The 115,343-nt window shown below is 58.3% G+C and carries 95 protein-coding genes, 1 tRNA gene and 3 pseudogenes (1 of these 99 running past the window's edge); 40 read left to right on the top strand and 59 right to left on the bottom strand.

Annotated elements, in window-relative coordinates:
- On the bottom strand, positions 1–713 hold the 5' portion of the coding sequence (locus AB4Z35_RS04845; RefSeq protein ID WP_442096206.1) for an acyltransferase. It extends 175 nt beyond the left edge of the window; only the first 713 of its 888 coding nucleotides appear in the window; the start codon lies at positions 711–713; its stop codon lies beyond the left edge, outside the window.
- Between the two features lie 164 nt (positions 714–877).
- On the opposite strand from AB4Z35_RS04845, the gene rloA2 reads away from it, so the two are divergent.
- Positions 878–1,384: a retropepsin-like aspartic peptidase RloA2 gene (gene rloA2, locus AB4Z35_RS04840; RefSeq protein ID WP_442096205.1), complete on the top strand. Its 507-nt coding sequence runs from the start codon at positions 878–880 to the stop codon at positions 1,382–1,384.
- 48 nt (positions 1,385–1,432) lie between these two features.
- On the opposite strand, the gene AB4Z35_RS04835 is transcribed toward rloA2, so the two are convergent.
- The 8 genes from AB4Z35_RS04835 to AB4Z35_RS04800 form a co-directional block, all read right to left on the bottom strand.
- Positions 1,433–2,062 carry a glutathione S-transferase family protein gene (locus tag AB4Z35_RS04835; RefSeq protein WP_007994408.1) on the bottom strand — a complete coding sequence of 210 codons (630 nt, stop codon included), beginning with the start codon at positions 2,060–2,062 and terminating at the stop codon, positions 1,433–1,435.
- Positions 2,063–2,238: 176 nt separating this feature from the next.
- Positions 2,239–2,418 (bottom strand): hypothetical protein, encoded by a 180-nt coding sequence (locus AB4Z35_RS04830; RefSeq protein WP_007994407.1) that lies wholly within the window; start codon positions 2,416–2,418, stop codon positions 2,239–2,241.
- Entirely contained in the window at positions 2,415–3,545 is a 1,131-nt protein-coding gene (locus AB4Z35_RS04825; RefSeq protein WP_442096204.1) for a PepSY-associated TM helix domain-containing protein, read from the bottom strand. Before AB4Z35_RS04825 ends, AB4Z35_RS04830 begins: the two co-directional genes overlap by 4 nt.
- 72 nt (positions 3,546–3,617) lie before the next feature.
- Positions 3,618–6,062: a TonB-dependent siderophore receptor gene (locus AB4Z35_RS04820; protein WP_442096203.1), complete on the bottom strand. Its 2,445-nt coding sequence runs from the start codon at positions 6,060–6,062 to the stop codon at positions 3,618–3,620.
- A gap of 242 nt (positions 6,063–6,304) precedes the next feature.
- On the bottom strand, positions 6,305–7,279 hold the full coding sequence (locus tag AB4Z35_RS04815) for a FecR domain-containing protein (RefSeq protein ID WP_442096202.1): 975 nt from the start codon (positions 7,277–7,279) through the stop codon (positions 6,305–6,307).
- Positions 7,276–7,794, bottom strand: a complete 519-nt coding sequence (locus AB4Z35_RS04810) for an RNA polymerase sigma factor (RefSeq protein WP_007994402.1) — start codon at positions 7,792–7,794, stop codon at positions 7,276–7,278. The genes AB4Z35_RS04815 and AB4Z35_RS04810 overlap by 4 nt, the downstream gene beginning before the upstream one ends.
- Before the next feature lie 226 nt (positions 7,795–8,020).
- Positions 8,021–8,728, bottom strand: a complete 708-nt coding sequence (locus AB4Z35_RS04805) for a 3'-5' exonuclease (RefSeq protein ID WP_442096201.1) — start codon at positions 8,726–8,728, stop codon at positions 8,021–8,023.
- Entirely contained in the window at positions 8,725–10,665 is a 1,941-nt protein-coding gene (locus tag AB4Z35_RS04800; RefSeq protein ID WP_442096200.1) for a putative nucleotidyltransferase substrate binding domain-containing protein, read from the bottom strand. Before AB4Z35_RS04800 ends, AB4Z35_RS04805 begins: the two co-directional genes overlap by 4 nt.
- 254 nt (positions 10,666–10,919) lie before the next feature.
- Here AB4Z35_RS04800 and AB4Z35_RS04795 point away from each other — a divergent pair, with 254 nt between their 5' ends.
- Positions 10,920–11,378 carry a response regulator gene (locus tag AB4Z35_RS04795; protein WP_442096199.1) on the top strand — a complete coding sequence of 153 codons (459 nt, stop codon included), beginning with the start codon at positions 10,920–10,922 and terminating at the stop codon, positions 11,376–11,378.
- A gap of 361 nt (positions 11,379–11,739) precedes the next feature.
- A complete protein-coding gene (locus AB4Z35_RS04790) occupies positions 11,740–12,651 on the top strand; it encodes an EamA family transporter (protein ID WP_442096198.1) in 912 nt (303 codons plus the stop codon).
- Between the two features lie 73 nt (positions 12,652–12,724).
- Here the strand turns inward: AB4Z35_RS04790 and AB4Z35_RS04785 are convergent, their stop codons facing one another.
- The gene (locus AB4Z35_RS04785) at positions 12,725–14,914 is read right to left on the bottom strand and encodes a malate synthase G (protein ID WP_442096197.1); all 2,190 of its coding nucleotides are present in this window, start codon (positions 14,912–14,914) and stop codon (positions 12,725–12,727) included.
- 546 nt (positions 14,915–15,460) lie between these two features.
- Here AB4Z35_RS04785 and AB4Z35_RS04780 point away from each other — a divergent pair.
- On the top strand, positions 15,461–15,979 hold the full coding sequence (locus AB4Z35_RS04780) for a glycine cleavage system protein R (RefSeq protein WP_007994389.1): 519 nt from the start codon (positions 15,461–15,463) through the stop codon (positions 15,977–15,979).
- A gap of 215 nt (positions 15,980–16,194) precedes the next feature.
- Here AB4Z35_RS04780 and rarD read toward each other — a convergent pair whose 3' ends face one another.
- The 5 genes from rarD to AB4Z35_RS04755 form a co-directional block, all read right to left on the bottom strand.
- Positions 16,195–17,082, bottom strand: coding sequence for an EamA family transporter RarD (rarD, locus tag AB4Z35_RS04775; protein WP_442096196.1), 888 nt, complete (start codon positions 17,080–17,082; stop codon positions 16,195–16,197).
- 206 nt (positions 17,083–17,288) lie between these two features.
- Complete coding sequence (locus tag AB4Z35_RS04770) at positions 17,289–18,263, bottom strand: serine/threonine protein kinase (RefSeq protein WP_007981417.1); 975 nt, start codon at positions 18,261–18,263, stop codon at positions 17,289–17,291.
- 208 nt (positions 18,264–18,471) lie between these two features.
- The gene (locus AB4Z35_RS04765) at positions 18,472–20,373 is read right to left on the bottom strand and encodes a PhoX family protein (RefSeq protein ID WP_442096195.1); all 1,902 of its coding nucleotides are present in this window, start codon (positions 20,371–20,373) and stop codon (positions 18,472–18,474) included.
- Between the two features lie 66 nt (positions 20,374–20,439).
- Positions 20,440–21,204 carry a TOBE domain-containing protein gene (locus tag AB4Z35_RS04760; protein ID WP_007994377.1) on the bottom strand — a complete coding sequence of 255 codons (765 nt, stop codon included), beginning with the start codon at positions 21,202–21,204 and terminating at the stop codon, positions 20,440–20,442.
- A gap of 63 nt (positions 21,205–21,267) precedes the next feature.
- The gene (locus tag AB4Z35_RS04755; protein WP_116261406.1) at positions 21,268–22,008 is read right to left on the bottom strand and encodes a ComF family protein; all 741 of its coding nucleotides are present in this window, start codon (positions 22,006–22,008) and stop codon (positions 21,268–21,270) included.
- A 93-nt stretch (positions 22,009–22,101) separates the two neighbouring features.
- Between AB4Z35_RS04755 and bioB the strand changes: the two genes are divergently transcribed.
- From bioB to AB4Z35_RS04720, 7 genes are all read left to right on the top strand, one after another.
- Positions 22,102–23,157, top strand: coding sequence for a biotin synthase BioB (gene bioB / locus AB4Z35_RS04750; protein ID WP_442096194.1), 1,056 nt, complete (start codon positions 22,102–22,104; stop codon positions 23,155–23,157).
- 171 nt (positions 23,158–23,328) lie between these two features.
- Entirely contained in the window at positions 23,329–24,507 is a 1,179-nt protein-coding gene (bioF, locus tag AB4Z35_RS04745; protein ID WP_442096193.1) for an 8-amino-7-oxononanoate synthase, read from the top strand.
- Entirely contained in the window at positions 24,500–25,231 is a 732-nt protein-coding gene (locus AB4Z35_RS04740) for an alpha/beta fold hydrolase (RefSeq protein ID WP_442096192.1), read from the top strand. The genes bioF and AB4Z35_RS04740 overlap by 8 nt, the downstream gene beginning before the upstream one ends.
- Positions 25,224–26,036: a malonyl-ACP O-methyltransferase BioC gene (bioC, locus tag AB4Z35_RS04735; protein WP_008000736.1), complete on the top strand. Its 813-nt coding sequence runs from the start codon at positions 25,224–25,226 to the stop codon at positions 26,034–26,036. Before AB4Z35_RS04740 ends, bioC begins: the two co-directional genes overlap by 8 nt.
- Positions 26,033–26,713 carry a dethiobiotin synthase gene (gene bioD / locus AB4Z35_RS04730; protein WP_008000737.1) on the top strand — a complete coding sequence of 227 codons (681 nt, stop codon included), beginning with the start codon at positions 26,033–26,035 and terminating at the stop codon, positions 26,711–26,713. The genes bioC and bioD overlap by 4 nt, the downstream gene beginning before the upstream one ends.
- 123 nt (positions 26,714–26,836) lie before the next feature.
- Positions 26,837–27,133, top strand: a complete 297-nt coding sequence (locus AB4Z35_RS04725) for a pyrroloquinoline quinone biosynthesis protein PqqE (protein ID WP_442096191.1) — start codon at positions 26,837–26,839, stop codon at positions 27,131–27,133.
- A gap of 277 nt (positions 27,134–27,410) precedes the next feature.
- A complete protein-coding gene (locus AB4Z35_RS04720) occupies positions 27,411–29,216 on the top strand; it encodes a phenylacyl-CoA dehydrogenase (protein ID WP_008051571.1) in 1,806 nt (601 codons plus the stop codon).
- Positions 29,217–29,289: 73 nt separating this feature from the next.
- On the opposite strand, the gene AB4Z35_RS04715 is transcribed toward AB4Z35_RS04720, so the two are convergent.
- The gene (locus AB4Z35_RS04715; protein WP_442096190.1) at positions 29,290–31,071 is read right to left on the bottom strand and encodes a hypothetical protein; all 1,782 of its coding nucleotides are present in this window, start codon (positions 31,069–31,071) and stop codon (positions 29,290–29,292) included.
- 1,110 nt (positions 31,072–32,181) lie between these two features.
- Between AB4Z35_RS04715 and AB4Z35_RS04710 the strand changes: the two genes are divergently transcribed.
- The 4 genes from AB4Z35_RS04710 (at position 32,182) to AB4Z35_RS04695 (ending at position 39,603) form a co-directional block, all read left to right on the top strand.
- The gene (locus AB4Z35_RS04710; RefSeq protein WP_442096189.1) at positions 32,182–34,323 is read left to right on the top strand and encodes a cytochrome-c peroxidase; all 2,142 of its coding nucleotides are present in this window, start codon (positions 32,182–32,184) and stop codon (positions 34,321–34,323) included.
- Between the two features lie 151 nt (positions 34,324–34,474).
- Positions 34,475–35,767 carry a GGDEF domain-containing protein gene (locus AB4Z35_RS04705; RefSeq protein ID WP_442096188.1) on the top strand — a complete coding sequence of 431 codons (1,293 nt, stop codon included), beginning with the start codon at positions 34,475–34,477 and terminating at the stop codon, positions 35,765–35,767.
- A gap of 85 nt (positions 35,768–35,852) precedes the next feature.
- Positions 35,853–37,649, top strand: coding sequence for an acyl-CoA dehydrogenase C-terminal domain-containing protein (locus tag AB4Z35_RS04700; protein WP_442096187.1), 1,797 nt, complete (start codon positions 35,853–35,855; stop codon positions 37,647–37,649).
- A gap of 175 nt (positions 37,650–37,824) precedes the next feature.
- A complete protein-coding gene (locus tag AB4Z35_RS04695) occupies positions 37,825–39,603 on the top strand; it encodes an acyl-CoA dehydrogenase C-terminal domain-containing protein (protein WP_442096186.1) in 1,779 nt (592 codons plus the stop codon).
- 227 nt (positions 39,604–39,830) lie between these two features.
- Here AB4Z35_RS04695 and AB4Z35_RS04690 read toward each other — a convergent pair whose 3' ends face one another.
- Positions 39,831–40,760 (bottom strand): LysR family transcriptional regulator, encoded by a 930-nt coding sequence (locus tag AB4Z35_RS04690; RefSeq protein WP_442096185.1) that lies wholly within the window; start codon positions 40,758–40,760, stop codon positions 39,831–39,833.
- A 169-nt stretch (positions 40,761–40,929) separates the two neighbouring features.
- Between AB4Z35_RS04690 and AB4Z35_RS04685 the strand changes: the two genes are divergently transcribed.
- The 4 genes from AB4Z35_RS04685 (at position 40,930) to AB4Z35_RS04670 (ending at position 43,377) form a co-directional block, all read left to right on the top strand.
- Positions 40,930–42,213, top strand: coding sequence for an aspartate aminotransferase family protein (locus AB4Z35_RS04685; protein ID WP_442096184.1), 1,284 nt, complete (start codon positions 40,930–40,932; stop codon positions 42,211–42,213).
- A 252-nt stretch (positions 42,214–42,465) separates the two neighbouring features.
- Positions 42,466–42,822 carry a type II toxin-antitoxin system RelE/ParE family toxin gene (locus AB4Z35_RS04680; RefSeq protein ID WP_442096461.1) on the top strand — a complete coding sequence of 119 codons (357 nt, stop codon included), beginning with the start codon at positions 42,466–42,468 and terminating at the stop codon, positions 42,820–42,822.
- Positions 42,815–43,135, top strand: coding sequence for a helix-turn-helix domain-containing protein (locus AB4Z35_RS04675; protein WP_442096183.1), 321 nt, complete (start codon positions 42,815–42,817; stop codon positions 43,133–43,135). The genes AB4Z35_RS04680 and AB4Z35_RS04675 overlap by 8 nt, the downstream gene beginning before the upstream one ends.
- A gap of 83 nt (positions 43,136–43,218) precedes the next feature.
- Positions 43,219–43,377, top strand: coding sequence for a YqaE/Pmp3 family membrane protein (locus AB4Z35_RS04670; protein ID WP_003228885.1), 159 nt, complete (start codon positions 43,219–43,221; stop codon positions 43,375–43,377).
- 145 nt (positions 43,378–43,522) lie between these two features.
- Here the strand turns inward: AB4Z35_RS04670 and AB4Z35_RS04665 are convergent, their stop codons facing one another.
- The 10 genes from AB4Z35_RS04665 to AB4Z35_RS04620 all read right to left on the bottom strand — a co-directional run bounded on the left by AB4Z35_RS04665 (position 43,523) and on the right by AB4Z35_RS04620 (position 54,496).
- Positions 43,523–45,349, bottom strand: coding sequence for a S9 family peptidase (locus tag AB4Z35_RS04665; protein ID WP_442096182.1), 1,827 nt, complete (start codon positions 45,347–45,349; stop codon positions 43,523–43,525).
- Positions 45,315–46,487 (bottom strand): pyrroloquinoline quinone biosynthesis protein PqqE, encoded by a 1,173-nt coding sequence (pqqE, locus tag AB4Z35_RS04660; protein WP_442096181.1) that lies wholly within the window; start codon positions 46,485–46,487, stop codon positions 45,315–45,317. The genes AB4Z35_RS04665 and pqqE overlap by 35 nt, the downstream gene beginning before the upstream one ends.
- On the bottom strand, positions 46,459–46,734 hold the full coding sequence (gene pqqD / locus AB4Z35_RS04655; RefSeq protein WP_015097086.1) for a pyrroloquinoline quinone biosynthesis peptide chaperone PqqD: 276 nt from the start codon (positions 46,732–46,734) through the stop codon (positions 46,459–46,461). Before pqqD ends, pqqE begins: the two co-directional genes overlap by 29 nt.
- Positions 46,731–47,483 carry a pyrroloquinoline-quinone synthase PqqC gene (pqqC, locus tag AB4Z35_RS04650; protein ID WP_442096180.1) on the bottom strand — a complete coding sequence of 251 codons (753 nt, stop codon included), beginning with the start codon at positions 47,481–47,483 and terminating at the stop codon, positions 46,731–46,733. The genes pqqD and pqqC overlap by 4 nt, the downstream gene beginning before the upstream one ends.
- Positions 47,484–47,620: 137 nt before the next feature.
- On the bottom strand, positions 47,621–48,532 hold the full coding sequence (pqqB, locus tag AB4Z35_RS04645) for a pyrroloquinoline quinone biosynthesis protein PqqB (protein ID WP_442096179.1): 912 nt from the start codon (positions 48,530–48,532) through the stop codon (positions 47,621–47,623).
- Between the two features lie 81 nt (positions 48,533–48,613).
- On the bottom strand, positions 48,614–48,688 hold the full coding sequence (gene pqqA, locus AB4Z35_RS04640; RefSeq protein ID WP_003444522.1) for a pyrroloquinoline quinone precursor peptide PqqA: 75 nt from the start codon (positions 48,686–48,688) through the stop codon (positions 48,614–48,616).
- Between the two features lie 157 nt (positions 48,689–48,845).
- Positions 48,846–51,275: a pyrroloquinoline quinone biosynthesis protein PqqF gene (gene pqqF, locus AB4Z35_RS04635; protein WP_442096178.1), complete on the bottom strand. Its 2,430-nt coding sequence runs from the start codon at positions 51,273–51,275 to the stop codon at positions 48,846–48,848.
- 38 nt (positions 51,276–51,313) lie between these two features.
- Positions 51,314–52,108 carry a carbon-nitrogen hydrolase family protein gene (locus tag AB4Z35_RS04630; protein ID WP_442096177.1) on the bottom strand — a complete coding sequence of 265 codons (795 nt, stop codon included), beginning with the start codon at positions 52,106–52,108 and terminating at the stop codon, positions 51,314–51,316.
- Between the two features lie 12 nt (positions 52,109–52,120).
- Positions 52,121–53,803 (bottom strand): flavin monoamine oxidase family protein, encoded by a 1,683-nt coding sequence (locus AB4Z35_RS04625; RefSeq protein ID WP_007993186.1) that lies wholly within the window; start codon positions 53,801–53,803, stop codon positions 52,121–52,123.
- Between the two features lie 231 nt (positions 53,804–54,034).
- Positions 54,035–54,496 (bottom strand): Lrp/AsnC family transcriptional regulator, encoded by a 462-nt coding sequence (locus AB4Z35_RS04620; protein ID WP_007980298.1) that lies wholly within the window; start codon positions 54,494–54,496, stop codon positions 54,035–54,037.
- Positions 54,497–54,669: 173 nt separating this feature from the next.
- On the opposite strand from AB4Z35_RS04620, the gene AB4Z35_RS04615 reads away from it, so the two are divergent.
- Positions 54,670–55,350 carry a peptidase M41 gene (locus AB4Z35_RS04615; protein ID WP_442096176.1) on the top strand — a complete coding sequence of 227 codons (681 nt, stop codon included), beginning with the start codon at positions 54,670–54,672 and terminating at the stop codon, positions 55,348–55,350.
- Between the two features lie 15 nt (positions 55,351–55,365).
- Here the strand turns inward: AB4Z35_RS04615 and AB4Z35_RS04610 are convergent, their stop codons facing one another.
- From AB4Z35_RS04610 to AB4Z35_RS04600, 3 genes are all read right to left on the bottom strand, one after another.
- Positions 55,366–55,563 carry a hypothetical protein gene (locus tag AB4Z35_RS04610; RefSeq protein ID WP_442096470.1) on the bottom strand — a complete coding sequence of 66 codons (198 nt, stop codon included), beginning with the start codon at positions 55,561–55,563 and terminating at the stop codon, positions 55,366–55,368.
- On the bottom strand, positions 55,553–56,155 hold the full coding sequence (locus AB4Z35_RS04605) for a nucleotidyltransferase domain-containing protein (RefSeq protein ID WP_442096175.1): 603 nt from the start codon (positions 56,153–56,155) through the stop codon (positions 55,553–55,555). Before AB4Z35_RS04605 ends, AB4Z35_RS04610 begins: the two co-directional genes overlap by 11 nt.
- Positions 56,156–56,223: 68 nt before the next feature.
- A complete protein-coding gene (locus tag AB4Z35_RS04600; RefSeq protein WP_442096174.1) occupies positions 56,224–56,544 on the bottom strand; it encodes a DUF3077 domain-containing protein in 321 nt (106 codons plus the stop codon).
- Positions 56,545–57,995: 1,451 nt separating this feature from the next.
- Between AB4Z35_RS04600 and AB4Z35_RS04595 the strand changes: the two are divergent.
- From AB4Z35_RS04595 to AB4Z35_RS04575, 5 genes and pseudogenes are all read left to right on the top strand, one after another.
- A pseudogene (locus AB4Z35_RS04595) lies at positions 57,996–58,325 on the top strand (IS5/IS1182 family transposase); the annotation flags it as partial.
- Positions 58,326–58,697: 372 nt separating this feature from the next.
- Positions 58,698–59,519: a TIGR04255 family protein gene (locus AB4Z35_RS04590; RefSeq protein ID WP_442096173.1), complete on the top strand. Its 822-nt coding sequence runs from the start codon at positions 58,698–58,700 to the stop codon at positions 59,517–59,519.
- Entirely contained in the window at positions 59,516–60,172 is a 657-nt protein-coding gene (locus AB4Z35_RS04585) for a hypothetical protein (RefSeq protein WP_442096172.1), read from the top strand. Before AB4Z35_RS04590 ends, AB4Z35_RS04585 begins: the two co-directional genes overlap by 4 nt.
- Positions 60,153–61,064: a hypothetical protein gene (locus AB4Z35_RS04580; RefSeq protein WP_442096171.1), complete on the top strand. Its 912-nt coding sequence runs from the start codon at positions 60,153–60,155 to the stop codon at positions 61,062–61,064. Before AB4Z35_RS04585 ends, AB4Z35_RS04580 begins: the two co-directional genes overlap by 20 nt.
- Positions 61,065–61,229: 165 nt before the next feature.
- Positions 61,230–61,610, top strand: a pseudogene (locus AB4Z35_RS04575) (tail assembly protein); the annotation flags it as partial.
- An 80-nt stretch (positions 61,611–61,690) separates the two neighbouring features.
- On the opposite strand, the gene AB4Z35_RS04570 reads toward AB4Z35_RS04575, so the two are convergent.
- Entirely contained in the window at positions 61,691–62,890 is a 1,200-nt protein-coding gene (locus AB4Z35_RS04570; protein WP_442096170.1) for a hypothetical protein, read from the bottom strand.
- Between the two features lie 229 nt (positions 62,891–63,119).
- Here AB4Z35_RS04570 and AB4Z35_RS04565 point away from each other — a divergent pair, with 229 nt between their 5' ends.
- A complete protein-coding gene (locus AB4Z35_RS04565) occupies positions 63,120–63,734 on the top strand; it encodes a recombinase family protein (protein ID WP_442096169.1) in 615 nt (204 codons plus the stop codon).
- A gap of 3 nt (positions 63,735–63,737) precedes the next feature.
- Here AB4Z35_RS04565 and AB4Z35_RS04560 read toward each other — a convergent pair whose 3' ends face one another.
- The 8 genes from AB4Z35_RS04560 to AB4Z35_RS04525 form a co-directional block, all read right to left on the bottom strand.
- Positions 63,738–64,715 (bottom strand): hypothetical protein, encoded by a 978-nt coding sequence (locus AB4Z35_RS04560; protein ID WP_442096168.1) that lies wholly within the window; start codon positions 64,713–64,715, stop codon positions 63,738–63,740.
- Positions 64,716–65,119: 404 nt separating this feature from the next.
- The gene (locus AB4Z35_RS04555) at positions 65,120–65,830 is read right to left on the bottom strand and encodes a hypothetical protein (protein WP_442096167.1); all 711 of its coding nucleotides are present in this window, start codon (positions 65,828–65,830) and stop codon (positions 65,120–65,122) included.
- A gap of 48 nt (positions 65,831–65,878) precedes the next feature.
- Entirely contained in the window at positions 65,879–66,238 is a 360-nt protein-coding gene (locus tag AB4Z35_RS04550) for a hypothetical protein (RefSeq protein ID WP_442096166.1), read from the bottom strand.
- A gap of 720 nt (positions 66,239–66,958) precedes the next feature.
- Positions 66,959–67,213 (bottom strand): hypothetical protein, encoded by a 255-nt coding sequence (locus AB4Z35_RS04545; RefSeq protein ID WP_442096165.1) that lies wholly within the window; start codon positions 67,211–67,213, stop codon positions 66,959–66,961.
- Between the two features lies 1 nt (position 67,214).
- A complete protein-coding gene (locus tag AB4Z35_RS04540) occupies positions 67,215–67,586 on the bottom strand; it encodes a hypothetical protein (RefSeq protein ID WP_442096164.1) in 372 nt (123 codons plus the stop codon).
- A 122-nt stretch (positions 67,587–67,708) separates the two neighbouring features.
- The gene (locus tag AB4Z35_RS04535) at positions 67,709–69,691 is read right to left on the bottom strand and encodes a hypothetical protein (protein ID WP_442096163.1); all 1,983 of its coding nucleotides are present in this window, start codon (positions 69,689–69,691) and stop codon (positions 67,709–67,711) included.
- 2 nt (positions 69,692–69,693) lie between these two features.
- Positions 69,694–70,026: a hypothetical protein gene (locus AB4Z35_RS04530; protein ID WP_442096162.1), complete on the bottom strand. Its 333-nt coding sequence runs from the start codon at positions 70,024–70,026 to the stop codon at positions 69,694–69,696.
- A gap of 101 nt (positions 70,027–70,127) precedes the next feature.
- A complete protein-coding gene (locus AB4Z35_RS04525; RefSeq protein WP_442096161.1) occupies positions 70,128–71,072 on the bottom strand; it encodes a phage integrase N-terminal domain-containing protein in 945 nt (314 codons plus the stop codon).
- Positions 71,073–72,700: 1,628 nt separating this feature from the next.
- Here AB4Z35_RS04525 and AB4Z35_RS04520 point away from each other — a divergent pair.
- Positions 72,701–73,693 (top strand): DUF4917 family protein, encoded by a 993-nt coding sequence (locus tag AB4Z35_RS04520; RefSeq protein ID WP_442096160.1) that lies wholly within the window; start codon positions 72,701–72,703, stop codon positions 73,691–73,693.
- A 49-nt stretch (positions 73,694–73,742) separates the two neighbouring features.
- Positions 73,743–74,897, top strand: coding sequence for a hypothetical protein (locus AB4Z35_RS04515; protein WP_442096159.1), 1,155 nt, complete (start codon positions 73,743–73,745; stop codon positions 74,895–74,897).
- 643 nt (positions 74,898–75,540) lie between these two features.
- On the opposite strand, the gene trfA is transcribed toward AB4Z35_RS04515, so the two are convergent.
- From trfA to rpsU, 7 genes are all read right to left on the bottom strand, one after another.
- Entirely contained in the window at positions 75,541–76,425 is an 885-nt protein-coding gene (gene trfA / locus AB4Z35_RS04510) for a plasmid replication initiator TrfA (protein ID WP_442096158.1), read from the bottom strand.
- A gap of 430 nt (positions 76,426–76,855) precedes the next feature.
- The gene (locus AB4Z35_RS04505) at positions 76,856–77,929 is read right to left on the bottom strand and encodes a site-specific integrase (RefSeq protein ID WP_442096157.1); all 1,074 of its coding nucleotides are present in this window, start codon (positions 77,927–77,929) and stop codon (positions 76,856–76,858) included.
- A 105-nt stretch (positions 77,930–78,034) separates the two neighbouring features.
- Positions 78,035–78,111, bottom strand: a tRNA-Ile gene (locus tag AB4Z35_RS04500).
- Positions 78,112–78,126: 15 nt separating this feature from the next.
- Entirely contained in the window at positions 78,127–81,873 is a 3,747-nt protein-coding gene (locus AB4Z35_RS04495; RefSeq protein ID WP_442096156.1) for a bifunctional diguanylate cyclase/phosphodiesterase, read from the bottom strand.
- 124 nt (positions 81,874–81,997) lie between these two features.
- Complete coding sequence (gene rpoD / locus AB4Z35_RS04490; protein ID WP_007993193.1) at positions 81,998–83,845, bottom strand: RNA polymerase sigma factor RpoD; 1,848 nt, start codon at positions 83,843–83,845, stop codon at positions 81,998–82,000.
- 67 nt (positions 83,846–83,912) lie between these two features.
- On the bottom strand, positions 83,913–85,880 hold the full coding sequence (dnaG, locus tag AB4Z35_RS04485) for a DNA primase (RefSeq protein ID WP_442096155.1): 1,968 nt from the start codon (positions 85,878–85,880) through the stop codon (positions 83,913–83,915).
- Positions 85,881–86,360: 480 nt separating this feature from the next.
- On the bottom strand, positions 86,361–86,576 hold the full coding sequence (gene rpsU, locus AB4Z35_RS04480) for a 30S ribosomal protein S21 (RefSeq protein ID WP_002551877.1): 216 nt from the start codon (positions 86,574–86,576) through the stop codon (positions 86,361–86,363).
- 199 nt (positions 86,577–86,775) lie between these two features.
- Between rpsU and tsaD the strand changes: the two genes are divergently transcribed.
- Positions 86,776–87,801: a tRNA (adenosine(37)-N6)-threonylcarbamoyltransferase complex transferase subunit TsaD gene (gene tsaD, locus AB4Z35_RS04475; protein WP_442096154.1), complete on the top strand. Its 1,026-nt coding sequence runs from the start codon at positions 86,776–86,778 to the stop codon at positions 87,799–87,801.
- Positions 87,802–87,824: 23 nt separating this feature from the next.
- Here the strand turns inward: tsaD and plsY are convergent, their stop codons facing one another.
- Complete coding sequence (gene plsY, locus AB4Z35_RS04470) at positions 87,825–88,394, bottom strand: glycerol-3-phosphate 1-O-acyltransferase PlsY (protein WP_007993197.1); 570 nt, start codon at positions 88,392–88,394, stop codon at positions 87,825–87,827.
- A gap of 74 nt (positions 88,395–88,468) precedes the next feature.
- On the opposite strand from plsY, the gene folB reads away from it, so the two are divergent.
- On the top strand, positions 88,469–88,825 hold the full coding sequence (gene folB / locus AB4Z35_RS04465; protein ID WP_007993198.1) for a dihydroneopterin aldolase: 357 nt from the start codon (positions 88,469–88,471) through the stop codon (positions 88,823–88,825).
- Positions 88,816–89,334, top strand: coding sequence for a 2-amino-4-hydroxy-6-hydroxymethyldihydropteridine diphosphokinase (folK, locus tag AB4Z35_RS04460; protein WP_442096153.1), 519 nt, complete (start codon positions 88,816–88,818; stop codon positions 89,332–89,334). Before folB ends, folK begins: the two co-directional genes overlap by 10 nt.
- A 67-nt stretch (positions 89,335–89,401) precedes the next feature.
- Here the strand turns inward: folK and AB4Z35_RS04455 are convergent, their stop codons facing one another.
- The 11 genes from AB4Z35_RS04455 to AB4Z35_RS04405 form a co-directional block, all read right to left on the bottom strand.
- A complete protein-coding gene (locus AB4Z35_RS04455) occupies positions 89,402–90,631 on the bottom strand; it encodes a multifunctional CCA addition/repair protein (protein WP_442096152.1) in 1,230 nt (409 codons plus the stop codon).
- A gap of 63 nt (positions 90,632–90,694) precedes the next feature.
- Positions 90,695–92,257, bottom strand: a complete 1,563-nt coding sequence (locus tag AB4Z35_RS04450) for a SpoVR family protein (protein ID WP_442096151.1) — start codon at positions 92,255–92,257, stop codon at positions 90,695–90,697.
- Positions 92,254–93,525, bottom strand: coding sequence for a YeaH/YhbH family protein (locus tag AB4Z35_RS04445; protein ID WP_007993202.1), 1,272 nt, complete (start codon positions 93,523–93,525; stop codon positions 92,254–92,256). Before AB4Z35_RS04445 ends, AB4Z35_RS04450 begins: the two co-directional genes overlap by 4 nt.
- A 203-nt stretch (positions 93,526–93,728) precedes the next feature.
- The gene (locus AB4Z35_RS04440; RefSeq protein WP_007993203.1) at positions 93,729–95,651 is read right to left on the bottom strand and encodes a PrkA family serine protein kinase; all 1,923 of its coding nucleotides are present in this window, start codon (positions 95,649–95,651) and stop codon (positions 93,729–93,731) included.
- Between the two features lie 297 nt (positions 95,652–95,948).
- Complete coding sequence (gene glpE, locus AB4Z35_RS04435) at positions 95,949–96,278, bottom strand: thiosulfate sulfurtransferase GlpE (RefSeq protein ID WP_007993204.1); 330 nt, start codon at positions 96,276–96,278, stop codon at positions 95,949–95,951.
- A gap of 33 nt (positions 96,279–96,311) precedes the next feature.
- Positions 96,312–97,196 (bottom strand): symmetrical bis(5'-nucleosyl)-tetraphosphatase, encoded by an 885-nt coding sequence (locus AB4Z35_RS04430; RefSeq protein WP_007993205.1) that lies wholly within the window; start codon positions 97,194–97,196, stop codon positions 96,312–96,314.
- Positions 97,196–97,576, bottom strand: a complete 381-nt coding sequence (gene apaG, locus AB4Z35_RS04425) for a Co2+/Mg2+ efflux protein ApaG (protein WP_007993206.1) — start codon at positions 97,574–97,576, stop codon at positions 97,196–97,198. The genes AB4Z35_RS04430 and apaG overlap by 1 nt, the downstream gene beginning before the upstream one ends.
- 115 nt (positions 97,577–97,691) lie before the next feature.
- Positions 97,692–98,510, bottom strand: coding sequence for a 16S rRNA (adenine(1518)-N(6)/adenine(1519)-N(6))-dimethyltransferase RsmA (gene rsmA / locus AB4Z35_RS04420; RefSeq protein WP_103396625.1), 819 nt, complete (start codon positions 98,508–98,510; stop codon positions 97,692–97,694).
- Positions 98,507–99,496, bottom strand: coding sequence for a 4-hydroxythreonine-4-phosphate dehydrogenase PdxA (gene pdxA / locus AB4Z35_RS04415; protein WP_442096150.1), 990 nt, complete (start codon positions 99,494–99,496; stop codon positions 98,507–98,509). Before pdxA ends, rsmA begins: the two co-directional genes overlap by 4 nt.
- On the bottom strand, positions 99,493–100,809 hold the full coding sequence (gene surA / locus AB4Z35_RS04410; protein ID WP_442096149.1) for a peptidylprolyl isomerase SurA: 1,317 nt from the start codon (positions 100,807–100,809) through the stop codon (positions 99,493–99,495). Before surA ends, pdxA begins: the two co-directional genes overlap by 4 nt.
- Entirely contained in the window at positions 100,790–103,600 is a 2,811-nt protein-coding gene (locus tag AB4Z35_RS04405; RefSeq protein WP_442096148.1) for an LPS-assembly protein LptD, read from the bottom strand. The genes surA and AB4Z35_RS04405 overlap by 20 nt, the downstream gene beginning before the upstream one ends.
- Before the next feature lie 130 nt (positions 103,601–103,730).
- Between AB4Z35_RS04405 and AB4Z35_RS04400 the strand changes: the two genes are divergently transcribed.
- From AB4Z35_RS04400 to AB4Z35_RS04390, 3 genes are read left to right on the top strand one after another with little or no spacing between them, the layout of a single operon-like run.
- A complete protein-coding gene (locus AB4Z35_RS04400; RefSeq protein ID WP_442096147.1) occupies positions 103,731–104,750 on the top strand; it encodes an aminoglycoside phosphotransferase family protein in 1,020 nt (339 codons plus the stop codon).
- Positions 104,747–105,418 (top strand): N-acetylmuramate alpha-1-phosphate uridylyltransferase MurU, encoded by a 672-nt coding sequence (gene murU, locus AB4Z35_RS04395; protein ID WP_442096146.1) that lies wholly within the window; start codon positions 104,747–104,749, stop codon positions 105,416–105,418. Before AB4Z35_RS04400 ends, murU begins: the two co-directional genes overlap by 4 nt.
- A gap of 1 nt (position 105,419) precedes the next feature.
- Positions 105,420–106,187 (top strand): TerB family tellurite resistance protein, encoded by a 768-nt coding sequence (locus AB4Z35_RS04390; protein WP_442096145.1) that lies wholly within the window; start codon positions 105,420–105,422, stop codon positions 106,185–106,187.
- A 142-nt stretch (positions 106,188–106,329) separates the two neighbouring features.
- Here AB4Z35_RS04390 and AB4Z35_RS04385 read toward each other — a convergent pair whose 3' ends face one another.
- Positions 106,330–107,319 (bottom strand): alpha/beta hydrolase family protein, encoded by a 990-nt coding sequence (locus tag AB4Z35_RS04385; protein ID WP_442096144.1) that lies wholly within the window; start codon positions 107,317–107,319, stop codon positions 106,330–106,332.
- Positions 107,320–107,392: 73 nt separating this feature from the next.
- Here AB4Z35_RS04385 and AB4Z35_RS04380 point away from each other — a divergent pair, with 73 nt between their 5' ends.
- From AB4Z35_RS04380 to AB4Z35_RS04355, 6 genes and pseudogenes are all read left to right on the top strand, one after another.
- Positions 107,393–109,789, top strand: coding sequence for a PAS domain-containing sensor histidine kinase (locus tag AB4Z35_RS04380; protein WP_442096143.1), 2,397 nt, complete (start codon positions 107,393–107,395; stop codon positions 109,787–109,789).
- Positions 109,790–109,921: 132 nt separating this feature from the next.
- Positions 109,922–110,506: pseudogene (locus AB4Z35_RS04375) on the top strand (response regulator); the annotation flags it as partial.
- Between the two features lie 296 nt (positions 110,507–110,802).
- The gene (locus AB4Z35_RS04370; RefSeq protein WP_442096142.1) at positions 110,803–111,927 is read left to right on the top strand and encodes an ABC transporter ATP-binding protein; all 1,125 of its coding nucleotides are present in this window, start codon (positions 110,803–110,805) and stop codon (positions 111,925–111,927) included.
- Between the two features lie 48 nt (positions 111,928–111,975).
- Positions 111,976–113,019: a polyamine ABC transporter substrate-binding protein gene (locus tag AB4Z35_RS04365; protein WP_007993220.1), complete on the top strand. Its 1,044-nt coding sequence runs from the start codon at positions 111,976–111,978 to the stop codon at positions 113,017–113,019.
- A 182-nt stretch (positions 113,020–113,201) separates the two neighbouring features.
- Positions 113,202–114,449, top strand: coding sequence for an ABC transporter permease (locus tag AB4Z35_RS04360; protein WP_007986036.1), 1,248 nt, complete (start codon positions 113,202–113,204; stop codon positions 114,447–114,449).
- 12 nt (positions 114,450–114,461) lie between these two features.
- A complete protein-coding gene (locus AB4Z35_RS04355) occupies positions 114,462–115,286 on the top strand; it encodes an ABC transporter permease (protein ID WP_442096141.1) in 825 nt (274 codons plus the stop codon).
- Positions 115,287–115,343 lie beyond the last annotated feature (57 nt).

The following is a 115,343-nucleotide window of genomic DNA, read 5'->3' as shown; positions in this document are numbered from 1 at the left end:
CTGATCAGGTCCCAGAACCCCGGAATCTTCTGTTGCGGATAAACCACCGTCACATCGAGAATCGCGTCCAGCTGTTCACCCATTGCCGCCAGCACAAACGCCACTCCGCCTGCCTTGGGCTTGAGCAGGTGATTGAACGGTGACTGCTGCTGGGCACGTTTAGCCGCCGTAAATCGGGTGCCTTCGAGGTAATTGACCACCGTCACCGGCTGGCGCTTGAACAGTTCGCAAGCTTGCCTGGTGATTTCAAGATCCTTGCCCGCGAGCTCCGGGTGCCTGGCCAGGAATGCCTTGCTGTAGCGCTTCATGAACGGGTAATCCAGCGCCCACCACGCCAGGCCCAGGAAGGGCACCCAGATCAGCTCTTTCTTGAGGAAGAATTTGAAGAATGGCGTCCGTCGGTTCAGCGTCTGGATCAGCGCCGGGATGTCGACCCAGGATTGATGGTTGCTGATCACCAGATACGAGGTGTCGCGGCGCAGATCGTCACCGCCACGAATGTCCCATTGGGTGGGGATGCACAGGCGGAAGATCAGCTTGTCGATCTCGGACCAGGTCTCGGCAATCCACATCACCGACCATGAGGCGTAATCGCGAAAACGGCCAGGCAGGACCAGTTTGAGCAGGGCAAACACCATCAACGGCCCGATCAGGACCAGGGTGTTGAGCAGAAGCAGCAGGGTCACGAAACAGCCGGTGAGCAGGCGGCGCATAAGTCACTCGTGGAAGCGGTTGGGCGCGCCATGATAAGCAGCTTGGGGCGACAGGCCAAATCGGGGGTGACGAATGTTTCACCTTTGGGCCGGTAACCTTGTGGGAACGATCAAGCGAACGACGGTCTAAAATCCCGCTGTTCACTCTCATGGAAGCCCATTACGTGAAATCCCTCCTTGCAGTGCTCTCCCTCATCGCCCTGCCGGCCCTGGCCGCCGAGCCGACCCTCTATGGGCGTTACGAATACATCGCCCTGCCGGAAATCGGCGGGCAAGTCCTCAAGGCGAAAATGGACACCGGTGCACTGACCGCGTCGCTGTCGGCCAAGGACATCGAAACCTTCAAGCGTGACGGCGAAGACTGGGTGCGTTTCCGCCTCGGGACCAAGGATGCGAGCAACCAGGTCTACGAACACAAAGTTGCACGGATCAGCAAGATCAAGACTCGCTCCGAAGAGGAAGAAGATGACAGCGAAGTCATCGCTCCCTCGAAGCGTCCGGTGGTCGATCTGGAGCTGTGCCTGGGCAGCGTCAAGCGCACCGTGGAGGTCAACCTCACCGACCGCAGCAGCTTCAACTACCCGTTGCTGATCGGCGCCAAGGCGTTGCGCGAGTTCGGGGCGGCGGTGAACCCGGCCCGACGCTTTACGGCGGCCAAGCCGGATTGCTGATTTTTTAAACGCAATCAGCTTTGCGCGGCGATCTCAGTGTGTGAGTGCCTAGAGCTTGGGCATCGTCGCAATCATCGAAGGCCGCTGACTCACCTCGAAATACCACGCCGCGAGTTGTGGATTGGCTTCGCGCCAATCCAGATCCGGATGGCGCAGGTCCAGGTAACCCAGCGCACAGGCCACGCTGATCGCAGCGATGTCGAAGTGGCAGGTCAGCTCGGCAATGGCGTCTTTCTCCAGCAGCGCCAAGCTGCGACGGATTTTGTCGCGCTGGCCGTCGAGCCATTCGTCCCAGTGTTTCTCCGGGGCGCGCAGGGCGACTTCGTAGCGCACCAACACGGCCGCGTCCATGATCCCGTCGGCCAGCGAAGCGAGGGTCAGGCGCCGCCAGCGCGCCGAGCCTTCGCGGGGGATCAGCGGGTTGCCGACGTGCTGGTGATCGAGGTAGTCGAGGATCACCCGGCTGTCGTGGATGATGTTGCCGTCGGCCAGGCGCAGGGCCGGGATTTTGCTCAGGGGGTTGTCGTCGATCAGGGTCAGGTCCGGGTTGACCGGGGTGAGTACGCTGGTTTGCAACGCCACGCGGTTCTGTTGACCGGTTTCGTGCAACAGCACCATGACTTTGCGAACGAATGGGGAAAGCGGGTTGTGGTACAGGGTCATGCTCGGGGCGGACATGGCAACGTCTCGGTCGGTGGCGGTGTCGAGCAGCATAGCGCGTTGACTTGATAGCTCAAGACCACAAAAAACACAGATCCTCTGTGGGAGCGGGCTTGCTCGCGAAAGCGGTGTATCAGTCGCATCAGATGTTGCCTGACACTCCGCCTTCGCGAGCAAGCTCGCTCCCACAGGGTTTAGCGGCGTTGCAGCAGACCGCGCAAGGCAAGGACAGCCGGGATTCCCAGGCCAACCCAGCTCAGGGCGTCCCAAACGCCATCCCCCAGCAGCGCGGAAAACAGCCCGGCTGCGCTGAACAGGGCGATTACCGTGGGCGTCGAGAAGACCCTCCAGAAGTTCGACTGCCGGGGTTTCATGCCACGCTCTCCACTTTTTCCGGCACAGGCCTGGCGGCCTTGCGCCGCACCACCCACAAATAGACACCGCTGCCGAGCACGATGATGGTCAGCACATCCAGGGTCGCCCAGAGGATCTTCATCGGCATGCCGCCGTAGTCACCGAAGTGCAGCGGCTGCGACATGCCCATGGCGTCCATGTACCACGGTCGTTCGGCTACGGCAGTGACTTGCAGGGTGCTGGCGTCGATCAGTACCGGCGTCAGCAGGTGCGAGGTCAGGTGCGTGCTGCCTTTCATGAACACCGCATAATGGTGCTCACTGGAAAACCGCGTGCCGGGGAAGGCGATGAAGTCTGGCTGCATGCCCGGCGCGACATACTTGGCAATGTCGAGCAACCGAGTGGCCGGCGCCAGTTGCGTCAGCGGCGGCGCATCGCGGTACGGCGCGACCATGGCGCTCAGGCTATCGTTGCGCCAGGCGGCAATGATCAGGTCGGCGCAGGCACTGATCACGCCTGTCACGCCGACCACCAGGGCCCAGGTCAACGTCACCACTCCGATCAGGTTATGCAGGTCGAGCCAGCGCAGGCGCATGGATTTGTCCTGGCGCACGGTGGCGAACTTCAAGCGGCGCATGAACGGCAGGTACAGCACCGTGCCGGAAACGATCGCCACCACGAACAGAATCCCCATGAACGCCAGCAGCAATTTGCCCGGCAAGCCGGCGAACATGTCCACGTGCAGGCGCAGCATGGTCATCATGAAGCCGCCGTTGGCGGATGGCGTTTCCAGCGCTTCGCCGGTACGGGCGTCAAGCATGAAGGTGTGGGACGAGTTCGGCTCGGTGCCTGCGGTCGCGGCCATGATGGTCAGCACGGCGTTGGGCTCATCGTCCTCGAAGCCGAAATACTGCATGACTTCACCGGGACGGTGTTTCCCGGCCGCTTCTACCAACTGCTGCAAATTCAGGTGCGGGGTGTCCGCCGGCATTTCCTTCACATCAGGTGCATCGCCCAGCAAATGGTCGATCTCGTGGTGGAAGATCAACGGCAGGCCGGTCAGTGCCAGCAGCAACAGGAACACCGTGCAAATCAGGCTGGTCCAGGTATGAACTGCGGACCAGCGGCGAATTGTTTTACTTTTCATTTCATAGCCTTCAGAAAAACCAAAGCCGTCCACAAAGGACGGCCTGGTCATTGGGCGTGTCAGCTCAGAGCGTTACCACTTGTAGGTTGCACTTGCGACGACACTGCGCTGGTCGCCGTAGTAGCAGTAGAAGCTGTCGCAAGTCGAGATGTAGTCCTTGTCGAACAGGTTGGTCGCGTTAACGGCCAGCGAAGCGCCTTTGAGGCTGCTGTCCAGGCGACCGAGGTCGTAGTGAACCACTGCGTCGAAGACCGTGTAGGCGCCGGCCTTGCCCAGCCAGGTGTTGGCCTGGTCGCCGTAGGTGTTGCCGGTGTAGCGCGCGCCGGCGCCGATGCCAAAGCCGTCCAGCACGCCGTTGTGCCAGGTGTAGTCGCCCCACACCGACGCTTGCTGGTTAGGCATCAGCTGCAGGCGATTGCCCTTGTAAATGCCATCTTGCACTTCGGATTTGGCCAGGGTGTACGCGGCGGTGACCTTGAGGTTTTCGGTCACGTCGGAAACGGCTTCCAGCTCCAGGCCTTTGACTTTCACTTCGCCGGTCTGGCTGGTGACTGTCACGTTGCCCACGTTGTTGGTGACGGAAACGTTTTTCTGGGTCAGGTCATACACAGCCGCCGTCAGCAGCGTGTTGCTGCCCGGTGGCTGGTACTTGATACCCAGTTCCCATTGCTTGCCTTCGGTCGGCTTGAACGACTCGGTCGGCGAGGCAACGGCATTGCTGGTCGGCTGGAACGATTCGGCGTAGGACAGGTAAGGCACGAAGCCCGAGTCGAACACGTAGCTGATCGCCGCGTTGCCGCTGAAGTTCTTGTCGCGTTCGGTGTTGGTGGCATCGCCCTTGTTGAAGAACGTGGTTCCGGTGTGGACCCAGTCTTCACGACCACCGAGGGTCAGGCGCCATTGGTCGAAGGCCATCTGGTCCTGGATGTACAGGCCGGTTTGCCGGGTCTTCTGTTCGTAGTCGTAGAAGGCCGTGGAGCGTGCCGGACGCTCGATTGGCAAACCATAGATCGGGTTGTTGACGTTGATGCCCGGCGCGGTACCGAAGATCGACAGGAAGTTGGTGGTGTTGCGTTGGTGGTCCAGGCCGATCAGCAAGGTGTGAGTGACGTCGCCGGTGACGAAGTCGCCCTGGAAGTTGTTGTCCACGGCGAATTGGGCGATGTCTTCGTCGACATTGGTGGTGCCACGGCCGGTGTTGCCTTGATCGTCGACGACAAACCCGAGGCTGGCAAGGTCAGGGTCGTAGCTATTGACGGTCACGGCCTGGAACGACAGCTCCGACTTGGTGTAGCGCAGGTTCTGCCGGAACTGCCAGACATCGTTCAGGCGATGTTCGAAGGCATAACCCAGCGCGTAGTAGGTACGGTCGTAGAAGTCGTAGTTCGGATCACCCAGGTTCTTGTGGTGGGAGATTTCGCCGAACGGCATGTCGATCTTGGTGCCCTGGATCGGATAGAACTGACTGGAGATACCGGTATCGTCACGGGTGAACTGCGTGAGCAGGGTGAACCTGGTGTCTTCGTCGATGTTCCAGGTCAGGCTCGGCGCAATGTTGTAGCGCTTGTCATCGATGTGATCGATCGGCGTGCCGCCGTCGCGCAGGACGCCGCTGAGGCTGTAGAGGAACTGGCCTTCGTCGTCTATCTTGCCGGTGCTGGCGAAGTTGATCTGGCGATGATTGTCGCTGCCGTATTGCAACTGGATCTCGCTGCTGGCTTCGGCGCTTGGGCGACGGCTGACCATGTCCAGCAGGCCGCCCGGCGGGGTCTGGCCGTACACGGACGAGGCCGGGCCGCGCAACAGCGCCAGGCGGTCGAGGTTCCAGGTTTCCTGTTTCGGGTTGGCGTACACACCTTTGGGCAGTGGCAGGCCATCGAGGAATTGAGTCGGTTCGAAACCCCGCACGCGCAACCAGTCGGTGCGGGTGTCGCTGCCGAAGCTGCTGGCGGTGATGCCCGGCAGGTAGCGCACGGCATCATCGAGGGTGTGTACGTTGCGGTCGTCCATTTGCTCGCGAGTGACGACCGAAATCGAACGCGGTGCTTCGACCAGCGCGGTGTCGGTCTTGGTGCCGGCGGCGGTGCGCTTGGCCGTGTAGCCTTGTACCGGGCCCCAGGCACTTTCAGTATCTTCCACGCCGATCACGCTGGTTGCCGGCAGGTCCATCACCCCCTCGGGCACGGCCACCAGGCTGTAGGTGCCCGCATTGCTCTGCTCCAGTTGCAGGCCGGTGCCACGCAGGGCTTCGCGCAGGGCGCCGGCCGCGTCGAACTGGCCTTTGACCGGGGCCGAGGTCTTGCCTGCCGCCAGGGATGGATTCAACGACAGAGCCAAACCGGCCTGGCTGGCAATCTGGTTCAGGGTGCTGGCCAGTGGTGCGCCCGGCAGGTTGTAGGCGCGGACGCTGGTCGCCTGTTCAGCGGCGACCAGTTGGTTGCTGGCCAAAGGGGTGCAAAGGGCAATGGCGACCGCCAGCAAACTGCGGCGTATCAGGGAGTCTAGCGAACGGGGCATACAGCGGCTCCTGAATGGAAATATTTCTCAATTGCCTGTGTGCCGAACGAAAATCAAAAAGTGATAGGGCGGGATGAAAATTATTTCGATTCAGAAGTCGGTTGCGGCTGGTATTGGGTCAAACCGGTTTTTGTGGGGAGTCGTAGGCCGTCATCGCGAGCAAGCTCGCTCCCACATTGGAATGCATTTCAAAATGTGGGAGCGGGCTTGCCCGCGAAGGCGGACTGTCTGGCGCTACGATTTCAGGGTTTGTTGTCGGCCTTGGCCACCACCTTCACCCACCATTGCGTGTGCTGTTCAATCTGCACCGGCAGGGTTGGCAACAGGGCATTGAGTGCCAGGTCGGTGTCGCGCAGCGGGAAGCTGCCGGTGATGCGCAGGTCGGCCACTTCCGGTGCGACCCCGACGTAACCGGGTCGATAGCGGCCGATTTCATGCACCAGATCTTCCAGCCGCGTGTTGTCCACCACCAGCATGCCGCGGGTCCAGGCATCCGCGCCGAGGTTGATGGCCCCAACCGGACCCAGACCGTTGTTGCGGATCAGCACCTGCTGGCCTTCGCGCAGAACCTGTTCGTCAGGGCTGGACTCAGGGTGAACCGCCACCGCTGACTGCAATACGCTCAAGCGCGTTCCATCTTTCTCGCGCTTGACCAGAAATCGCGTACCCAGCGCGCGCATGCTGCCATCACGGGTTTCGACGATGAATGGCCGGGGGTCGCCATGGCCGGTTTCAACGAGGATTTCGCCTTCCTGAAGCACGATGCGTCGCTGCTTTTCATCGAAGCGCACGTCCAGGGCACTGTGGGTGTTGAGATTGACCAGCGTGCCATCCGCCAGGCGCAGGGTGCGCTGCTCGCCAACGGCGGTGCGCTGGTCGGCCAGCCAGTAATCGATCGGCAGGTAACGTGGCCCGGCAAATAGCGCCAGGCCGATCACGGCCACCACGCTCGCCACGCCATTGCCGAGCTTGCGTACCCGCCGGCGAATGCCTTCGCGCGATTGCAACAGGGCAGTGCGGGCCGGGCCGCTGGCCACGCTGAAACGCTGGTCGAGCATGCCCAACTGGCGCCAGGCGCGGGCGTGCTCTTCGTGGGCCGCGTGCCACTTGGCGAATTCTTCGCGCTCTATCGGGTTGGCGCCGTCCATGGACAACTGCCAGGCAATCGCCGCGTCCAGCACGTTGGCCGATACCGGTTTGGAACTGACGGGATTCATGTCGGCTCACCGTATAGCGCGATGTAGCACTGGCGAATGCCTTGGGCCAGGTACTGGCGCACCCGCGGCACCGACACCCCCAGGCGCTCGGCGATTTCTGCGTGGCCAAGGCCGTCGAGACGGTTGTAGAGGAACGCCGCCCGGGCCTTGCTGGAAAGTTTGCCGAGCAAGCGGTCGATGTTTTTCAGGTCTTCGAGGATCAATTGTTGTTCTTCCACCGACGGTTGTTCGGCTTCGGGAATCAGCATCAGTTCGGTGAGGTAGGCCTGTTCCAGGGCAGCGCGACGGAAATAATCGAACAGCAGGCCCTTGGCAATCGCTACCAGAAACGCCCGCGGCTCGCGCGGGACCTTCAGTTCCTCGCGGCCGAGCAAGCGCACGAAAGTGTCCTGGCTCAGGTCTTCGGCCCGCTGCGGGCAGGCAACGTTGCGTCGAAGCCAGGCCAGTAGCCAACCACGATGGTCGCGATATAACGCACCGACGAGCTCACTTTGAGGGCTTGGAACTGACGACACGCCGCATCACCGATTGGGAAATATTAACTAACGAGAATTGTTCGCGATTGTCGCAGAGGCGAGGGAGGTAAGCAATTGGCGTTGGTCGGGTGGGAATTTTGCGACGGCCTTTGTAGGAGCGAGCTTGCTCGCGAAAAACGCCAACGATGACGCGTTTTTCTGGCAAGACCGAGGTGCCTGACGATTTTTCGCGAGCAAGCTCGCTCCTACAGGGATGGCGTATAGGTCAGAAAGACGGCGCCTGCCGCCGACGCTTCCACTGACTCAACCGCTGTTGCAGATTCAACGGGCTATAAATCTGCTGCTGCCGCGCGCGGCTGAACAGGATCAGCGCCAGTTCAGCGGTGGCCAGGGCGTCGGCGCTGGCGTGGTGGCGTTCGAAGACTTCGAGCCTGAACCAGTCGATCCAGTCGTCCAGCCCGGCCTCGCGAATGTGTGCTTGCGGGCATAGCAGCGGTGCAATGTCCGCCACATCCAGAAACGGGTGCTGCAACTTGAAACCCAGATGATCTTTCAGCGCACGTCCGAGCATGTGTTGGTCAAACGGCGCGTGGAAGGCCAGCACCGGACTTTCACCGATGTATTCCATCAAGTCGAGCAGCGCTTGCGCCGGGTCGCTGCCCGCTGCAATGGCGCTGGGGCCAATGCCGTGGATCAGCACGCTGGGGCCGAGTTTCACTTGTGGATATTGCAGGGTGCGTTCGAACTGCTGGCGAAAGTCGATGGCCCCGTCCTCGATCACCACCGCGCCGATGGACAAGACGTGGTCCTTGTTCAGGTTCAAACCGGTGGTTTCCAGATCGAGCACCACCCAACGCTGCTCGCGCAGGCTGCATTCGCTCAGGGCTGCAGCAGCGGGCAAGCGTTCCAGCCGCCTTTGCAGGTCGGCGGGCAGGGCGGGGCTTGCCGGGCGCAGCCAGGAAAACAGGCTCATAGCTGATACCGCAAGGTCAGGCTGCTTTGCAGGCGCTGTGCCTGGCGCAGGGACTCACGCAGGATGCGCCGGTCCAGATGATTGAGGCTGTCGGGATCGACCCGATTGGAATAGGGAAAGTTCTCCCGGGTCTGTAGTTGATGTTGCTGCATGCGGGTTTGCTGGATGAAGTGATAGGCCTCCTCGTACGCGGCGCCGTCCAGGGGTTCGATGACCTCTTTGGCGACCAGTTGGCGAAAACGCTCCAGCGTGTTGTTGGCCTCGATGCCATGGGCCAGGGCCAGTAACCGGGCACCATCGACAAACGGGGTCAGCCCCTGAACTTTCAAATCCAGGGTGGCCTTCTCGCCATTTTTGCGCGCCAGCACGAATTCGCGGAAACGCCCTACGGGCGGGCGATTGCGCAGCGCATTCTCGGCCATCATGCGCTGGAACAAACGGTTGTCGCCGACCTGATCGAGAATGCCCCGACGCAACTGCTCACAGCCTTGCTCGCTGCCCCAGACCACGCGCAAATCGAAATAGATGCTCGAGCCCAGCAGGTTCTCCGGGGTTGCCTCGCGGATAAACGCCGCAAAGCGCCGCGCCCATTCGACCCGGGACAGGCACAGCTCGGGGTTGCCGGCCATGATATTGCCCTTGCACAAGGTGAAGCCGCACAGCGCCAGGCTCTGGTTGATCTGCTGGGCGATGGGCAACAACTTGCCGCGAATCTCGGCGGCATGGGCGGCATCCTTGGCCTCGAACAGAATGCCGTTGTCCTGATCGGTATGCAGGGTCTGCTCGCGACGGCCTTCGCTGCCGAAACACAGCCAGCTGAACGGCACGCCGGGGTCGCCTTTTTCGGCCAGGGTCAGTTCGATCACCCGGCACACGGTGTGGTCGTTGAGCAAGGTGATGATGTGGGTGATCTGCGTCGAAGACGCGCCGTGGGCCAGCATGCGCTCGACCAGTTGACCGATTTCGCCCCGCAGCGCCACCAGGTTTTCTACCTTCTGGGCATTGCGGATAGTGCGCGCCAGGTGCACCAGGTCGACCCGTTGCAGGGAAAACAGATCGCGCTCCGAGACTACGCCGCACAAGCGTTGCTCCTTGACCAGGCAGACATGGGCGATGTGCCGTTCGGTCATGGCAATCGCCGCGTCGAAGGCACTGTGATCCGGCGACAGGAAAAACGGCGCCCGGGTCATGTGCCTTTCGATGGCTTCATTAAAATCACTGCTGCCGTCGGCCACGGCCTGACGCAGGTCGCGCAGGGTGAAAATCCCCAGCGGCGCCTTGAGTTCATCGACCACCACGATACTGCCGACCTGTTGTTCGTGCATTAACGTCACGGCTTCGCGCAACGGCGTCTGCGGGTTGCACGTTACCGGGTGACGCATGGCCAATTCACCCAGTCGGGTATTGAGCGAATATTGGGTGCCAAGGGTTTCCACGGCTTTTTGCTGCACTTGCTGGTTGACCTGATCCAGCAGGCTGCTGACGCAGCGCAGCGCGAAGTTGCGGAAGGTGTCCGATAGCGAAAACAGACGGATGAACGCCGGCTTGTTCAGTTGCAGGCAGAAGGTGTCTTCGCCGGCAAGGTGCTCGGTGCGGGTCGCCCGTTCACCCAACAATGCCGCGAGGGGAAAACACTCGCCAGTGGTGATTTCGAAGACCGTTTCGGTGCCACCTTTTGCCGTATGCGGACGCTCGCCCACCACTCGGCCTTGCTTGACGATATAGAAGTGCTCAACCGGGCCGTCGGCGGGTTTGATGATGCTCTCGCCGGGGGCGTAAAAGCGCAGCTGACATTGCTCGACCAGATACGCCAGGTGAGCGTGTTCCATCTGGTTGAAGGGCGGGAAGCGCTGAAGGAATTGCAACGTGCCCTGGATGTTCTGCAACACCGCGGTTTTCCCTGCCTGTGTGAAGGCGTCCGCTTTACTCATAACCATTACCGCAGTCTTTTTTTGAATTGTTGTTGTCGGATGACCCTGACATGGTCGACCCCTGTGGCCGGGGTGCCCATTGGACGTAAGTCTAGGTAGGCGGTTAGCGCGCTGAAATGTCGGAAGAACCCTACGCAAGTGTGCGAAAAGCCTCTCTACTCCCCTATTGGACTATTATCCGACGAGGTGCACATTGATGGTCTGCTTAGCGATGTCTCACCGCTGTGCCAGGGATTTGTATTGAACATATAGGGAAAGCCATGTCCGACCACGATATTTTGAGCGACGCCGAGCGCGAAGCGCTGAGTGCCGTCATGCTGGAGCCTGACCTGCCGCAGCAGCGGGTGCTGATCGTCGACGACGATGAAGACGCCCGGGCGCTACTGTCAGAGATCCTCGCGTTGGAGGGCATTCGCTGCATGACGGCGGCCAGTGGCGAAGCGGCACTCAAGATCCTGGTGACCGAGGCAGAGATCAAAAAGCCCTCGATCGGTTTACTGGTCACCGACCTGCGGATGGGCCACGTCGATGGTTTGGACCTGATCCGTCAGGTACGCAAATCGGAAAGGGCGGCATTGCCAATCATCATTGTCTCGGGTGACGCCGACGTAAAGGATGCGATCGCCGCAATGCATTTGAGCGTGGTGGATTTTCTGCTCAAGCCAATTGATGCCGGGCATTTGCTGACACTGGTAAAACGCGAACTGGGCATTAAATAACTGGACTCCTGTAATTGTTAGTTACGGCTTGGAGTTGTTTTGGTGAGTTTAACTTGTAATTAAGTTTATCTGGTTGGTCTGCGAAAAACCTACTCACAAATAGCTTGTTTCTTATTTTGATTATTCAGTTATCGTTCGCTTCTTGAAAGCCAATGCAGGCATTTATTTGATGTTGTGCCTGGTTTAATAAAGTCTGTCGCAGCACTATCCAGGTTACCAGTTTGGCACTCCGCTTTTTAGTGGCTTGAGTATGCCGATGGTCGTCGTGTATTCAGTCTGCGGCTAGTTCCTGCAAATAAAATACCGACAAAGGTCATTACTCTTCCTGGGTTGTGTGGTTGTGTGTCGCAATGAGGACGATATGATAAAGAAAATCGAATTTCGCGATCTTGTACTTATTATCGGTGTGACAGTCATGTGGGGCAGTAACTATACGGTAATTGATATCAGTCTTGACGGTATCGATCCGTTCATATTGACAGCGTTGCGCTTTACTTTCTGTGCATTGCCATTGGTGTTCTTCATCCCGAAACCGAAGGGTGTCAGTACTTTTGTAACTATAGTCTACGGTTTGTTGTTTGGTATCGGAATGTGCTGGCTGATGAACTATGGCATGTTTCTTGGTGTCAGTGCCGGCGTGACATCACTGCTCTTGCAATTCAGTGCATTTTTCACGGTCATCTGGGGAGTATTGCTGTTTGGGGAGAAAATGACGGGAATACACTTGGCTGGTATTCTCATGGCGTTGCTGGGGCTGATGTTTATTATTCATGTAACGGACGGTTATGCCGAAAGCATTGGCCTTTTTCTGATACTCCTCGGTGCATTCTTCTGGAGTTTGTGCAATGTGCTTGTCAAGAAAAGCAAGGTGGTTGATATATTTTCCTTTGTCGTTTGGTCGAGTCTGTATGCAACACCGCCTCTATATCTGATGACTTACTGGGTCAAGGGAGCAGCACCTTTCCAGTCGTTGCTAACGGACATAACTGCTCCGGTGCTGGCATCTGTCCTGTTCCAGGCCTATGTGGCGACGGTATTCGGTTATTGGGTGTGGAACCGAATGATTGAGAAGTATCCGGCGAGCCAGGTTGCACCGTTGTCAGTGATTGTTCCGATATCGGGTATCTTGACCTCGTGGTATGTACTCGACGAACCCATTGGTGGCGAAAAACTGTTTGCTCTCATCATCACGGTCCTTGGAATTGCCTTGTTCATGAATGCATCGAGAATAGGCCGCCACATCGCTGCAAACGCGTTGCGTTTCAGGAGATAGTTCTGCATTTGCAGGAAGCAGAAACAAAAATCCCCCGGTTTTCAACCGGGGGATTGCTGTGGAGGGAGCTGGTTTACAACCCGTTCTTCGCCTTGAACTCGCGACGCCGACGGTGCAGAACCGGCTCGGTGTAGCCGTTTGGCTGCCTGGTGCCTTCGACCACCAGTTCGACGGCTGCCTGGAAGGCAATGTTACTGTCGAAGTTCGGGGCCAGCGGACGGTACAGCGCATCAGCGGCGTTCTGGCGGTCAACCACCGGCGCCATGCGCTTGAGGCTTTCCATGACCTGATCTTCGGTGACGATGCCGTGACGCAGCCAGTTGGCGATGTGCTGGCTGGAAATACGCAGCGTTGCACGGTCTTCCATCAGGCCGACGTCGTTGATGTCCGGCACTTTCGAGCAACCAACGCCCTGGTCGATCCAGCGCACCACATAACCGAGAATGCCCTGGCTGTTGTTGTCCAGTTCGTTCTGGATCTGTTCGGCGGTCCACTGCGGGTTCACCGCCAGCGGGATGGTCAGGATGTCGTCCACCGAAGCGTGGGCACGCTTGGCCAGTTCGGCCTGACGGGCGAACACGTCAACCTTGTGGTAGTGCAGCGCGTGCAGGGCAGCAGCGGTCGGCGACGGTACCCAGGCGGTGTTGGCACCGGCCAGCGGGTGAGCGATTTTCTGTTCGAGCATCGCAGCCATCAGGTCCGGCATGGCCCACATGCCTTTACCAATCTGCGCGCGACCTTGCAGGCCGGTGCTCAGACCGATATCGACGTTGGAGTTCTCGTAGGCACCGATCCATTTTTCCGCCTTCATGTCCGCCTTGCGCACCATCGGGCCGGCTTCCATGGAGGTGTGGATTTCATCGCCCGTGCGGTCGAGGAAACCGGTGTTGATGAACACCACACGCTCGCTCGCCGCCTTGATGCAGGCCTTGAGGTTGATCGTGGTACGACGCTCCTCGTCCATGATCCCGACTTTGAGGGTGTTGCGTGGCAGGCCCAGCACGTCTTCGATGCGACCGAACAGCTCGTTGGTGAACGCCGCTTCTTCAGGGCCGTGCATCTTCGGCTTCACGATATAGACCGAGCCGGTGCGGCTGTTCTTGCGCGAGCTGTTGCCGTTGAGGTTGTGGATCGCCGACAGGCAGGTCACCAGGCCGTCGAGAATGCCTTCCGGCACTTCGTTGCCTTGACTGTCGATGATGGCATCGATGGTCATCAGGTGACCGACGTTACGTACGAACAGCAACGAACGACCGTGCAGGCTCAGTTGACTGCCATCGACTGCGGTGTAGGTGCGGTCGGCGTTCATGGTACGGGTAAAAGTCTGGCCGCCCTTGGCGACGCTTTCCGACAGATCGCCCTTCATCAGGCCGAGCCAGTTGCGGTAGATCACCACTTTGTCATCGGCATCGACGGCGGCGACGGAGTCTTCGCAGTCCATGATGGTGGTCAGCGCTGCTTCCATCAGGATGTCTTTGACGCCGGCTGCGTCGGTCTGGCCGACCGGGGTGCTGGCGTCGACCTGGATTTCGAAATGCAGGCCGTTGTTTTTCAGCAGGATCGCGGTCGGTGCAGCGGCATCGCCCTGGAAACCGATCAGTTGCGCGTCGTTGCGCAGGCCGGTGTTACTGCCACCTTTAAGGGCGACCACCAGTTTGCCGTCGACGATCTTGTAGCTGGTGGAATCGACGTGGGAGCCGGCCGCCAAAGGCGCCGATTCGTCGAGGAAGGCGCGGGCGAAGGCAATGACCTTGTCGCCGCGAACCTTGTTGTAGCCTTTGCCTTTTTCCGCGCCGTCGGCTTCGCTGATGGCGTCGGTGCCGTAGAGCGCATCGTACAGCGAGCCCCAGCGGGCGTTCGAGGCGTTGAGGGCGAAGCGGGCGTTCATCACTGGCACCACGAGCTGTGGGCCGGCCATGCGGGCGATTTCGTCATCGACGTTTTGCGTCGTTGCCTGGAAATCGGCCGCTTCTGGCAGCAGATAACCGATGTCTTGCAGGAAGGCTTTATAGGCTTTCGGGTCGTGCACCTGGGCTGTCCCAAGAGCTCGACGTGACTGGTGCCAGCCATCGATACGAGCCTGGAAATCATCGCGTTTGGCGAGTAGGGCTTTGTTCTTCGGCGCCAGGTCATGAATGACCTTGTCGGCACCGGCCCAGAACTTATCGGCGGTGAGGCCGGTACCGGGAATGGCTTCGTTGTTCACGAAGTCGAACAGGACTTTGGCGACCTGCAGGCCACCGACTTGAACGTGTTCAGTCATTGCTTGCCTCACTCTGCTCAGCTATTTCGCTTTTCAGCTCTTCAATTTAACAATGAAGCCTTTGGCCATTTAAACCACAAACCCCTCTACCAGTACATGCCCATGACAGGCGGCTGGGTTGGGACCAATCAACGGCTTGGGGCCTTGCTGACAGGGCTTTCAGGGTTGCGAACGTGCCTGCGGCAGACATCGATCCAACATTATGTAGTGCGCGCTGCGGCATACTACATGATGAATTGCGGTTGTGAAAATTAGACTAATTACGTCGTTCTGCGACCCCATGACGCATTGCGGTCACGTCGGGGAGCGTGATGTTCTCAAAAAACCATTAGATTGTTCCAGTTAAATATCAAAACTTGTACACGATTTGTTGGGCCTGCGGGATCGGCGGTGCCTTCATTCGCGAGCAAGCCCGCGCCCACAAAGGCCCGCGCAATCATTGTGGGAGCGAGCCTGCTCGCGAAGGCGCCGGACCTGTCAGCGCAGATTCAACCCTTGCCTATACTTGTTTTTCCATAACAAAAAACATGACCAGAGGGCTGCGCCATGGACCATCTCGTACTCACCGTTTTTGCTCCGGACAAGCCCGGGCAAGTGGAGCGCATTGCCCAATGTATTGCCGAGCACGGCGGCAACTGGCTGGAAAGCCGCATGTCGCGCATGGCCGGTCAATTCGCCGGCATCCTGCGGGTGGGCGTTCCGGCCGAGGCTTACGATGAGTTGGTCGACGCCTTGCAGGGCTTGTCCGCCCAGGGTATTCGCGTGTTGGTCGCCGAAAGCAGCATCGAACAATCCTGCACCTGGAAGCCGATCGCCATGGAACTGGTGGGCAATGATCGTCCGGGGATCGTGCGTGACATCACACGCTTGTTGAGCGAGCAGGGAGTGAGCCTGGAGCGACTGGTCACCGAAGTGCGCCCGGCACCAATGAGCAGCGAGCCGTTGTTCCATGCCGAAGCGATTCTTGCCGTCCCGCTGACACTGTCGCTGGACGTGCTGCAATCGCGCCTGGAGACCCTGGCTGACGACCTGATGGTTGAATTGGTGCTGCGCAGTGAACCCTGATCAGGTTATCCAGGTTAAACGTGCACCGGCCTGTGGATAACCTGTAGAAACACCCCGCCAGGCCACGCCGGCCGGGGCTCGTCAGAAACTGATCAAAAAACCAGCAGTTTCAGCCACTTGCGCACAATCGGCGGGGATCACGCTGTGGATAACCTTGGGAAGGAATACTACAGGCCACGGGAAACGTGGCCTGTAGATGTTTGTACGTTTTTTGATCAGCTGCGGCGGCGCAAACTTATCCACGCATCGACGCTGTAAATCGCCAGACCGGCCCAGATAAACATGAACGCTACCAAGGTGCTGGACGACAGGTGCTCGCCAAACAGCAGTACCGCTTGCAGCAATACCAGGGTGGGCGCCAGGTACTGAAGAAACCCCAGTGTCGTGTAGGGCAAATGGCGTGCGGCAGCGTTGAAACAGACCAGCGGCACCAGTGTGATCGGACCTGCTGCCACCAGCCACCAGGCTTCGGAGGTGGTCCAGAATTCGGCCTGGGCGCTGCTGGCCGTCGGATTGAGCAGCAACCAGCCGAGGGCAATCGGCACCAGCATCCAGGTTTCCACCACCAGCCCCGGCAGTGCCTTGACCGGCGCCTGTTTGCGAATCAAGCCATAGAAACCGAAGGTCAATGCCAGCACCAGCGACACCCACGGCAGGCTGCCGACTTGCCAGACCTGCTGCGCCACACCCACAGCCGCCAGACCGACGGCAACCCATTGCATGCGCCGCAGCCGTTCGCCGAGGATCAGCATGCCCAGCAACACGTTCACCAACGGGTTGATGTAGTAACCGAGGCTGGCCTCCAGCATGCGTCCGTTGTTCACCGACCAGACGTAAGTCAGCCAGTTGGCCGCGATCAGTGCGCCGCTCAGGGCCAGGATCGCCAGTCGTCGCGGGTTTTCCCGCAGCTCGCGCCACCAGCCGGGATGCTTCCAGACCATCAGCAACAAGGTGCCGAACAGCGCCGACCACAGTACCCGGTGAATGATGATTTCCACGGCGGGCACGCTGGCGATGGCTTTGAAATAAAGTGGGAAAAGTCCCCAGATGATGTAGGCACTCAGGCCCAGAATGTACCCGCGACGCGGGTTGGCGGCTTGCATGCAGAATCCTTGCTTAGGCAGCTAACAAAGAGAGGATTGTAAGGAGATTTGTCTGCGAATGTCTTACAGCAATGGTCAGGAAATTGTGAACACCGAACCCATGTAGGAGTGAGTCTGCTCGCGATGGCGGTGTGTCAGACAACAAAGATGCCGAATGTACCGGCCTCATCGCGAGCAGGCTCGCTCCTACAGGGATTCAAGGTGAGTCAGAAGAGTTTCAGTGGCTCTTCATTGAGCGCGGCCAACTGCTCACGCAATGCCAACACCTGATCACCCCAATAACGCTCGGTGCCGAACCACGGAAAACTGCGGGGGAATGCCGGATCGTCCCAGCGGCGGGCGAGCCAGGCGCTGTAATGCATCAGGCGCAAGGCGCGCAACGGTTCGATCAAGGCCAGTTCACGCGGGTCGAAGTCGTGGAATTCGTTGTAGCCGTCCATCAGTTCCGACAGCTGACTCAGGCAATCCTGACGATCGCCGGCGAGCATCATCCAGATGTCCTGAACCGCCGGACCCATGCGGCAATCGTCGAGATCGACGATATGGAACATCTCGTCGCGGCACATCATGTTGCCGGGGTGGCAGTCACCGTGCATGCGGATGTTCTGGTGCGGGGTGTTGCTGTAGGCATCTTCCACACGCTTGAGCAGGTCGCGGGCCACCGATTCGTAGGCCGGCAGCAGGCTGCGGGGGATGAAGTTGCCGTCGAGCAAAGTATTGAGTGAGTCATGGCCGAAATTTTTCACCGCCAGCGCTTCACGGTGCTCGAACGGTCGGGTCGAGCCGACCGCATGCAGGCGTCCGAGCAACTGGCCCAGGCGATACAGCTGATCGAGGTTGCCTGGCTCCGGTGCGCGGCCACCACGGCGGGGGAACAGGGTGAAGCGGAAACCGTTGTGTTCGTGCAGGGTTTCACCGTTGTGGATCAACGGCGCCACGACCGGCACCTCGCAATCGGCGAGTTCGGCGGTGAACTGGTGCTCTTCCAGAATCGCTTCGTTGGTCCAGCGTTGTGGCCGGTAGAACTTGGCGATCAGCGGCTCGGCGTCTTCGATACCAACTTGATAGACGCGGTTTTCGTAGCTGTTGAGCGCCAGGATGCGCGCGTCGCTGAGAAAGCCGATGCTTTCTACAGCATCGAGCACGAGGTCTGGTGTGAGGGTTTCAAACGGGTGGGCCATGCTGACTCCTGCGCGCAGCAGGCTGCTGCGTCCGGCCAGGCATGGTAGCGCAGACGGGCGCTCTTTAGGGGCAGGGTTACGAGATGTGTTGTCCAGGCTGACGCCATCGCGAGCAGGCTCGCTCCCACAAGTGATCTCCTGTGTGTCACAGATCGTGTTCACACGGAAATCCCCATGTGGGAGCGAGCCTGCTCGCGATGGCGATTAATCAGGCGCCGACGATCCCGCCATCTTCCCGGCTGATCGCCATCACCGATGAGCGCGGCTTGCCATTGGGCAAATGCTCGGGGAAGGTCGAACCGCCGTTTTCGCCCGGATGCTGGATCCCGACAAACAGGGTTTTCTGGTCCGGCGAGAAGCTGATCCCCGTCACTTCACAACCTACCGGGCCAACCATGAAGCGACGAATCTCGCCGGTTACCGGGTCGGCACAGAGCATCTGGTTGTTGCCCATGCCGGCAAAGTCTCCGGCGTTGCTCACATCACCGTCGGTCAGAATCCACAGGCGTCCAGCCTTGTCGAAGCCCAGGCCGTCCGGGCTGTTGAACATGTTCTGCGGCGTGATGTTCGACGACCCGGCCTTTGGCGTACCGGCATGTGCGCCCGGGTTGCCGGCCACTACAAACAGGTCCCAGGCAAAGGTGTGCGAGGCGTGGTCGTCGCGCTCGGTGCGCCAGCGCAGGATCTGCCCGTAGACGTTCTTCTCCCGCGGGTTCGGCCCGCCCACCGGTTGCCCGTCTTCGCCACGCTTGGCATTGTTGGTCAGCGTGCAGTAAACCTGGCCATCCTTGGGGCTGACCACGATCCATTCCGGCCGGTCCATGCGCGTGGCTTTCACCACGCTGGCGGCGAGACGGGCGTGGATCAGCACTTCGGCCTGATCGGCAAAACCGCTGCTGGCATCGATGCCATTTTTGCCATGGGTCAGTTCGATCCATTCACCCTGGCCTTTCGGGTGATCGGCGTTGCCGTCGCCCGCATCGAAACGCGCCACGTACAGCGTACCGTGGTCGAGAATGTCGCGGTTGGCCTTGGGGTTCTTGTGGTCGATCTTGTCGCGGCTGACGAATTTGTAGATGAATTCGCCGCGCTCGTCGTCGCCCATGTACACCACGGCATGGCCTTCGCCGGTTTCGGCCAGGGCCGCGTTTTCGTGTTTGAAGCGGCCCAGGGCCGTGCGTTTGATCGGTGTCGACTGCGGATCGAACGGATCGATTTCCACCACCCAGCCGTGACGGTTGAGCTCGTTGGGGTTCTTGGCCAGGTCGAAGCGCTCGTCGTGTTGATGCCAGTTGATTTCTTTGCTGGTCACCACCGCGCCGTAGCGTTTTTGCGCCGGGTCGAATTTCTGCTCGGCGTTGCTGCTGCCGAAGCAGTCGGTGAAGTTCTCTTCACAGGTCAAATAGGTGCCCCACGGCGTCTTGCCGTTGGCGCAGTTCTGGAACGTGCCGAGAACGTTCTTGCCGTGGGGATCGGCGGCGGTTTTCAGCAGGGCATGTCCGGCGGCCGGGCCGCTCAGGCTGATCGGTGCATTGCCGTGGATGCGGCGGTTGTAGCGCGAGCCCTGGACGAACTGCCAGTGGCCGTTCTTGCGCTGCACTTCAATTACCGACACACCTTCGCAGGCCAGTGCCTTGCGCACTTCCTCCGCCGATTGCGGCATGCCGCCGTGGGCGTAGAGGTAGCGATAGTTGGTGTATTCGTTGTTGATCGCCATCAGCGCCCGGTCTTTTTCGCCGGGAAATTCGAACAGGCTCATGCCGTCGTTGTTGTCGCCGAACTGGGCTTCCTGATGTTCGGCGCTGCCGTTGCCGCTCGGGTCGAACGCCGGGCCGTCCTTGTGCAGAGGCTGGCCCCAGCTGATCAGCACCGAGGACTTGTAGCCCGGTGGCAGGGTGATGGCGTCGCTGGTGGCGGCGGCAATGCTGTCGAAACCCAACAACTGGCTGTTACCGGCGCTGACGCTGGCGGCCATCACGCTGCGGCTCAGCAGGTTGCCGCCGAGGAACATCGCCGCGCCGCACAGGGCACCTGCGCTGATGAAGCTGCGACGACTGAGGCCGACCATGGTTTCGAGGTCGGTGGACTGGTTTTCTTCTAATAGGCTCATTTCAGGCTCCCTGCGGTTTTGCAGACACCTTAATGGTGAGTAATGAACCTTTTGTTGCAGTTTTGCTTAAAGCGGCGTGCCCAGCAGAACCCTGGACGGCGAAAACTCCACGCGCACCGGCTTGCCGCCCGTCAGCCCCAATGCTTGCAAATGACTCGGTTCGTCCAGGGCGCAGAGCGTCAGGCCGTTGGGCAGGGTGATGCGCACTTCGCTGGGGCCATCGTCTGCGTCGAGAATCTTCTCGATGGTGCCACTGAAGCAATTGTTTCCCGGCGTTTCGGCTGAATCGATTTCCAGCACATCGAGCCAGCCGGCCTTGATCAATGCCACGACTTCGGTGCCGATTTGCAGCTCCAGGCGCTCGGTGCTGTCGTGGGTGATCTGCGCGTCGACGATCACACCTTCGGCGACTTCGAGGCGAATCAGGTCATTGCGCCCCTGAGGTTCGATCGCCACCACCTTGCCGTGCAACTGGTTGCGCGCGCTGGTGCGCAGCATCAGACGCCCGAGCAGGTCGAGGTCGCTCGCGTCTTCAGCAGCTTCCAGCACCTGGGCCTGCAAGGCTTGCAGCTTCTGGTACAGGCGCAACACCCGCTCACCTTCGTTGGACAGGCGCGCACCGCCGCCGCCCTTGCCGCCGACAATCCGCTCCACCAGCGGCTTCTGCGCCAGGTTGTTCAGCTCATCGATCGCATCCCAGGCGGCCTTGTAGCTCAGGCCCGCGCTTTTTGCCGCACGGGTGATCGAGCCTTGTTCGGCGATGTGCTGCAGCAGGGCGATGCGCTGCGGACGGCGGACAATGTGCTGGGACAGCAAGGTTGGCAAAGACATGGCTAGTCGCTTTGGGTGGTGACGATGGTGAGGACGTTGGCCGCTTGGGCCGCGCGAGTCAAGTCAGGGTGTCTCGCCGGGTTTTGGCGTGCGGGCCAGGCAATAGACGTCGACCCTCGCCGCACCGGCCTCTATCAGCAGGCGAGCCAGGGCCTGGGCCGTGGCGCCGGTGGTCAGGACGTCGTCGATCAGGGCCAGGTGCTGGCCATTGACGACCGCGCCAGGCGCCAGGGCGAAAGCATTGCGCAGGTTGTTTCGGCGGGCTTCGGCGTTCAAGGCCTGTTGGGCGTCGGTGTCCTGGGTTCGTAGTAGCAATCGTTCGTCACAAGGAATATCAAGACTGGTACTCAACCAGTGAGCCAGCATCGCCGCCTGGTTGAATCCGCGCTGGCGCAGGCGTCGGTTGGCCAGCGGCACCGGGATCAGCGCATGAGGTCGTAGCAGATCGTCTTCGAAGCGATGTTGCAGGTATTGAGCAAGAAGTTCGGCGAGCAGGCGACCAAATGGCCACTTTGCGTTGTGTTTGAAGCGAGTGATCAGGCTGTCTACGGGAAAGCTGTAGGTCCAGGGTGCAATCACTTGTTCGAAGGCCGGTGGCTGCTTCAGACAATGGCCGCAGGTCAGGCCCGCGGCCGGGAGCGGCAGGGCGCAGGTCTGGCAGTGATCGCCGAGCCAGGGCAACTCGATTTCGCAGGCTGTGCAGACAGGAGGGATGCCGTCGGCCGTTTCATCGCACAACAAGCATGATTGTTTGTTTTTTAACCAGATGTAAACCGGTCCTTTGTATCGTGGTTGACAGCGCATCGCTCTTCCTTAAATATGCCGAAACATCTGTGAAGCGGCTGTGACATTCCATTACCCAGCCGCCTGCCAAAGCATAATTCAAAGGAAACGCCCATGAGTGCCAGCACCACTGCAACCCTGCGTCATGACTGGACTTTGGCCGAAGTCAAAGCACTCTTCGTTCAACCATTCAATGACCTGCTGTTCCAGGCGCAGACGGTGCACCGTGCGCATTTCGACGCCAACCGCGTCCAGGTGTCGACCCTGCTGTCGATCAAAACCGGCGCCTGCCCGGAAGATTGCAAATATTGTCCGCAGTCCGGTCACTACAACACCGGCCTGGAAAAAGAAAAACTGATGGAAGTGCAGAAGGTTCTCGAAGAGGCCGCTCGCGCCAAAGCCATCGGTTCGACCCGCTTCTGCATGGGCGCGGCGTGGAAACATCCGTCGGCCAAGGACATGCCCTACGTACTGAAAATGGTCGAAGGCGTGAAGGCCCTGGGCCTGGAAACCTGCATGACCCTCGGTCGCCTGGATCAGGAGCAGACCGAAGCGCTGGCCAAGGCCGGCCTCGACTACTACAACCACAACCTCGATACTTCGCCGGAGTTCTACGGCAGCATCATCACCACCCGCACCTACAGCGAGCGCCTGCAAACCCTGGCCTACGTGCGTGAGTCGGGGATGAAGATCTGCTCCGGTGGCATTCTCGGCATGGGCGAGTCGCTGGACGACCGCGCCAACCTGCTGATCCAGCTGGCCAACCTGCCGGAGCATCCAGAATCGGTGCCGATCAACATGCTGGTGAAAGTCGCCGGTACGCCGCTGGAAAATGCCGACGACGTCGATCCGTTCGATTTTATCCGCATGCTCGCGGTCGCGCGCATCCTGATGCCGCAATCCCACGTGCGCCTGTCCGCCGGCCGCGAAGCCATGAACGAGCAGATGCAGGCCCTGGCGTTCTTCGCCGGTGCCAACTCGATTTTCTACGGCGAAAAACTGCTGACCACCGCCAACCCGCAGGCCGACAAGGACATGCAACTGTTCTCGCGTCTGGGCATCCTGCCGGAAGCCCGCGAAGAGCACGCCGACGAGGTGCATCAGGCAGCGATCGAGCAGGCGCTGGTGGAGCAGAAGAGCAGCGAGCAGTTCTATAACGCGGCGGTTTGAAGTCTGCATCGATTCTTTTGGTGCAACGCAAAACACTGTGGGAGCGGGCTTGCCCGCGATAGCAATCGGTCAGTCAACATGTGTGTTGAATGTGACTACGTCATCGCGGGCAAGCCCGCTCCCACAGGGATCGTGTTTACTTCGATTTTTATGATCTGACCCGAGGCCTGCATGTCTTTCGATCTCGCCGCACGCCTTGCTGCCCGTCGTGCCGAAAATCTCTATCGCCAGCGCCCGCTGCTTGAAAGCCCGCAGGGGCCGCAAGTGGTGGTCGATGGCCAGCCGTTGCTGGCGTTCTGTAACAACGACTATCTGGGCCTGGCCAATCATCCGCAAGTGATCGAAGCCTGGCGCGCCGGCGCGTCGAAGTGGGGTGTGGGTGGAGGGGCATCACATCTGGTCATCGGCCATAGCGCCCCGCACCATGCCCTGGAAGAAGCGTTGGCCGACCTGACCGGTCGCCCGCGCGCGCTGCTGTTCACCACCGGTTATATGGCCAACCTCGGCGCGGTCACGGCGCTGGTGGGGCAGGGTGATACGGTGCTCGAAGACCGGCTCAATCATGCGTCTCTGCTCGACGCGGGGCTATTGTCCGGCGCGCGGTTCAATCGCTACCTGCACAACGACCCGGTGAGCCTGGCCAAGCGCCTGGAAAAAGCCACCGGCAATACGCTGGTCGTCACCGACGGCGTGTTCAGCATGGACGGCGATATCGCCGACTTGCCAGCGCTGGCCCGAGAAGCCAAGGCCAAAGGCGCCTGGTTGATGGTCGACGATGCCCATGGGTTTGGACCGCTGGGTACCAACGGTGGCGGCATCGTCGAACACTTCGGCTTGAGCCAGGATGACGTTCCCGTACTGGTCGGCACCCTCGGCAAGGCTTTCGGTACGGCGGGGGCCTTTGTGGCTGGCAGCGAAGAGCTGATCGAAAGTCTGATTCAGTTTGCCCGTCCCTACATCTACACCACCAGCCAGCCACCTGCGCTGGCCTGCGCCACGTTGAAAAGCCTGGAATTGCTGCGCAGTGAACACTGGCGCCGCGAGCATTTGCAGACGCTGATCCGCCAGTTCCGCCACGGTGCCGAACAGATTGGCCTGGAGCTCATGGACAGCTTCACGCCGATCCAGCCGATCATGATCGGCGATGCCGGGCGTGCGGTACGCCTTTCGCAAATGCTGCGCGAGCGCGGGTTGATGGTGACCGCGATTCGCCCGCCCACCGTACCCGCCGGCAGCGCCCGACTGCGGGTCACGCTCAGTGCTGCCCACAGCGAGGCCCAGGTACAGCTATTGTTAAATGGACTGGCCGATTGTTTTCAACAACTGGGACCGGAGCCGAAGCATGCGTGATCGACTGATTCTGCTGCCCGGCTGGGGCCTTGGTGTTTCACCGCTGGAGCCTTTGGCGGCGGCCTTGCGCGGCCTGGATGAGCACCTGCACGTCGAGATCGAGCCGTTGCCGGAGCTGGACTCGAGCGATCCTGAAGAATGGCTCGAAGAGCTTGATTCGACATTGCCGCAAGACGCCTGGCTTGGCGGTTGGTCATTGGGCGGCATGCTCGCCTGCGAACTGGCGGCCCGGCGTGGCGATCGCTGCTGTGGTCTGTTCACCCTGGCCAGCAACGCTTCTTTTGCCGCGCATGAACAATGGTCAAGCGCCATGTCCGGGGAAACCTTCGATGCGTTTCTGGCGGGATGTGGAGCCGATCCCCGCGCGACGTTGAAACGTTTTTCACTGCTCTGTGCCCAAGGCGCCGAAGACCCGCGCGGCTTGTCGCGGTTGTTGCTCGGTGGCGCGCCGAATACCGCCGCGCCAGTGCTGCTGAGTGGTCTGCAAGTGCTCGCGCAACTGGATACACGACAGGCACTGCAATCGTTCCGCGGTCCGCAATTGCATCTGTTCGCTGGCCTCGACGGGCTGGTGCCGGCGCAAGCGGCGGGCGAGTTGTTGGCATTGCTGCCGGATGTCGAAATCGGTCTGATTGAACAGGCCAGCCACGCGTTTCTCCTGGAGGATCCCCACGGTGTGGCGGGGGCGATCCAGGCCTTTTTGCATGAGTCCGGCGATGACTGATCTATCCTTTCCCAACCTGCCTGGCGGCTTGCCCGACAAGCGCCAGGTAGCTGCATCATTCTCCCGCGCGGCGCAGAGCTACGACAGCGTGGCCGAGTTGCAACGTGATGTGGGCAGCCAATTGCTCGGGCGCTTGCCGCGGGATTTTGTACCGCAGCGTTGGCTGGATCTGGGCTGCGGCACCGGGCATTTCAGTCGTGCCTTGGGTGAGCAATTTCCGGGCAGTCACGGTGTGGCGCTGGACATCGCCGAGGGCATGCTCAACCACGCCCGGCCATTGGGCGGTGCCACGCACTTCGTGGCCGGCGATGCCGAGCGTTTGCCACTGCAGGATTCGACCTGCGACCTGATCTTCTCCAGCCTGGCGGTGCAGTGGTGCGCCGACTTCGACTCGGTGCTCAGTGAAGCCTTTCGAGTGTTGAAACCGGGCGGTATTTTCGCGTTTGCTAGTCTTTGTGCAGGGACGTTGTTTGAATTGCGCGACAGCTGGCGGCAGGTCGATGGCATGGTGCATGTCAACCGCTTCCGGGAGTTTGGTGTTTATCAGCAGTTGTGTGCGGCCAGCGGCTTGAGGATGCTCAGTCTGCAAAACCTTCCACACGTGCTGCATTACCCGGATGTGCGCAGCCTGACCCATGAACTCAAGGCGTTGGGTGCGCACAATCTCAATCCCGGGCGGCCGGGTGGCTTGACCGGCCGGGCACGGATTCTGGGGCTGATCGAGGCTTACGAGCAGTTTCGTCAGGTCCAGGGCCTGCCGGCGACTTATCAAGTGGTGTACGCCGTTTTGGAGAAGCCCTTATGAGCGCAGCCTATTTCATCGCCGGCACGGATACCGATGTCGGTAAAACCACGGTCGCTGCTGGCCTGCTGCATGCGGCGCGTTCGGCGGGTTTGAGCACGGCGGCGGGCAAGCCGGTCGCTTCCGGTTGCGATGTGACGCCCAAAGGCCTACGAAACGCCGATGCGCTGGCCTTGCTGGCGGAGTGTTCGCTGCCGCTGACGTATGCACAGGTCAATCCGGTGGCCTTCGAGCCGGCCATTGCCCCGCATCTGGCGGCGCGAGAGGCGGGCGTGGCGCTGACGGTGCAGTCGTTGCTGGCGCCGATGCGGCAGATTCTGGGCCTGCAGGCGGACTTCACCCTGATCGAAGGTGCCGGCGGCTGGCGTGTACCGCTGGCGGATCAGGACAATCTGTCGGACCTCGCCATCGCGTTGCAGTTACCGGTAATCCTGGTGGTCGGCGTGCGGTTGGGGTGTATCAGCCATGCCTTGTTGACCGCCGAAGCGATTGCCCGGGATGGTTTGCAACTGGCGGGATGGGTGGCCAACATCATCGACCCGAAAACATCGCGGCTGGAAGAAAACCTGGCCACCCTTGCCGAGCGCCTCCCGGCGCCGTGCCTGGGGCGTGTGCCTAAACTCAAGGCCGTTACGGCCGAAGCAGTGGCAGAGCACTTGCAACTGGACCTGTTGGACTGAAGTTTTCGCAATGCGGGCTTTGCCTATGATAAGGCACTGTGCCATTAGTGTTTTTGTCGGGTGTTTTGCCGGCCACTCTGCTTCAATGGCCACTGTTGATCCTTTGAAAGGACGAGTTCTCCCTTGGAAATCTCAGGAAGCACCGCTTTTTATGCCGGTCTGAGCACCCTTCAGGCAGGGCAGAACCGTGTCGATCAAGCCGCCGGGCAGATCGCCAACACAACGATCGAACGTTCGGTCACCAGCCAGTCTTCCGAGGCGCAGGTCGATCGTCTGCGGTCGGTTGATCGCAGCCAGCAATCGGACCTGGCCAGCAACGTGGTCGAAATGGCCCAAGGCAAGATTCAGGCGGAGCTGGGCGTGAAAGTCGCCAAGGCAGCCGATGAAGTGCTCGGAACATTGATCGATACCTACGCTTGATTCCTCGCTGATACCGCACCCTCAACGCCGCGCCTGTTCGCGGCGTTTTTCTGCGTAAGTCTTTCTTGCTCAACTAATCTTTTCTGTGCGGCGGGCTGCCTTGAAAGCGCAGCTGCGTTGTCGTGAGCCCGTGTGTCCGATCCTGCGATGACGAACGGCAAAAGATCGACGCTTGACAAGATTTCGGCGTAAACGTATGTTTCAAACAACTGTTTGATCGCAACAACAAATCAATGCGGTCGTTCATTCCCGGTTACATCAGCAGAGGTTTATCGCTATGCCTGACTACAAGGCCCCCTTGCGTGATATTCGCTTCGTTCGTGACGAACTGCTCGGCTACGAAGCGCACTATCAGAGCCTTCCGGCTTGTGCCGACGCAACTCCGGACATGGTTGACGCCATTCTCGAGGAAGGCGCCAAGTTTTGTGAGCAGGTACTGGCTCCGCTGAACCGCGTGGGTGACATCGAGGGTTGCACCTGGAGCGAGTCCGGCGTCAAGACCCCGACTGGCTTCAAGGAAGCCTACAAGCAGTTCGTCGAAGGCGGCTGGCCAAGCCTGGCCCACGACGTAGAGCACGGCGGCCAAGGCCTGCCGGAGTCCCTGGGTCTGGCGATCAGCGAAATGGTCGGTGAATCCAACTGGTCGTGGGGCATGTACCCGGGCCTGTCGCACGGTGCGATGAACACCATCTCCGAGCACGGTACCCCTGAGCAGCAAGAGGCTTACCTGACCAAGCTGGTTTCCGGCGAATGGACCGGCACCATGTGCCTGACCGAACCGCACTGCGGCACCGACCTGGGCATGCTGCGCACCAAGGCCGAGCCTCAGGCCGACGGTTCCTACAAGGTTTCCGGCACCAAGATCTTCATCTCGGCCGGTGAACACGACATGGCCGACAACATCGTCCACATCGTACTGGCCCGCCTGCCGGATGCACCGGCTGGCACCAAAGGCATCTCCCTGTTCATCGTGCCAAAGTTCATGCCGAACGCTGATGGTTCGGTTGGCGCGCGTAACGCCGTGTCCTGCGGTTCCCTGGAACACAAGATGGGCATCCACGGCAACGCTACCTGCGTGATGAACTTCGACGGCGCCACCGGCTTCCTGATCGGCCCGGCGAACAAAGGCCTGAACTGCATGTTCACCTTCATGAACACCGCACGTCTGGGTACCGCGCTGCAAGGCCTGGCCCACGCCGAAGTGGGTTTCCAGGGCGGCCTGAAATACGCTCGCGATCGTCTGCAAATGCGCTCGCTGACTGGCCCGAAAGCGCCGGACAAAGCCGCTGACCCGATCATCGTCCACCCTGACGTACGTCGCATGCTGTTGACCATGAAGGCATTCGCCGAAGGCAACCGTGCGATGGTTTACTTCACCGCCAAGCAAGTCGACATCGTCAAATACGGCGTGGACGAAGAAGAGAAGAAGAAAGCCGACGCACTGCTGGCTTTCATGACTCCGATCGCCAAAGCCTTCATGACCGAAGTCGGTTTCGAATCGGCCAACCACGGCGTGCAGATCTATGGCGGCCACGGTTTCATCGCCGAGTGGGGCATGGAGCAGAACGTTCGCGACAGCCGCATCTCGATGCTGTACGAAGGCACCACAGGTATCCAGGCACTCGACCTGCTGGGCCGTAAAGTGCTGATGACCCAAGGCGAGGCTCTGAAAGGCTTCACCAAGATCGTCCACAAGTTCTGCCAGACCAACGAAGGCAACGAAGCGGTTCAAGAGTTCGTCGCTCCGCTGGCTGCACTGAACAAGGAATGGGGCGAGCTGACCATGAAGGTCGGTATGGCCGCCATGAAAGATCGCGAAGAAGTCGGCGCGGCCTCCGTGGACTACCTGATGTACTCCGGTTACGCCTGCCTGGCCTATTTCTGGGCTGACATGGCGCGTCTGGCTGCCGAGAAACTGGCTGCCGGCACTTCCGAAGAGGCCTTCTACACCGCCAAGCTGCAGACTGCGCGCTTCTACTTCCAGCGCATCCTGCCGCGTACCCGCACTCACGTTGCAACCATGCTGTCGGGCGCCAACAACCTGATGGACATGAAAGAAGAGAACTTCGACCTGGGCTACTAACGCAGTCCTTCAAAAGAGACCGCCGCTTCCTCCGGAAGCGGCGGTTTTTTTTTGCGCTGTTGTCAGGCCTTGCTCACCATGGCGTCGGGTCCAGGGGGCCGACGCCAGTCGGAGTGGTCACGCCTTCGCCATTACGTATGAACGGCAGGTGCCAGAAGTCGTTCGGGACAACGGGATCGCCAGGCTTGACGCCTTCCGGAAAGATGAACTCGAACACTGGCGCCACATACTGTCCGGCAATCAGTCCATTGGCGACGGTCAGCCTGCCCGCATTCTGGATGCAACCGTCCACGCCGGCCTGGGACAAGCTTTGCTGTGGAACGCAAAGTGACCGCGCAACGACGCGCAAGGTACGTGTCGGCTGGCTAAGTAGCCCAGTGGGCGCTTTGGTCGCGCGTAGTCTGGCGCGTTGTGGCTGAGGACCAGTGTTCTGTGTGGTGATACCACCCGAGGCTCCCAGGCAACTGGCCGTAAGGCCCAGCCCAGGGTTGCACTCACCTGTCATCTCATAGGGTGTAATCCAGCGGTTGGTTTGCACGCCCGTCGATGGATTGACATCAATCAGATAGATGTCGACCGGGGTCTTGATGTCGGTGGTCGAGGCTTCAAGGAAAATCCGGTCCTGCGTCTCCTGGGCTACTCCGCTGATGGCCGTTGCGGCCGGGTCGGCCGTACCGATGCCAAATTCCCCGATAGCCAGGTAGCTGGGCTGCGAACCAGGCTGAGTGTAGATCCCGACATTCGCCTCGATCGTGTGTGCAGAGATGAAGTCCGGGGCCCCGGTTGTTGCGGACTTGAACAGGGTGCCGGACCAACTGATGAAGTCGCCGACTTCGAAGGGTGCCTGTTGTGTCGGGTCGGGGTCCGTCGCCGTGCGTGTAGCGTCGCTGAATCTCTTCATGACGTACTGGCTGCAATAGACCTGCCCCACCGCTGGCCCCGAGAGCTCCCCGCTGGCAGGAGGCGTGACGCCGGCCTGGCTGAAGTTGCGGCAGTTGTTGGTCGTGGTCGGGGTGACCACTTTTGGCCGGTTTTTCTGCGGGCAGAGCGCATCGTCTCCGGAGATCGTGCGTGGCACGCACATCGGGTAGCCGGTGGCGGCATGGATGGTCGGGTTGGCATCATCGACGGAGAAGCGTGGGTCGGGGCTTTGGGCGCGGCCAAAACGGCCATTCGGATCGTTGATCTGAATGATCGTGGGTTGCGTCGGGTTCCCGCTGTCAACTTCGAGGTTGCCGTTGGTGTAGTCAATCCGGGTGATGACACCGCTGCCTGCATTGACTGATTGCTGGGAGACAAAGATCAGCCCGGCGATTTGTTTGTTGGAGACAGTATTGCCTACCACATGGATCTCGAACGAGGGATAGGCCGCCGGTGATTTTCCGAGCGCCAGGGTTCCACCCCTGACGAAGTCGGCCCAGGTCAGGGTGTTGGCCGGCATCTGCATGACGGTGTTGCAAGGGACAACAATCGTGACGCCGTTCAACTGGACGGTCCCCCCAAAGCGGCCCGGGTCGCTGGTATTGGGGCAATTCGCATTGGTGGTGTCCAGGGTCATGTTTTGGATAAAGCCCGTAACGTCAAACCCATGAATCGCATTCGGGTTTGTAAAAATCGGATCGGGCAGTGTGGGTGTCGTGAACGGCGAGGGCAAACCCGGAGGCTTGGCAGTCCCGCCACCGCCTCCACCGCCACCGCCAGCTCCGTTTTTGGCAAATGCATCTCCACCACCACCAATGGCCAGTGCGATAGCGACGGCACTGGCGAGCAGAGCATGGCGACTGAAGATGCCGTTGAATCGTTTGTGAGGTAGCAGCGCTATGGCGAGCGTTTTTTCGTACAAAGATAAGCTCATGGCTCACTCCAGAATCTTGCAGGACCAATTGCCGGCCGATCGAGATCGCGGATCTGCTGATGCGCTGAATCCTGCGCAAGAAAAACGCAAAGCCGTGAGTGTCGAATTGAGGCTCGATCCAGCGGGATAAGTGTCTGTGTATGGTCGACGCTTGCCGTTCGGATGCTTTCACCTGCGTTGCGTTGGCCGGTTAGGGACGCAAGCGCGAGAGACATTTCCTTGAGCCTGAGGGGTACATAGCAGTAGTCGTGCCTGATTGGAGCAATCGCTTGTTTGCCAGCAAAAATGCGGGCTGCGCTGATGTTGGTGATATACACATAGTTATATGTTATGTGGTTAACACCAAAGTGGGTGGGGATATATGCCCAAGTCTGGAGCTCTGTGAAAACTTTAGGTCAGTGTGTCTCCATTAGTAGTGGTTGAGAAGTGTTGTCTATTAAATACTACTAAGGTCGTAGGTGTGTAAGAGGGAGGTGAAGAGGATGTCGAGAAAATAATCTTGTATGGGGGGATAAATAAAAAAGACAATAGCTGGCGCAGTGCAACTTGCGCACGAATGGGTTTTATATATCTGGTGGATGTTTCTATTGGCTGGCGATGCGGATTTTCAGGAGTTTTTTAAAGTGCCAGTTACACCGCGGTGTTTGGAATAGCAAATACTCTGCCAGCTTCAAAGAAAACGCAGTCTGGTGGCGTTATGTCCTTTAAGTTCTGGCGTTTAGAGGTCGTTGGTGATCGCCTGGTGCGGGCTGTTTGGGGAATGACACCCAATGATGGGTGAAGTTTAACCAGAACTGAGGAATAGTGCGCAGTTGCTGTTGTTAGTAGAAATTCTTGATTTGGCTTAAATTAGAAAAATATCGAAAGTTTCATGTTGAAATATTTTGTTGCGGCTAGAGTTGCATCAAGCGCTATCCAGTAGCGCGAAATATCATTCTTTAAAAAGGCCTGGGCCACGAGAGTGCTTTGCCAGTCAGGTCTCGCATTGTCCATGCAACTTCAAGTTGATGTGGTTACTCGAGCGAGCAGCAAGACTCATGGCGTTGAGCTCATCTCGCAACAGGGCAACCGCGGAGCCTGACTACTCCGTACTGAATCGGGAACGTCATCATGTTTAATTATTTGAGCATCTTCCGAACTACCTGTTTGCCCCGTGTGATGGTGATGACACTGTTCGCCATTGGCCTGCCCGTCATGAACGTTTGGGCCGCAGACCCGGTCGGGGTCGTTCCGGCCGTGCCGGACGTGCCCAGCCTGCAGTCGCTGCACGGCCTGACGCCACCCGACCCATCGGGAACCGAGGGCGGGCGCAAAGTCGACCTGATGACCGACTACGTACTCAATCGCTCGGCGGCAGTGCTCCTGGGCAAGGCACTGTTCTGGGATATGGAGGTCGGCAGTGACGGTTCCACCGCTTGCGCGTCCTGCCACTTCCACGCGGGTGCCGATCACCGCACCACCAACCAGATCAACCCTGGCCAGGCGAACACCAACGCGAACGTCTCGTCGATCTTCAACAAGCCATTCATCGCCTCCGACATCCCGGGCGACGTGCCGACCTACACCACCAGGTCCGGTGGCAAGGGCGGTCCGAACTACCTGTTGAAGAAAAGCGACTTCCCGACCCACGTGCTGGCCGATCCGCTGGATCGCAACTCGGCAATTGTCTATTCAAGCGACGATGTGATCGGCTCCCAAGGCGTGTTCGACGCCAACTTCGTCAAGCCCAATCAGTCGCGGTTCGACAAGTGCATTCAGCAACCGGACGGTATTTTCCAGGTGGGCGGTATCAACGTGCGCCGTAGCACCGGGCGTAATGCACCGACGGTGATCAACGCTGCGTTCAACGTGCGCAACTTCTGGGATGGCCGGGCCAATAACGTGTTCAATGGCTTCTCGCCGTTCGGCAATCGCGACCCTGACGCCGGGATTTTCGTGACCAGCGATCGCAGTGGCGTGGCGACCAAAGTCAGGCTGGCACTCAACGATGCTTCCGCCGCCTCGCAAGCGGTAGGGCCGCCCGGCAGCCCGGTGGAAATGTCCTGCGGCGGGCGTACCTTCGCCGACATTGGACGGCGCATGCTCGACACCTTGATGCTCAAGCAGCAACGAATCTCGTCCACCGATTCGGTACTCGGGCCGGTATCCGGCGGCCATCGGCCGACTTACCGTGAACTGATCAAGAGCGCATTCCAGCCGCGTCTGTGGAATGCCACGCAGCAGGTCTCGCTGGGCGGCGCACCATACACCCAGATGGAAGCAAACTTCCCGTTGTTCTTCGGGCTGGCGATTCAGATGTACGAGTCCACGCTGATCTCGGACCAGGCGCCGCTGGATGCCTATTTGCAGGGCGATCATACGGCCATGAACGATCAGCAGGTCCAGGGCATGAACCTGTTCCTGGGCAAGGGCAAGTGCATCAGTTGCCACGGCGGCGCGGAGTTGAGCAACGCCGGCAGCCGGTTGCTGTTCCATCCTCGGGAACGGATCGAGCGCATGGTCATGGCCGACAACCTGACCACACTGTATGACAACGGCTTCTACAACACCGGGGTGCGTCCGACGTCGGAGGACCTGGCGCTCGGTGGCTCGGATGCCTGGGGCAATCCGCTGTCCTTCACTCGTGAGTACAACACCGTACTCCAGGGCGGCCAGGTCCCTGACCCGCTGGAAGTCGATGTGTGCACCTTCGAAGTGCCTTTGAGCCCGGCGATTCCTTGTGATGCGACGCTCAAGCCCAATGTCGGTTTCCGCGACGCGGTCGATGGCGCCTTCAAGACGCCGACCTTGCGCAACATCGCGTTGACCGGGCCGTACTTCCACAACGGCAGTCGCGCAACGCTGCAACAGGTCATGGAGTTCTACAACCGCGGCGGCGATCGGCGTGGCGAAGATGCCAGTAACACCAGCGGATTCGAACACCCGGCAGTCAATCAGCACAACGGCTCCAATCTTGATCCGGACATGACCCGGCTGAACCTGACCCCGGATGAAGTGGATGCGCTGGTCAAGTTCATGGAAGTCGGGCTGACCGACCCTCGGGTCGCGTGGGAACGGGCACCGTTTGACCATCCGTCGCTGGTGCTGCCACAGGGCGAAAAGGGTGATGAAAACTCCGTCGGACAAAAACCGGCCAGTCCGAAGATTACTTCCCGGCAAGCGAAGGATGCCGAAATCGAGCTCAGACCGGTCGGTGCCGAAGGTCGCACACGTCTGGAAGGGCCGCTGCAACCGTTCAACAACGACCTGTAACCGTATTTGCCCTTGCGTCACTGGCGTCTGATGGACGCCAGTGACGACCTTTTACAAATACCTCAGTATTTCACTCAGCAAATCGGGGGGGCTGCCGTTAAAGTTGTGGGCACAATGCCATCTTTTGAACTGACGGGCCGGAGCTTTACCCTTGCTGCGTTCTTCCGCTGTACGTTTCAGTCATTTCCTGCCGTCATTACTGCTGTTGCTGGCGGGGCTTGCGGCTGCATACATCAAGGATCTGAACGTCTTCTTCACGTCGTTGTTCAACGTGCTGCCCACCCTGGTGTTGTTACTCGGTGGCGCCTATTGCGCGGTGTACCGACGCCAGCGTGAACTGTTTCTGATGGTCACGGTGTACATCGCCTACTTCCTGCTCGACACCCAGACCGACTATTACCGCGACAACGGCAAGGTGCGTGACGATGCCGCCGTGGTCTTTCACTTGTGTTGCCTGCTGCTGCCGCTGCTGTTTGGCGTGTTCGCGGTGTGGCAGGAACGCACCCATCTGTTCCAGGACATGGTGGCGCGTTTCGCAGTATTGCTGGCGGTCGGCAGCGTGGCGCTGGGGCTTGAGCAAAGTTATCCACATGCGCTGCTGATCTGGTTGTCGGAGATTCGCTGGCCCGCCTTGCATGGCGCCTGGATGAGCCTGATCCAGTTGTCCTATCCGGTGTTCATTGCCGCGTTTGTGCTGCTGGCCTGGCAATACTGGCGCAATCCGCGGCCGCTGCATGCCGCGCAATTGGTGGGGTTGCTCGGGTTGTTCTGGATGTTGCCGAAAACCTTCATCCTGCCGTTCACGCTGAACATCATGTGCAGCCAGGTGATGCTGATGATCGCCGCCGCCGTTGCCCACGAAGCCTACCAAATGGCCTTCCGTGACGAACTGACCGGGCTGCCGGGCCGTCGTGCGCTGAATGAACGCATGCAACGGCTGGGGCGCAACTACGTGTTGGCCATGAGCGACGTCGACCACTTCAAGAAATTCAACGACACCCACGGCCACGACGTTGGTGACCAGGTGCTGCGGCTGGTGGCGAGCAAGCTGTCGAAAATCGGCGGTGGCGGTAAGGCGTATCGCTATGGCGGCGAGGAATTTGCCCTGGTGTTTGCAGGCAAGACCCTCGAAGAGTGCATGCCGCACCTGGAAGTCATCCGCGAGTCCATCGCCACTTACAACATTCAGCTGCGTAATCAGGAAAACCGCCCGCAGGATGACAATCAGGGGCGCCAGCGGCGTGCCGGTTCCAGTGCATCGAGTGTATCGGTGACGGTCAGTATCGGCGTTGCCGAACGGATCGAACAGCGCGCCCCCGAAGCGGTGCTCAAGTCCGCTGACCAGGCGCTTTATAGCGCCAAGGGCGCCGGGCGCAACTGTGTGATGGCATTCGGGCAGAACCGCCGTGGTGCCGTGCGCAGGGACGCCGCTACGGTTGAGTGATGATGGCGCATTCAGCGAGCGGAAAGTGATTGTGAGGCGTGGTCGGCAGCAGTAGGTTGGAGAAATCTGCCGACGGAGAATGACCATGCCCGAGTACAAAGCTCCCTTGCGCGACATGCGCTTTCTGATCGACCACGTCTTCGACTTCCAGAGCAACTACGCTGCGCTGGGGGCCACCGATGCCAGCCCGGACATGGTCAATGCGATCCTCGAAGAAGGGGCTAAATTCTGCGAAAACGTACTGTCGCCGCTCAACCGTAGCGGCGATGAAGAAGGCTGCCATTTCGACAATGGCGTGGTCACCACACCGGCGGGCTTCAAGCAGGCATTCGCCCAATATGTCGAGGGCGGCTGGCATGGCCTGGCGGCGGATCCGGTTTACGGCGGTCAAGGGTTGCCGATCTCTCTGGGCCTGGTGATCAGCGAAATGGTGGGCTCCAGCAACACCTCATGGGGTATGTACCCCGGGCTGACCCACGGTGCGATGTCGGCGATCCACGCCCATGGCACCGAGGAGCAAAAGCAGACCTATTTGAAGAAACTCACCGCTGGCCAATGGACCGGCACCATGTGCCTGACCGAAGCCCATTGCGGCACCGACCTGGGCATCATCAAGACCCGAGCCGTGCCTGCGGCCGATGGCAGCTATGCGATCTCCGGCAGCAAGATCTTTATCTCGGCCGGCGAGCACGACATGAGCGCCAACATCATTCATCTGGTGCTGGCCAAATTGCCGGACGCACCGGCAGGGACCAAGGGCATTTCGCTGTTCATCGTGCCCAAGTTCCTGCCCGACGCGACGGGCGAAGCGGGTGAGCGCAACGGCGTGTCCTGCGGCTCGATCGAACACAAAATGGGCATCAAGGCCTCGGCCACCTGCGTGCTGAACTTCGACGAGGCCAAGGGCTTCTTGATCGGCGAGCCGAACAAGGGCCTGAACTGCATGTTCACCATGATGAACCACGCAAGGCTGGGTACCGGCATGCAAGGGCTGTGTCTGGGCGAGGCGAGCTTCCAGGGCGCAATCAAGTACGCCAACGACCGTTTGCAGATGCGTGCGCTGACTGGCCCGAAAGCGCCGGAGAAAGCTGCCGACCCGATCATCGTGCACCCCGATGTGCGGCGGATGTTGCTGACCATGAAAGCCTTCAACGAAGGCAATCGCGCGCTGACTTACTTCACCGCGCAGTTGCTCGATGTTGCACACCTGAGTCCGGATGGAACGGCGCGTCAGGAAGCCGAAGACTTGCTGGCGTTCCTCACGCCGATCTGCAAAGCCTTCATGACCGACACCGGCCTGGAAGTGACCAACCATGGCATGCAGGTGTTTGGCGGCCACGGGTTCATTCGCGAATGGGGTATGGAGCAACTGGTGCGCGACTGCCGCATTGCGCCGATCTACGAAGGCACCAACGGCATTCAGGCGCTGGACTTGCTTGGGCGCAAGGTACTCGGCAGTCAGGGCAAGCTGCTGCGTGGCTTCACCAAAATCGTCCACAAGTTCTGCGCGGCGAACGCCGAACATCCACAATTGGCCGGGTATGTGGCGCAGCTCAATCAACTGAATCAGCAGTGGGGTGAGCTGACCACCAAGGTCGGCATGGCGGCGATGAAAAACCCGGACGAAGTCGGTGCCGCGTCGGTGGATTACCTGATGTACAGCGGTTACATCATCCTCGGCTATCTGTGGTTGCGCATGGCGCTCGTGGCTCAGGCGCAACTCGATACTGGCAGTGGCGATGGCGATTTCTGCCGGGGCAAACTGGCAACCAACGAGTTTTACTTCAAGCGCCTGCTGCCACGCACCGCCGCTCATCGGGCGGCCATCGAAGCGGGGAGCGATTGCCTGATGCAACTGCCGGCGGAGTTGTTTGCGCTTTAGTCATATAAATCCGTTACAAAGAAGCTCGCCTTGTGTGGGCTTTTTTGTTGGTGACTAAAAATTACAAAACGGTCATGATCTGACCCTATGTGTCACAAAAGTTGTTGGGGTACACTCCGGCCCAACGAAAACACTCTTCCTGTGAATCACCTGTATAGATCTTGCGAGGTTTGCCATGGCTGACTACAAAGCGCCCCTGCGCGATATGCGCTTCGTCCTCAATGAAGTTTTCGAGGTCGCCAAACTCTGGGCCGAGCTGCCTGCACTGGCTGAAACCGTCGATGCAGAAACGGTCGAAGCCATCCTGGAAGAAGCCGGCAAAGTCACCGGCAAAAGCATCGCACCGCTGAGCCGTGCAGCGGACGAAGAAGGTTGCCATTGGGCGGACGGTGCCGTCACCACGCCGGCCGGTTTCCCACAGGCCTATCAGACCTACGCTGAAGGCGGTTGGGTCGGTGTCGGCGGTGATCCTGCCTACGGCGGCATGGGCATGCCCAAAGCCGTTTCGGCCCAGGTCGAAGAAATGGTCAACTCCGCCAGCCTGTCGTTCGGTCTGTATCCGATGCTGACCGCCGGCGCTTGCCTGTCGATCAACGCCCACGCCAGCGAAGAGCTGAAAGCGGCGTACCTGCCGAACATGTATGCCGGCATCTGGGCCGGTTCCATGTGCCTGACCGAGCCGCACGCCGGTACAGACCTGGGGATCATTCGTACCAAGGCCGAGCCTCAGGCCGACGGTTCCTACAAGGTCAGCGGCACCAAGATCTTCATCACCGGTGGCGAACACGACCTGACCGCAAACATCATCCACCTGGTGTTGGCCAAGCTGCCGGATGCACCGGCGGGTCCGAAAGGCATTTCGCTGTTCCTGGTGCCCAAGTTCATGGTCAATGCCGATGGCAGCCTGGGCGCGCGCAACACTTTGAGCTGTGGTTCGATCGAACACAAGATGGGCATCCAGGCGTCCGCGACCTGCGTGATGAACTTCGATGAGGCCGTGGGTTACCTGGTCGGCGAGCCGAACAAAGGCCTGGCGGCCATGTTCACCATGATGAACTACGAGCGACTGGGCGTCGGTATCCAGGGCCTGGCTACTGGCGAGCGCTCGTACCAGAACGCCGTGGAATACGCCCGTGACCGTCTGCAAAGCCGTTCGCCGACTGGCGCGCAGAACAAGGACAAAGTGGCTGACCCGATTATCGTCCACCCGGATGTGCGTCGCATGCTGCTGACCATGAAAGCCTCGAACGAAGGTGGCCGAGCGTTTTCCACCTACGTGGCGATGCAACTGGACACCGCCAAGTTCAGCGAAGACGCAACCACCCGCAAGCGTGCGGAAGACCTGGTGGCGTTGCTGACCCCGGTGGCCAAGGCGTTCCTGACCGACCTGGGCCTGGAAACCACCGTTCACGGCCAGCAGGTCTTCGGCGGCCACGGTTACATTCGTGAATGGGGCCAGGAGCAACTGGTACGCGACGTGCGCATCACCCAGATCTACGAAGGCACCAACGGCATCCAGGCGCTGGACCTGGTCGGGCGCAAAATCGTGGGTAGCGGCGGGGCGTTCTACAACCTGTTCGCCGACGAGATTCGTCACTTCACGGCGACCGCCAGCGCGGACCTCGCCGAGTTCACCAAGCCGCTGAACGATGCTGTTACCACTCTCGACGAATTGACCGCGTGGTTGCTGGATCGGGTAAAAAACAATCCGAACGAAATCGGCGCAGCGTCGGTCGAGTATCTGCAGGTGTTCGGTTACGTGGCGTACGCCTACATGTGGGCCCTGATGGCCAAGGCAGCTTTCGGCAAGGAAGCGCAAGACGATTTCTATGCCAGCAAACTGGGCACGGCGCGGTTCTATTTTGCCCGCCTGTTGCCGCGCATTCACTCGTTGAGCGCGTCGGTGAAGGCCGGTAGTGAATCGTTGTTCCTGCTGGATGCAGGACAATTTTGAGTCAGTAGTATTTTGTAAGCATTCTCTTACGCAACGTGCTGCACTTCTCCCATAGATGCAAATTGGATCCACGGCTAATCTACTTCTCATGGACGTAGCGTAGGAAGCGCAAAGCAACAACAGGGACACGTAGGATTCTGCCAGGACGGCGGAGTGAAATGGATGTCAGGGAAACAGTCTGCAAAGCCCCGCTTCGGCGGGGTTTTCTTTTGCCTGAAGAAAAGTGTTCAGCTCGTCCCTTCCAGAGCTTGCGCGCTATTCAAACGTTCATCCGGGCCGTTTATCACTTCTTCCAGCAATGTCCGCAGCAATGCCAGCGAGGCCTGCTGCCGTTGCACATCCCGACACACCAAACCGACTTTCAGCGGCACGCGTGGTTCACTCAGGGGCTTCCATAGCAACTCGTGGTTGCCATGAGTCTTTTGCGAGCGTCCGGGCAGCACCGTCGCAAGGCGCGTGTGCGGCAGGCTGTCGAGGATCCCGGCCATGTTGTTCAGTTCGGCTTGCACCTGTGGGCGACGTCCGAGGCTTGCCAGTTGTGCCTGCCAGATCTGCCTTATTTGAAATTCCTCGCCCAGCAACAACATCGGCAGTTCGGCGGCCTGGCGCATGGACACTTTCTTGAATTCACGCAGCGGATGCTCCGCCGGGATGACCAGGGTCAGTTCATCTTCGTACAGCATCACGCCATGCAAACCAGGCTGGCGGGGTGGCAGGTAGCTGATGCCGATGTCCAGTGAGCCGTTGAGCAGTCGCCGCTCGATTTCCAGGCCGGTCAGTTCATAGATCTGCACCACCAGATGCGGCTGCGCCTTGCGCACCCGCTCGAGCATTTGCGGAACGAGGCTGGTATGCACGGTCTGCAATACACCGATGGCCAGGGTGCGCAGCGCCTGACCCTTGAAGTTGCCGAGCGCTTCCCGTGCCCGTTGCAGGCCATCGAGCAAAGGCAGGGCGTGGTTGTACAGCGTGTGCGCTGCGAGGGTCGGCAACAGGCGTTTGCTACTGCGTTCGAACAGGCTCACATCGAGGTTTTGTTCGAGGTGGCGGATCTGCTGGGACAGCGCCGGCTGGGAGATGGACAGGCGCTCGGCGGCACGGCCCACATGGCCTTCCTCATAGACCGCGACGAAATAACGCAGTTGCTTGAAATCCATAAGTAGTGCTTATCGAAAATGCTGGGAAATCGAAATGGCTGAATGCCTCGTCTGAGCCTAGTCTAACCGCATTCACAGGGCTTACAGGGCCACAGAGCGCGATGAATACCGTTTGTTTCGATGGTGTTTACATAGGTAAGGCAAAAAACCTCAAAAGAGGTTTTTTCAGTTGAATCTGTTCAGTCTGCGTCGCAGTCCTCCCAGCCTTGATGATCTGGTCATGGACGCCTCCCTGCCAACCCAAGGCAGTAACCTTTCCAGCGAGTACTTGATGCCCAGTGTCGAGCGGCCGAAACAGGTGTTTGTGCGTGGTCAGGGTTCATGGTTGTGGGACAGCGATGACCGTGCCTGTCTGGATTTTTCCCAGGGAGGCGGGGCCAACAGCCTTGGTCACAGTCCTTCGGTACTGGTCAACGCAATCACCGCCCAGGCGCAATCGCTGATCAATCCGGGATTCGGCCTGCATAACCGCGGCATGCTCAGCCTCGCCGAGCAACTGTGTACCAGCACTGGCAGTGATCAGGCTTACCTGCTCAATACCGGCAGCGAAGCCTGTGAGGCGGCGATCAAACTGGCGCGCAAATGGGGTCAGCAGCATCGCGCTGGTGCGTCGCGCATCATTGTGGCCAACAACGGTTGCCATGGCCGTAGCCTGGCGACGATTTCGGCGTCGGACAGTTCGGCATTGATCAACCGGTTCGAGCCGCAATTGCCGGGCTTCAGTCGTGTTCCATTCAATGATCTGCCAGCGTTGCATGAGGCGGTCGATGAACGGACCGTAGCGATCATGCTCGAGCCGATCCAGAGCGAAGCCGGCGTGATCCCGGCCACTGCGCATTACCTCAAGGGCGTCGAACGCTTGTGCCGTGAGCTCGGCATTTTGCTGATCTTCGACGAAGTGCAAACCGGCATCGGCCGTTGTGGCACCCTGCTTGCGGAACAGTCCTATGGTGTAACGGCGGATATCGTCGTGCTCGGCAAAGGGTTGGGCGGCGGTGTGCCATTGGCCGCGTTGCTGGCGCGGGGCAAGGCTTGCTGTTTCGAAACGGGCGAGGTAACCGGCACTCATCACGGCAATGCGCTGATGACCGCTGCGGGACTTTCGGTGCTCGATACGGTGCAGGACAAGGGATTCCTCAAACACGTCGCAGAAACCGGTCAACACCTGCGTGAAGGTTTGGGGCGCTTGGCCCATCGTTACGGTCACGGCGAGTTGCGCGGACAAGGGCTGCTCTGGGGGCTGACGCTGTCGGACGATTCCGCCGGCGCGGTAGTCAAGGCTGCGCTGTACGAAGGCCTGCTGCTCAATGCCCCACAACCCGATTGCCTGCGTTTTACCCCTGCGCTTAATGTCAGCCACGCCAACATCGACGAAATGCTCCTGCGCCTGGGGCGCGCCTTCTCCCGAGTACGCACCGCGCAATTGCAGTGCCGCAAAGGCATTGCCGTCTGATCAGACGCGCCCTACACGTATTCCCGAACCGTCTCGCGGTAAAACGCACGCCTCACGCCTGATTCTTTTGGCGTGGGGCGTTTTTTTGTGGCCGGGTTTTGCCATTGGCAATTTCGGCTTGAGCGGTTAGCACATCAATGGCTTTCTAGCGTGCATCGGCAGGGAGTGCCGGTGCCAGCGATTGAACTTTGTTTTGGCGTTGGCTTTGAATTCCATACCACTGGGTGGTATGTTTTTGCGGAAGGGATACCTATGTCGCCGAGGCTGTTCAAGACAAAGCGTTTTGCGATGCAGGCCGCCAAGGCCTGGATCGGTGATGACGAACTTCGGGAGGCATTCGCCGAAATGTTCAATGGCCAGGCTGACAATCTGGGTGGCGGGGTCTGGAAGAAGCGTTTGAACTCCAACCGCCATCGCTCGATTATCCTGGCCAAGGGAGGTGCTTATTGGATCTATCAGTTCCTATATGCGAAGAAAGATCAGAGCAACATCAGTCCCAGGCATTTGCTCGACCTGCGAGAGTTGGCCAAGACATATGGTGGACTGACCGAAATGGAAATTCAGCGCTTGCTGGATGCAAAGGAGTTTGTGGAGATACCAAATGAGTAAAAAATTCAAAAGTGAGCTATCGGAATCGATCCACGAATCGGCCAGTGCCTTGTACGCCATCGGTGCAATCAGCAAGTCGACCATGCGTGAATTCGATGAGTCTTGTCTTGCAACGGTGCCGAATGCGATTCCCGCTGAGGAGATCAAGGCACTGCGCGAGCGCAACAATGTCAGCCAACCAGTGTTCGCGCGCTACTTGAACACCAGTGCTTCCACGGTCAAGCAATGGGAAGCTGGGGATAAGCACCCTAGTGGCATGGCGTTGAAGTTGCTGAGCATCGTGCAGAAACACGGTCTGGAAATACTGGCCTGAGGAATCGGACTGAACCCTGACAAACGGCACAGGTCGACTAGCTGTAGGGTTCGAACGAGCCCACCCCAATCAGGAGCTGCCCCATGGACTTTATTCGCATCATCATCGCCATCCTGTTACCGCCACTGGGTGTGTTTCTGCAAGTAGGATTCGGCGGTGCATTCTGGCTGAATATTCTGCTGACGTTGTGCGGTTATATTCCGGGGATCGTGCATGCGGTGTACATCATCGCCAAGCGCTGAGCTGAGCGTCGGCAGGTCGGCAGCCTTCGCGGGCAAGTCGGATCGCCGCACCGCCGCTCCCACAGGTTCTGTGGTGTGCACAAATTCTGTGGGAGCGGGCTTGCCCGCGAAGGGGGCGCCATTGTTTCAGCTCTGTGCGCAGACCTCAGTCCACTGAACCCATCACCCTTCGATAAAACAACCACTCCTGCTCCAGCGCATGGGCCTGATTTCCAGCCTTGCGGAAACCGTGGCGTTCATCGGCGTAGTAATGCGCTTCGACCAGAATACCGTTGTCCCGTAGCGCCGCGACCATGTCGCGGGTCTGCTGCGGGACGACCACGGCATCCAGTTCACCTTGAAAGAAGATCACCGGCACGCGGATGTTGCCGGCATGCAGCAGCGGCGTGCGGGCCGCGTAGCGTTCGGCGTCCAGCAGCGGATCGCCAATCAACCAATCCAGATAGTCGCTTTCGAATTTGTGGGTCGCGCGCCCCAGCGCCACCGGGTCGCTGACCCCATACAGACTGGCGCCGGCGCGGAACACGTTGTGAAAGGCCAGGGCGCAAAGGGTGGTGTAGCCGCCGGCGCTGCCGCCGCGGATGAAGGTCTTGTCGCCGTCGATCAAGCCTCGCTGGTTGAGGTAACTGACCACGGCGCAGGCATCTTGCACATCAACATCGCCCCAGCTCAGGTGTAGCGCCTGGCGATAGTCCCGGCCATAACCGCTGCTGCCGCGATAGTTGAGGTCGGCCACGGCGAAGCCCCGCTGTGCCCAGTACTGGATACGCGGATCGAGCATCGGGTAGCACGCCGAGGTCGGGCCGCCATGGACGAACACCACCAACGGCGGTTTCGCCTTGCCGGTCATCGCCGGGTAGAAAAAGCCGTGTGCTTCGCCTGAGCCACTCGGGTAGCGCAAGGTTTGCGGACGGCTGATCTGTTCGGGGGGAAGCGGTGCGATGCCGCCGGCCAGTACTTTCACTTGTCGGCTCTGGCGGTCGATGGCGATGACGGCGGTTGAACTGACGGGCGACGCCGCGATGCAATAGATGAACTGATCATCCACGGCAAGATGGCGGAAGCGGCTGTAGTCACCGGTAAAGTCTGCGCTGGAATCGCCGCATACGCCTAATCGACCAAACCCGCCTTCGGTCCAACTGGCCAGATAACTATCGTCGCCCAGCGGCAACCAGGTGCTGCCGCCGAGTTGCCAGGGCGCGGGGCCATGGTCGGCGGCGGCGCTTGGCAATGGGCTCAGGCCTTTTTCGGATTCCATCCAGGGCTGCCAGTAACCCGCGCGATCCGTCAGGCAATACAAGCGGCCGCCGGCATCAAACCGCGGTTGTTGCACAGACTCTTGAGTGCCGTCGCCCGCCACACAACGAGCCTCGGCAAAACCGCCATCGGCCAGGCGTTCGGCAACCATCAAACGGGTCGCGGTCCATGGCTGATCCGGGTGATCCCATTCGATCCAGGCCAGACGCCGGGCATCAGGACTCAGCGTCGGCGCGGCGTAAAAATCAGCACCTTCGGCCAGCAAGTGACGTGCGCCATCCAACAGATCGATTGCCACCAGTCGGTGTTGATCGCGATGCTCCTCGACTGCCAGCACCTGCCCGTGGGCGAACTGTAAATCGCCATACCGGCACGCACCGGACGTCAGCTTTTCGGGCGATTCGCCTTGCAGTGATTGTCGATACAACTGCTGGTCGGCCTCGTTGACGAAAACAACGCCGTTGTCAGTCAGACAAAACGCTCCACCGCCATATTCGTACACCCGACTGCGCACGCTGAACCCCGGTGGCGTCATACATTTCGCTGCACCGTTACGCCAATGCCAGATCCGGCACGCCGCGTCTTCGGGGCGGTACTCGTTCCAGAACAGGCCCTGTCGACCGACCTGCAGTTCGGCAAAGTCGATACCGGCGGCCACGGCTTTGGCAGCGCTGAAAGGTTCAGCTTTTGGCGATGAGGCGTGAGTTTCGTTCATTGCGAAAGGCCAGTTGGTCGATGGTCTGGGTCGCGTGCTCGGCTTCTTCGCGAGCCTTGAGGATCACGCCGTGTTGTGGCGACTTGCTGCACACCGGGTCGGCGTTGCTGGCATCGCCGGTGAGCATGAACGCCTGGCAGCGGCAGCCGCCGAAGTCTTTTTCTTTCTCGTCACAGGAGCGGCACGGTTCGGGCATCCAGTCGTAGCCGCGGAAACGGTTGAAGCCAAATGAGTCGTACCAGATGTGCTGCATGCTGTGATCGCGCACGTTGGGAAACTGCACCGGCATCTGTCGGGCACCGTGACAGGGCAGGGCGGTTCCGTCTGGCGTGACCGTCAGAAAAATACTGCCCCAGCCATTCATGCAGGCTTTCGGGCGTTCTTCGTAATAGTCCGGGGTGACGAATATCAGCTTGCACGGATGCCCTTCGGCTGCCAGTTTGGCGCGGTACTCGTTGGTGATGCGTTCGGCGCGCACCAGTTGCTCTTGGGTCGGCAATAGCCCGACGCGATTGAGTTGCGCCCAGCCGTAAAACTGGCAAGTGGCGAGCTCGACGAAGTCCGCTTCCAGCGCGATGCACAGCTCGATGATGCGGTCGATCTGGTCGATGTTGTGCCGATGGGTCACGAAGTTCAGCACCATCGGATAACCGTGGGCCTTCACCGCCCGGGCCATGTCCAGTTTCTGCGCAAAGGCCTTTTTTGAACCGGCCAGCAGGTTGTTCACCTGCTCGTCGCTGGCCTGGAAACTGATCTGGATGTGATCGAGGCCGGCCTTCTTGAAATCGCCGATTTTCTGCTCGGTCAGGCCGATGCCGGAGGTGATCAGGTTGGTGTAGAAGCCGAGTTTGCGGGCTTCGGCAATCAGCTCGGCGAGGTCCTGGCGCACCAGCGGCTCGCCACCGGAAAAGCCCAGCTGCGCGGCGCCCATCTCCCGTGCTTCGCGGAACACCTTGATCCACTGCTCGGTGCTCAGCTCTTTGCCTTGCTCGGCGAAGTCCAGCGGATTGGAGCAGTACGGGCATTGCAGCGGGCAGCGATAGGTCAGCTCGGCGAGCAGCCACAGCGGCAGGCCGACGTCGGGTTTGGGCGGTACTTGCCTTGATGAATCAGGCAAGTTCGATCCAGTGCTGCGCACGGGCAACCTCCATGAATTGCTCGATGTCGTCTCCGAGCTCTGGCACGCCGGGGAACTGTTGGTCGAGCTCATTGATGATCGCCGCAACATCCCGCTCACCGTCGATCAAACCGCCGATCAGCGCGGCACTTTCGTTGAGTTTGATCATGCCTTCCGGGTACAGCAGCACGTGGCCTTTTTGCGCCGGTTCGTACTGGAATCGGTAGCCGGGGCGCCAGGTCGGGGTCTTGCTGCGATCGAAACTCATAATGTGATTCCTTTGTGCCAGACCCGCTCCCCGGTCACGCTGTGATACGGCGGGCGTTTCAGTTCGTAGGCCATGCTCATGGCATCGAGCATGCTCCAAAGAATGTCCAGTTTGAACTGGAGAATTTCCAGCATGCGCTCCTGGCCTTCCCGGGTCCTGTAGTGCTCAAGCGTGATCGCCAGACCATGCTCGACATCACGCCGTGCCTGGCCCAGGCGGGTGCGGAAATAGTCGTAGCCGGCCGGGTCGATCCATGGGTAGTGCCGGGGCCAACTGTCCAGGCGCGATTGGTGGATTTGCGGGGCGAACAGTTCGGTCAGCGAGCTGCTCGCGGCTTCCTGCCAACTGGCGCGGCGAGCAAAGTTGACGTAAGCGTCGACGGCGAAGCGCACACCGGGCAGCACCAGTTCCTGGGAGCGCAGCTGGTCCGGGTCGAGGCCCACGGCCTGGCCCAGGCGCAGCCAGGCTTCGATGCCGCCGTCTTCACCGGGCGCGCCGTCGTGGTCGAGCAGGCGCTGAATCCACTCGCGGCGGATCTCGCGGTCAGGGCAGTTAGCGAGGATCGCCGCGTCTTTCAGGGGAATGTTCACCTGATAGTAAAAGCGGTTGGCGACCCAACCCTGAATCTGTTCGCGGGTGGCCCGGCCTTCATACATCGCCACGTGGTAGGGGTGATGGATGTGGTAGTAGGCGCCTTTGGCGCGCAGGGCCGCTTCGAATTCGGCGGGGGACATCGGGGTGTCAGTCATCGGGGGGCTCCGGGGAATAACCTGGATATGTGTTGCTGCTGCCGGCCTCATCGCGAGCAGGCTCGCTCCCACAGTTGATCGCGTACCTTTGTGGGAGCGAGCCTGCTCGCGATAGACCGCGCAGCGGTCTCGACTACTTACAAAACAATACTCATGCCGTCATACGCCACTTCAACCTGGCGCCGATCCAGCTCCGCCCGCTCCGGCGAATCCTCATCGAGAATCGGGTTGGTGTTGTTGATGTGGATAAGCACCTTGCGCTGCTCGGGCAGTTGCTCCAGCACTTCGAGCATGCCGCCGGGGCCCTTCTGCGCCAGGTGTCCCATCTCGCGACCGGTGCGGGTGCCGACGCCGCGACGTTGCATTTCATCGTCGTCCCACAACGTTCCATCGACCAGCAGGCAATCGCTGCCGGCCATGATCTCCAGCAGCGCCGCATCCACTTTGCCCAGACCCGGTGCGTAGAACAGTTTGCCACCCGTGCCCCGGTCTTCGACGATCAGGCCGATGTTGTCGCCCGGATGCGGGTCGAAACGGTGCGGCGAATAGGGCGGTGCGGCGCTGCGCAGCGGCAGTGGGGTGAAACGCAGGTTCGGGCAGGCCGGGATGCTGAAGCTCTGGTCGAGTTCGATGCGGTTCCAGTTCAGTCCGCCGTTCCAGTGGGTCAGCATGGTGAACAGCGGAAAGCCGCTGCTCAGGTCTTCGTGGACCATGTCGGTGCACCACACCTGATGCGGGCAGCCTTCGCGCAGCATGAGCAGGCCGGTGGTGTGGTCGATCTGGCTGTCCATCAGGATGATCGCGCCGATCCCGGTATCGCGCAGGGCGCGGCCCGGCTGCATCGGGGCGAAGCTCTGGAGTTGGGCGCGGATGTCCGGGGAGGTGTTGCACAGTACCCAGTTCACGCCGTCATCGGAAATCGCGATGGACGACTGCGTCCGCGCCTTGGCCCGCAGGCTGCCGTTGCGAAAGCCTGCGCAGTTCACGCAGTTGCAGTTCCACTGGGGGAAGCCGCCGCCGGCAGCGGAACCTAGAATCTGGACAAACATGGACGCTCCATCATTTCAACACTGAAAATAAAACGCCTCGGATAACCGAGGCGTTGTGCTGCACGTCTACCAAGGTAGAGATTAGCGGCTTGCGAAGTACATGGTGACTTCAAAGCCGATACGCAGGTCGGTGTAGGCAGGTTTGGTCCAGGCCATAAATTGAACTCCTTCAGGTGGGTGGGACAGCGCTATCTATAGATATAGTCCACCTCAAGTCAGAGATGTTCCAGATAGTTAGGTTGCTATGTTACTCAAAATTTCAAAAAGATTGCCCGTGAAACTTTGAGAAAGCTCCTTACCGCCCCGGTAATGATCATTTTGCCGCTTGCCATGGCTCGCCCGGGCTGGCGGCGCTGGCGAGGCAGTACCAGCCGCCCTCGGCCTGATTCAGGCGTCGGGTCGCAGCCAATAGCGCGGCCCGGTCGATCTGCAAAATGGCCTCGGGTAATTGCGTCAGATAATCCGACGAGCGGCCAGCCAGTTTGCCCTGCCAGAGCAATTCGGCAGCCTGGGCCGTGGTGAGCGTGGCGCTGGAAAACTGATCCGCCAGGGCCTTGCGTTGAGCGGTGAAGGTGGTGTCGTCGAGTGCGTTGATCAGTTCCGGCAATCGATTCAGGAATTGCTCGATGTGTTGCAGCAGGTCCATCGGCGCAACGCTTGGCGATTGCACACCGAACAGCAGCCCGGTTTGCCCGTGAATCTGCCGCAGGGCGCCGAACACCGCATAGCCGAGTTGCAGCTCCACCCGCAGGCGCTGGTAGAACGGCGTCTGACAGACATGCGCGAGCAAACGCCACGCGGCTTCGTCGGCCATTTCCTGGGTGGCTGTCGGACAGAACAGCAGCAGCGCATGCTCGCTGGAGGCGGTATCGACATTGCTCCACAGACGTTGTGAATGGATCGAAGCTGGCGCCGTCAGTTGATTGTCCGGCGTGCCGGGTATACGGCTCAAGGCCAGACCCATGGCCGCCTGAGTCTGAGCTGACAAACCGATGGACAGCCCATCCCAGCGCGCACTTGACCAGAGTTGCTGTACGTCATCCGAATTCGCGGAGTGCCCAATACAGTGATCGGGCAATACCTTGAGTAGTTGTCGAATCGGCATTAACGCAACGCTCGTCGATTCTGATGGTGAGACAGTGGCATCAGGTTTTGTCAGTTCTTTGAGCGCATGCTCCAGGACGGAGGGCATCGGCTCCTGTAGCCCGTTCAGTTTCAGCAACCATTCGTTGCCCGACGCACTGAAGGAAAAGTCCACGCCGGCCTGGCGCGCGTCTTCTCGCAACGGATGCAGGTTATTTTCCAGCCGAGATTGAAGGTTGCTACCGGGAGTCGAGTCCAGACGCCAACGCAGATAGATCGCACCTTCAGCACCGTTGTCCGGGAATGCCTGGCTGAATTGCATCGGAGAACGTTCACGACGGCTGCGCGAGCGATCCTGGGCAAAAGTACGCAGGCCGCGGTGGGCGCTGGTCTGGCCGCGAATCAATCCGGCGTTGGGTGCCGGTGCTTCGCAGCGCAGGAAAGGATTTGGGGCGGGCAATTGCCATGGGCCACTGAAGTTATCCACAGCTCCAATTTGTTGGAGGATTTGCTTGAGGGCTGTAACGCCTTTGTCGGATAACACGACTTCGCGCTGTTCGCTGTCCAGTCGGGCCAGTTGCAAGGCACTGCTGACTTGCTGCTGGCGCTGGAGCAGGGTTGCGTATTCTTCACGCAATCGGTTCCAGTCTTGTTCGGCAAAAAAACCGAGCCAGTCCATCAGGCATTCGCGGATGCCTGTTGCCGAGGTTGCGGCGGGCAAGGTGAATTCGATATGCAGCAAAGCTTGCCCGGCGAACTGGTACAGCGGTTGGGCTTTCAGGTTATCGGCCAGCCCGCGCTCGCGCAGGTTTGCCAACAAGCCGCCGGGTTTTGCCAGATTCAGCCAGTGGCACAGGAACGCCAGCGCTTGCGCAGAGAAATCGGGCAGTGCTTCGAGTGCGAACAGCCAATCCAGACGCCGTTCTCCAGCCTGTTGATAACTTTTTTCTGACGTCGACATCAGTGGCACAGGAGCTTGTTGCTCGACGTTTTCTCCCTTGGTGATGACGTTGCCAAACGCTTCAGCCAGCGCCCTCAGCTCTTCGAGACTCTGCGGCCCAGCCAGGCTCAAGGTCATCTGCCCGGTCTGATAAAACCGCTGATGAAAGTCCTGCAAAGCCTGCTGAAACCCGGGTTGCTCCACCGCCAGACTGTCGCGATTACCAGCATGGAAACCGCGAAGCGGATGCAATTCTGACAGTCCATCGAACAGCGAAAACTGCTGTTGCGCGGCCGCATCCTGGGACCAGGCAACAAATTCAGCGTGTAGCACTTCCCGTTCCTGCTGCTGATCGTTCGGATTCATACGCGGATGAGCGAGCATGTCTGACAGACGCTCCAACCCACCGGCAAAAGCCTGCGCTGGCAATTCGAAAAAGTAATCCGTGGCGCGCTCGCTAGTGCGTGCATTCAACTGTCCACCATGCCGTTGTACGTAGGCCATCAACCCTTGATCGGCGGGAAAACGCGCGGTGCCGAGAAACAGCAAATGCTCAAGAAAGTGCGCCAGCCCCGGCCAGGTCAGCGGCACGTCATGGCTGCCGGTCGCGACGCGCAATGCCGCAGCGCAACGCTTCAAATTCGGCGCATGACGCAGCGTCACCCGCAAGCCGTTGGTCAGGGTTTCAGTGAGGGGGCGAGGGTGATTCAGCGCGGGCATGGGCACTTCCAGAACAGTGAAGTGCCAATGCTAGCGGATTAGGACTTGTTCAGCTCGCCGTAAAGCTCGGGACGACGATCGATCAGGTAGCGATTGGCGGCACGGGAATCGACCATCAACTGTCGATCCAGCTCACCGACAATCAGCGATTCATCCAGTCCCGCCTGAGCGATACGGCTGCCATCCGGCGCAGCAATGCTGCTCTGGCCGCAATAGTGGATGTCGCCTTCATGGCCACAGTAGTTGGCGTAAGCCACATAGCATTGGTTTTCGAAGGCGCGGGAACGCACGGTGACATCGGCAACGAAATCGAATGGAATCATGTTCGCGGTCGGCACCAGAATCAGCTCGGCACCGCCCAGGGCCAGGCGTCGGGCGTTTTCCGGAAACTCCAGGTCGTAGCAGATCAGGAAACCGAGTTTCCAGCCGTTGAGCTCAACGATGGGAAACTCGTCCGCGCCTGCACTGAACATCGAGTGATCGAGGTCGCCGAACAAATGCGTCTTGCGGTAGTTGCACAGGCGCTCGCCATTGGCGTCGATCAACTGCACGGCGTTGTAGATCTGCCCGTCGGCGGTGCGCTCGGGATAGCCATACAAGATGGCGATCCCGGCAGCTTTGGCAATGCGCGCAATCTGCTGCGCCGATTCGCCGTTGTACACCTCCGCGAGGACGCTGACAGCATCGACGCCGATGTTGTAGCCGGTCAGGAACATCTCCGGCAACACCAGCAGGTCCGCGCCTTTTGCCTCCAGCGCCAGTTGTTGCAGGCGTTGCAGGTTGCCGGCGACATCCAGCGGCAACGGTGGACATTGGTAAAGGGCTACGCGCATTTCGGATTCCTCTTACTCGGGCAGGGCGATCGGTCCGATCTCGTTGAATACATCTCCTGGACCCGGATTCTCGGCGTGAGTTGCACCGCCGAAGTGTTTCATGATCCCCCACACCGCGTTGAGCGAGGTCTGCACAGCGCCTTCAACCCAGGCCGGCGTCCACGAAACGTCGTCACCGGCAATGAAGATCCCGCGCTGCTCGGCCGGCATGTCGTCCTGCATGAAGTGCGCGTACATGCGCTGGTTGTAGCGGTAGTGGCCGGGCAGCGCGCCTTTGAACGCGCCGAGGAAATGCGGGTCGGCTTCCCAGGACACCGTGATCGGGTCGCCGATGATTCGCGCGGCGATGTCGACTTTCGGGTAGATCTTTTTCAGTGCATCCAGCGCCAGTTTCACGCGTTTTTCCACCGGGTGCGGGAGCATTTTCAGCGCGTCGCTCATCCACGAGTACGACAGGCAAATCACCCCCGGCTTGTCATCGCCGTTGTCAAACAGGTAGGTGCCGCGGGTCAGGCGGTCGGTGAGGGTCATGCTCATCAGGTCGCGGCCGGTTTCCGGATCCTTGTCCTTCCAGAACGGACGGTCGACCATCACAAAGGTTTTCGACGACTGCATGTAGCGGGTGCGGTCCAGGGCCATCCACATCTTTTGCGAGAACAGGGTTTCGTCGCATTCGATCTGGGTGGTCAGCAGCCAGCTCTGGCAGGTGGTCAACACGGCGGCGTATTCGCGGGTGTCGCCCCAGTTGTCGGTGACGGCGAAACGGCCGCCCGGCGCGTGAGCAATCTTCTTCACACCGGTACGCGGTGCGCCGCTGTGCAGGGAGCTAAGGCTGGTGCCGGCCGGCCAGTGCGCACAACGCTCCGGCACATGGCGCCAGATGCCCTGCGGCACCTGTTCCACCCCGCCGACCACCAGGTGCTGGTGGTCATCACAGTTGGTCATCACCACGCGGAAGATTTCCAGCATCGAGTTGGGGAAGTCCGAGTCCCAGCCGCCGGTACCGAAACCGACCTGGCCAAACACTTCGCGGTGATGGAACGAGAGCTTGGCGAACGCCTTGGAGGTGGCGACGAAGTCGTAGAAGGTGCGGTCGTCCCACAGCGGCACCAGGGTGTTCCACAGTTCCTTGAGGCGCGGCACGTCGCGGTCGCGAATGGCTTGCTGGATATCCGAGAACTGCGAACCGGCCTCCAGGGCATCGGCCCAGGCGTCAGCCACTTCCTGGAACAGTGCAGGAAGGTCCGACAGCTTCTGTGCGTAATGAGTCTGGCCTTCGAGGTCGATCACCGTGCTGCCCGATGCGGGGGTCAGCGGGTTGGGGAACGGCTTGGTTTCCAGGCCGAGCTTGTCGACGTAGTGATAAAACGCGGTAGAGGACACCGGAAAACGCATGCCACCGAGTTCAGCCACAATGCCTTCGGCGCCGTTGAATGCTTGGGAGCGCAGACGGCCACCCATTTTCGAGGCTTCGTAGACGACCGGTTTCAGCCCCAGCTTCATCAGCTCATACGCGGCCACCAGGCCGGCAATCCCGCCACCGACAATCGCCACTTCGGCACCATGATTGTGCTCGGGAATGCTGCCCAGGCCGGCCGGGTGTTCGATCCAGTCGTCGAAGGCGAACGGAAAGTCCGGGCCGAAAATGGTGACTGGTTTTTTACCGTCTGCGGGATGGCGATTGTTCTTGTTCATGGCTGACCTTGCTGGCGACCCGACGCGGAATGCGCATCTGAGTATAGGAAAAGATGCCAGCCATTCTAGAGAGCACAGAACACGTTAATAAGACGCAAAGTGTCGTCGTTTTGCCATTTTATTGGTCAATATGACGTCTTGTTGAGTCAGAGTGACAATCAGATCCCCTGTAGGAGCGAGCCTGCTCGCGATGGCGTCAGCTCAGACACCCATGAAACCTGAACTGGAATGTCAAACCGGCTGCCCCCGATCAATCTTGCTGCTCAAAATGATCGACGTCGTGGTCTTCTCCACCCCATCCACACTGCCAATCTGATCCAGCAACTGATCCAGCTGCTCCGGCGAATCGGTGCGCAGCCACGCTACATAATCAAATTCGCCACTCACCGCACACAACTGCTGCACCTGCGCCATCGCGCTCAGCCGTCGCAGCACTTCCTTGCCGGAACGCGGTTGCACAGTGATCCCCACATACGCCTGTAACCCGCCATCCACCACCCGCTGTCCGAGGCGTACACCGTAACCGGTGATCACTTTGGCTTTTTCCAGCCGCGCCAGGCGCGAAGTGACAGTGGTGCGGGCAATGCCCAGTTGCCGGGCCAGCATGGCCACACTCTCGCGGGCGTTGATCTGCAGGGCGGCAATCAACTGGCGGTCGATTTCATCGAGGACGGGGGGGCGAGTGTCAGGCAAAGGGGGATCTCCATTGGCGCGGATCAATGGTGCAGCATGTTACAGGCTCGTTCGACGGGGCGCTTGTGGTCGTCGAACGGACGGATTGCGCGGCTTTTTGCTGTTGAATGGCCGAAAGACGGTGTGCGTAAATCGGCTAGGGTTAATGCAGTCGAGAGTGCGAGGCGAAGGATATGACGACAAAGCTGCCTGCCGCTGTACGGGACCGTGCATTGCAGATCGCCCATCACGAAATGGGGCACTACGTGGTGGCCCGCTCCTTGGGCTTCGCCACGGGCGGCGTCACCCTGACGGTGACCATGGATTTGCGGCACCAGGGTGGGGCTTGCATTACGTTAGTGCGCCCAATTTCGTCGATAGAAGCCATGAAGGAGCATCTGGAAGCCCGGATGATGATCCTCCTGGCTGGCGCAATGGCGCAGACACTGCCATCAAAACACTCAGCCGGGAAACGCGTCGACAAGTTGAAGGCCACAGCCATCCTCAAAGGCGGGCAGGGGGCGGAACAGGATTACGCAAAAATCAGGGAGCTTCAGCATCTGCTGCGCAACCTCGTCTACCCGGATACCGATCCAGCGTCGTCTGAGCGAATAGCGGCGCAGCTTAAAGCGATGACTGATCAGGTGTGGGATCGGACTCAAAAAATCATAGAGGATCAGGCCGAGACGATTGCGGAACTGGCAGAGGCGCTGGTGGACGGCATGGTCATCGTGGAGCAGTGGGGGCGGGCGGCGGATACGTATGAGGTCGTGTTGACGGGGCAAATGCTGGAGGGGCTGCGGGCAGTGCAGGCCATACCTTCGCTGGGTGTTTGGGCTGACAGCCGCAGTGATGCCGTTCAGCATTGGAAGTAACGTAGGGCCGAAGTGTTATTTGCTCGCAAGCATAGCGTCTTGCACCAATGGCAACAGAGCATCGCGACTTGCGAAGGACAGGGCCGGACTGTGAGCATCCTTCAAACGGTCCGTGGCCGATCCCAGCAGCCCTTCACATTCCTTGCGATCCGGTGGTTCGGCTTTGAGGCCGTCGCTACGTAACAGGTTTTCCAGATTGTCATTACTGCCCATCGGCTACCTCTGCTGGATTGCGGCCAATCAAATCAATTTTGTCCTGTTGCTCAACCCGCACGACAAAGCTGTTGCCGGCCGCCTTCTTGGCTTGCCAGTCGGCCAGGGTGTAGAGCGTTGGGTTAATGGTGCGGCCAAGCTGCTCCTCTATGGGAAGTACCCGTTCCATCAAGTCGCTGTAACTGAGATTCTCGCCAATCAGCATCAGGTCAATGTCACTGCCTGCATGCTCGTTACCCTTGGCAATGGAGCCATAAATAAACGCCCATACCAACTGATCATTCAGTGGAGACAAGGCTGCACGCAGTTGCTCCGCAATACCAAAAGTCTTACGCACTATCCCCAGCAGTTCTGCATAGATAGGGCACTCGGGGTTGGCTTGGTAGTGCGTCTGATTACCTCGCCGACTCATGGTGAGAATGCCTGCGTTGTGCAGGCGATCCAGTTCACGCATCAGGCTGCCCTTGCCGACCTGCGCCCAGCGGGATATTTCATTGGCATAGAAGCTCTGATCCGGTTTGCCATACAACATGCCCAGCACCTTTTGCTGAGTTGCGGTAAAGAGAGCATCGCTGAGCGGGATGGCAGGCATGGTTGACTCTATAAGTCCCAAAAAGGGAACGATAGGTCCCTTTTTGGGAATTTTCAACTCTGCCGTGATTATGCGTTTTTCGATGGAGCTGCTTCCTTTCTCGATTGAACAGGCCGCCGTGTCAGCACCTTCACCACATCATCAATCACCGCTTTGCTCATCGTCGTCAGGTAATGCGCAGCCCAGGCGTGGCGGTCGGAGTCTTGGGCGTAGGCGGCGTCGATGGTCAGGGACTTGGCGAGGAACAACAGGTCGGAGGCTTGGGCCAGGGCGTCGGCGATGGGGACGTCGCGGCAGACGTGGAACAGCGGTTGGTCTGAGAGATACAGGAAGGGTGTGAAGCCGACGGTTTTCAGTTCTGAATGATCAGATGGATTTGCTTTTGTCATGATTTAACTCCTTGGCTTAAAGAGCTGCCTCGTTCGTTTCCAAGCGAATGGGTGGCAGCTGTGCGCAGGTTGGAAACCGGGAGCCAAGGAAACCGGCACGTCCGAAGACGTCCCACGCACAGCTGCCATAACACTGAGTCGCAGCCGTAAAAACGTCTGGAGTCGTGATGGGACTGTTGCGCTTGACTTGACTAGACGGGTTTCCAAGCCCGATCGCTGGATGGTCAGCGATGTCCGGAGACTATCCCGTCAAAGAAAGGCACAACAAGGCGGCAAAGTGCCAAAAAGCAAGATTCGGAGTTTGCCTACAAGGTCTGCAGGCGTCATCCGATAAAGCGAGACCATAAGTAAACAAATCTAAACGTCAGATACGAAAAAGCCGCGCAATGCGCGGCTTTTTTGTTTGGTGGGCCCACACGGACTTGAACCGTGGACCAAAGGATTATGAGTCGCCGACTGATGCACCGAGGTGAATAAAGTCTAGGTTAGATACGTCGAGGGTACAATAGCTTTAACCAGTTGATTACATGGAGGTTTGGCTAGTTTTCATTAGGTGGGTAAAGCTGAGCACTGTACCGCTGCTGTACCTCCATATGGGCTTCGAGCAAGCGAGTTCGTCCTGGCAATGTCGTGACACGTTTTCAGCATTCGAAAAACGTCCCGCGTACCCCAAGGTGCTTGTCCGCTGCCCTGCCGAATTTCGTCGTTCCGGTGAAACGCTGCGTTGTTCTCGCAATGTCAGCCTAAATGGTTCCAATACAGCTGGCTCGGCGAATGCTACCGCGCCTGGGCCGGCAAGGTGAAATTGGTCATCTGCAATCAAGACCCACTCGTGCGAATCCGCTGTAGCGCTCTGTCAGGGACTGGTAGTGGCCTTATGCTTCCATATGCATTGGGTTTCGTTATTCCATTATTCGGGCAAAAAGCTGATGAACAATATGCAAAGAAGCGAACGAATCATTTCTTCGCTTAATGATCGCTCACAAAACATGTACGACATCCTGTTCGGTTTTCAACATACCGCAATCGATAGCTCTGAGATAATTCGGCATCTGCACAGTGGGGCACCAGGAAAAGAGAGAATCGAAGCCCTTGAAAGGGAACTCTCCAAGGAGCCTGAACTGTTGGAGCTTCTTCGGTACGCTTTTAGGGGGCACATCTTTGAAGGAGATCTTGGTCTTTAGATAATGAGGTCTTCCTCTTTGTGGCGAAGGATAGGTATACGGATTGCCGCCACAGACGCAGCACCGACCAGAGGGACGCCACCTCGGCATCAAGCTGATGCAGCGCTGACTGTGTGGCCGACTTGGCGTGCTCAATGCCGGTGTATTGCTCGGCATTGAGCATGAGGTGAGCGGCACGTCGGGTTGCCCATCGTTTGAGCTACCGCATCAGTTACCTCCTGCGCTGGCCATGCACCGTAAGATAGCAATACGTTGGCGACGTAACATGCCTTCGTCCGGTTTTGCCGCACCGCCGGGCTGATCGCAGGCGACCTGGTGGCCATCGATGGCAGCAAGTTTCAGGCGCTCGCTTCCTCGCGGCGCCATATGAACCTCAAGCAATTCAAGCGTCAGGAAGAAAAGCTGGATAAGCGCATCGCTCAGTATCTGGCCGAACTGGATGAGGCTGACAAGGCCGAGGCGGGAGAAGTGATTGATCGCGGCGCGATCAAAACAGCGTTGGCGCAGCTTGAAGTTCGCCAGCAGGACAATCAGAGCTGCCAAGCGCTGATGAACTCGATGGGCCTCGAGCAGTTCGATAATCAAGCAGCGGAAGCCGTGGGAGAAATCCACCGGCCCAAAGACGCTAGATGGCAAAGCTAGATCGGCGAAGCGCGGTTACAAAGGTGGTCGGCGTGAAGAGCTGCGAATGCTGGGCAGATTGTTGAGGGTGCACCGTAAGTTTTTGGAGCTGCTCGCATAGCTAGATAGCTGATGTGAGCGACTATCAAAAGCTCCGCACTGGAGGAGTTTGGTGTGCCTTTTCTCTAGCCTTATCCAATTCCGTTGGTTGTCTAAAAGGCCACTCCAATCCGCGATTCACTTTTTTGTAACTGAACGACTGCTCCGACGTACCGTCAATCGACAGGTGTTTACTTTGGTGTATAGTTAAGAATATCTCTGTACTCATCAGTCGGGTCGCCAATCGTTATGTCAGATCGCTCAGGTATCCTTCAGAACTCGCCGCTTGTCTATGCGCTCGCCTCCATTCGCTTCGCACCTTGGCCGCTGCTGGCAGAACGGTTCCCGCAGATCCAGGATGCGTTTCGAGATATTGCGCCATTGATCAACGAGATCCAGGTCCAGGTCCCGGCTCCTGGCTTATCTATGGCGCCAGAGTTCACTACGTCTAAGATGTGGATGATGCTGTCTGCTGACCGAAGCCTTGGGATTCAGCTTTCGGCTGATCAAGTATTCATTTTCTCTCGCGAATACACGAGCTATACCGAGTTTGAAAAGGTGCTAGAGCGAGTGCTAACGGAATTGCTGCGGCAAATGAGGTTTATCGATGTCAACGCGATGGGCGTGCGCTTCATCGATCACATCAAAACTTCGACCCAGGATGAGCTTCAAAAATACGTCTCTGCTCAGTTATTGGCCCCTGCATTCGAAGGTTTTGAGCAGCTTGGTGGCTCCAGCATGACAAGTTACCGATGTGGCGAAGGCAAGGAGCTTCGTGTGCGCTATACGAATTTCCCGGGGCAGCCAAGCATGAGTGAAGATCTGATGGGCTTACTTATCATGACTCAAGACCCGACGATTGGGGTCAATTTCGATACTCTGAAGCCCGGAGAAGCTGTGATCGATATGGACGCCATTCAGCAGATGAGCCGGCCTCTGCGGGTCGACGCGGCGCCAAAAGCGCTAGAGCATTTGCGAGCACTACACTCAGTCGCAAATGACTTCTTTCGACACAAAGACGTATTCACAGATTATGCATTTTCGTCGTGGAAGGGTGAGAACGTAAAATGAATGCATCACTCGTTAATGCCAGCTCGATGAGCTTTGTGCCTATCAGGCGTTCGCGCGAAAACCAAGCTTCTGCGCCGAGTCTCGTGGCCAAGCTTTTCAACCTCCTGCTAGAAACGGCGAGCTCCACAGCGCCTCAAATGAAGCAAGGTGCCATTTTTTTGATTGATGGCCATCCGGTGCTTATTTCTACACCGAGAGAGCATGCCGCACCTGCTGTTCAGGAAAAAACTGAGACGCTAAGCCTTGTTGATCAGCTAAACGCGATCAAGGATTTTCTAGGGCTGACAGTCACGCAGATATCTGAGTTGTTCAAAGTAACCAGAAAAACCGTTTATGACTGGTACGACGGTGCTGATCCTCGGCCTAACTTCGTCGCTCGAATCAGCGCCCTTTATCATCTGGTTCGCTCGAGAGCAGACAAGCTGGACTTGAAGAACTTGAAGAAAGTCTGGAACCTGCCGCTCAACGGTCAATCCTTTATTGATCTGATCAACACCCCTGCTGACCAGCATCAGCTTGAAGTGGCGCTGAGTGAAAAGCTCGATGAGCTAGCCCCAAGAATGATTTCGCCAATCCCGAGTCCTCAGAAGGACGGTCGGGCACCAAGTAATACTGTAATTGGCGGGATTATTCGTGACGCAGATAGTCGATGACGTACAAGCGGTTCTTGCCAAGCTCAGTGCCGAAATGTGGTGGCAGGGATCGCTTATCCACCAAAGTGAAATTTCTGATTTAGTCACGGCATACGGCGACTGCGAATGGTGGGTTGTCGCCTCGCAGCCGTGCAATATTTACAGTGATGACTTCACAGCTGTCCCGGTGGTGGAGCTGATCGGCGCCTCTGCGATTTCTGAGTTGACTGAGTACGCCACAGGCTTTCACCCGCGTGAGATTCACTTGGCTGCACACCATGGGGCTGACGAGCTATTGATCAGGGTTGATTCACAGAAAAGAGTGTGGATGCCTAGAAGTCGGCTCATGGACCTCCCGCCGCCCCCATTCCGTCTTGAAAATCGACATACACAGCCATTCAGCAGTCAAACGCTCTGGTTAGATAAATTCAGCTCTTGGTTAGCGCGGGGATACACGAGAGCCGCATTACCAGATGACTTCAATCGAATTCTGGCCAAAAGCAAGATTAGAGATGTGCTCGAAGCTAGGCTCGCGAAGAGGAAGCATGACGAGCTTTTCGGAATATTTCTAACGATCACGGCTGAGCAAGATAGCCCAAATCAAGAGATTGGCCTGCTCGAACCACCTTACGATCTTGGAATATTGGTGGCGTGCTACGAGGATATTGAACCGGAGCCGCTCCAGGCTCACCTAGTCAAGCAGCTCTTTAGCGACGAAGTGAAAGACCCCGAGGCGGAGGGGGCGTTCATAACTCGCTCGGACTTGGCCAAAAGATTGGGCATTCGGATTATTAAAGCTGATGTTGAGGTCAAGTCTGTATCGAGCATCGCACTGATCGAGCTGCTAGGTAAAAATACTGTCAGGTACAACCTCGTCGACTTTCATTCAGTTGCGGGCTCATCGCAGATTTGAATTGTCTGCCATATCGTTCCGGCCTCAGAAAGCTACCAGTGATGGTGGCTTTTTTTGTGTGAAGAAGATCCTAAATAGATTAGACGGCCTACAACCACGCCTAACCGCAGGAGCCAAACCTTGACCACCTAGCAAGAACGCTTCGCCGAGGCGAGCAATCGACCAGGCTTTGCAAAGTACCTTGCAGACGCCAAGCGTAAGGGGCTGGAGTTCGCGGTGTTCCAAAACCGTAAGAATATCGGCGAGCGGGAACTGAAAATGGGCGGCGCGCAGGAAATCCGAATTGTCCCTGTGATCATTGGCAGCAAGCGCGCCGGCATTTTTCAAACCGTGCTCGGCGTTGTTTTAATTGCCATGAGCTCGGTTACGAACGGCGCGACCCTGGCACCTGGTATTGCACTGGCCGCAGGCGGCGTCATCCAGATGCTCAGCCCTCAAGCCACAGGACTGAAGCAAAGTACCTCCCCCGAAAACTCCCCCTCTTACGCGATCGGCAGCGCCAAGAACACCACGGCCAGCGGCAATCCTGTGCCGATCTGCATATGAGAGCGCAGGTGGGGCGGGATTATTATCTCGGCCTCGATCCACGCAGAGGACAAAGCTTAAAGACCCCTTTATCAGTCAAACTAGGAGGCAGTACCGAAAATCACTTTCTCTGCGACGAATCTAACAATCGGCAAATATTCCTCAATGATGCTTTCAGAATCTGTTAATGGTATATGACAGTCCTCGCGCTTATACCGATCTGTTGAGTGAACAATTGCATTTCTGACTTGCTTGAGAACTTTTGCCGTATTCGCCAGCGCATGCGACTTATTGATTACAGTGTCTTTTTGTCCGAACAAAACACGAGATTTTGTATATATTTTTTCGCCACACTTTTCTTCAAAATCGGTTAAAAATTCGACCAGATCTTCCTCAGAAATATACCTTGCAAGCACATTACGAAGCATTTCCGTCTCATCATTACGCGAGTCGTGCCCCCGAATTGCAGATATAACTTTATCTAAATTATTTCGCGTCGCACGAAATTTTGTCTCATTTAATATAGATGCCAACCGGTCATGTACTACCAGCTCTGATACCTTGAGAAACTGATATTCAAGGACGTGGTAAAACGCCAAAAAACTTTGACTAGGAAACGGACTCGCTTTAGCAAGCTTGTAATAATTAACGACAGTTTCATCGTAATCGGCTTCCGACAAACAGTCATCATCGACCACATCCCCCCAGAAAACCGACCGATTCCGCTTTTTCTTGGGCTTCCAGACCACCATGCAATCATTCTGCTCAACGGCGAGCTTGAAAAGCGCTCGCTCAATAATTCGTAGCGCTACAGCATTCAGGTCAGGCTGAACCTTTCTCCCTCTTGCAGAATAAGTGACTGTTTGTGGCATAAAGAAGATTTGTCTGACTGTACGCCGCTTGATTCTTGTCGTAAGTCGACGTCTGACTCTGATATCAAAAAATTTGTCATATTCTTTCGACATAAAAAAAGCTACAGCAAATATCGAAGAGCAGTCACCCACTACAACAGCATTTTGACCTTTATCCTTTAGCGTATACGACTCATTATATGAGCCAACATTGGTCAATCGTGCCACTTGCATCTCTACAGAGTTATTTAAAACCAACAATCTAGAATCAGACTCATAGTTAACGCTTCGAGCGGTAACATATGATTTATAACTGGCCTCCCACTCATCACTTACAGTAATAGTAATTACAAAACCATCCTCACCGACAATAATGACATTACCGCCATCACAGTCGCACTTTACCCCAAGTTCTACGAGACGATTTTTGACCACTTCGGTGAACGTCATACTGGCTCCCTGATTCCAAAAACAAGCGCCTCCCAACCATGCAGGCAGAGCAAATAATAGCGAAATGCCACATTTATTCGAGAAAAAACGCTGGTTTGGAGTCGTCCTTTTTGCGTATGCCTCAGCTGATACGCGTAAATTCGCGTTTATTTACCCTTCCAGCTTGATAAGTGACACTCAAAGTGCAACAGTATTAGTGGAGCACCTTAACTGATACGGCAGGCACATCATGTTCATCCGCGCATACCTCCGAGCATCGACTGACGAACAGGATGCCGGCCGCGCCCGGGCATCACTCGAGCAATTCGCTACCGATCACAACAAGGTCATTGCTAGCGTGTACCTGGAGAATGCCAGTGGAGCCACCGCTGACCGGCCTGAGCTGCTGCGCTTACTGAAGGATGCGCGTAAAGGCGACGTGCTGCTGGTTGAGTCGATAGATCGCCTCTCACGCCTTCCAGTGGAGGATTGGCAAAAGCTCAAGACTGCGATTGACGCCAAGGGGCTGCGCATCGTCGCACTCGATTTGCCGACCAGCCACCAAGGAATGAAGGACACCAAGGGCGACGAGTTCACCGGCCGGATGCTGGGAGCGATCAACTCAATGCTGGTGGAAATGATGGCCGCCATTGCCCGCAAGGATTACGAGCAGCGGCGAGAGCGTCAGGCCCAAGGTATCGAGAAGGCCAGGGCCGCCGGCAAATACCAGGGGCGGCCGGTTGATGCCGATTTACACAAGCGAGTGAAAGAGCTATTGGAGGCTGGCCTAGGCATACGCGCGACGGCTAGACACGCCAATTGCTCTACTACGACAGTCCTCCGAATCAAAGCGATAGACGAATAGTGACTATCTGGCCCGAGGAATCTCATTCAGGACTTTTCTCAAGTCAAAACCCCGTATCCGACCTTCCTCAAGTAGCTCCGTAAATTGCTTTATGTAGAGATGCGAATCGGTTTCTGAGGGTTTTTCTGCTCCTTTGAGAAATATTGGGAGCATCCTCTGAATCACATCCTTACCATGAGCAATTAGCCTTTCTTCGCTCCATTCCCTCATATACCTTTCTGCCCGGTATTGCGCCTCTACGAACTCCTGTAAAGACTTGGGGGCCGGCCGAGGACCGTGGTTACGCTCAAATTGGAGATCGGACGTTTCGCTCGTACTTTCATAATTGTGACCCTGCGAGCGCGCCCAAGCTTGCAGAAAAAGCTGAATCTCTTGCTCAATTCTATGATGGCGATGAGCATTGAAGTCATTGCTGATAACGAAAGCCGGCAAGTGCATTGATCCGCCACCGCCTCGCTGCAGCCGGTAGGTAGTCTGGATCAAAATAATAAAATCAATCTCCGAGAACCGGCCCGGATCTTTGCCATCACCGGTGAGCCGGAAGCCGAACCTGTCAGCGAGCCGAGAGGCAGGAATGCTCTCGACGGTGTCATTCAATATGAGCGCGATCCCTGGAGTATCGGGATCAAGACTCAATAGCCTTTTGGATGAGGCGATCTGTTGTTTGGCATTCCTAAGCACTCCCTCAACCATCCTGGTTGCGCTAGAAAAAATTCTGTCTAGATGCTCCTTCCCTCCCGGTGTGTTCTTGATCGCGGTTTCGAGGTCATAGTCACCAAAGATCAGCGGAAACTCATCAGACTCCATCAGCGATTTGGCACCATCCAAAATCTTATCTTTCGGATCAATCTTCAGCGTTTTGAGCTCAACAACCGCTCGCCTGTTGAAGAATAGATAATCCGCGATCTTGACGCCGCTAGGCTGGGTAACATGACCATCAAGAGGCGTCACATGGCTTTGGCTTTGGAGGAAGCTGATCATGCGCTCCTCGATATCCCGCGAGCTTTCCATTCGATACCTATCCATTGATATACGGGTAAGCCTGAGATTCTAGACGCAGCTGAACGCACAGAGTCGCGGTAGGTAGCGCAAGCTCGGAAAAATATCGACCGGTGTTCAACATTTGGGCAGGAGAAATACAAGTAAAGCGGAGAAGGAGGACGGCGGCTAAGGACCTTTAACCAACCAAATTTTCGGCCGTTGCTGCCACCACGCTGTCACGACGAAACTGACAACTCATCGAAAACTGCTGGAGGCCTTGAATTATATGGTGTCCCAGGGCAGGTTCGAACTGCCAACCTTCCCCTTAGGAGGGTCGGTTGGTCCATTCAAAAGTTGACTAATCAAGCAATAAACGTCTTTAGACTTTTTAGCCCGTCACAATGTCATCTGTTTCCAAAAGACTGTTGATATACCCATGATTGCGGTAGTTTTCGACCTTGCAGGGTGCAGTCGAGGCAGGTCAATTTTTTCGGATCGGTCCCATCGAATGCTAATGTCTGACCGTACTTTCTAACATTGTTTTCGGTGTAAACCTCGGTCCAGATTAATGAGGAGCCTTTGCGACGCCCTTCGAAAATGACGAACTTCCCTCGATCGGCGTTCGACCAAATAATGGAGCCATTCCCTTCTTTCCCAATTTTCAATTCGAACCGATCAAGGTTGTATCCAGTCGCTTCGTATACCCCTTCCTTCGGACCATTCTCTCCGCAGCAATCCTCTGCTTGGCCGACAACAATCCCCTTAGTCCACAGTCCATTGCCGACTACATTTGGCACTTTCCCCCATCCTGAGCCTACCAGGGCGTGATACAAGGGTTTTGCTTCGGCAAAACTTGCGAAGTGCTGCCCCTGCGCATCATTCAAATAGAGATATTTTGCTCCCTCAGGATACTCGACCTCAAAATCAGTCTCTCGAGTGCCCGTTGGGGAGCTTTCAATGAGATGAGCGCCGTTATCCTTGATTAGCAAAGTCATGTCCATGAGAGGGGCATAGGATCGATATTTATAGGCACCATCTGCATCGAAAGTTGCCTCGCCCGCATGCGCAATAGATGTAGCAACGAAAGTAATTATAGCGAAATTCACTAATTTCAACGTAAGTCTCCTTTTAACGCATCTTTCAATTGAATGTCAGTTGGGTCGCTATTTTGGCGAGGTGAAGTACTGCCAACTGTTGGGAAAGCCGGTGCCCAATCCACAGTTAAGACAGTCCAGATTTTTTTCATCCAAGGCACGAACAAAGACGAATGTCTTACCTTTGACATTAGTTATAAGAAGTTTTCCGTCTTTGTTTTTAGCACTAAACGTGTCTTCACTCAGGATGAGTTTGCGAAAGGGGTCGATTCTTGTAGCCTTAGCTTCACTACCATTTATCGAAAGTACGATCATGGGACCGATGATCCCGTCCATTGCTCGATACACACCGTTGTAGTTGTTTCCACAACCGCTAAGCATGACCGTGGATGAAACTAAACCTACCCACATCATGTTCTTTAGAGGCATTTTTCCTTCTCCATTGATTTACTGAGTAGTGAATGCTCAGCCCAGCTCATCCGTGCCAGAAGCTCTATGCAACTTTTTTCAGATCATTTCCCGAGGTTGACTCTGGACTTTTTTAATCCACAAAAGGCGAGGGGAGGCAGTCCGTAGATCCGCCTCCCCCTCATCCAGCAGCCTGGGCACCCTTTCATTTCTTGAGTGGAACGCTCCTTCCAGTGCTCTACTGACGCTGCATGGAGCCACTGTATTGGAATTTTAGATCATGTCAATAAGCCATCAGTGGCGTGTGTGAAGCTCTTCACATCACCTCCGATAGGTCAAATTCACGGGCGAATCTCGCTCGTTGCACGGACACATCTGATGACAGGCATCCACCCCAACAGCTATCCAGCAGTTGTTGTCTAGCGACCTCTTGTGTTTCTGCCAAGATGTGCAGCAGACAGTCACGAACGGGCCCATGATTCGTCATTAATGCTATGGCACGGATTGCATAATTCTCAACGGCGTCGGTGTCAACCAACCGGCTACTGACAGTCAGCGCCGGTTCCAATTGAAGAAAGCCCGATTCGAGTACGAGGCTCCAGCTTGAGCTTGAAACGGCTTGTTGAGCCTCATCTATCGTCTCGCCTAAAGCCAGTAATAAGGCTTCGCGAGCTGTCTTGTCAGGGGAGAGTAAGGCTACTGCTCGAAGGGGATTTCTGGCTCGTCTCATGTCTATAGATCCTATCTGTGGATAAAAATCTGCGATGCGATCAGGCCGATTCCTAGGCCGATGAGGACACTGAACAGCTCTTTAGCTAATTGCTTTTCCTGCCTGCTCTGCAAGGCGAATATGGCAGTTGCAGTCGTGAGGAGTGCCAGCGATCCCCAGGCCAGTTGGCCTGTTAGAAAACCCGGCCAGACCGGCACGGCAGCTATCAGCGGTATGCTCAAGAGCAAGGTGGCCAACCAAACAACGCGAATTTGAGTCGAGCTCATGTCAGGCGCTCCCAACGTAAGAGACGGTGGCAGCCGGAAGTTGTTCCACCAAGCGTTGGTACCAGCACAGGTGTATCTCCTCCAGCCGCGCATCTAGTCGATTTCGCTTGTTCAGTTCAGCCAAAACCAAAGCGAAAGTGAAAACATCAATCTCGGGTGTTTCTACCAGCCGTACCTCAATGGGTGTCTGTTCCTGCCAGTCAAACGCAGGGATGCCACTCAGCTGAGGGCGCAGATGCTCCGGGTCGCCACGCAAAACCCAACACAACCCAGGCCATGGCGCGAGCGCATCAAACACGTATCGAAGATCTAGTGGGGCATCCCAGGTTTCGGTCCAATTCGCAGTTAGATAGTCGTCAAATGTCAGGCCCATGATTGCTTCTCAATAGATAGCTAGAAGCCGCATCGTTACTGAGAGTTTTGTGTGCCAGTAGCTATTTCGTATTTCCGATCTTGGGATCTGAAATCAGGGCGTGACGAGTACACAATCCAAAATTAGGTCTGATCATCTTGGTCTTTCGATGGCCTCGTTTTCTGGCTGCGCGGGGTCCGTCCCTGGGCGAACTTGTTGGCGTTGCTCGCCGGACGCGCGCTGTCGAAACTCGGTCGCTTAGGATTCAAGCTTGGTCCGCTGTAATTGCCTCGGCCTGAGCCTTGAGTGTTCTGCCGTGCTGCTTGATCAAAAACAACCGCGTGGCCTCTGATGCTGTTCCCACCACCACCACCACCTCCATCTCCACCGTTGTTTTTCCCGGACGGAGCAGCTTGGGCGGCGAAGTTAAGTGCAGCCTTTTTATGTCCAGCAACCGACGCGACCAAGTCTGCCGTTGCCTTCATCGCTTGAGGTGCCGTCACCGCTTGAGAGCGAGCGGCACCGAGTATTGCTGTGACACTAACTCCGGTGAGTTTGGTGGCAAGCCAGGTCGCAGTTAGTAACAGCACACCAAAAACCATCTGAATCATGCCGTACACCATGTCGATGTCGGCTCCACCACCCTGCCAGCCTGCCGCAGATGCGGCTTGGGCAAGAGCCGCGCTGCTCATTACTACCGACGAGCTAACGGCGATGAGATGAGCGAAAAGAATGCACAGCACGGGAAAGATCAGCATCGAGATCCAACTCGTCAAGCTGTGAAGGCCGCGCAAAGGAGATAGGAGAAACGCAATTGGTCCGGTGATGAAGACAAGCCAAAATATGCCAGCCATCGCTGCCACAAACATCGGAAGTAACGTTTGCAGCTCGAGCCATGCGACCGCGTTTTTTCCCATCTGCCAAGTAGACATTGTTCCAGAGACGATGGCGTTCAGGCCGCTGGGAGGTGCTTTTTCACCGCCCGCAAACGTAGCCTGTTGGACACGCATCCATGCTTTTTGAGCGGCTAACACGCCTGTGTCGCTATCGGTGTTTTGTCCACCGGAGGCTTTCACGCTGCCGGTTTCTACTAGCCCGTTGTAGGCTTGCTCGGCGGCAAATTGGGCGACTTGGTAAGCCTCGACGCAGTTTTTTGGGGTGTAGCCTAATGCAGCTTCCTTGCCTCCTTCCTCAGGTTGCCAAGCGGCGACATTGTTTATCATCTTCGTCGCTAGCTCGGCAGGAGCATCACTTATCTTCAAGAAGCTGGGTTTGGATTCTGAGTTGCCAGAAGCGATCGCCGTCCAATATTCCCTAGAGGGAAGCGCATAGGCTCTGGTGGTTACAAACGGTTTCGACTCTTTCTCTAAGGCGCGGATTCCCTCTGCTCGGCGATCTCGTACCGAGCCAGCATCCAAGATGCTGTTGGCCATGTTTTGCATTGTTTGCATCTGCGACCAAGGCATGCTGCCGATGATCTCTTTCGCACCTTGGCCAGCGATTTTCATCTGCGCGATCCGGCTGACCTTTTCATCCGGTATGCCCAGTCCGCCACCACCCAATAGGCCAACGGCATGGTAGGCCTCTATTGAGGTGCCGTCGGCAGAGTCTTTAATTGCACGCGTGGATGGTGAGCATTGCTCGTTGTAGTCACGAATGAGCCTTGCCAAATCGCTATTGGCATACTGATTCGCCGAACGCTCAACGCTGTATTGAATCAACGCAGAGGTCGGTATGAAGGCACCGTCAACGTGCATCTCCGCCATGGTGTTGCTAAGCGCCGCATTCAGGGTTCTATTGAGTGACATCACAAGGGAATAGGCTATCCGCTGGCCATGAGTCGCCTCAATCGTAGAGCCGCCCGTCAACGTCATGGTGGTCGGGCTGAGGCCATAGGTAATGACTACAAAAATCGCCGCTGTGCTGAAAATTGCTTTGAAAGGACCATCGGTAGACAAACGAACAAGTACGGTAATCAGAGCGATGAAGCCGACTGCTGGCAGCCATGCATTGATGGCTTTACCGATAGCAGAAAAAAAAGGCGCAGTTGCGACAATCAAGAAGTCGAGTGCGCCGTCAAACAATGCGAACAGCCATTCAAGGCCAGCCAGCGAGTCGGCACCCATTGTTATTGGCTCCTGTCGTCGTTGGTTTTTGTCTTGGGAGCAAGCCAAACGAGCAACAAGGTACCTAACAGCAGCCCAGGGGCGTGCCCAATGTAGGGAACCTGATCGATGCCATACCGGGCCAGCCAGCCACAAAGACCAACTACCATGCCCATCCCCACAATTCGAAGAACTCTGATTTTTCTTCCTACCGCTTGATTGCCGCAGGTGTTCATTACCGAGGAATCGGCATCGCCTTTCTTGAGGCGTTCGAACAGGCGGGCGATTTTTTGCGCTGGCGTGTCTCTGCATTTTTTCTTGCTGGGAGAAGGGCACATACTTTTGCTATCACGCATATCAAGCTGTCCTTTTGATGTCCTGCTAGGCAGTAAATCTCACCGTAAATGTGGGTGCCAGCCAAAATAGGCCCTAGAAATTCACCCATGGTGTGATCGACTTATTTACTTGATCCGAGGTAAACGTTGGTGATCGAAATTCGTTCGTGACCGAGCTCCAGCGAGATGAGCTGGCGCGCTTCGCGATCGCTCAAACCCGCGTGGGTCGAGTCTGTGAGCGAAGGTATTGCTCCGACCCGGCCTAGCCAACCAGGCTCAGCCCCGCCGATCAGTTGACCTTGTTCGATACGCTCAACTGAGGCCCTTACCGCAGGGGCTTGTTTACCGGTGAGATCCAAATAACGCTGTTGTGCATAGCGGTGGCGCAGCCCGTGCATACGAGTAAGTCCAGCCGCACGAAGCTGATCTTCGTAGCGCTTCAGTTGTTGCCGATAGTTAAGGTGTGCAGGAATAAGGCTGGCATTACCCGCAAACGCTCTGAGTTCGTCCAACACCGTCCGTTGGAGCAGTGTTCGAACCGGGATGGATCTGGGCTTGCCGCCTTTTGTCCAGGAAGCTTTCAGTTCGATTCGATCTCCCTTGTCGGCGACCGCAGCAATGAACTTGATCGCTTCTTCTCGACGCAGACCGAATGCAGCCTGCAGGCGCAGACTCTGACGGACATGTTGGTCAGTGATTTTTTCGAGATTGGCCGCTGGCAAATCGCGGCCTTTGCTTTCCTGGGCGACATAGGTGCGCCGAGCGATGCCCAGCTCATCATTAGTGATCCGTGCAACACCACTACGACCGGCTTTTTCGAGCGCCCAGCGCAGATGACTCATCCGGTTTTTTAGGACCCCGGGGCTGATGCCGCTTTCCTGCCAATGGGCTACGAGCGCCTTGAGATGTCGCTGCCCAACCGTTTCGGAGCGTAGATTCCGATATCCCAAGTCGCGCAGTTGCTTGGCGCTCAATCTCAGCGTTGCTGCCCGCGCTGCCTGGGTTGAATAAGATCCGTCACGGTTATGCCGTTGCTGTTGGGAGAAATCCCACGCCAGTTTGTTCATAGTTCATCCCATCCTTTGTCGGGAATCCACAAGTTATCGTCGAGTTCGAAACGCCAAATTTCGGTAAGTGTTTGTCCCTGTCCCCAGCCGAAAAATCGGGGGGAGCTGAGCTTTCGCTCAGGAGCGGAACGGCGTTTCCACAGGCGGCCCAGTTGGGCATCGATACGGCATATCCCGGGGGAATTGCGGTAACGATAGGCAGGCGCTTGATCCCGGAGGAGTAGCTGCAGCCGCCATCAGCTGTGCGCGGTTTTAGGCCGCAATCTCGTCGAGCATGGATCGACAATCCAACCAATTCTGGTTGGTGGACGGGAACCCGAGCGCCATGCTGCGCCGGGAGGACTTGCTCCGAAGAGTCTGCCCATTACTGATTAGATCCCTGGTCTAATCACGCCTATTTTCGCGGTGGGCACGACTCAGTTTTAAGTCCGGAGCTGGACGTTTGCTCTACATCCCAAATCAGCAGTTGAGCCATCTACTGATTGGTCCGGTTTACGACTTGGCTGTCGGGTGATGAAGCACATCAGGTCGGTTACCAATCCGATCGATGTTGCCGTGTCGTACACCTGCAGTAGCGGGTGAGCGACTTGGCGACGGCACGTGATCAGAAAGGCTGATCGACGTGCCATCTCTCATCAGCGGGGTCTCAAGAAATAGCGAGAGGCCTTGGGTGCTGATGATGAGAATTCATAAGCCATCACTTGGCTGTCACTGAGCAAATTAGCTCAAAAGTAGACAGTGTCAAAGTGAAAATGAGGGCTGGAAATCCCGTAGACATACTTGGTCATTTTAGGGATTACTGCCTTTGGCGGAATCTACATGCGGCGGCCTGTCTGTCCAAGCTGGGATGATCGGATCACTAAATAACTCCGCTTCCAGCCTGAGTCGCAGCATTTTTTTCTAAATTCGAAAGGGCTGCTGTCGGCTCATATCGCGAGCCGACTGGGGCCGCTATGCGGCCCTACGCTTCGCGTCACTACCGAGCTGTAGTGACGCGAAGCTAAAAGCTGCGTCAGTCTATCCCCGAAGCCCCCACCTCTTATCCCGAAATGCCCTGAGTGCCCCTGACGCACACCTCATTACACCCCCATTTCTCCCCCAGTGTTCAACGTGGGGAAACCACGGTTGCTACCTATTTCCCTCAGAAACCCTCCATCTTCCCCGAAATGGCCGAAGGCACCCCTCATTTCTCCTGATTCAAATCAGGGATCGGGAAACGCCTCATACAGAGCAAATAACGTGTATCAGGCCGGATGAGGGGCGTAGTGCGAAATTGCACTCCGCTTGACCACTCGCTTGCATTCGACCTGACCAGTCATTTGCATTTGTTCTGAACACCAATTGCATCGGATTTGACCAGAACGGCTTGTAATCATGATCGGCGAGAACGGCCAATAACAGACGGTCAAGGCTTGGCGGCTATCGGCCAATAAGCCTTTCGATCACCCTGCACAACCATGAGCGTCGGCATTCCGGGCAATGGGTTGTTCGTATAGCAAGCGGGCGTTATCCGAGGCATGAGGATAGCTAAGTGCCATTTCAACAAATACAAGTATGTGTTATGAAACTGCGCCTCGAAATCAAACACGGAGCTCGGTCTAGAAAGACAGGGCGCCAAGGAAGGACACATGCCATTCGAAATTCATCGTTGGGAAGATATTGCGGGCGACTTTGAGCGGGGGACTGCTCTCATCGGCAACGGTGCAAGTATCGCAGTCGATTCAGGCTTCGATTACCGGTCTCTCTTGGGGGAAGCACGCAGGCTTAACCTGTTCACCGCGGAGGTCGAGGAACTCTTCAGGTCGTTCGAAACCGTGGATTTTGAACTAGTGCTGAGGCTTGTTTGGCACGCGACCAAGGTCAATGCTGCACTCACCATTCCTGATGACCTCACGCATCGGGTTTACCAGGACGTTCGACGAGCGCTCATTGAAACAGTGCGCGCAGTGCACCCAGATCACGGTGAAGTGGTAGCCCGCCTGCCAAGCATGTACCGCTTCCTGAAGCAGTTCAGTACCGTGCTGTCGCTGAATTACGACCTCCTTGTGTACTGGACGATGACATACGGACTAGACGTGCCGGACCAGCATCTATTCAAAGACTGTTTCGTAAACGGGCAGTTCGATGATGACTGGGCACGCTTTAGAGAGCCCTTTCGGGAGCGGACAAATACACTGGTTTTCTACCCTCACGGCAGCTTGGCGCTGTGCCGTGACTTTGTGGAAAACGAACGCAAAATTCATGACCGTGGCGCGGGGCTTCTCGAGTCGATTCTAGATACCTGGAACAGCGAGCGTTACGTCCCTCTCTTTGTGAGCGAAGGCACAGCGACACAAAAACTGTCGGCCATTCAGAGCAGTTACTACCTCTCAACTGTGTATCGAGAGGTCATCCCCTCGTTGGCCGGAAGCCTCACCATCTTAGGATGGGGATTGGGGGAGCAGGAAGTGCACTTACTCCAACGACTTGGCCGAGCGAATGTGACCCGTGTTGCATGTTCGGTTTATGCAGGCAACCAGCGCTATTGCGACGGGGTATACCGAGCTCTCAGAGATCACCTTGGCGATGTCGACGTCGTGTTTTTTGACAGTGCGAGTGCCGGGTGGGCAGTAGACGCATAGCGCTGAGGCGTACGCGAAAGAATTACTCAGGATGGTCCGAGAGGGTTTCATGAAGAGATCGCTGCACCTGGCACTCAGCCAATACAAACCAATCCCCAGTTCGCTTCAAGGAGCTGGCATTGGGAAGACAAAAGAGGTCATCGATGTAGACCTCGCAGGTCTGTACCATCATTACTACCTTGACACCTTAGGTACCGAACCACCGTCTCCAGATCCTGCTCAGTTTGAGCACCTGAGATTTTTGATGCCGAGCGAGGACCTTCGCTTTCAAGGTGAAGGTGTGGGGGCATCAACCAATGCAAAGCGGTCCAAGTCCAGTGAGATGGGGCAAGCTTTCTGCCGCTGGTTTTTGCACGAGCATCTGGGTATCAAATACTTCGCGCATATGGATAGCCTGATTGGTGCTAACAAACCGGATTTCCATGGCTTTGCCGTACAGCGTGCCCTACCAGGAGATATACCGGATTATCTGTGCAGTGATGGATCAGGTTCAGTTGTGCTTGCAGAGGCGAAAGGCCGCTACGCGCCAGTAGGCTTCGGGACCAAAGAGTTTGGGAGTTGGCGACAGCAGTTCACCAGGGTAAGGGTGCTGGACGAAACGGGTACCCCTGTCAAAGTAAAAGGCCATATCGTGGCCACCCGGTTCGCAACCGAGTCAAAACCAAGGGTCAAGAGCAAACTATATGCGGAAGACCCAAGCACAGAAGGTCGAGAGCCGATATCACCACAAACAGCGCGCCGTCTCTCCACGCAAGTCGCTGCTAGTCACTATGCTGATGTACTGATGAAGCTCGACCAGCCACTCCTGGCTCACGCCATCAGGCGATTGCTCCCCTTGGATAACGAGATCCGGATTTTTGGGGTTGTCTGGAAGCTTGCCTTCAAAGGTAGTCACAGGTTATTTGTGGGCGGCTATCACGCAGGAGCTACAGGTCAGCCCTTGATCGAGTTCGTTGATAATCGCATTGTCCGACACAGCTCTGATCCGTTCAGACTGGGGCTCCACACCGGGACATTTGTGGGTATCGATTATTCAGTGTTCAAGCATCTGGTGGGAGTATCCCGCGGAGATAGCTCTTTGCTGGATAATGTGCCGGAAGTTGACCCAATCAAGGATCTTTACAGTGGGATCAGCATGCTTCGGGATGGTTCCATCATCGGGCCATTGCAGATGTTCACTCCTCATGACTTCGTAGATTTTTGAAGTTCGAAGAGTTGGGTGGAGATGGTGTCTCGGGTGATTTGGCAACTCCGAGTAGTTAGAGTCCATGAAGACTGCTTTACCGGAGGTAACACCTGATTGGACCTTCAGACCGCGTTGTTACACCACTGCTTGTACACCAGCAGCGGGGCAACGGTCTGCTTTGGGTCCAGGCTGTGTGAAAGCGCATGAACTATTTTGTAGTCTGCGTTGCCGCGTAAATACAAGATTCCATTGCCAGAATGGCCGGAATATTACGATCCAAAGCAAGGCTTTCTCGATCAGCTGTCTAGAATTGAGGAAATCATGAGGCGGCACACGCAATCGATGGCGTCCGTGATCTAGGCGTTTTTTGCTGCTTGGAAATGCGGTAGAAGAAGGTAGAAGAAGGTAGAGAGCGGATTGATGCCCTGGAAGCCCTATAACTAGAGGCTTCCAGGCTGGGCTATGCGATGCTATGCCGACGAAATGCGCCCCTATGCCGATAAAGCGCGATGCTATGCCGATACCTGGTGCGACGCTATGCCGATACGAAACGCTCTTGCGGGCCTTCATCATGCTTAGAGAGTAAAGAATGGCGGGGCAGGCAGGTTTGGGTGCGCTGAAGCCCAATGACAAATGCCCCATGCGCGATGCTATGCCGATGCTAATGCTTTGACCAAGTCGCCTGGAGAATACCTTTAGTACTGAGCTCAATCCTGCTATTGCTGATGATGTCCACCCGCTCAAGCTCATTCATTGCGCGTATCAAGGCGGTCTTGAAGGCATCTATCCTCCCGCCGTATCCAAGCTTGTCTTTTAACCAGCCAATTTGATAGCGCTGAGTGGTGTCCTTCGAAGTCGCCACGAGCCTCTGAATCGATTTCGCCATATCCTGTGCGCGTCTTATTTGCATTCGTTTTTCCCAGTCAATCAACGCGTACTCTTTATTCTCATACATGCGTATCCATCTCGGATCTATTCGCAAGATGTACGCGCCTACCTCGTCGTCATAATCAAAACTATTGATGAAGTGAAATGCTTTGGTTTTTCCAATAGCTAACTTAGATTTGCCTTTGGTGTGCACCTCAATAACAAGCATTGCTAAAGTGAGTGACTCCATGCTGTTTTTTAGCCATTTATATTGACTGTTACCGGTGTCGCGACCCATGGAACGCAGCAGTTCAGCACGATTTATGATCATAGGCTCACCCAGTGGTTTCTTGCTGGCCAAATACATGATCTGCATCCAAATATCGGCATGGCCCTCATCCAGTTGTTCGCCCCAAAACCGTATCTCAGCGTCGCTGCGGCTGATCATTACAGTGCCTTTGTGCATTGCTTTTTTACCTAGTGCGATTGGCGCAAACAGGCTAGATCGTGCGATATGGTTGGGCATAGCTCTCATAAAACTTTCTAAACCAGGAAGGTAGATTGGTACGCTTGCTGGGGGCGTTACAGTAATTCCGGCGCTATCAGAACGGCGAGCTTTGGCTGCAGCTGCTCGCAGGAATATGGCTTCCCGGCTGTTGTAGGGTTTACTCGAACTCATGTGGAGGCCGCTAGACTAGCGTGGTCGCAATATCACTAGTGCGAAAGTAAACACGCCTTCCTAGTTTGATGCGTGCTCCATTAATCCGATCTGAAAGAGTCCCAGGTCTTGCTAGGGTGAACGACAGACCTTTTGGAGAGCGATGAAGCACTTCGGCTAGCTGATCCAATGTCAGGAGCGGGCCATACCTGTCGAGTAACTGCTGTTCGATTTTTGGAGTGGGGGCGGACATATGGCAATACCTGATTTGGCTCGTAGATACCCTAATAGTGGGTAGCTAGTGATCCATATCTCCCCTTTCACACTTGCCTAGCCTCTGATATTTGAAAAAAACTCAAACTGACCTGTTCCTGTAGATTTTGGAGTAGCTAGATCTGTTTTTTGTTTTCCTGGGACGGGTAGAAAAAGATTCCGCATGCGAAATCTTTTTTTAGCCCTGTTTATCTGAGCTGAATCCAATTTGATCTAGCTTACTGACCAAATCCTCTGCCCGAAGATGGGTGTACCGCTTGAGCATCTGCATCGATTTATGCCCGCTGATCGCAGACACCTCTTGGTCAGACAAGCCTCCCTCGACCAGTCGACTGACAGCTTCGTGGCGCAAATCGTGAAACCTAAAGTCAGGTAACTTAAGCTTCTTCTTTAGCTGTCCCCAGATTTTGGAAAATGCGTATGGCCTGCGTTTCCCGTCCTTTCCGGGTTCCCCAAAGAAAACCAGGTTGCAGTCAATTGGGCGTATTGGGTTATTCATCGCGGCTTGTAGTGCTTCTGTGGCCCGTTTGCTTAAGGGCACGGTTCGTGAAGCATCATTCTTTGTGTCTGAGAGGCGTATAACGCGTTTTGCCAGATCCACCTGTGGTCGACGCAGTGAGGAGATCTCGGACGACCGCATACCTGTTTCTAAGGCGATGCGCACAATCCATCCCAGCATAGGATTGCTGTGTCCATTAACTGCGGCGAGCAAGCGCCGTTCTTCGTCCGGTGATAATCGTCGGTCACGACCGTCGCCCGGGCTCGGCTTGCGAATGTTTAGTACTGGATTGAACGTAAGTCCTAATCCCCATTCCTGAATGGCAACGGTGTACAGGTGGCTCAACAGTGCCAGCTCAAGGCGCACTGTGTTGTTGCTGATGTTTCCATCGCGGCCAGGTTCATTCAGTCGTTTGTCGCGATAGCCTGCGATGATCTCAGCGGAAAGGGCGGCTAAAGAGTATTTACCCAGATGCTCGGTGATTTTCTTGGCTTTAGAAATTTCGCCACGTTGGGTTGTGGGCTTCTTGGTGGGGGTGACGTCGCTCAGATAGCGTTTGAGTGCCGCCTCGAGCGTCGTACGCTCGGAGCCGCTGCGCTGGATATACGCGCCTCTAACCATTTCGTCTTCGGTTCGGCGCGACCAATCTTCAGCGTCACGCTTGGTACGGAAGGTTTTGGATGTTGTCGGCCAACCATTCTTACGAATGACTGCCTTCCATGTGCCAGAGGGGGTTTTTACGAGGGTTGCCATACGGTTCTCCGAGGACGGTCGGTACGGACTGTACCGAAACTGTACCTCGGGAACATCTGATTATGGCGTCAAAATCTGCAGCTGAGCTGCAGGCCTTGATTCATATGGTGGGCCCACACGGACTTGAACCGTGGACCAAAGGATTATGAGTCCTCTGCTCTAACCAACTGAGCTATAGGCCCTCAGTAGGCCGCGGATTATAACGACGGTTTCGCTACTGTGCCATCCGAAAAAGCCATTACGGTTGTACGAAGAAACGTCGCGGCAAATTCGTCCGGGGGCAGGGGCAGGCTGACGATGTAGCCCTGGATTTGTTCACAGCCCTCGGCAGCGAGGAATTGCTGTTGCGCCAGGGTCTCGACCCCTTCGGCAATCACGGTGAATTGCATGCTGCGCCCGAGCGCGATGATGGCGCGTACGATCGCTGCATCGTGGGGATCGTCCGGCAGGCCGCGGACGAAAGACTGGTCGATCTTGAGGATGTCCAGTGGCAGACGCTTGAGGTAGCTCAGGGACGAGTAACCGGTACCGAAGTCATCAATGGCCAGTTGCACGCCCAGTTGTTTGAGTTGATGCAGCACCGCCAGCGCTTCCTCGGCCTGGCTCATGATGAAGTTTTCGGTGATTTCCAGTTGCAGGAAACCGGGATTGAGGCCGTTGTCCTTGAGCAACTGTTCGATACGGCCCAGCAGAGTGGGTTGGCGCAATTGGGCGCCGGCAAGGTTGACCGACAGCGGGCCGGGATTGTCGTACAGCCGATGCCATTCAGCCATTTGCCGGCAGGCGGTTTCCAGGACCCAGTCGCCGAGTTGCAGGATCATGCCGTTTTCTTCAGCCAACGGGATGAAGTGTTCCCGCGGCACGTCGCCAAAGGTCGGATGGCGCCAGCGGATCAGGGCTTCGGCGCCGACCAGGCTGTAGTCCACGAGGCTGATTTTCGGTTGGTAGCACAGGTGCAACTCGTTGCGTTCGATGGCGCGGCGCAGTTCGTGTTCCAGCGCTACACGTTCGCTGGCCTGGGCGGTGAGGTCGCGGGTGTAGCTTTCGACACGATTGCGGCCCTTGGCCTTGGAACGGTACATCGCGGCGTCGGCGTTCTTGATCAGTGTGGCAACGTCGCAGCCATCCTTCGGATAGAGGCTGGTGCCGATACTGGCGCTGATGAAAAACTCGTGTTCACCGGCCTGGAACGGCGCGGCGAAACAATTGAGCAGTTTGGTGGCGATGTGGTCGGCATCGCTGGATTGTTGCAGACCCGGCAGCAGGATGATGAATTCGTCACCACCCAGGCGCGCCACGGTGTCGATGTCACGCAATTGCTCCTTGAGACGTACGGCAATGCCTTTGAGCAGCAGGTCGCCGACCGGGTGGCCAAGGCTGTCGTTGATGTGTTTGAAGCGGTCAAGGTCGAGGAACAGCACGGCGCCCTGACCGCCGTTTTCCTGCTGGCTGTTGAGCGCCGTCAGCAAGCGGCTTTCGAACAGCGTGCGGTTCGGCAGGCCGGTCAGCGGGTCGTGGTGCGCCTGGTAGTCGAGTTTGGCCTGTGCATGCTTGAGGCTGGAAATGTCGGCGAACACCGCGACAAAATGGGTGATGAACTTGTCGTGGTTGCGCACGGCACTGATGGTCAGCCAGCTTGGATACAGCTCGCCATTCTTGCGCCGATTGGAAATCTCGCCCTGCCAATGACCTTCGGCGGTCAATTGATGCCACATGGCCGCGTAGAACGCGCTGTCATGCAGGCCCGAGGCGAGCAGGCGCGGCGTGTGGCCCAGGGCTTCGTTTTCGCTGTAACCGGTGATTTCGGTGAACGCACGGTTGACCGCGCTGATGTGCTGTTGGGTATCGGTGATCAACACGCCTTCGGCGGTGCTTTCGAACACGGTGGCGGCCTGTTGCAGTTTTTCCTGCATCAGGTGCCGATCGGTGATGTCCCGGGCGATGGTTAGCATGCAGTCTTCATCGCCAATCGGCAGAGGACGGCTGGACACTTCACAGAGGCGGATCTGCCCGTCGCTGCGGCGGATGTGGCAGCTGAAGTCGCGGACAAAACCGTCGCGGTGCAGCAGGTCGAGCATTTGCTTGCGTTCATTGAGGTTGACCCAGATTCCCAGGTCAAGCGCCGAACGATCCACCGACATGGCGCTGTTGAACCCGGTGATGCGGCTAAAACCCTCGTTGACCTCCAGCAGCAAGCCATCGCTTTGCCGCGACAGCAGCAAGCCGTCGGGGGAGGCGTGGAAGGCCTTGGCGAATTTCTCTTCGGAAGTTTGCAGCTGTTGCTGGGTTTCCTTGAGCTGGGTGATGTCCCGCACCACGACCACCAGCGCCGGTGTCATGTCGAGGTTGAACGGTTCGGCGGAGATCAGGCCGGTAAACACCTGGCCGCTGCTGCGACGAAAGGGCATTTCCAGGTTGCGGATGCTGCCGGCCTGCAAGCGTTGCAACAGGCCCGGCCCAACACCGGGAATCCCCCAGATGTTCAGGTTGGTGGCGGTCTGGCCAATGACGTCCTCGGCCTTGAGGCCGATCTGTTCTTCGAACGCTTCGTTGACTTCCAGCAGGCAACCGTCGCTCAGGCGCGCAATCACCAGAATGTCCGGGCATTGCTGGAACACGGATGCAAATTTCTGTTCCGACAGGCGCAGCGCTTCCTCGGTGCGCTTGGCGTCGGTGATATCGATCATTAACCCGCGCAACACCGGCTCATGCCCGTGTTCGATCAGGCTGACGATATCGCGCACCCACAGGCAGCGGCCGTCGGCGGTGATCACACGGTAATCGAGGCGGTGATCGCGCCCGGCCAGCACTTCGTGATCGCAGAAGGTCTGGGCGCGGATAAGGTCGGCGGGGTGAATGATGTTGCGCCAGAAGCCCGGAATCAGCCAGTGGGACAGGGGATAACCGAGAAGATCCTCGGCGTGGGGCGATACATAGCTGTAGGTGAAGTCGGTGACTTTTGCTTCCCAGGCGATGGCCGACAGGCTCTCCACCAGGCCACGGTAGTGGTATTCGCTGCTACGCAGTTCCTGTTCAAGGTCGACACGGCGGGTGATTTCCGAGCTCAAGCGGCGGTTGATGCGGATAACCACCACCAGCACGGTAGTCAGCAGCAGCAATCCGGGCAGGCCATACACCAACAGATCATTCCAGAAAGGTCGATGATCGAGGACGTTACCGACCCAATGTTCCTGAATGGCGCTGATTTCGGCGGGGCTCATGTCCGCCAGGACTTTGTCGAGAATGCCGACCAGCATCTTGTTGTCGCGGGGTACAGCCATGGCCAGTTGATAGCGATAGGGGGTTTCACCGCTGACATACAACCCGTCGAGCTTGAGTTGGCGCAGGCTCCAGACGCTGGAAGCCAGATCGCCCACCACGGCGTCCACTGCGTCGGTGGCCAGCGCCTGTAGCGCCGAGCTGACGTTGGGCATCGCCACCAGGTTCAAGTCGGGATGGTGGCTGCGCAGCAGTTCGTGGGGGGCGTAGTTTTCCACCACGGCGATTTTCAGGCCGTACAGGTCTTGCAGGTTATGTGGCTGGGGGCCCCCGACATGGGCCAGGATGACAATCGGAAAATCCAGATAGGGGCGGGTGAACGACAGGTATTTCTGGCGTTCCGGGGTCGACATGATGCCTGGCAGCAGGTCCAGTTTGCCCTTTTTGGCTTGTTCCAGGACGGCGGTCCAGCTCACCGGTTCGATGGGTGTGAGCCGGGTTGCCAGCCTTTTGCGGATGATCTCGATGTAATCCGCGGCAAGACCCTGGTAGCGGCCCTCATCGTCACGAAACTCGAAAGGCGGCCACGACGCATCGACCCCCAGGCGCAAGTCCGGGTGAGCCGCCAGCCAGCTACGTTCATCCTCAGTGAGAGTCAGCGCGCCAGCCGTTGCGGTCCAGGTCATCAGCGACAGCAAAAAAAGCACGGTCGGCAGTCTGGGCATAACGGTCTCGTTATGGCTCTGGGGAATGTTTCGAGTGTAGACGGGCTACAGGGAGGAGGGGGAGGTGCTGAGATATTAATCTGCCATAAAACAAAACCCCCGGCCTGGGCCGGGGGTTCTGGTATCACTCGTCGAGGAAGGAGCGCAGATGCTCGCTTCTCGTCGGGTGGCGCAGCTTGCGCAGCGCCTTGGCTTCAATCTGACGAATCCGCTCACGGGTCACGTCGAACTGCTTACCAACCTCTTCGAGGGTGTGGTCGGTATTCATGTCGATACCGAAGCGCATGCGCAGTACCTTGGCTTCACGGGCAGTGAGGCCGGACAGTACTTCGCGAGTCGCTTCTTTAAGGCTCTCAACGGTTGCGACATCGATTGGCGACTGCATGGTCGAGTCTTCGATGAAGTCACCCAGGTGGGAGTCTTCGTCATCACCGATCGGGGTTTCCATGGAGATCGGCTCTTTAGCGATCTTCAACACCTTGCGGATCTTGTCCTCAGGCATTTCCATGCGTTCGCCCAGCTCTTCCGGGGTCGGTTCACGACCCATTTCCTGCAGCATCTGGCGGGAAATGCGGTTGAGCTTGTTGATCGTCTCGATCATGTGCACCGGAATACGGATGGTGCGGGCCTGGTCGGCGATCGAGCGAGTGATCGCCTGACGGATCCACCAGGTGGCATAAGTCGAGAATTTGTAGCCGCGGCGGTATTCGAACTTGTCTACCGCTTTCATCAAACCGATGTTGCCTTCCTGGATCAGATCGAGGAACTGCAGGCCACGGTTGGTGTACTTCTTGGCGATCGAGATCACCAGACGCAAGTTGGCTTCGACCATCTCTTTCTTCGCGCGGCGGGCCTTGGCCTCACCGATCGACATGCGACGGTTGATGTCCTTGATCTCGGCGATCGTCAAACCGGTTTCGGTTTCCAGCGCGGTCAGCTTCTGCTGGCAACGGACAATGTCCGGCTGCAGGCGGCCAATGGCTTCAGCGTATTTGCTTTTGCCTTTGGCCAGGGCATCACTCCAGCTTTCGTCGACTTCGTTGCCCGGGAACTGGCGCAGGAAGTCTGCACGCGGCATGCGCGCATCACGAACGCAGAGCTGCATGATTGCGCGCTCTTGTTGACGCAGGCGATCCAGGGCGCTGCGAACACGCTCGACCAGGGCTTCGAATTGCTTCGGCACCAGTTTGATCGGCATGAACAGGTCGGCCAGGGCCAGCAACTCGGCAATCGTTGCCTTATTGTTACGACCATGCTTTTTCAGCGCCTTGCGGGTGATCTCCATCTGATCGGCCACAGCGCCAAAACGCTGGGCGGCGATGATCGGATCCGGACCGCTTTCGGCTTCTTCCTCGTCATCCGAGGCTTCACCGTCTTCGTCGTCGGAATCGTCATCCGCCTTGACGGCTTTCGCGTCAATCGGCGGCGGCACTTCTGCCGCAGGCGGCGCGATGCCGTCGTCCGGGTCGATATAACCGCTCAGGACGTCAGACAGGCGGCCACCTTCGGTGGTGACGCGGGTGTACTCGGAGAGAATATGATCAACCGTGCCAGGGAAGTGCGCGATTGCGCTCATCACTTCACGGATGCCCTCTTCAATACGCTTGGCGATTTCGATTTCGCCTTCGCGTGTGAGGAGCTCGACCGTACCCATTTCGCGCATGTACATGCGCACCGGGTCGGTAGTGCGACCAATGTCGGTCTCGACCGCAGCCAACGCTGCAGCGGCCTCTTCGGCTGCGGCTTCGTCGGTATCGGCGTCGGCCAGCATAAGGGAATCCTTATCTGGCGCAACCTCGAATACGTTGATCCCCATGTCATTGATCATGCGGATGATGTCTTCCACCTGTTCCGGATCTGAAATATCCTCCGGCAGGTGGTCGTTGACCTCCGCGTAAGTCAGGTAGCCCTGCTCACGACCAAGGGTGATCAACTCTTTGATACGAGACTGCTGTTGCGCTTTTCCGGACATAACACCCTATCCACTGAAGGTCTTGGCGGGCAAAAAACAAGCCGAGGATTATACCTGAGCTATGACCTCACGCGCCAGTTGAGGTCGGGTTTGTTGCGGAAACATTGCGACTCAAGAGGTCGCGCAGTTGATTTTTCTCTTCGCTGGTCAATTCGCTTTGACGTGCTTTTCTAAGAAGTTGTTCCAGGTTTCGCTCGCGTTGGCGGGCTGACAAGCTAGTAATGGTGTCAAAAAACTGTTGTTCAAGGTTATCTCCATCAATCAGCCATTCCTTTTCCGCCAGGGCCTTGAGCAATCGGCCTTGTTCTGTACCGTGCCAACGCGCAATCAGTTGAATTGAGTTTAGCTTGGGATTCTTCTGCACAGCTTCGAGCAGCGCCACCAGCAATTGTGTGTTGGTGTGATCCTCGGCGGCGAAGTGTCCGGCATCCTCGACTTTTTCGGCCAGTTGCGGGTGATGCAGCAATGTGCGCAAGGCGGCGAGGGTCGGCGGTTCTACGGCGGCGGGCACCCGTGGCGCTCGGGGTTGATCGCGATCACCGCCCCGTTTGCCATTCTTGTCCCACGGTTTCTTGTCCCATTTCTTGCCTCCTGCACCGGGTTTCTTCGGCGTCCATTCCTGCTGCGGCACATACATTTCCTGTGCCTGCGGCTGATGATAGTCGCTGTAATCAGGCATCGCGTCGTAATCGATGCCCGGGTCGTAGGCCGGCGGTGCTTCTTGCGGGGCGCTTTGTGCCAGCTGGCTCACCGCTTCGCCGCTCAGGCCGGTGATTTCACTCAGGCGCTGGCGCATCAGGGTACGCAGGTTGGCACCGGGGACTTTGTCGATCAACGGCGCGGCGAGGGTGGCCATATGGGCCTTGCCCTCAAGCGAGCGCGGGTCGGCTTCTTCCGTCAGTTGCTGGAAGAAGTAATCGGCCAGAGGCTGCGCGTGCTGGTTGATGCGTGCGCGGAAGGCATCGGTGCCTTCGGAGCGGACCAGGGTGTCCGGGTCCTCGCCTTCAGGCAGGAACAGAAAGCGTGCGCGGCGACCGTCCTGCAGGCTCGAGAGTGTCGCCTCCAGCGCCCGCCATGCCGCATTGCGGCCGGCCTGGTCGCCGTCGAAGCAGAACAATACGCTGGGCACGACGCGAAACAGCCGCTTGAGGTGTTCCTCGCTGGTGGCGGTGCCCAGGGTCGCGACGGCATTGCGCAGGCCTTGCTGGGCCAGGGCAATGACGTCCATGTAGCCCTCGACGACGATGATCTCGTCGAGGTTGCGGTTGGTCTTGCGCGCTTCGTACAGGCCGTAGAGTTCCTGGCCTTTATGGAAAACCGGGGTTTCCGGGGAGTTCAGGTATTTCGGCTTGTCGTCGCCCAATACCCGGCCACCGAAGGCGATGACGCGCCCGCGACTGTCGCGGATCGGGAACATCACGCGGTCGCGGAAGCGGTCGTAGCGTTTGCCGCTTTCGGCATTCTCGATCAGCAGGCCGGCATCGATCATGGCTTTTTGTTGCAGGGTATCGCTACTCAAATGCTTGAACAGGTTGTCCCAGCCAGGTGGGGCAAAACCGAGACCGAAGTCCCGGGCGATTTCGCCGGTCAGTCCGCGCCCTTTCAGGTAATTCACGGCGGCCTTGCGTGATGGATGGCTTTTCAGAGCCTGGCGATAAAAGTCGGCAGCGGCGCTGAGTAGCGGATACAGCGGCGAATCGGTCGGCTGTCGCGGTTTGTGCGGGCGGCCGCTTTCTTCGCGGGGGATTTCCATGCCGGCGGCTTTGGCCAGTTCTTCGACAGCCTGGACGAAATCCAGATTGTCGTGGTCCATGATGAAGCCGAGGGCGTTGCCGCCAGCGCCGCAGCCGAAGCAGTAATAAAACTGCTTGTCGGGGCTGACGCTGAACGACGGAGTCTTTTCTTTGTGGAACGGGCAGCAGGCGGTGTGGTTCTTGCCGGCCTTTTTCAGTTGCAGGCGCGAGCTGACCACATCGACGATGTCGGTGCGGTTCAGAAGGTCGTCAATGAAGCTCTGGGGAATTAGCCCGGCCATGGCGTTCTCGTCGTCTGCGCTGAAAGGAACCCGAAACGTACGGCGATCGAACGCGGTCATTGTTTGAGACGCGCAAAGTGTGCGGCTCGACCAGTGTCGTCTGCGTAATCGCTGTCGGGAAGTGTATCTGCCGAAAGTCCACTGACGTTAATGCCAATCAGTATTCGACCGTTTGAAAGTGTTGCGCTGAATCCGCTGCGGCCAACTATCGGCCTCGGATAGCTCATCATTTGGCACGCAAGCAGGTGCCTTGGGCTGATCGTCGTGAGAGGAATCAGTGGGTGTGCTCGTCAGTAGCCTTGAAAGGCTCGTCAGAAAAGACGTGCACCGCTGGCAAAAGAGCCAGGTCTGACGCGGTGAAGCAGATTTGTCTCGGTCGCGTCTGCGGCTTTGACGGTGAAGCATCAAGCGTTTTACGCAAATGCCATAAGCCCGGCTGAGGGCCGGGCTTGGCAGAAGCTTGCTACGATCGTCTGTGTATTAGTACAGGCGAACGGCGCGGCGCTGTTCGCGCTGAACTTTCTTGGCGTGACGCTTAACAGCGGCTGCTGCTTTGCGCTTACGCTCAGAAGTTGGCTTCTCGTAAAATTCGCGGCTACGAACTTCAGCCAGTACACCGGCTTTTTCGCAGGAGCGCTTGAAACGACGCAGAGCTACGTCGAAGGGTTCGTTCTCTTTTACTTTGACGGCTGGCATCCAGAGCTACCTTCATTCATTACCGGGGTCAACATCCTCGCGGCAAAAGAGCACTTGAAGACGTCGGTTTTTAAGGGTTGCGGATGTTAACCCCTCAACGCTCGGAATGCAAAGCCTCTGATCGAAAACCGCTGGTCGGGGCATCACGCGACGACTATTATGCGCGCCTTCGAATTCAGCCTAAACAAGGCGCAAACCCATGCTAGTACTGGGATTAGAAACCTCCTGCGACGAAACCGGTGTCGCACTTTACGACAGTGAACGCGGCCTGCTGGCCGATGCGCTGTTCAGTCAGATCGACCTGCACCGCGCCTACGGCGGTGTGGTGCCGGAGCTGGCTTCGCGCGATCACGTCAAACGCATGCTGCCCTTGATTCGTCAGGTGTTGGCCGAAGCCGACTGCGTGCCGACCGAGATCGATGCGATCGCCTACACCGCGGGTCCTGGCCTGGTTGGCGCGTTGCTGGTAGGGGCTTCCTGCGCGCAGGCGCTGGCCTTTGCCTGGGGCATTCCGGCCCTCGGCGTGCATCACATGGAAGGCCACCTGCTGGCACCGATGCTGGAGTCGCAACCGCCGGAATTTCCGTTCGTCGCTTTGTTGGTGTCGGGTGGTCATACGCAACTGGTTCAGGTCGACGGAATTGGTCAGTACACGCTCTTGGGCGAGACCCTGGATGACGCCGCCGGCGAAGCGTTCGACAAGACGGCGAAGATGATGGGCCTCAATTATCCGGGGGGGCCTGAGATCGCTCGCCTTGCAGAACAAGGCGTTGCAGGACGTTTCGTCTTCCCGCGTCCGATGTGCGACCGTCCGGGCCTGGATTTCAGCTTCAGTGGCTTGAAAACCTTTGCGCTGAATACCTGGCAGCAGTGCGTCAGCGCCGGGGACGACGGTGAGCAAGCCCGTTGCGACATCTCGCTGGCGTTCCAGCAGGCCGTGGTGGAGACTTTGACCATCAAGTGCAAGCGTGCCCTGAAAGCCGCCGGCATGAAGCGCCTGGTGATCGCAGGGGGCGTCAGTGCCAACAAGGCGTTGCGGATTTCTCTGGAGAAAATGCTCGGCGACATGAAGGGCGATGTGTTTTATGCCCGTCCGCAGTTCTGCACCGATAACGGTGCGATGATCGCCTTTGCCGGCTGCCAGCGCTTGCAGGCCGGTCAGCAGGAAAGCCTGGCGATCAGCGTGCAGGCACGCTGGCCGATGGAGCAGTTGTCGGCGTTGTGATGAGCGGTGCTCATGTCCCGCCGCTAGAAATGCCGTTCGCGCCCGGCAAACAGGTCGCGTAGATTGCCGCGATGGCGCCAGACGATCAACCCGGTGAGCGTGCTCATGGGCAGCAGGGCTGCAGGCTCTTGCCAGGCCAGCAACGGCAGGGTCAGCGGCGTGGCAATCAGGGCAGCCAGTGAGCTGGTGCGGGTCAGGTAGAACGTCAGCAGCCAGGCGCAGACCGCCAGAAGGGCTGCGGGCGGGTAGAGTCCCAGCAACATGCCGGCAGCGGTGGCGACACCCTTGCCGCCGCGAAAGCGGAAGTACAACGGAAACAGATGGCCGATGACGGCATAGACGCCGATCCAGGCTTGCTCCTGCTGCGAAAGGCCTGCAAGACGCGCAATCAGTACCGGCAGCAGGCCTTTGCAAAGGTCGCCGAGCAGGGTCAGGATGGCGAGTTTCTTGCCGGCCAGGCGCAACATGTTGGTGGCACCGGCATTGCCCGAGCCACTCATTCGCGGATCGGGGTTACCGGTCAGACGGCTGAGCAAAATGGCGAAGGACAGAGAGCCGAGCAGGTAGGCGAGGATCGCCAATAACCAAAACATGCTAACTATTCCGGGCGAGGAAGCCCTGATTCTAACGGCGCATTGCGCCCTTGTCGTGTAGCGGAGAGAAGTGCTTGGACAGAGTGTTTATCGAGGGCCTGGAAGTCGACACGGTGATTGGTGCCTACGACTGGGAACGAGGCATCCGACAGTGCCTGCGTCTGGATCTGAGCTTCGCCTGGGACAATCGCCCGGCCGCAGCCGGTGATGACCTGACCCTGGCGCTCGACTATGCCAGTGTTTCCTCGCGCATTCAGGCGTTTGCCGAGCAGGCGCAGTTCCAGCTGGTTGAAACCTTTGCCGAGCGCCTGGTTGAAGTGCTGATGAGCGAATTCAAGATCACATGGGTGCGCCTGAAGCTGACCAAGCCCGGCGCCGTCCCGGCTGCCACCGGTGGTGTGGGCGTGGAGATCGAGCGCGGATGTCGCTGACTCAGGTGTACCTCGGGCTTGGTAGCAATATCGAGCGTGAAACCCATTTGCAGGCGGGGCTCGATGCATTGGCGGCGTTCCTGGTGGATATCCGCTGTTCGGCGGTATTCGAAAGCCAGCCGGTGGGCATCAAGAGCGGGCCGTTCTTCAATTTCGTGGTGTCGGCGTATACCGATCTGCCGCTGATGGAGCTCGATCGCCGGCTGAAATTCATCGAGGCAGATAACGGTCGTTATGCACCGGATCGCCGAGGTTTGCCGTTGGATATCGACGTGTTGCTGTTCGGCGATCTGGTGGGCAACTTCGATGGTCTGATCTTGCCGCGGGCAGAAATTCTGAAAAACGCGTTCGTTCTGTGGCCGTTGTCGTTGATAGCACCGGATCGAGTACACCCGGGTGTAGGTAAAAGTTTCGCCACATTGTGGGCCGAATCGCAGATCGATCAGGTGCTGGCGCCGGTGGCGTTTGAGTGGCGTGGCGAGCAATTGACGCCTTCAGATTTGCTGTGAACTGACCGACGCCTTCGCGAGCAAGTGGGAGCGGCGGTGCGGCGATCCGACTTGCCCGCGAAGCTTTTCAGGTAGACGCCGCTTCCTTGTAAGCCTTCAGCGCCTTTAGCCGCTCGCGCTTGATCGCCTCTCCCAGCTCCGGTCCCTTGAATCCCTTTTCCAGCAACGGCTGAACCGCCACGCTGCGAGCCGCGGTTGCCGCGCCACGCAGATAATCCGCCTGTGGGTAACTACTGTCTTCCCGCCCTTTGCGCCCACGCGCATCCATCTCACATGCCGCGATGAACTCCTCGAACCGCTGCGGCCGACGGTAAACGTCGAAGCTTTGCAGCAATTCCAGCAGCGTCGATGGCTTCAGCTCAAGGGCGCGATGGCCGTGGGTGTGATATTCGCCCACCAACACTGCCAGTTCCTGGCAGTCTCTCGGCACCTTGAAGCGTTCATTGACCGCTTTGATCAGCCTCAGGCCTTTGAGCTCGTGGGCAATGTGTCGCGGCCATTCTTCCTCTGGCGTCAGGCCTTTGCCCAGGTCGTGCAGCAGGCACGCCCAGCGTACGGTCAGTGGCTGTTTGTGTATGGCGGCTTGCTGCAAAACGCTCAGGGTGTGTGCGCCAGTATCGATTTCCGGGTGATGGGCCGGGGGTTGTGGTACGCCGAACAGCGCGTCGACCTCGGGCATCAGTACCTTGAGTGCGCCGCATGCGCGCAAAACCTCAACAAACACCTGTGGCTGATCTTCCATCAGGGCGCGGGAAATTTCCTTCCAGCTGCGCTCCGGGGTCAGCGCCTCAAGCTCGCCTGACTCGCTGAGTTGGCGCATCAGCTCCAGGGTTTCCGGGGCAACGGTAAAACCCAGTGCCGCGTAGCGCGCCGCGAAGCGGGCAACGCGCAGGACCCGGAGTGGATCTTCGGCAAATGCCGGGGAAACATGGCGAAGCAGGCGTGCTTCGAGATCGCGCTGGCCGTGGTACGGGTCGGTCAGGTTCTGCTGATCGTCTTCGGCCATGGCATTGATGGTCAGGTCGCGACGGATCAAGTCTTCTTCGAGGGTGACTTCAGGACTGGCGTGAAAAGTGAACCCGCCGTAACCGCGCCCGCTTTTGCGCTCGGTGCGGGCGAGGGCGTATTCCTCACCGCTTTTTGGATGAAGGAACACCGGGAAATCCGCGCCCACCGGGCGAAAGCCCTTGGCGAGCATTTCTTCGGTGGTGGCGCCCACCACGACCCAGTCGATATCGGTAACCGGTTTGCCCAGCAGGCGATCACGTACCGCACCACCGACTTTATAAATACGCATAAAAAACCTCCGTTAGCTCGACAGGATAACCGTTGCATCGAGCTTTCGGAGGCACAAACCGGATCAAAGATGGATGACGGCCAGGTCCAGGCGGCCGTAATCACCTTCGCCGTGCTCGCTTCTGGGTGGCACATGGTGGGTTTTCATCACGGTTTCCCCTTGCAGGGTTTCCAGGTGAATATCGAAGCCCCAGAGGCGGTGCAGGTGTTTGAGCACTTCTTCGGTCGAGTCCCCCAGCGGTTTGCGGTCGTGCTGCTGGTGACGCAGGGTCAGGGAACGGTCACCACGCCGGTCGATGCTGTAGATCTGCACGTTGGGCTCGCGATTACCCAGGTTGTACTGCGCCGCAAGGGTTTCACGGATGATGCGGTAGCCACCTTCGTCGTGAATGGCGGGCACCAGCAGGTCGTCCTTCTGGTCGTCATCGAGAATGCTGAACAACTTCAGGTCTCGAATCACCTTAGGCGACAGGTACTGCAGGATGAAACTCTCATCCTTGAAGCTGCTCATGGCGAACTTGATGGTCGACAGCCAGTCGGTGCCGGCAATTTCCGGGAACCAGCGGCGATCTTCCTCGGTGGGTTCTTCGCACATGCGCCGGATGTCCCGGTACATGGCAAACCCGAGGGTGTAGGGGTTGATTCCGTTGTAGTAAGGGCTGTCGAAGCCTGGCTGAAAGACCACGCTGGTATGGGATGTCAGGAACTCCATCATGAAGCCGTCGGTGACCAGGCCTTCGTCGTACAGGTCATTCATCAGCGTGTAATGCCAGAACGTGGCCCAGCCTTCGTTCATCACCTGGGTTTGGCGTTGTGGGTAAAAATATTGAGCGATCTTGCGCACGATCCGCACGATTTCCCGCTGCCACGGCTCCAGTAGCGGAGCGTGTTTTTCGATGAAGTACAGGATGTTTTCCTGAGGTTCGGCGGGGAAGCGTGCATTGTCCTTGTCGCTGTACTTGTCAGCGCCTTTTGGAATGGTGCGCCACAAATCGTTGATCTGCTTCTGCAAATGCTCTTCCCGATCCTTTTGCCGGCGCCGTTCTTCTTCGGCGGAAATCGGGTAGGGGCGTTTGTAGCGGTCGACGCCGTAGTTCATTAGCGCGTGGCAGGAGTCGAGCAAGTCCTCCACCGCGTCGATGCCGTGGCGCTCCTCGCACTGCATGATGTACTGCTTGGCGAATACCAGGTAATCAATGATCGAACTGGCGTCGGTCCAGGTGCGGAACAGGTAATTGCCTTTGAAAAAGCTGTTGTGCCCGTAGCAGGCATGCGCAACGACGAGCGCTTGCATGCAGATGGTGTTTTCTTCCATCAGGTAAGCGATGCACGGGTCCGAGTTGATCACGATCTCGTAGGCCAGCCCCATCTGTCCGCGAGTATAGGATTTCTCCGTGCTGAGGAAGTGTTTGCCATATGACCAATGGTGATAACCCAGTGGCATACCGACAGAGGCGTAGGCGTCCATCATCTGCTCGGCGGTGATCACTTCGATCTGGTTGGGATACGTGTCGAGTGCGTAACGAGCCGCCAGGCGACTGATTTCACGGTCGTAGGCCTGGATCAGCTCGAACGTCCATTCGGAGCCGGTGGAAATGGGGTGGCGCTTCTGCTCTTTGGCGGTCATGTCACTAACCTGCGCTGGAAGAGTTCACGGAAGACCGGATAAATATCCCCGGCCGAGACCAGTTGTTGTTGGGCAAAAGTGTCGGAAAAGGCTTCGGCGATGCGCTCGTACTCGAACCACAGGGCCTGGTGTTCGCGCGGGGTGATCTCAACGTAAGTGTAGTACTGCACGAATGGCATGATCTGGTTGATCAGGATGTCGCGGCAGATCGGAGAGTCGTCGTTCCAGTTGTCACCGTCAGAGGCCTGGGCAGCGTAGATGTTCCACTCGTTGCTCGGATAGCGCTCGGCCATGATCTCCTGCATCAGTTTCAGGGCGCTGGAGACGATGGTGCCGCCGGTTTCCCGGGAGTAGAAAAATTCCTCCTCATCCACTTCGCGGGCGCTGGTGTGATGGCGGATGAACACGACGTCGATCTTTTCGTAGTTACGCTTGAGAAACAGGTACAGCAGGATAAAGAAGCGCTTGGCGATGTCCTTGGTCGCCTGGGTCATCGAGCCGGACACGTCCATCAGGCAGAACATCACGGCCTTGGAACTGGGGTTGGGTTGCTTGATGAGCAGGTTGTACTTGAGGTCGAATGTGTCGAGAAACGGTATGCGGTGAATGCGTGCGCTGAGTTTTTCGATTTCAGCTTCTATTTCCTGAATATCGCCGAAGTTGTCCGGTTCTTCCTGCTTGAGTCGCAGAAGTTCTTCCTTGGCTTCGCGCAGTTTTGCCCGGCTGCTGCCGGACAGGGCGATTCGCCGCGCGTGGGCTGAACGCAGGGTGCGGATGATGTTGATCCGCGACGGGTTGCCTTCGTTACTGATCCCGGCCCGCACGGTCTTGAAGGTATCGGTGCCGGTCAGGTTGCGCTTGACCAGGTTGGGCAGTTCGAGATCCTCGAACATGAATTCGAGGAATTCTTCCTGGGTGATCTGGAAGACGAATTCGTCCATCCCTTCGCCGGAATTGCCGGCCTTGCCGGGGCCCCGACCGCCACCACCTCCCGGTGGACGGGCGATATGTTCGCCGCTGGTGAATTCCTTGTTGCCCGGGTGCACGACCGTTTGCTTTCCGCCGCGGCCGTGGTGAAGCACCGGTTCGTCGATGTCACGGCCGGGAATGCTGATTTGTTCGCCGTGTTCCATATCGGTAATGGAGCGCCGGCTGACCGCCTCTTCGACAGCCTTTTTGATGTGATCACGGTAGCGCCGCAGAAACCGCTGGCGGTTCACCGTGCTTTTGTTCTTGCCATTGAGACGTCGGTCGATCACATAGCTCATGACTGCTCCTTAGAAGCTGTCCTGAAAGGGGCGAGCGGTGATGCAGCATCGAACCGAGAGCCGAGGGGTATTGAACGCTCCCCCAAGCGCTTTGGATGCTGCCTGAACTCGCTACCGACTTTCGAACACCTTCCAGAGGCCTGTGTAACAGAAAATGCGTACACAGGTCTCTGGCTGACGACAACCGGTCTGACCGGCGCGGGTTATTGTGATTTTCTGACCCGCAGGTACCACTCGGACAGCAGTCGTACCTGTTTGTCGGTGTAGCCCCGCTCGACCATCCGTGTCACGAAGTCGTTGTGTTTTTGCTGGTCCTCCTTGCTGGCCTTGGCATTGAAGCTGATGACTGGCAGCAGGTCCTCGGTGTTGGAGAACATTTTCTTCTCGATGACCACCCGCAGTTTTTCGTAGCTGAGCCAGGTCGGGTTCTTGCCGTTGTTGTTGGCCCGGGCGCGCAGGACGAAGTTGACGATTTCGTTGCGGAAATCCTTCGGATTGCTGATGCCGGCCGGTTTTTCGATTTTCTCCAGTTCTTCGTTCAGCGCTACGCGATTGAGGATTTCGCCGGTTTCCGGATCGCGGTATTCCTGGTCCTGGATCCAGAAGTCGGCGTACAGCACATAACGATCGAAGATGTTCTGGCCGTATTCGCTGTAGGACTCGAGGTAAGCGGTCTGGATCTCCTTGCCGATGAATTCGATGTAGCGCGGTGCCAGGTATTCCTTGAGGAAGCGCAGATAGCGTTCGCGGGTCTCGGCCTGGAACTGTTCCTGCTCGATCTGTTGTTCCAGCACATAGAGCAAATGCACCGGGTTGGCGGCGATTTCGTGCGGATCGAAGTTGAACACCTTCGACAGGATCTTGAACGCGAACCGGGTGGAGAGTCCGTTCATGCCTTCGTCGACACCGGCGTTGTCGCGGTATTCCTGGATCGACTTGGCTTTAGGATCGGTGTCCTTGAGGTTTTCGCCGTCGTACACGCGCATCTTCGAGTAGATGTTGGAGTTTTCCGGCTCCTTGAGGCGCGAGAGCACGGTGAACTGAGCCAGCATCTTCAGGGTATCCGGCGCACAATGAGCCTTGGCCAGCGAGCTGTTGAACAACAGCTTGTCGTAGATCTTCACTTCGTCACTGACCCGCAGGCAGTACGGCACTTTGACGATGTAGATCCGGTCGATGAAGGCTTCGTTGTTCTTGTTGTTGCGGAAGGTATGCCATTCCGATTCGTTGGAGTGCGCCAACAGGATCCCGGTGAACGGAATCGCGCCGAGGCCTTCGGTACTGTTGTAGTTGCCTTCCTGGGTGGCGGTCAGCAGTGGGTGCAGCACCTTGATCGGTGCCTTGAACATTTCGACGAACTCCATCAGGCCCTGGTTGGACCGGCACAGTGCGCCCGAGTAGCTGTAGGCATCGGCGTCGTTCTGTGGGAATTCTTCCAGTTTGCGGATATCGACCTTACCCACCAGTGCCGAGATGTCCTGGTTGTTTTCATCGCCCGGTTCGGTCTTGGCCACGGCGATCTGGTTGAGGATCGACGGATAGAGCTTGACCACGCGGAACTGGCTGATATCGCCGCCGAATTCGGCCAGGCGTTTGGTGGCCCATGGCGACATGATGGTGTTGAGGTAGCGCCGTGGAATGCCGAAGTCTTCCTCGAGGATCGCGCCATCTTCGGTGGCATTGAACAGACCCAGGGGCGACTCGAAAACCGGCGAGCCCTTGATCGCATAGAAGGGCACTTTTTCCATCAGCTGTTTGAGCTTTTCGGCCAGGGACGATTTACCGCCACCGACGGGGCCGAGCAGGTAGAGAATCTGTTTCTTTTCTTCCAGACCCTGAGCGGCGTGACGGAAATACGACACGATCTGGTCGATGCATTCTTCCATCCCGTGGAAGTCTTCAAAGGCCGGATAGCGGCGGATCACCTTGTTGGAAAAGATTCGCGACAGTCTCGAGTTGGTCGAGGTGTCGAGCAGCTCCGGTTCTCCGATGGCCAGCAGCAGACGCTCGGCGGCGGAAGCGTAGGCGCTGCGGTCCTTTTTGCACAGCTCCAGGTACTCTTGCAGAGAGAGTTCTTCCTGGCGTGTGGACTCGAAGCGTTGTTGGAAGTGGCTAAAGATACTCATGACGTCACCTCGCTCGATACGTGGAGCCGACGCCGGATCACTCAGTCGATGCTGGCAGCAACCGAACAGGCGGTTGCTGTTTACCCCCCAGAACTCCCTCAAGGCTTACCGCCCCGAAAGCTACTCCCGATGACCCGTGCGCCGGTGTACCGGCTCTCCCCTGTTTTGGATGGCCTGCGCTTAAGGATAGTTGGGAATTCGGCAGGTAAAGGCGAGATACGTAATTGTTTGTGGCAGACCGTTCGTCTGCCACCGCGCCAGCCCGCAGGAGCCGGGGCTTGCAACGTTACAAAAAAATTATTCGCAGGTGCCTTGCGCCGTTTCCGCAGGGTACGTCGTACGCCACAACTCAAATCCGCCATCCATGCTGTAGACGTCGGAGAAGCCCTGGCTGATCAGGTAGGCGGCCGCGCCCTGGCTGGAATTGCCGTGATAGCAGACCACCACGGTGGGTGCATCGAGGTCGGCACCCTGGATGAAAGCGTGCAGGGAATGATTGTCCAGATGCTTCGAGCCTGCGATGTGCAGGGCGGCGAAAGTGGCCGGGTCGCGGACGTCGACCACCACGGCGCCTTGTTCGCGCAGGGCCTGGGCCTGTTCCGGGGGGATACGTTTGAATTCGCTCATGGCGGGCTCCTGTGGCTCGGCTGAATGGGCAGTCTAGCGCGGGGCGCTGGCTGGCGATGTTTGGGGAATGGATGAGGCGACTGACGGCACGGCAACATGGCCGTGTTCGTCGCATTTGCAGGACAGGCGCTCAAAGCTGTCGACGTTCATCAGGGTCAGGGCGCCGCCCCAGACACAACCGGTGTCGAGGGCCGAGATACCCGGCTCGTCGCACTTGCCTTCCAGTGCAGCCCAGTGACCGAAGAGGATTTTCAGACCTTTGGTCTTGCGTTCCTTGTGCTGGAACCAGGGCTTGTAGCCAGGTGGTGCGGTATCGAGACCTTCCTTGCTCTTGAGGTCGAGTTTGCCTTCGGCGGTGCAAAAACGCATGCGGGTGAAATAGTTGGTGATCACCCGCAGGCGCGTCACGCCTTTGAGGTCGTTGTCCCATTTCGCCGGATCGTTGCCGTACATGCCATCGAGGTAGGGCGGCAACAGGTTGTCGTCACGCAAGGCTGTCTCGACTTCGGCGGCACACTTCAAGGCTTTGCGCAGCGACCACTGGGGTGGAATGCCGGCATGGACCAGTGCCACGTTGCGCTGTTCGTCGTAGTGCATGAGCTTTTGCTGGCGTACCCATTCGAGCAGCTCGGCGCTATCAGGCGCTTCAATGATTTCGCGCAGGGTATCGGCCTTCTTCAGGCGTTCGATGTTGCGTCCGGCCGCCAGCAGGTGCAGGTCATGGTTGCCGAGTACGCACACCAGCGATTCGCGGATGCCATAGAGGAAGCGCAGGGTTTCCAGTGACTGCGGGCCGCGGTTGACCAGGTCGCCCACCAGCCACAGACGATCCCGTTGTGGGTCGAACGCCACTTGTTTGAGCAGGCATTGCAGGGCCTGAAGGCAGCCTTGCAAGTCGCCGACCGCGTACGTTGCCATCAGTGCAAGGCTCCGGGCACCGCCAGGCGGAAGGGCGCGATGATGGCATCGAAATGTTTGCCGTCATCGGAAAGCATCTGATAGGTGCCCTGCATGGTGCCGACCTTGGTGGTCATGACCGTGCCACTGCTGTAGGTGTGACTCTTGCCGGGGTCGATCAACGGTTGCTGGCCTACCACGCCTGCGCCGCGCACTTCTTCGACATGCCCGTCACCATCGGTGATGACCCAGTGCCGAGACAGCAATTTGGCGGGCACCAGGCCATTGTTTTGCACGGTGATGGTGTAGGCGAAGGCAAAGCGGTCGTGCTCGGGTTGCGATTGTTCTGCCAGATAGCGGGTGACGACGCTGACGTCGACCTGATAACGAGGATCGGACATGCAAGGGGCCTTAAAAACGAAGCGGGACGCGGGGCGTAGCTGATGGGGTTCAGTCTAGGCCAAGTATCGGGTAGTAGACCAGAGTGGCGTCCTACCCGATAGCGCTCATCGCCTGTCAGTCAGCGGCAGGCTTTTGTGGCGCCTGCTCGCTGAGCTTGTCGGCCAGGCGCACGAAGGCGGCCAGGTCGAGTTGCTCGGGACGCAGGCTGCCATCGACGCCGGCGGCTTCGATTTCGGCATTGCTCAGCAGCAGCTTGAGGGTGTTGCGCAGGGTTTTGCGACGCTGGTTGAACGCTTCGCGCACGACGCGCTCCAGCAAGCGGTGATCCTTGGCCGGGTGCGGCAGCACCGCGTGGGGTACCAGACGCACGATGGCCGAGTCGACTTTCGGCGGCGGGTTGAATGCGCCCGGGCCGACATTGAACAGATGTTCGACCCGGCAGTGGTACTGAACCATGATCGACAAGCGGCCCCAGTCACCACCACCCGGGCCGGCAGCCAGGCGCTCGACCACTTCCTTTTGCAGCATGAAGTGCATGTCGCGAATCAGATGCGAGTTGTGCAGGAGGTGAAAAATCAGCGGCGTGGAGATGTTGTACGGCAGGTTGCCGACCACTCGCAGGCTGCCTGGCGCGGCATTCAGGCTGTTGAAGTCGAACTTCAGTGCATCGCCCTGATGCAGGTTGAAGTTGCTCTTGCCGGCAAACTGCTGGTTGAGGATCGGGATCAGGTCCTTGTCCAGCTCCACCACATCGAGTTGGGCGCCGCTGCTGAGCAGGCCTTGGGTCAGTGCGCCCTGGCCCGGGCCGATTTCCAGCAGGCGGTCTTCTGCCTTGGCGTGAATGGAACGCAGGATGCGGTCGATAACGCCGGCATCGTGCAGGAAGTTCTGGCCAAAGCGTTTGCGCGCCTTGTGTTGGTATTGCTCGGTCATAAACGGGTCTCGGCCATCTGGTAGGCGGTTTCCAGGGCGACTTGCAGGCTGCCGGTGTCGATCTTGCCGCTGCCGGCCAGATCCAGGGCGGTGCCGTGGTCGACCGACGTGCGGATGATCGGCAAGCCAAGGGTGACGTTGACTGCCGCGCCGAAGCCTTTGTACTTCAGCACCGGCAGGCCCTGGTCGTGGTACATCGCCAGCACTGCGTCGCAGTGCTCCAGATATTTGGGGGTAAACAGAGTGTCGGCGGGCAGGGGACCACGCAGGTCCATGCCTTCGCCGCGCAGGCGCTCTAATGTGGGTTCGATGATATCGATTTCTTCATGGCCCAGGTGTCCGCCTTCACCGGCATGGGGGTTGAGCCCGCAGACCAGGATACGTGGCCGGGCGATGCCGAATTTGTTTTGCAGGTCGGCGTGCAGGATTCGCGTGACGCGTTCCAGGCGCTCCGGCGTGATTGCATCGGCAATCTCGCGAAGGGGAAGGTGAGTGGTCACCAGTGCCACGCGCAATCCGCGTGTGGCCAGCATCATCACCACTTGCGCGGTATGGGTCAGGTCGGCGAGGAATTCCGTGTGCCCGGAAAAGGCGATACCGGATTCATTGATCACACCTTTGTGCACCGGGGCGGTAATCATGCCGGCGAAATGTCCGTCCAGGCAGCCCTGGCCAGCGCGGGTCAGGGTTTCCAGAACGAAGGCAGCGTTGGCCTTGTCCAGTTGCCCGGCAACGACCTTGGCATTGAGTGGTGTATCCCAGACATACAGGCTATTGGCTGGCGCGGGTGCATCCGGCCAGTTGTCCGGTGTGACCGGCAGCAAGTCGACAGCCACGCCCAGTTGCGCGGCCCGCTCAATGAGCAGGTCGCGGCTGGTAACGGCAATCAGGGGGTGGGGCTGGGCTTGCGAGGCGAGCAGCAGGCACAGGTCGGGACCTATGCCGGCCGGTTCACCGGGTGTCAGCGCGAAACGTTGAGGTTTCACTGCGCTGCCTGGTCGGCGCCAGGGAGTTTGATTTCCACGTACGCTTCGTCACGGATCTGACGCAGCCAGGTTTGCAGCTCTTCGTCGTATTTGCGGTTACGCAGTACGGTCATTGCTTGCTGTTCGCGAGCCTGTGTGGTGCTGTCGGTGGCGCGACGACCAAGGACTTCCAGAACGTGCCAGCCGTATTGCGTCTGGAACGGCTTGGACAGCTGACCTTGTGGGGTCTTGGCCATCACTTCGCGGAACTCGGGCACCAGCGCGTTCGGGTCGATCCAGTTCAGGTCGCCGCCATTGAGGGCGGACCCCGGGTCTTCCGAGTAGCTTTTCGCCAGCTCGCCGAAGTCTTCGCCAGCCTCGATACGGCTGTAGAGCGACTGAGCCAGGGCCTTGGTTTTCGCTTCGTCGCGGATCGGGCTCGGTTTGACCAGGATGTGGCGCACATGCACTTCATCGCGCATCTGGGTTTCGCCGCCACGCTTGGCGAGGATCTTCAGGATGATGAAACCGCCCGGCGTGCGCATTGGCTGGGTGATATCACCCACCGGCATGGTGCTCAGCAGGCGATCGAATGGCGGTGGCAATTGAGCGGCTTTACGCCAGCCCATGTCACCACCTTCCAGTGCGGTTTCGCTGGCGGACTTGGCGATGGCCAACTGACCGAAGTCAGCACCTTGCTTGAGTTGCTGGTAAATCGCATCGGCCTGTTTGGCTGCATTCTGAATTGCGTCGGAGTTGGCGCTTTCCGGCGTAGGAATCAGGATGTTGGCCAGGTGGAACTCTTCGGACAGCTGCATTTTGCCCAGGTCGGAAGCCAGGAAGTTCTTCACCTCCTGCTCGGAGACCTGAATGCGTTCGGCAACCCGACGCTGGCGCACACGGCTGATGACCATTTCGCGACGAATCTGCTCACGCGCGTCGTCGTAAGACAGGCCGTCGCGAGTCAGGGCGGCGCGGAACTGCTCGACCGACATGTTGTTGCGCTGGGCAATGGTGCCGACAGCCTGGTTCAACTCTTCATCGGTAATGCGGATGCCGGAGCGTTCGCCAATCTGCAATTGCAGGTTTTCGACGATCAGGCGCTCCAGTACCTGCTGCTCCAGCACGCTGGCCGGCGGCACGGCAGAACCACGCTTGGCAATGGTTTGCTGAACGTCATGAACGCGTTGGTCCAGTTGGCTCTGCATGACCACGTCGTTGTCGACGATGGCCACCACTTTATCGATGGACTGCACTGCAGCGCTTGCCGCCGTACTCAGGAACAGCGCGCCCAGCATCAGCGGGCGCAGACAATCAGAAAGCTTGGTCTTCACGTTCACGATAACCTTGAATGCCTTTGTCGAGGAAGCTCTCTGCCTTGGCGCCGGTGAGGCCGCCGAGTCCCTTCAGAACAATTTGGAGGAAGACGCCATGGTCGCCTTTTTCGTTTTGCGGTGCTTGTTGGCTGAACTCGTCGTAATCAACGAAGTAACGGTTGATCAGGCGTAGTTTCCAGCAGCAGCTGTCGTACTCGAAGCCACCGAAGGCTTCCAGGGTACGGTTGCGGTTGTAGTCATACTGCCAACGGCTGATAGCGCTCCATTGCGGCACGATCGGCCAGATCACCGAGAAGTCGTGCTGTTTGATCTTGTAGTAATCCTTCACGAAGCCAGGCTGACCTGGGGTGCCGTAGTCACCGCCGAACTGCCATTGACCGGTGTTCTGGTTGTAGATCACCTGGTCGTTACGATAGCGATAGCCGACGTTGACGACCTTGTTCGGGTTGTCTTCAGGCTGGTAGTGGAACATCGCACTGCCCGAACGAGGGCTGCGGCTGTCCGGGTCCCAGTTGTAGTCGGCCGTGGTGCGCCAGTCGCGGTTCCAGCGATATTCGTATTCCAGTGCATAAGGCGAAACATTCGAATGTGCATCGGCGCGGGTTTGTGGATTGATGCCCGGCAACTGGACTTCGCGATCCTTGAAGAACAAGGCCTGGCCAACACTGATGCGCTGGCGCTCGAAACCGTTGTCTTCGATCCAGCGGCTGGTCACGCCCAGGGACAGCTTGTTCTCGTCGCCGACACGGTCGGAACCGGAGAAGCGGTTGTCACGGAACAGCGACGCATAGTTGAAGGTGTATTCGCTGGTATCGAATACCGGGATGTCTTCCTGGTCGACCTCAGGCACGTACAGGTAGAACAGGCGCGGCTCGAGAGTCTGGCGGTAATTCTTGCCGAAATACTGGGTATTTCGATCGAAGTACAGACCGCTGTCGATGCTGGCGATCGGCACGCCGCGGTTCTGGTTGCTGTCAAAATTGCCATTGAAGTTTTTAGTCCCGGCTGCAGCCGCGGCTTGATCCTGAGTCACGATTTGACTTTTGCCGATATTGTCCAGGTCCAATTGGTACTGAGTGTACTGGTACTTGAGCTTCGGTGTCAGGAAGCCGTACGTCGTGTTCATCGGCAGGCTCATGGCGGGCGCGAGATTCAGACGGTCGCCATTGGCACGTGCCAGACCTTGTATGTTGTTATCAAGACGTGGCGTCACGTTCCCGTCTTCGTCGGAGTAATTGCCGTTCTGCAGATCACGGTCAAACCGTACGAGTTCGGTGTTGTATGTGAAATTCAGGCCTTCCGGATGATAAGGCAGCATGCCGTCGAGGGTGAGCTGCGGCAGGCGGTCGTACGGCGTAATGTTCGATACGCTCGCCAGTTGGTATGCCTGGGCATTCACGCGAGCGGTATAGCTGTCGCCACGATAGGTGACGGAGCCCTGCTGGTTCACGTAGTCGTTGCTTTTCACGCCGATCTGGTCGGTCTGCAGATCCTGGAAGTAATACGGATCGCTGATCTTGGTGTAGTCGACTTGCGTGAGTACCCGCGAGTCGAGACCGCCCTTGTGCTGCCAGTTGTACATGTAGCGGGTTTTCTCGGCGTCGGACTGCTTGTCGCGTTCGTTGCTTTCGTCGTTGAGGTACGCCGCACCGAACTGGCCTTCGCTGGTCTTGGTCAGGTAGCGGAATTCGCCTTCCATCAACAAACCGTGCTTTTCCATGTAGCGCGGGTACAACGTGGCATCGTAGTTCGGCGCCAGGTTGAAGTAGTACGGGGTGACCAGCATGAAGCCGGTATCGCTGCCGGTGCCGATGGTCGGCGGCAGGAAGCCGGACTGGCGACGGTCGTCGATCGGGAAATAGATGTACGGCGTGTACAGGACCGGAATGTCCTTGACCCGCAGAGTCACGTTGGTCGCTGTACCGAAACCGGTGGCCGGGTTCAGGGTGATGTTATTGCCCTTGAGCTGCCAGGCGTTGCTGTTCGGTTCGCACGTGGTGTACGTACCATCCTTGAGGCGGATGATCGCGTTCTCGGCACGTTTGGCGTACAGCGCATTACCGCGGACGCGGGATTTGTGCATCACGTATTCGGCGTTGTCGACCTTGGCTTCACCGGTGTCGAGCTGTACGTCGGCGTGGTCGCCAACGATCAGTGCGCCGTTGTCGCGAATGCGCACATTGCCGTTCAGGTCACCACGGCTCTCGGCCTGGTACAGGTTGGCTTCGTCGGCTTCGACCTGCATGCTGCCCTGACGCATGACAACGTCGCCGGCCAGGGTCGCGACCTGCTCATCCTGCTTATAGCGGGAGGCTTTTGCGCCGATGAAGGTTGGAGCGTCACTTTTATTCGTCTTGTCATTCATGCCAGGACGAATCGGTTCGATATAGGAGCCAGAGCAATAAGGACCGGTTTCGGCCAATTGTGCGGCGGTGAGCTGTTCGCGCGGAACCCAGTCGAGGTGACTATAGTCTGCGCTACGCGACTTCAGGCCACGGCCTTCGGATTCGGTGACCAGTGCCGGCTTGGCGCCAGTGTCTTCGCTGGAACCGTTCTCGGCCGGGGCTTCGCCGGTGGCGGAAACAGCGCTGCCGTCATGGACGGGACGCGGTGGCAATGCAGCCGCCGGCGACTTTGGCGCACAGTCCCAGGAACCCGAAGCAGAGACTGAACAGTCAAACTGTTCCGCGGCGACCACGTAGGAAGTGGCAAGGGGTTGCAGCGCCAGCAAACTGCCGGTAACCAACAACGGAAATTTTTTACGAAACGCGGGGGATTTCAATGCCATCTTATTAGTCCGGGCTTCCTGCGTGCCATCTGCCCGCGGTGTGGGCCGCACGCCTCTCGATGGTCTGAAAAAGATGCTGGATAATAAAGCATGACCCGCTTGACGGCTAGCGCCGTCGGAGACCCTTGCAATGCCTGATCAAGATGTACGCTTGCAACACCTGAAAGTTTGGCTCGATGAACAATTGGCGACCCTTTTCGCCGGGCAGGATTGGGGTGTCGTACCCCCGGCCACGTTGACTGCGGCCAGCAGCGATGCGAGTTTCCGGCGGTATTTCCGTTGGGAAGGCGGTGGCAAAAGTTTCATCGTGATGGACGCGCCGCCGCCCCAGGAAAACTGTAAACCCTTCGTGGATATCGCCTTTCTGCTGGCGAAATCCGGAATAAATGTGCCGAAAATTTATGCCGAAGACCTCGAGCGCGGTTTTCTTTTGCTCAATGACCTGGGCAACAAGACCTATCTGGACGTCATCGACAGCGAAAACGCCGACGATTTGTTCAAGGATGCCCTGCAAGCGTTGCTGGCTTTCCAGCAGTTGCCGATGGCTGCGCCTCTGCCGAGCTATGACGTGGCATTGCTGCGTCGTGAGCTGGAACTGTTCCCCGAGTGGTACGTGAAGCGCGAATTGGGCATCGAATTCGACCCGGCCCAGCAAGTGCTCTGGCAGCAGGTCAGCGAACTGTTGATTGACAGCGCCCTGGCTCAGCCAAAAGTCCTGGTGCATCGCGACTACATGCCGCGCAACCTGATGCTCAGCGAACCCAACCCCGGCGTGCTGGATTTCCAGGATGCGGTGTATGGCCCGGTGACCTACGACGTGACCTGCCTGTTCAAGGACGCATTTCTCAGCTGGCCGCAAGAGCGCGTGCACGGCTGGCTCGAAAGCTACTGGCAGCAAGCGGGCGCCCTCGGCATTCCGGTTCAGCCCGACTTCGAGGATTTCCTGCGTGCCAGCGACTTGATGGGCGTGCAACGTCACCTGAAAGTCATCGGTATTTTCGCCCGTATCTGCCATCGCGACGGCAAACCGCGTTATCTGGGTGATGTGCCGCGTTTCTTTGCGTACATAGAAGCCGTGATCGCGCGCCGTCCTGAACTGGCCGGGCTGGATGTGTTGCTGGCCAGTCTGCGTGCCGGAGTGACAGCATGAAGGCAATGATTCTGGCCGCGGGCAAAGGCGAGCGCATGCGCCCGCTGACCCTGACCACGCCAAAACCGCTGGTTCGTGCTGGCGGAGTCCCGCTGATCGAATATCACCTGCGAGCGCTGGCCGCCGCCGGGTTCACCGACATCGTGATCAATCACGCCTGGCTCGGTCAGCAGATCGAAGACTATCTGGGCGATGGTTCGCGCTATGGCGTGAGCATTCAGTACTCGGCGGAAGGCGAGCCCCTGGAAACCGGCGGCGGGATTTTTCGCGCGTTGCCGTTGCTGGGGGATGAAGCGTTTGTCGTAGTCAACGGCGACATCTGGACCGATTACGACTTCAGCGTGCTGCATCAGCCCATCAATGGTTTGGCGCATCTGGTGCTGGCGAGCAACCCACCCCATCATCCGGCCGGGGACTTCAGCCTGGTCGGAACCCTGGTGCGCGACGGTCAGCCGGAAGCTGCCACCCTGACCTACAGCGGCATCGCCGTGTTGCATCCGCAGTTGTTCGACGGTTGCACCGCGGGAGCCTTCAAGCTCGCGCCGCTGTTGCGCAAAGCCATGGCTGACGGGCAAGTGAGCGGCGAGCCATTGAAGGGGCACTGGGTTGATGTCGGCACTCACGAGCGCCTGGCCGAAGTTGAAACATTAATAGAAGCGAGCCGCTGACATGCTGTGGCCAGGGACTCTGATTGGAGCCGGGGCAGGCTTTGCCATAGCCAGTCTTCCGGGGGCCATGCTCGGTGCGTTGTTGGGGCAGGCGCTGGACCGGCGCTTGCACTTGCAGAGCTGGGGGCACTTGCGGGAAAAGCTGGGCGGCCGCCCGGTGCTGCGTAACGATGAATTGCTGTTTGTCTTGTTGGGGCGCCTGGCCAAGTGCGACGGCCAGGTGACGGCCGGGCACATCGATCAGGCTCGGGCGGAAATGCGCTCGCTGGAAATGTCCGAGCCGGCCCAGCGTCGTGCGATTGCCGCGTTCAATCGCGGCAAGTCGGGCCGCGACCGGCTGCACGGTTATCTGCGTCGCCTGAGTGCCCAGCCCCATGCGGCGGAAGGCGTGTTGCGCGCCTGCTGGCGCATGGTGTGGGCCGATGGTCGTGCCGGCCGCAGTGAGCGTGAGTTGATCGGCCAATGGGGCAAGTGGCTGGGCTGGACGCCGTACCAGGTGCAAGCGTTGGCCCATGACTACGAGCCGCAGAAACGGCCATTGGGCAATAGCGTGCCAAGTTATCAGGATGCCTTGAGGCTGCTGGGCGTGTCGGCCACCAGCGAGCCGGCGCAGATCAAGCGAGCCTATCGGCGCCTGCTCAGTCGCCATCATCCGGACAAGATTGCCGGCAGTGGCGCGACGGCGATGCAGGTGCGTGAGGCCACCGAGAGAACGCGTGAATTGCACAATGCCTATACGCTGATCCGGGAACGGCGGGATTTTCGCTAGCCGAATAGCTTTGTGTTGCCTGTAATGACCCCTTCGCGAGCAAGCCCGCTCCCACATAAGATCCTGAGTGATCACAAAATTTGCGAGCACCCTGGGACAAATGTGGGAGCGGGCTTGCTCGCGAATGAAGCGACTCGGTCCTTCAGTCTGTCGCAGGCTGCGGATTCAACCAGCCCCGCACCCGACGGAACAGTTGCTCCTGTTCGGCCTTGCTATCCGGCAACGCCTTGAGTGCGACCTGGCTGAATGCCGACGACTTCAGGCGTTTGCTGGCCTGCAGGCGTTCCAGTGCTGCGTTGCGATCCGGCGCCTTGTCCTTGTAGAAAATATCCGCGGTCGGCAGTTTCAGGGTCGGAGTCAGCTCTGCCAGCCCGGGCGTGGCCGCCACAGGTGTCCGGGCGGCAACCATCACCAGTTTTTCGACCTGCGATGGCTGCTTCTCGCTCAGGTAGCGCGCGGCCCAATAGGCGCCGGAACCATGCCCCAACACCACGATACTGCGAGCGCTTTGCTGTTCGGCGAACGCGATTGCGGCGTCGATCCGGGCAAAGATGCGCTCGGCATCTGTACTGGACTGTTCTTCGGTGGTCTCGGCGATGGCCTTGTCGGCCACATCGGCCTCGCCAGCGGCCACCTGTTCGATGGGGCCCGCGGTGGTCGAGTCTTTACTGCCGGTTTCGGGGGCCTTGGGAGCCGGCGTCGCTTCCACGATTCGTGGCGCAATGGCATCGCTTTGCAGGTCCGGCAAGGTGATACTCAGGCTGCTCCACTCGGCATCCGGCAATTTGCGCCGTAAAGGGCCGACCGCTTGCGGCCAGTCAACGGTTTCGCCGGCGCCCGGGATGATAATCACCGCGCCTTTGGGTTCGGCGGCGTTGGCCGGTTTCCACAAGGCCAGAAACGTGTCGGTGCCCGCTTGCAGTTGTTGCTGTTCCTGAGCCGGGATCTTTCGCTCAAGTGCAGTCGCTTCTTCCTGACTACGTTCAGGCAGCGGCTGACGTTCGAGTGGCTTTTCTTCGGTGGTTTTTTCCTTGGCGGCGGGCGCCGGGTCGGCCGCCTCGACGGAAAAAGCGCAAGGCAGGATCAACGACAGGCACAATGCTGGCAGTGCCAGGCGGTAGACAGGGGGCATCGGATATTCCAGGCCAGAAGTTGTTCCGGCAGCCTAATGGGTTGGTCAGTATTTGTCAGTGTGTGAGAGTTCAATGATGCGTTTTCGCTGCCTGTGGGTTATCGGCTGTTTGTGGTTTCCCTTGATGGGCTGGGCGGCAGTCGTGCCCCCGGTGCACGTTGCCCAGCTGTCACCGAAACAACAGCACTGGCTGGCGCAGCAAAGCGAGTTGCGGGTCGGCGTGGTGTTGCAGGCACCCTATGCGCAATACGATCGCCGCTTGCAGCGCCTGTCAGGGGTGAACGTCGAGCTGATGAAGTGGCTCGCAAAAAACCTCAATGTCGAACTGAGCTGGCGCAATTTTTCCGACCTTGAACAATTGGAAGCCGCGGCCCGGGAGGGTGAAATCGACATCGCCCCGGGGCTGACCCAGACACCCGGCGGACTGCGCCTCTGGCAGTTTTCCGACCCCTACATGCGGGTGCCGCAACTGGTGGTCAGCGACCAGAAAAGCGCCGGCGCGGTCGAGCTGGAAAAACTCGACAGCCAGACCCGCGTCGCCGTGCGCATGCCCAGTGCCATTGCCGATTACCTGCGCGGCAACTATCCGCACCTGAATCTGCAAGGCGTACCGATGGAACGCCAGGCATTGCAATTAGTGACTGGCCAACAGGCGGCCTATGCGGTGATCGATGAGGCGCAACTGGGGCGCCTGTCCGTCGAACCGGAGTTCGCCGGGTTGGTGGTGGTGGGGGATGTCGGCCTGCCACAGCTGCTGCGGGTGGCCACGCGCCGCGACAAGCCGGAACTGGCGGGCATTGTCGAAAGTGCATTGCGGGCGATCCCGGCCAAGGATCTGGAACAACTGCACAATCAATGGCTGCAACCCAAGTATCCGCGCCTCACCGAGTCTCCGGGGTTTTGGCAGAACCTCTGCCTGTTGCTGGCCGTGCTGGCGTTGAGTTGCATGGCCATCGTGTTCTGGCAACGTCGCCAGCAGCACAACCTGGAGCAACGCTTGTTGGCCGCGCAGGAAGACATTGCCTTGCGCGCTGCCAGCGAAGAGGCCTTGCGGCTTACCCAGTTTTCCATCGACCAGAGCACCGTCGGAATCCTCTGGGTCAACTGGGACAGCCATGTGCGCTACGCCAACCGCGCGGCGGAAAGCATGCTTGGCTATCCGGCCGGGGGGATCATCGATCGGCCACTGATCGATTTCGAACCCGGCCTGCACATGGACCGCTGGCTGAACCTGTGGAAGCGTGCCCGGGCCAGTGAAGAGGGCCCGCAAAGCTTCGAAACCAATTGCGTGCGCGCTGATGGCAGCATTCTGCCGGCCGATGTCTCGTTGAGCTTCCTGCGCTTTCGCGATGGCGAATACCTGGTGGTTTACCTCAACGACGTCACCGAGCGACGCCGCGCCCTGGCCGCCTTGCGGGAAAGCGAGGCGCGACTGCAAGGCATCGCCGCCAACGTTCCGGGACTGGTTTTCCGGCTGGAGCGGGCGCCGGTGACGGGCCAGATCGACTTTGCCTACATCAGCGAAGGCAGCGAAAGCCTGGTGGGTTATTCGCCGGCCACGCTGGCGCATCGCGATAAAGGCCTGCGCAGCCTCGTGCATCCGGATGACAAGGCCAGTTATCACCAGACCCAGGATCATGCGCTGGACACCGACAGCGACTGGTCGTGGCAGGGGCGAATCCTCACGCGCCAGGGCGAGCAGCGCTGGGCGGAAATCAAGGCCATCACCCGTCAACTGGAAGACGGCGCTTATGTCTGGGACGGGATCGTCTGGGACATCAGCGAGAGCAAGCGCATCGAACTGGAACTGGCCAGTTCCCGGGAGCAACTGCGTGAATTGTCCGCGCACCTGGAGAGCGTGCGCGAGGAAGAAAAAGCACGCATCGCCCGGGAAGTTCACGACGAACTGGGTCAGATGCTGACCGTGCTCAAGCTGGAAACCTCCATGTGCGAACTGGCTTACGCGCAACTTGATCCCGGTCTGCATGAGCGCCTGAGCAGCATGAAGCGCCTGATCGCTCAACTCTTCCAGTTGGTTCGCGACGTCGCGACCGCATTGCGCCCGCCGATTCTTGATGCCGGCATTGCCTCGGCCATCGAATGGCAGGCCCGGCGTTTCGAGGCGCGTACGCAGATTCCGTGCCTGGTGCAGGTGCCGGACAACTTGCCGGTGCTCAGTGATGCCAAGGCTATCGGTTTGTTCCGGATCCTTCAGGAAGCGCTGACCAATGTCATGCGCCATGCCCAGGCGCATACTGTTGAACTGACACTGGCGCTGGAAGGTGACGAGTTGTGTCTGACGGTCAGCGATGATGGCGTAGGTTTTGTCGCTGCACCCGGCAGGCCAACGTCCTTTGGGATTGTCGGAATGCGTGAACGGGTGTTGATCCTGGGTGGTGAGTTATCCCTTGAGAGTGAGCCGGGTGAAGGAACGACCCTGAGTGTGCGAGTGCCTTTGGATGGTGCCTGAACAGGTTGGGTTGACTGTACCGACGCCTTCGTCGGAACGCCGCCCGGGGCAAGCCCGCTCCCACAATGTTTTGTGTAAATGCACAAATCCCAGACATGTCCAAATCCAATGTGGGAGCGGGCTTGCTCGCGAATGATCTTGAATCTGGAGAAGAACGTGATCCGTGTACTGGTAGCCGAAGACCACACCATCGTCCGCGAAGGCATCAAGCAGTTGATCGGCCTGGCCAAGGACTTGCTGGTGGTGGGGGAGGCGAGCAATGGCGAGCAGTTGCTCGACACCTTGCGTCATGTGCCCTGCGAAGTGGTGCTGCTGGACATCTCCATGCCGGGCGTCAACGGCCTGGAAGCCATTCCGCGGATTCGCGCCCTGAACAATCCGCCGGCGATCCTGGTGTTGTCGATGCACGATGAAGCGCAGATGGCCGCTCGGGCGCTGAAGGTCGGGGCTGCCGGTTATGCGACCAAGGACAGCGACCCCGCGCTGTTGCTGACGGCCATACGCAAAGTGGCGTCAGGTGGACGTTACATAGACCCGGAGCTGGCCGACCGCATGGTTTTCGAGGTCGGCCTGACCGACTCGCGTCCATTGCACTCGTTGCTCTCCGAACGCGAATTTTCCGTGTTCGAACGCCTGGCCCAGGGCGCCAACGTCAACGACATCGCCCAGCAACTGGCGCTGAGCAGCAAGACCATCAGCACCCACAAGGCGCGGCTGTGTGTCAGTTGACATATTTGGGCCTGATACACGGCTTTCGCGAGCAAGCCCGCTCCCACAGAGATGTGTTGGCATGTCCATTTGCGACATCCTGCAAACTCGCTTTTGCCTTTGCTTGTGGCTTGTAGCTGACCGCTTGCCGCTGCGTTTGCCAAAACGCGCCATCCTTGTAGGGCAATCCCTACCCCCAGCCTTCCATCCGGCTGAGGCGAATCTCTCTTGCGCCCCGATTTGCGTGACCCTCAGCGTCCACTAGGCTTAATCCCACAGCAGTCATCAATAACAAAGGTGTGGGTATGAGCCAGGTCGATTCAAGCGCAGGGGCCAATGATGTTCTGGTCAGCTTCCGTGGAGTGCAGAAGAGCTACGACGGCGAGAACCTGATCGTCAAAGACCTCAACCTGGACATTCGCAAAGGCGAATTCCTCACGTTGCTCGGGCCGTCCGGCTCCGGCAAGACCACCAGCCTGATGATGCTCGCCGGTTTCGAAACCCCGACCGCGGGCGAAATCCTGTTGGCGGGGCGCGCCATCAACAACGTGCCGCCGCACAAGCGCGACATCGGCATGGTGTTCCAGAACTACGCGTTGTTCCCGCACATGACGGTGGCCGAGAACCTGGCGTTCCCGCTGACCGTACGCGGCATGAACAAGAGCGACGTCAGTGCCCGGGTCAAGCGCGTGCTGAGCATGGTCCAGCTCGATGCATTCGCCCAGCGTTACCCGGCGCAGCTCTCCGGCGGTCAGCAACAGCGTGTGGCATTGGCCCGGGCGCTGGTGTTCGAACCGCAACTGGTGCTGATGGACGAACCCCTCGGCGCACTCGACAAGCAACTGCGTGAACACATGCAGATGGAAATCAAACACCTGCACCAGCGCCTGGGCGTAACCGTGGTCTACGTGACTCACGATCAGGGCGAAGCCTTGACCATGTCCGACCGTGTGGCGGTGTTCCATCAGGGCGAAATCCAGCAGATCGCGCCGCCGCGCACCCTCTACGAAGAGCCGAAAAACACCTTCGTCGCCAACTTCATCGGCGAGAACAACCGCCTCAATGGCCGACTGCACAGTCAGAACGGCGACCGCTGTGTAGTCGAACTGGGGCGTGGTGAAAAAGTTGAAGCGCTGGCGGTGAATGTCGGCAAGACCGGCGAGCCGGTGACCCTGTCCATCCGCCCGGAGCGAGTGAGCCTCAATGGCTCCAGCGACCAATGCATCAACCGCTTCTCCGGGCGAGTCGAGGAATTCATCTATCTGGGCGACCACGTCCGGGTTCGCATGGAAGTCTGCGGCAAGACCGACTTCTTCGTGAAACAACCGATTGCCGAGCTTGATCCCTCGCTCGCCGTCGGCGACGTGGTACCGCTTGGCTGGCAGGTCGAGCACGTTCGCGCGCTCGACCCTCTTTTAGAGGCGAACTGATCGCCCGGGCAATACCAACACCAACCCTGCACGTGGAGAGAACAATAAATGTTGAGATCCCTGAAATTCACCGCTTTGGCACTGGGCATGATGGGCGCGGCGCACGCTATGGCGGCCGGCCCGGACCTGACCGTGGTGTCCTTTGGCGGGGCGAACAAGGCAGCTCAGGTCAAAGCCTTCTACGCACCGTGGGAAGCGGCAGGTAACGGCAAGATCGTGGCCGGCGAGTACAACGGCGAAATGGCCAAGGTCAAGGCCATGGTCGACACCAAGAGCGTGTCGTGGGATCTGGTAGAGGTTGAATCGCCGGAACTGTCCCGTGGTTGCGACGAAGACATGTTCGAACAACTTGATCCGAAGTTGTTCGGCAAGACCGAAGACTACGTCAAGGGCGCCATCCAGCCTTGCGGCGTGGGTTTCTTCGTGTGGTCGACCGTGCTGGCCTACAACGCCGACAAACTGAAATCCGCACCGACCAGCTGGGTGGATTTCTGGGACACCAAGCAGTTCCCGGGCAAGCGTGGCCTGCGTAAAGGCGCCAAGTACACCCTGGAATTCGCACTGATGGCCGACGGCGTTGCGCCGAAAGACGTCTACAAAGTGCTGGCCGGCAAAGACGGTCAGGACCGCGCGTTCAAGAAGCTCGATGAACTCAAGCCGAACATCCAGTGGTGGGAAGCCGGCGCACAACCGCCGCAATACCTCGCTTCCGGTGACGTGGTCATGAGCTCGGCCTACAACGGCCGGATCGCTGCCGTGCAGAAAGAAAGCAATCTGAAAGTGGTGTGGAACGGCGGTATCTACGACTTCGACGCATGGGCCATTCCAAAAGGTCTGGATGCCAAGCGTGCTGAAGCGGCGAAGAAATTCATCGCCTACTCGGTACAGCCACAGCAGCAGAAAACCTACTCGGAAAACATCGCCTACGGCCCGGCCAACACCCAAGCCGTACCGTTGCTGGCCAAGGATGTCCTGAAAGACATGCCGACCACCCCGGAAAACATCGCCAACCAGGTGCAGATCGACGTCAGCTTCTGGGCTGACAACGGCGAGCAACTGGAACAGCGCTTCAACGCCTGGGCTGCCAAGTAAGACCGCACCGCGGGCTTACGCTGTAGGAGCGAGCTTGCTCGCGAAAGCGGTGGGTCAGTCAACACAGATGTTGAATGTGCTGTCCTCTTCGCGAGCAAGCTCGCTCCCACAGGTTGCGGTGTTTCAACACAACAGGGGCGGTTCGCCGTCTCTGTAACGATCAAAGATTCCCGGAGTACGTCATGGCTATCGCCGTTCCCCTGAACGAGGGCACCAGCCCCACCTTGAAGCAGCGGCTCAAGCACGCCGAGCGGGTCAACCGCTGGAAGGCCCAGGCGTTGATCGCGCCGCTGGTGCTGTTTCTGTTGCTGGTGTTCCTGGTGCCGATCGTGGCGCTGCTCTACAAAAGCGTTGGCAACCCGGAAGTGGTCGGCGGCATGCCGCGCACCGTGACCGCCATCGCCAGCTGGGACGGCCGCGGCCTGCCCGCTGAACCGGTTTACAAAGCGGCGGCCGAAGACCTCGCCGACGCGCGCAAGAACCAGACCTTGGGCGATCTGTCCAAACGCCTGAACATGGAACTGGCCGGCTACCGCAGCCTGCTGACCAAAACCGCCCGTGCCTTGCCGCTCGCCACTGAGCCGGCTTCCTATAAAGAAGCGCTGGAAGGCCTCGATGAGCGCTGGGGCGACCCGGCCTACTGGCAAGCGGTACGCCGCAACACCAGCAGCATCACCCCGTATTACCTGCTGGCGGCTGTCGATCATCGCATCGACGACCTCGGCGAAATCGCCCCGGCCACCCCGGATCAGGCGATCTACCTCGACATCTTCGCCCGCACCTTCTGGATGGGCCTGATCATCACCGCGATCTGCCTGGTGCTGGCGTATCCACTGGCTTACCTGTTGGCGAACCTGCCTTCGCGCCAGAGCAATCTGCTGATGATTCTGGTGCTGTTGCCGTTCTGGACGTCGATCCTGGTACGGGTCGCGGCGTGGATCGTGTTGCTGCAATCGGGTGGCCTGATCAACAGCGGCCTGATGGCCATGGGCATCATCGACAAGCCTATCGAGTTGGTGTTCAACCGTGTCGGTGTCTACATCTCGATGGTGCACATTCTGCTGCCGTTCATGATCCTGCCGATCTATAGCGTGATGAAAGGCATCTCGCCGACCTACATGCGTGCTGCGATTTCCCTCGGCTGCCATCCGTTCGCCAGCTTCTGGCGGGTGTACTTCCCGCAGACCTATGCCGGTGTCGGCGCCGGTTGCCTGTTGGTGTTCATCCTCGCCATCGGCTACTACATCACCCCGGCATTGCTGGGCAGCCCGAACGATCAAATGGTCAGCTACTTCGTCGCCTTCTACACCAACACCAGTATCAACTGGGGCATGGCGACCGCACTTGGTGGGCTGCTGTTGCTCGCGACGGTCGTGCTTTATCTGATTTACAGCTGGCTGGTGGGCGCGAGCCGCCTGCGCCTGAGCTAAGGGGAGAACGAAATGCTGAGTCCTTATATGTCGCCCATCGAACGGGTGTGGTTCTACAGCTTGCGGATTCTCTGCGGCTTGATTCTGTTGTTCCTGATCCTGCCGGTGCTGGTGATCATTCCACTGTCGTTCAACTCGGGGAGTTTTCTGGTCTATCCGCTGCAAGGCTTTTCGCTGCACTGGTACCAGGACTTCTTCGCCTCGGCGGAATGGATGCGTTCGTTGAAGAACAGCATCATCGTGGCCCCGGCCGCGACGGTGCTGGCGATGATCTTCGGCACGCTGGCGGCGATCGGTCTGACCCGAGGCGATTTCCCGGGCAAGCCGCTGGTGATGGCGCTAGTGATTTCGCCGATGGTGGTACCGGTGGTGATCATTGGTGTGGCCAGTTACCTGACCTTCGCTCCACTGGGATTTGGCAACAGCTATACCTCGCTGATCGTCGTGCATGCCGTACTCGGTGTGCCGTTCGTGATCATTACCGTGTCGGCGACGTTGCAGGGGTTCAACCACAATCTGGTGCGGGCCGCTGCGAGCCTGGGTGCTGCGCCGCTGACCACGTTCCGCCGGGTGACCTTGCCACTGATTGCACCGGGCGTGATCTCCGGGGCGCTGTTTGCCTTCGCGACATCGTTCGATGAGGTGGTGGTGACGCTGTTCCTCGCCGGCCCTGAACAAGCGACCCTGCCTCGGCAGATGTTCAGCGGCATCCGCGAAAACCTCAGCCCGACCATCGCTGCCGCCGCGACGCTGCTGATTGCCTTCTCGGTGATCCTGCTGCTGACCCTGGAATGGCTGCGTGGGCGTAGCGAGAAACTGCGTACCGCGCAGGTCTGACGCCGAACCCGGTAAAAATGTGGGAGCGGGCTTGCTCGCGAAAGCGGAGTGTCAGTC

The sequence above is a fragment of the Pseudomonas sp. KB_15 genome (assembly GCF_052114525.1).
Classification (GTDB): domain Bacteria; phylum Pseudomonadota; class Gammaproteobacteria; order Pseudomonadales; family Pseudomonadaceae; genus Aquipseudomonas.
The sequence above is the reverse complement of the archived record's forward strand: the minus strand, read 5'-3'. Positions and strand labels throughout refer to the sequence as shown.

Coding starts and splice junctions, on each gene's coding strand:
- AB4Z35_RS04590 (WP_442096173.1), top strand. CDS start 58,698: ATGTCAGATCGCTCAGGTATCCTTCAGAACTCGCCGCTTGTCTATGCG.
- AB4Z35_RS04630 (WP_442096177.1), bottom strand. CDS start 52,108: ATGCGCGTAGCCCTTTACCAATGTCCACCGTTGCCGCTGGATGTCGCC.
- AB4Z35_RS04545 (WP_442096165.1), bottom strand. CDS start 67,213: ATGAGCTCGACTCAAATTCGCGTTGTTTGGTTGGCCACCTTGCTCTTG.
- AB4Z35_RS04780 (WP_007994389.1), top strand. CDS start 15,461: ATGGACCATCTCGTACTCACCGTTTTTGCTCCGGACAAGCCCGGGCAA.
- AB4Z35_RS04455 (WP_442096152.1), bottom strand. CDS start 90,631: ATGCGTATTTATAAAGTCGGTGGTGCGGTACGTGATCGCCTGCTGGGC.
- AB4Z35_RS04405 (WP_442096148.1), bottom strand. CDS start 103,600: ATGGCATTGAAATCCCCCGCGTTTCGTAAAAAATTTCCGTTGTTGGTT.
- AB4Z35_RS04390 (WP_442096145.1), top strand. CDS start 105,420: ATGCTGTGGCCAGGGACTCTGATTGGAGCCGGGGCAGGCTTTGCCATA.
- AB4Z35_RS04525 (WP_442096161.1), bottom strand. CDS start 71,072: ATGAACAAACTGGCGTGGGATTTCTCCCAACAGCAACGGCATAACCGT.
- AB4Z35_RS04520 (WP_442096160.1), top strand. CDS start 72,701: ATGCCATTCGAAATTCATCGTTGGGAAGATATTGCGGGCGACTTTGAG.
- rsmA (WP_103396625.1), bottom strand. CDS start 98,510: ATGACCGAGCAATACCAACACAAGGCGCGCAAACGCTTTGGCCAGAAC.
- rpoD (WP_007993193.1), bottom strand. CDS start 83,845: ATGTCCGGAAAAGCGCAACAGCAGTCTCGTATCAAAGAGTTGATCACC.
- AB4Z35_RS04530 (WP_442096162.1), bottom strand. CDS start 70,026: ATGCGTGATAGCAAAAGTATGTGCCCTTCTCCCAGCAAGAAAAAATGC.
- AB4Z35_RS04825 (WP_442096204.1), bottom strand. CDS start 3,545: ATGAAAAGTAAAACAATTCGCCGCTGGTCCGCAGTTCATACCTGGACC.
- AB4Z35_RS04605 (WP_442096175.1), bottom strand. CDS start 56,155: ATGCCTGCCATCCCGCTCAGCGATGCTCTCTTTACCGCAACTCAGCAA.
- bioC (WP_008000736.1), top strand. CDS start 25,224: ATGACTGATCTATCCTTTCCCAACCTGCCTGGCGGCTTGCCCGACAAG.
- AB4Z35_RS04790 (WP_442096198.1), top strand. CDS start 11,740: ATGATAAAGAAAATCGAATTTCGCGATCTTGTACTTATTATCGGTGTG.
- rarD (WP_442096196.1), bottom strand. CDS start 17,082: ATGCAAGCCGCCAACCCGCGTCGCGGGTACATTCTGGGCCTGAGTGCC.
- AB4Z35_RS04785 (WP_442096197.1), bottom strand. CDS start 14,914: ATGACTGAACACGTTCAAGTCGGTGGCCTGCAGGTCGCCAAAGTCCTG.
- AB4Z35_RS04700 (WP_442096187.1), top strand. CDS start 35,853: ATGCCCGAGTACAAAGCTCCCTTGCGCGACATGCGCTTTCTGATCGAC.
- apaG (WP_007993206.1), bottom strand. CDS start 97,576: ATGTCCGATCCTCGTTATCAGGTCGACGTCAGCGTCGTCACCCGCTAT.
- AB4Z35_RS04755 (WP_116261406.1), bottom strand. CDS start 22,008: ATGCGCTGTCAACCACGATACAAAGGACCGGTTTACATCTGGTTAAAA.
- glpE (WP_007993204.1), bottom strand. CDS start 96,278: ATGAGCGAATTCAAACGTATCCCCCCGGAACAGGCCCAGGCCCTGCGC.
- AB4Z35_RS04610 (WP_442096470.1), bottom strand. CDS start 55,563: ATGGGCAGTAATGACAATCTGGAAAACCTGTTACGTAGCGACGGCCTC.
- AB4Z35_RS04355 (WP_442096141.1), top strand. CDS start 114,462: ATGCTGAGTCCTTATATGTCGCCCATCGAACGGGTGTGGTTCTACAGC.
- rpsU (WP_002551877.1), bottom strand. CDS start 86,576: ATGCCAGCCGTCAAAGTAAAAGAGAACGAACCCTTCGACGTAGCTCTG.
- AB4Z35_RS04385 (WP_442096144.1), bottom strand. CDS start 107,319: ATGCCCCCTGTCTACCGCCTGGCACTGCCAGCATTGTGCCTGTCGTTG.
- AB4Z35_RS04835 (WP_007994408.1), bottom strand. CDS start 2,062: ATGTCCGCCCCGAGCATGACCCTGTACCACAACCCGCTTTCCCCATTC.
- AB4Z35_RS04675 (WP_442096183.1), top strand. CDS start 42,815: ATGAGTAAAAAATTCAAAAGTGAGCTATCGGAATCGATCCACGAATCG.
- AB4Z35_RS04450 (WP_442096151.1), bottom strand. CDS start 92,257: ATGACCGCCAAAGAGCAGAAGCGCCACCCCATTTCCACCGGCTCCGAA.
- AB4Z35_RS04625 (WP_007993186.1), bottom strand. CDS start 53,803: ATGAACAAGAACAATCGCCATCCCGCAGACGGTAAAAAACCAGTCACC.
- AB4Z35_RS04800 (WP_442096200.1), bottom strand. CDS start 10,665: ATGGTTATGAGTAAAGCGGACGCCTTCACACAGGCAGGGAAAACCGCG.
- AB4Z35_RS04715 (WP_442096190.1), bottom strand. CDS start 31,071: ATGAGCTTATCTTTGTACGAAAAAACGCTCGCCATAGCGCTGCTACCT.
- AB4Z35_RS04695 (WP_442096186.1), top strand. CDS start 37,825: ATGGCTGACTACAAAGCGCCCCTGCGCGATATGCGCTTCGTCCTCAAT.
- AB4Z35_RS04400 (WP_442096147.1), top strand. CDS start 103,731: ATGCCTGATCAAGATGTACGCTTGCAACACCTGAAAGTTTGGCTCGAT.
- AB4Z35_RS04815 (WP_442096202.1), bottom strand. CDS start 7,279: ATGAATCCCGTCAGTTCCAAACCGGTATCGGCCAACGTGCTGGACGCG.
- pqqF (WP_442096178.1), bottom strand. CDS start 51,275: ATGCCCGCGCTGAATCACCCTCGCCCCCTCACTGAAACCCTGACCAAC.
- AB4Z35_RS04535 (WP_442096163.1), bottom strand. CDS start 69,691: ATGGGTGCCGACTCGCTGGCTGGCCTTGAATGGCTGTTCGCATTGTTT.
- AB4Z35_RS04795 (WP_442096199.1), top strand. CDS start 10,920: ATGTCCGACCACGATATTTTGAGCGACGCCGAGCGCGAAGCGCTGAGT.
- AB4Z35_RS04565 (WP_442096169.1), top strand. CDS start 63,120: ATGTTCATCCGCGCATACCTCCGAGCATCGACTGACGAACAGGATGCC.
- AB4Z35_RS04370 (WP_442096142.1), top strand. CDS start 110,803: ATGAGCCAGGTCGATTCAAGCGCAGGGGCCAATGATGTTCTGGTCAGC.
- AB4Z35_RS04445 (WP_007993202.1), bottom strand. CDS start 93,525: ATGAGCTATGTGATCGACCGACGTCTCAATGGCAAGAACAAAAGCACG.
- pqqC (WP_442096180.1), bottom strand. CDS start 47,483: ATGACTGACACCCCGATGTCCCCCGCCGAATTCGAAGCGGCCCTGCGC.
- AB4Z35_RS04805 (WP_442096201.1), bottom strand. CDS start 8,728: ATGAGCCTGTTTTCCTGGCTGCGCCCGGCAAGCCCCGCCCTGCCCGCC.
- AB4Z35_RS04365 (WP_007993220.1), top strand. CDS start 111,976: ATGTTGAGATCCCTGAAATTCACCGCTTTGGCACTGGGCATGATGGGC.
- folK (WP_442096153.1), top strand. CDS start 88,816: ATGTCGCTGACTCAGGTGTACCTCGGGCTTGGTAGCAATATCGAGCGT.
- AB4Z35_RS04515 (WP_442096159.1), top strand. CDS start 73,743: ATGAAGAGATCGCTGCACCTGGCACTCAGCCAATACAAACCAATCCCC.
- AB4Z35_RS04505 (WP_442096157.1), bottom strand. CDS start 77,929: ATGGCAACCCTCGTAAAAACCCCCTCTGGCACATGGAAGGCAGTCATT.
- AB4Z35_RS04710 (WP_442096189.1), top strand. CDS start 32,182: ATGTTTAATTATTTGAGCATCTTCCGAACTACCTGTTTGCCCCGTGTG.
- AB4Z35_RS04665 (WP_442096182.1), bottom strand. CDS start 45,349: ATGAACGAAACTCACGCCTCATCGCCAAAAGCTGAACCTTTCAGCGCT.
- pqqD (WP_015097086.1), bottom strand. CDS start 46,734: ATGAGTTTCGATCGCAGCAAGACCCCGACCTGGCGCCCCGGCTACCGA.
- AB4Z35_RS04570 (WP_442096170.1), bottom strand. CDS start 62,890: ATGACGTTCACCGAAGTGGTCAAAAATCGTCTCGTAGAACTTGGGGTA.
- AB4Z35_RS04680 (WP_442096461.1), top strand. CDS start 42,466: ATGTCGCCGAGGCTGTTCAAGACAAAGCGTTTTGCGATGCAGGCCGCC.
- dnaG (WP_442096155.1), bottom strand. CDS start 85,880: ATGGCCGGGCTAATTCCCCAGAGCTTCATTGACGACCTTCTGAACCGC.
- AB4Z35_RS04380 (WP_442096143.1), top strand. CDS start 107,393: ATGATGCGTTTTCGCTGCCTGTGGGTTATCGGCTGTTTGTGGTTTCCC.
- AB4Z35_RS04615 (WP_442096176.1), top strand. CDS start 54,670: ATGACGACAAAGCTGCCTGCCGCTGTACGGGACCGTGCATTGCAGATC.
- AB4Z35_RS04560 (WP_442096168.1), bottom strand. CDS start 64,715: ATGATCAGCTTCCTCCAAAGCCAAAGCCATGTGACGCCTCTTGATGGT.
- murU (WP_442096146.1), top strand. CDS start 104,747: ATGAAGGCAATGATTCTGGCCGCGGGCAAAGGCGAGCGCATGCGCCCG.
- AB4Z35_RS04550 (WP_442096166.1), bottom strand. CDS start 66,238: ATGCCTCTAAAGAACATGATGTGGGTAGGTTTAGTTTCATCCACGGTC.
- AB4Z35_RS04830 (WP_007994407.1), bottom strand. CDS start 2,418: ATGAAACCCCGGCAGTCGAACTTCTGGAGGGTCTTCTCGACGCCCACG.
- pqqB (WP_442096179.1), bottom strand. CDS start 48,532: ATGTTTGTCCAGATTCTAGGTTCCGCTGCCGGCGGCGGCTTCCCCCAG.
- bioF (WP_442096193.1), top strand. CDS start 23,329: ATGTCTTTCGATCTCGCCGCACGCCTTGCTGCCCGTCGTGCCGAAAAT.
- plsY (WP_007993197.1), bottom strand. CDS start 88,394: ATGTTTTGGTTATTGGCGATCCTCGCCTACCTGCTCGGCTCTCTGTCC.
- AB4Z35_RS04760 (WP_007994377.1), bottom strand. CDS start 21,204: ATGTCTTTGCCAACCTTGCTGTCCCAGCACATTGTCCGCCGTCCGCAG.
- AB4Z35_RS04360 (WP_007986036.1), top strand. CDS start 113,202: ATGGCTATCGCCGTTCCCCTGAACGAGGGCACCAGCCCCACCTTGAAG.
- AB4Z35_RS04540 (WP_442096164.1), bottom strand. CDS start 67,586: ATGGGCCTGACATTTGACGACTATCTAACTGCGAATTGGACCGAAACC.
- trfA (WP_442096158.1), bottom strand. CDS start 76,425: ATGAGTTCGAGTAAACCCTACAACAGCCGGGAAGCCATATTCCTGCGA.
- AB4Z35_RS04670 (WP_003228885.1), top strand. CDS start 43,219: ATGGACTTTATTCGCATCATCATCGCCATCCTGTTACCGCCACTGGGT.
- AB4Z35_RS04600 (WP_442096174.1), bottom strand. CDS start 56,544: ATGACAAAAGCAAATCCATCTGATCATTCAGAACTGAAAACCGTCGGC.
- AB4Z35_RS04820 (WP_442096203.1), bottom strand. CDS start 6,062: ATGCCCCGTTCGCTAGACTCCCTGATACGCCGCAGTTTGCTGGCGGTC.
- AB4Z35_RS04765 (WP_442096195.1), bottom strand. CDS start 20,373: ATGAGCCTATTAGAAGAAAACCAGTCCACCGACCTCGAAACCATGGTC.
- AB4Z35_RS04440 (WP_007993203.1), bottom strand. CDS start 95,651: ATGAGTATCTTTAGCCACTTCCAACAACGCTTCGAGTCCACACGCCAG.
- tsaD (WP_442096154.1), top strand. CDS start 86,776: ATGCTAGTACTGGGATTAGAAACCTCCTGCGACGAAACCGGTGTCGCA.
- bioB (WP_442096194.1), top strand. CDS start 22,102: ATGAGTGCCAGCACCACTGCAACCCTGCGTCATGACTGGACTTTGGCC.
- AB4Z35_RS04585 (WP_442096172.1), top strand. CDS start 59,516: ATGAATGCATCACTCGTTAATGCCAGCTCGATGAGCTTTGTGCCTATC.
- bioD (WP_008000737.1), top strand. CDS start 26,033: ATGAGCGCAGCCTATTTCATCGCCGGCACGGATACCGATGTCGGTAAA.
- AB4Z35_RS04495 (WP_442096156.1), bottom strand. CDS start 81,873: ATGCCCAGACTGCCGACCGTGCTTTTTTTGCTGTCGCTGATGACCTGG.
- AB4Z35_RS04740 (WP_442096192.1), top strand. CDS start 24,500: ATGCGTGATCGACTGATTCTGCTGCCCGGCTGGGGCCTTGGTGTTTCA.
- AB4Z35_RS04430 (WP_007993205.1), bottom strand. CDS start 97,196: ATGGCAACGTACGCGGTCGGCGACTTGCAAGGCTGCCTTCAGGCCCTG.
- AB4Z35_RS04720 (WP_008051571.1), top strand. CDS start 27,411: ATGCCTGACTACAAGGCCCCCTTGCGTGATATTCGCTTCGTTCGTGAC.
- AB4Z35_RS04770 (WP_007981417.1), bottom strand. CDS start 18,263: ATGGCCCACCCGTTTGAAACCCTCACACCAGACCTCGTGCTCGATGCT.
- AB4Z35_RS04690 (WP_442096185.1), bottom strand. CDS start 40,760: ATGGATTTCAAGCAACTGCGTTATTTCGTCGCGGTCTATGAGGAAGGC.